The organism is Pseudomonas sp. PAMC 25886 (genome assembly GCF_000242655.1).
GTDB lineage: Bacteria > Pseudomonadota > Gammaproteobacteria > Pseudomonadales > Pseudomonadaceae > Aquipseudomonas.
Window position 1 is genome coordinate 56443 of sequence record NZ_AHHC01000021.1, and the last position, 86930, is coordinate 143372.

Below are 86930 nucleotides of genomic sequence, written 5' to 3' on the forward strand. Positions count from 1 at the left end.
GGCAAGAAACTGCACACCGGTCGCAGCCGTAACGACCAGGTGGCCACCGATATCCGCCTGTGGCTGCGGGACGAGATCGACCTGATCCTGGCGGAAATCACCCGCCTGCAAAAAGGCCTGCTGGAACAGGCAGAGCGTGAATCCGGCACCATCATGCCCGGCTTCACCCACCTGCAAACCGCGCAGCCTGTGACCTTCGGCCACCACCTGCTGGCCTGGTTCGAAATGCTCAGCCGTGACTACGAGCGCCTGGTGGACTGCCGCAAGCGCGCCAACCGCATGCCTCTGGGCAGCGCTGCACTGGCCGGCACCACTTACCCGATCGACCGCGAATACACTGCGCAACTGCTGGGCTTCGACGCCGTGGGCGGCAACTCCCTGGACGGTGTGTCGGACCGTGACTTCGCCATCGAATTCTGCGCCGCGGCCAGCATCGCGATGATGCACCTGTCGCGTTTCTCCGAAGAACTGGTGCTGTGGACCAGCGCGCAATTCCAGTTCATCGACCTGCCGGACCGCTTCTGCACCGGCAGCTCGATCATGCCGCAAAAGAAAAACCCCGACGTGCCGGAACTGGTACGCGGCAAAAGCGGCCGTGTCTTCGGCGCGCTGATGGGCCTGCTGACCCTGATGAAAGGCCAGCCGCTGGCCTACAACAAGGACAACCAGGAAGACAAGGAACCGCTGTTCGACGCCGCCGACACCCTGCGCGACTCGCTGCGGGCCTTTGCCGACATGATCCCGGCGATCAAGCCCAAGCATGCCATCATGCGTGAAGCGGCCCTGCGCGGTTTCTCCACCGCCACCGACCTGGCGGACTACCTGGTACGCCGTGGCCTGCCGTTCCGCGACTGCCACGAAATCGTTGGGCATGCCGTGAAATACGGTGTGGACAGCGGCAAGGACCTGGCGGAAATGAGCCTGGAAGAACTGCGCAAGTTCAGCGACCAGATCGAACAGGACGTGTTTGCTGTGCTGACTCTGGAAGGGTCGGTAAATGCCCGTAACCATATCGGCGGGACTGCGCCGGCGCAGGTGAAGGCGGCCGTTGCTCGCGGCCAGGCATTGCTCGCCAGCCGCTAACCCAAAGGTAAGTACCCCGGCAAATAAGGGCGAACACTGAACCTGTGGCGAGGGAGCTTGCTCCCGTTGGACTGCGCAGCAGTCCCTTTTTTGGGGCCGCTTCGGTGCCCAACGGGAGCAAGCTCCCTCGCCACAAAAGCAGTCTTTATTTCTTGGCAGCAATCATCGCCATAAACGCCGGCATCGCCGCTTCCTTGTCCGCCGCCACCCGCTGGGCATTCGGCAGCGCCTGCAAGCGCGCCAACAAGTCCTTGGCCTTCGGCAACTCAGCCAGCAAGTCCAGCCCGAACAGCTTCCCGGCCACGGCGCAGGCCAGGTCCACGCTGTACACAAAATACAAATCCGCAATCGTGAAGCTGTCCCCCGCCACATACGGCGCGAACTTGCCGTGTCGCCCCAACGATGCGATCCCCAGCAATAACTCCGTCCTGGATTTTTCCTTGATCGCCTCCGGCACCGGCATTCCGAAAAACGCCTCGGCGAAGCACGCCCGGGCTGGCAGTTCGATGTACAACTCAATTTCCCTGCACAACGCCAGCACCTGAGCGCGCTGGAACGCATCGCTCGGCAGCAGCGAACGGCCGCCCTGGGTCTGTTCGAGGTATTCGAGGATCACGCTGGTTTCGTTGATGAACCCTTGCTCGACACCCAGCACCGGCACCTTGCCCCGCGGGCTCACAGCCAGCGCTTCAGGGGTCTGGCCTGCATAGAACGGCACCTCTTCGAAGGGCAGCTCTTTCTCCAGCAGTGCCAGTTTGACCATGTTGTAGTAGTTGCTGACTGAAAATCCATAAAGCTTGAGCATCACAAAGCCTCCAGGCCGTGTACGGGGTTGGCAGCAGTGGTTATAGATCGGGATGCCGCGCCTGACCAGCAGCATCACCCGAGTGAATGGGGGTAGACTGGCGCCCTTTCCTCCAGGAGCCTGCCATGAGCGAGCCAACCGATATCGACAACGACGAAGAAGAGTTCGCCGAGACCACCTTGATTGAAGCGATCGAAAACCAGATCGAAAGCGACAACCCGCCCGCCGCCAAAGCCACGTTCAACAAGCTGACCCTGGTGGGCTACGAGCGCGAAGACATCCTGCAAATGATGGCCCACGTACTCGCCGTCGAAATCGACGCCCTGCTCGAAGAAGACCGCGCTTTCAATACCGAATGGTATGAAACTGCCTTGCGTGCACTGCCCGAGCTGCCGCCCGAGAAGCAATAAGCCCGACACCGCGCTGGCCAGCAAACTCTTGCTGGCCACAATTCTGCCCTACATCAACGCCGCATGAGTTCCGACTGGACAGGCCGCCAAAGTGCGTTCACCTTATGGCTGCTAACGTCTAAAAATTCCTAGAAAGTCTGGAGTCCTTATGTCGTATACCCCTGAGTTGGTTGCCGAACTGGAAATCCTTGCACTCTTCAACCTGGGCAGCTCCCAGGAAGGTCTGAAAGTTCATCAGACTGCCGCTCCCACTGCCATTGCCGCTGCCCGGCGCCTGTTTGATAAAGACCTGATCGACCAGCCAGACGGTGGTTACCTCACCAGCCTCGGCCGGGATGCTGCCGAACACGCACAAAGCCTGCTGACTATTCTGACGACCGCTAAAGAAGCCGCCTGACACCTCGTATCGCCCACGGGATCCTCTTTTCACGGATTCCGCGGGCATTCCCGTGCCCGGGATAAAATTCCGGCGTCAAAAACAAAATCCCTCTAAACCTCCTACGCTACTGGCTGTAAACTCCCCAACGGCCGCCCACGTCGGGCCCTGCGAGCCACCGAGTTCGACATGACCCGCACCCACGAAATCCGCCCCGACCTGGACGAAGGCATCGACCGCAAGGTGCTGGCCCAGTTACGCGCGCGATTTCTGGCCTTGAACGAAGGCCGCATGGCCCGGGCCGTTGAAGGGCTGACGCCGCGCCAGCAAAGCGTCTTGACGCTGCTGCCGCTGTTTTTCCACGTCAATCACCCGCTGCTGCCGGGCTATGTGTCGGGCAGTACGCCGGCCGGCCTGTCGAATTTTGAACCTGATGCGCAAGCCCTGGCCGAGGCCCAGCGCCTGACCCGCACGTTTTCCTACAAGCCTCGGCACGGCAACCCGCCGCGCCCGATTCACGGCCTGTTCCTGATGGGCAGCCTGGGTACGCTGGCCCAGGCCGATCAAAGTGACATGGACGTGTGGGTCTGCCACGCCACCGACCTCAGCGAAAACGAGCTGGCCGAGCTGCGCAAAAAATGCCAATTGCTGGAAACCTGGGCCCTGAGCATGGGTGCCGAGGCGCACTTCTTCCTGATCGAACCGACGCGGTTCATGCAGGGCGAGCGTGACACTCAACTGAGCTCCGAAGACTGCGGCACCAGCCAGCATTACCTGTTGCTGGACGAGTTCTACCGCACCGCCATCTGGCTCGCCGGGCGCACGCCGATCTGGTGGCTGGTGCCGGTGTATGAAGAAACCCGCTACACCGAGTTCACCCATGCGCTGATCTCCAAGCGTTTTATCCGCGCCGATGAAACCCTCGACCTGGGCCACCTCGCCCACATCCCGCCCGGTGAATTTATCGGCGCCGGCCTGTGGCAATTGTTCAAAGGCATCGAATCGCCCTACAAGTCGGTACTCAAACTCCTGCTGACCGAGGTCTACGCCAGCGAGCACCCGAAGGTGCAATGCCTGAGCCTGCGCTTCAAGCGTGCCGTGTTTGCCAACCAGATGGACCTGGACGAGCTGGACCCGTACATCGTGGTCTACCGCCGGATCGAGGAATACCTCAAGGCCCGCAACGAGCCGGAACGCCTGGAACTGGTGCGGCGCGCCCTGTACCTGAAGGTCAACCGCAAGCTCACGGCAGGCCAACGCACCGACCGCTGGCAGCGCTTGCTGCTGGAACGGCTGGCCAATGAGTGGGGTTGGGACCAGCGCCAACTGGCCCTGCTGGACAGCCGCAGCCAATGGAAAGTCCGCCAGGTGGCCTCCGAGCGCCGGGCGCTGGTCAACGAGCTGAACTACAGCTACCGCTTCCTGACTCAGTTTGCCCGCACCGAACAGACCGTCAGCCTGATCAACAAGCGCGACCTCAACGTGCTCGGCCGACGGCTCTACGCGGCGTTCGAGCGCAAGGCCGGCAAGGTCGAGTTCATCAACCCCGGCATTGCCCCGGACCTGGCCGAAGACACCCTGACCCTGGTGCAGTCGCCCAACCGCAAAGAACCCGGCCAGCATCATTGGGGCCTGTACAACGGCAGCCTCACCGCGCTGGAATGGGAGCACTTTGCGCCGATCAAGCGCAGCCGCGACCTGCTGGAGATGCTCACCTGGTGCCACCGCAACGGCGTGATCGACAGCAGCACCCGCCTGGCTCTGCACCCCGGCACCAGCGACATGACCGAGTTCGAGCTGTTCAACCTGCTGGGCAGCCTGCAACAGACAGTCGTCCTGCCCCTGGCCAGCGTCGATGAAGATCGCCTGCTGCGCTCAGCGGTGCCCGAGGAGGTGCTGCTGCTGATCAACGTAGGCGTCGACCCGCTCAAGCACCACCGCGACCTGAACATCCTGATGACCACCGAGCGCACCGACTCCCTGAGTTACGCGGGCGTGCGGGAGAACCTGGTGCTGACCCTGGACCAGGTCACCGTCAACAGCTGGAACGAGGTGATGGTCAGCCGCTACGACGGCCCCCACGCGCTGCTCGACTGCCTGCGGGATTACCTCAATCAATTGCCGGCCGACCACTTGCCGCGGTTGCGGGTGCGCTGCTTCTGCCACAACCGCGCGCAATTCATTGCTCAGCGCGTGGAAGAAATCTTCGACACCGCGCAAAACCTGCTGCTGGGCCAGGAGAACCACCGCTATCTGGTGCAAGTGCAACAGCACTACCACGTGATGGAGCTGACGCCCGGCCAAGCCAACCACGTGTCGTTGGCGACCCAGGACGCGCTGATCGCCTACCTCAGCGAAGAACAGGCCGGCTACAGCCCGCTGCACCTGGACAGCATGGCCCTGGAAGACCATGACCTGGCGCTGCTGCTGCCCATGGGCCTGCCCGATTGCGTGCAGGTGTTCTACCGGATCAACGACGGGGTTGCCGAGCTGTACGTGCTGGATGAATTCAACGCGCTCTGGCAGCAGCGCCTGCCGTTTCACGACGAGCAAAGCCTGTTGGTGCCTTTGCAGCGTTTCCTGCAATCGATCATTTATCGCCGCGACGCGCTAATGCCGCTGGACCCGCACCAGCCGCTCGGCGCGGTGCAACTCCTGTATTACCAGCTATTGCCGTCCGGCAGCGGCCGCGCACGCCGGGCCGAACCGCGCCCTGCGCCGCAAACCCCGGCCAACAAGCCGTTCTACGACGTGCAGGCGATTATCGGCAAGGCAGCACCGGGCCAGGTGGGTATCACCTTGTACTGCAATCAACGGGAGTTTTCCGAGCTGGAATTTGGCGACCAACTGTTTGCGGTGGTCGCCCAGGAAATCGTCGGGCAGCGCCAGGAGGCCGAGCGCTACCGCTGCTACATCACCGATCTGGACCTGTCCGGCCTGCTCGGTGATGTTCAAAGCCCGAGCAATCTGTACCTGCGCTACAAGGCTGATCTGGAACTGGCGCTCAATGAGGCGCTGAACCAGGTTTAAAGCGGCCCGGCTTAAAGAGAGAACGCGCCGCCGTCTTTTGGCTGGCCTTCAACACTGAGCAATTCAAGCTTGAGGGTCTTGCCACCCGGTGCGGGCCAGTCGATGTGCTGGCCGACTTGCAGGCCCAGCAACGCGCTGCCCACCGGCGCCAGGATCGAGATTTTGCCTTCGTCGGCGTTCGCGTCCTTGGGGTAGACCAGGGTCAGGTGATAGTCCTTGCCGCTGCCTTGCTCACGGCAATGCACGCTGGAGTTCATGGTCACGACAGTTGCAGGCACTTCATCGTGGCCAACCACTTCTTCGGCGCGATCGAGTTCGTGTTGCAGGGCTTCAACGCCCGGCGATGCCTCGCCGACACGGTCGATCAGTTGCTCAAGACGCTGCACGTCAAGACGGGTGAGGATGATGGAAGGTGCGGTCATGATTCAGGCAGACTCCTTTTTTCTGCACAAAAAAGCAAAACCCCGCCAGGAAAAGGCGGGGTTCTCACGGACCTCGATGAGTTGAGGTGTACCCGGACACTACCACAGCACAATAAATAAACAAGACGGCCTCAGGCGCAGGCCTTGCGCTGCTCGGCCTGGGCGACGATCACGCGGCGCCGCGCATCATCGGCAGAGCGCCATTCACGGATGTCTTCCACGTGGCGGAAGCAACCGAGGCAGACTTTGTGCTCATCCAGCCGACATAAACTGATACAAGGTGACGGCACCGCCGGGCTGACATTGCTGAACAGCGGCTTGGGCGGGCGTACGGGTGCGGGCTGCGTCACGATCAGATCTCGTCGAAGTCCAGCTCGACGCCGGCTTGTTCCTGGGTGAGGCGCGCGAGCATTTCGCTCAGCAGCTCATCGGTGGTGTCGTGGGTCCAGCGATTTTCTTCCTCATCGTAATCGAAGTGAAAACCACCGGAACGCGCCGCCAGCCAGAGCTGACGCAGAGGCTCCTGGCGGCTGAAAATCAGCTGGGTGCCATTTTCAAACTTGACGGTCAGCACACCGGCCGAGTTCTCCAGGTCCACATCCAGACCGCTGTCGTCGAAAATATCCTCCAGCGCTTGCTGGGTCGAATCCACCAGGTCGTGAAAACGGGCTTCGGTCAAACTCATTGTGGGAACCTCAAAAAGTGTCTGGTCTCGCTCAAGCGCCGCACAATACGGACGCACCATCATGATTGCAAAGGATACCGATTTCATTACCCGAAGCCGTGTGAATTATCCTCGATTGATGTAAGCGCAATCGCGACACACTCGGCAAAGCCCCGCCGGACGGGTATTGCGGCGCATAGGCAATCTGGTGGGTCGTCGGTATACTCGGGCGCAATTAATGCATATTCAAGGATTTCGCCATGAAGCGCCTGATCTCTTCCCTTGCTGCGCTCGTCGCGGTCGCTTGCCTCGTTAGTGCCTGTGGTCAAAAAGGCCCGCTGTACCTGCCCGATGACAGCAAAGACCCGAATGAACAGGCGCAATCGTCGCAGACCAAAGCGCACAAGCACGACACTTACTAAGGGAACACCATGGACGCTTTTAACTACCGGGACGGCGAGCTGTTCGCGGAAGGTGTCGCGCTGTCCGCCATTGCCGGGCGCTTTGGTACCCCGACCTACGTGTATTCCCGTGCCCACATCGAAGCGCAATACCGCTCCTTTGCCGATGCGCTGGAAGGCACGCCGAGCCTGGTGTGCTTCGCCGTAAAAGCCAACTCCAACCTGGGCGTGCTCAATGTCCTGGCGCGCCTTGGCGCCGGTTTCGACATTGTGTCCCGGGGCGAGCTTGAGCGTGTACTGGCCGCCGGCGGCAAGGCTGACAAGATCGTGTTCTCCGGCGTCGGCAAGAGCCGCGAAGACATGCGCCGCGCCCTGGAAGTGGGCGTGCACTGCTTCAACGTCGAATCCACCGACGAGCTGGAGCGCCTGCAAGTGGTGGCCGCCGAGATGGGCGTTCGCGCGCCGATCTCCCTGCGGGTCAACCCGGACGTGGACGCCGGCACTCACCCGTACATTTCCACCGGTCTCAAAGAGAACAAGTTCGGCATCGCCATTGCCGACGCCGAGGACGTGTACATCCGCGCCGCCCAGTTGCCGAACCTGGAAGTCTTGGGCGTCGACTGCCATATCGGCTCGCAACTCACCAGCCTGCCACCGTTCCTCGATGCCCTCGACCGCCTGCTGGCGCTGATCGACCGCCTCGGCGAATGCGGCATCTACCTGCACCACATCGACCTCGGTGGCGGCGTGGGCGTGCGCTATCGCGATGAAGAGCCACCGCTGGTGAGCGACTACATCAAGGCCGTGCGCGAGCGTACCGAAGGCCGCGACCTGACGCTGATGTTCGAGCCGGGCCGCTACATCGTCGCCAACGCCGGCCTGTTGCTGACCCAGGTCGAGTACCTCAAGCACACCGAGCACAAGGATTTCGCCATTGTCGACGCGGCGATGAACGACCTGATCCGCCCGGCGCTGTACCAGGCCTGGATGGACGTGACGGCCGTCAAGCCACGTGCTGGTGAAGGCCGCACGTACGACGTCGTCGGCCCGATCTGCGAGACGGGCGACTTCCTGGCCAAGGAACGCCAACTGGCCCTGGAAGAGGGCGACCTGCTGGCCGTGCACTCGGCCGGTGCCTACGGGTTTGTCATGAGTTCCAACTACAACACCCGCGGGCGTACCGCCGAGGTGCTGGTGGACGGTGATCAAGCGTTTGAAGTGCGTCGCCGCGAGACGGTAGCCGAGTTGTTTGCTGGCGAAAGCCTGCTGCCGGAGTAAGGTCATGCTGCTGCGTTTTACCAAGATGCACGGGCTGGGCAACGACTTCATGGTCCTCGACCTGGTCAGCCAGCATGCGCACATCCTGCCCAAGCACGCCAAGCTGTGGGGCGACCGTCACACCGGCGTCGGCTTCGACCAGTTGCTGCTGGTGGAAGCACCGAGCAACCCGGAAGTGGATTTCCGTTACCGGATCTTCAACTCCGACGGCTCCGAAGTGGAACAGTGCGGCAACGGTGCCCGCTGTTTCGCCCGCTTTGTGCTGGACAAGCGCCTGACCGCCAAGCGGCAGATTCGCGTCGAGACCAAAAGCGGCATCATCGAGCTGGATATTCGCAGCGACGGCCAGATCGGCGTCAACATGGGCGCCCCACGGCTGGTGCCGGCGGACATTCCGTTCCAGGCCCCCGAGCAGGCGCTGAGCTACCCGGTGGACGTGGACGGCAAGACCGTCAACCTGGCCGCCGTGTCCATGGGCAACCCCCACGCCGTGCTGCGGGTGGATGACATCAACAGCGCACCGGTTCACGAACTGGGGCCGAAGATCGAAAACCACCCGCGCTTTCCGGCGCGGGTTAATGTGGGTTTCCTGCAGGTCATCGACCGTTCCCGTGCGCAGTTGCGCGTCTGGGAACGCGGTGCCGGTGAAACCCAGGCCTGCGGCACCGGTGCTTGCGCCGCTGCCGTAGCCGCGATCAGCCAGGGGTGGATGGATTCGCCGCTGCTGATCGACCTGCCCGGCGGACGTTTGTCCATCGAATGGGCAGGCCCCGGCCAACCGGTGAAAATGACCGGCCCGGCCACCCGCGTCTACGAAGGACAGGTCCGTCTATGAGTGAGCAAATCTAATGACTGATAAGCCTCAAGTACCCGCGAAAGCATCCCCAAGCGAAAGTCTGGAGGCCGCAGCCGTTGCGGCGTATCTAGAGGCTAATCCGGACTTCTTCGTCGAACACGAAGAACTGCTGCCGGCCCTGCGCATTCCCCACCAGCGCGGCGACACCGTGTCGCTGGTGGAGCGGCAGATGAAGATCCTGCGCGAGCGCAATATCGAAATGCGCCATCGGCTCTCGCAGCTGATGGACGTGGCTCGCGACAATGACCGCCTGTTCGACAAGACCCGCCGCCTGGTCCTGACCCTGATGGACGCCGCCAGCCTGGAAGAAGCGGTGATTGCCGTGGAAGACAGCCTGCGCCAGGACTTCCAGGTGCCCTTTGTCAGCCTGATCCTGTTCAGCGACAACCCGATGCCGGTGGGTCGCTGGGTCAGTGGCAGCGACGCCCAGACTGCCATTGGCGGGCTGCTGTCCGAAGGCAAGACCATCAGCGGCACCCTGCGTGAGCACGAGCTGGACTTCCTGTTTGGCGCCGAGCAGCGCCAGCAGATCGGCTCTACCGCCGTGGTCGCCCTCAGTCATCAAGGCTTGCATGGCGTGTTGGCCATCGCCAGCCGCGATCCACAGCACTACAAAAGTTCGGTGGGCACGCTGTTCCTGAGCTATATCGCCGAAGTGCTGGGCCGCGTCCTGCCACGCTTCACCACCGCCCTGCGCGCGGTGCGCTAGCCATGGAACGACAACTGGACGCCTACTGCGCTCACCTGCGCAGCGAGCGCCAGGTGTCGCCGCATACCCTGGAAGCCTACCGACGGGACTTGAACAAGGTCCTGGCGTTCTGCGAGAAACATCACATCAGCAGCTGGAAGGCCCTGGACATCCAGGGCTTGCGCAGCCTGATCGCCCGACTGCACCAGCAAGGCCAATCCTCCCGCAGCCTGGCACGCCTGCTGTCGGCGGTGCGCGGCCTCTATCACTACCTGAACCGCGAAGGCCTGTGCGACCACGACCCGGCCAACGGCCTGGCGCCGCCCAAGGGCGAACGCCGCCTGCCCAAGACCCTCGACACGGATCGCGCCCTGCAATTGCTCGATGGCGCCGTGGAAGATGACTTCCTGGCCCATCGCGACCAGGCGATCCTCGAACTGTTCTATTCCTCGGGCCTGCGCCTGTCGGAGCTGACCGGCCTCAACCTCGATCAACTGGACCTGGCGGATGGCCTGGTGCAGGTGCTCGGCAAAGGCAGCAAGACCCGCGTATTGCCGGTGGGCAGGAAGGCCCGCGAAGCCCTGCTGCTCTGGCTGCCCCTGCGCGCCCTGGCCAACCCGGCGGATGACGCCGTGTTTATCAGCCAGCAAGGCCGGCGGCTCGGGCCACGGGCCATTCAGGTACGGGTCAAGGCCGCCGGCGAGCGCGAACTGGGGCAAAACCTGCACCCGCACATGCTGCGGCACTCTTTTGCCAGCCACTTGCTGGAGTCGTCCCAGGACCTGCGCGCGGTGCAGGAGTTGCTGGGTCACTCGGACATCAAGACCACCCAGATCTACACCCACCTGGACTTCCAGCACCTGGCAACGGTGTACGACAGCGCCCATCCACGGGCCAAACGCATTAAGGGCAGTGACTCATGAACATCAAGCTGATCACCTTCGACCTGGACGACACGCTCTGGGATAACGTGCCAGTCATCATCAGCGCCGAGGCGTCGATGCGCGAGTGGCTGGCGACCCATGCCACCAAGGTGGGCGACTTGCCCCTGGAGAAATTCGCCAGCCTTCGCCAGCAGGTTCTGGAGCGGCATCCCGAACTCAAATATCGCATCAGCGTGTTGCGCCACAAGGTGCTGCAGCACGCCTTCGAGGAGGCCGGATACCCGTTGCCGGAAGCGGCGCAGATGGCGGATGTGTGCTTTGAAGCGTTCATCCACGCGCGCCACCAGCTCACGGTGTTTCCCGAGGCCGAGCCGATGTTGCAAGCGTTGCGCCGCGACTATCTGCTGGGCGTGATCACCAACGGCAACGCCGATGTGCAGCGTGTGGGGCTGGCGGACTACTTCCACTTTGCACTGCGGGCTGAAGACATCGGTATCGCCAAGCCGGATGCACGGTTGTTCCAGGAAGCCTTGCAGCGCGGTGGCGTAGAGCCGGGCGCGGCAGTGCACGTCGGGGATCATCCCGGGGATGACATTGCCGGTGCGCAGCAGGCGGGGCTGCGGGCGGTGTGGTTCAACCCAGCGGGCAAGGCCTGGGAAGCGCAAAAGCGCCCGGACGCCGAGATTCGCAGCCTGACTGAATTGCCAGCTCTCCTCGCCCGCTGGAACGCATAACCTGATGATGAAGGGCTTTTGTGGCGAGGGAGCTTGCTCCCGTTGGGCTGCGAAGCGGCCCCAGCTTTTGCGACTGCTTCGCAGTCGAGCGGGAGCAAGCTCCCTCGCCACACACACTCTTCAGTATCAGCCCCAACGCTTTTGTTTCACCCATGAAAAAGCCCGCAGCGACGGCGGGCTTTTTCAGCAAGCAAACAGCAGGCCTTAGATAGGCCGGCTGCCGTACTTGTTATCAGGCTTCTTCGGTGGATCTGCCACCACGTTAGCCTCGACTTCCTGCACTTTGCCGCCTTTAGCGAGGAACTCTTCCATCGCACGGGCCAGCGCATCGCGCTCTTTGTTCTTGGCTTCTACGCTCGGCAGTTCGTCAACCGACACCGCAGCCTTGGCCTTGCCCTTGGCTGCCGGGACCGGTGCATCGTCGCCACCGTCGTCGTCAGCCACGTCTTCGGCAGCCGCCTCAAGACCTTCTTCGGTTTCGTCGTCGTCGCCTACTTCGAGGTCGTCGTTTTCCAGATCATCGTCGCTCATGTTCTACCTCATGACTTGCGAAAAGCAGATTAGTTATAGCCCAGCTTCGCCACCTGTCGACGGCGGCCGGAAAAAAATCAACATCCACCGGTTAACCAGTGGCTTATGCCCCATCACCGTGCAAGGTGGCGAGGACTTTACGAGCACCGCCATGATCACGGTGCTCGCCCAGATAAACACCTTGCCAGGTTCCCATCGCCAAGCGGCCGGCCCTTACCGGCAAACTCAGCTGGCAGCCCAGGAGACTGGCCTTGAAGTGCGCCGGCAGATCATCCGGACCTTCGTCGTTGTGTTCATATCCCGCCGTGCCTTGCGGCACCAGCGCATTGAAAAAACGCTCGAAGTCACGGCGAACCGCCGGGTCGGCATTCTCGTTGACCGTCAACGAGGCCGAGGTGTGCTGCAGCCACAAATGCAACAGGCCCACCCGACAGGCCTTCAATTCAGGCAGGCCGGCGAGCAACTCGTCCGTTACCAGATGAAAGCCCCGGGGCTTGGCCCGCAGGGTTATCAGGGTCTGTTGCCACATACAGTTCTCCGCCCATCGGCGCGCATTCTAGCGCGCTCAGGGAAAAAACAAAGTGCCGAATACGCCTACATGCCTGTAAGACATTCGCACACAGAAAAGTGCGGTGTGGATCCCATCACAAAGTCGCCAAAAAACCCATACACCTTTAGCCACAGACAAACCCCAGGCAAAAAAATGCCCGGCAAGCCGGGCATCTTTTTTTCGCGTACTTACAAGTTGTAGCCGCGTTCGTTGTGTTGCGCCAGGTCGAGGCCGACAGCCTCTTCCTCTTCGGTCACCCGCAGGCCCATCACCACGTCCAGCACCTTGAGGATGATGTACGTCACGATAGCGGTGTAGATGACGGTGAAGCCGACGCCTTTGGCCTGAACCCAGACCTGTGCGGCGATATCGGTGGTCGCGGCGTTGAAGCCACCCATCGACGGTGCAGCGAACACGCCAGTCAGGATCGCGCCGAGGATACCGCCGATACCGTGCACGCCGAAGGCGTCCAGGGAGTCGTCGTAGCCCAGTTTGCGTTTCAGGGTAGTGGCGCAGAAGAAGCACACCACACCGGCAGCCAGGCCGATCACCAGGGCGCCCATCGGGCCCACGGTGCCAGCGGCTGGAGTGATTGCCACCAGGCCCGCAACCACACCCGAGGCGATGCCCAGAGCGCTTGGCTTACCGTGGGTGACCCACTCGGCGAACATCCAGCCCAGCGCCGCCGCAGCGGTAGCGATCTGGGTCACCAGCATCGCCATGCCGGCAGTGCCGTTGGCCGCAGCCGCGGAACCGGCGTTGAAGCCGAACCAGCCGACCCACAGCATGGCCGCGCCCACCAGGGTGTAACCGAGGTTATGCGGTGCCATTGGGGTGGTTGGGAAGCCTTTACGCTTGCCGAGTACCAGGCACGCTACCAGGCCGGCCACACCGGCGTTGATGTGCACCACGGTGCCGCCTGCGAAGTCCAGTACGCCCCAGTCGCCCAGCAACGAACCCGGACCGCCCCACACCATGTGGGCAATCGGTGCGTAGACCAGGGTGAACCAGACGCCCATGAAGATCAGCATCGCGGAGAACTTCATACGCTCGGCGAACGCACCGACGATCAGCGCCGGGGTGATGATCGCGAAGGTCATCTGGAATGTCACGAACACCGCCTCAGGGAACAACGCCGCCGGGCCGGTGATGCTGGCCGGGGTCACACCCGAGAGGAACAGTTTGGACAAGCCACCCACAAACGAGTTGAGGTTGACGACGCCTGCTTCCATACCGGTGGTGTCGAACGCCATGCTGTAGCCGTAGACGAACCACAGGATGGTGATCAGGCCGGTGATGGCGAAGCACTGCATCATCACGGAAAGAATGTTTTTGGAACGAACCATGCCGCCGTAGAACAGCGCGAGGCCTGGAATGGTCATGAACAGCACCAGCGCGGTCGACGTGAGCATCCACGCGGTGTCGCCGGAATTGAGGACTGGAGCAGGTGCTGGGTCCGCCGCCATGGCCAGGGCCGGCATTACGAGGGACAACAGGGCTCCTAGCCCTGCGAATTTACGCAGAGTCATATTGTTTTCTCCTGGGGCGTTGGGGTTTGGCGGCTTAGATTGCGTCGGTATCGGTTTCGCCGGTACGGATGCGAATAGCCTGTTCCAGATTGACCACGAAGATCTTGCCGTCACCGATTTTGCCGGTGTTGGCGGCCTTGGTTATCGCCTCGATAACCCGGTCAAGATCCTTGTCGTCAATGGCGACATCAATCTTCACCTTTGGCAGGAAATCGACCACGTATTCCGCGCCGCGATACAGCTCGGTGTGACCCTTCTGCCGACCGAAGCCTTTGACCTCAGTGACGGTAATGCCCTGCACGCCGATCTCGGACAGTGACTCGCGTACATCGTCCAACTTGAACGGCTTGATGATGGCAGTGACTAGCTTCATGAAAACTCTCTCCCGAATTGGTGGACTTGCCCCAGGAAAACAAACCCGTCTCAAGTCTAAGCGCAGTGCCTGGCTTTGTAACGCTTCGTCGCCTTGGCATTTGCCATTGCGACGCTCGCTAACCACTGGTGACGAAACATGTACCGCTGGTCCGTCGGCGCACTGCATCGTCACAGCGACTGCATCAGTGCATGGGTCATGAACGTCTAAGCAGAAAGCTTGCCAGCTCCGTAAAAATCACTGAAATCAGTCCTTTGTTCGCTTGCGGCCACCCACCGGGCGCCATTGCCGCGAAGATACGCACGAAAACGGTGCGCGACCGCCCGGCCCCATGCGCGAAAAGCGTGCGCCTGTGGTGGCGAAAAAGACTATAGACGCTGCGTGATACACTGCCGGCCAACAGATTTTCCGGACTATTTCCCATGCTCGCGCCCAAAGACCTCCTCGACGCCCTGAGCGGCCACGCCTCCCGCCTGTTCAGCAGCGACACACCGCTGCCGCGCAACGAAATTGAAAGCCAGTTCAAGGCTCTGCTGCAGAGCGGTTTCAGCAAGCTGGACCTGGTAAGCCGGGAAGAGTTTGATAGCCAGATGGTGGTGCTGGCGCGCACTCGGGCGCGGTTGGAAAGCCTTGAGGCCAAGGTGGCGGAGCTGGAAGCGCGATTGGCGCCGGCCGCCGAATAAACAGGCCCAACCGGGGCAGGTTTTGCCTGTCCCCGTTAAACCGTTGCAGCCATCAGCTCACCCGCTGATACCCGCCAACAACCCCCTTCTTCGACAACACCCACTGCCACAGCTGGATATCCCGCGCGCGAAACGCTCCTGCACACGACAGCAGGTAATAGCGCCACATCCGGTAGAAGCGCTGGCCAAAGGTGTCGGCGAAATCCGGCCACGCCAGTTCGAAGTTTTCGCACCAGGCCATCAGCGTCTTGTCATAGTCGGCGCCAAAGTTGTGCAAATCCTCGGCAACAAATAATCCGTCCATGGCGTCGCCGATCTGCCCGATCGAGGGCAAATCACCGTTTGGAAAGATGTATTTGTCGATCCACGGGTCCGGCGTGCTGTTGCGCTGGTTCTTGCCGATGGTGTGCAGCAGGAACAGCCCCTCGTCTTTCAGGCAACGGTTGGCAACCTCCATATACGCCCGATGATTCTTGCGGCCCACATGTTCAAACATGCCGACGCTGGCGATATGGTCGAATTGCTCGTCGATATCCCGATAATCCTGGAGCCGAAACTCGATCGGCAGATGGGCGTACTTGGCGCGGCCCCACTCCGCCTGTTCCTTGGAAATGGTCACACCGACACACTCCACACCGTAGTGCTCGGCGGCATGGCTCATGAAACTCCCCCAGCCACAGCCGATATCCAGCACGCGCATGCCCGGCTTGAGCCCCAGCTTTTTACAGATCAGGTCCAGCTTGGCGAACTGCGCCTGTTCCAGGGTGGTGGCGTCTTTCCAGTAGCCGCAGGTGTAGGTCATGCGCGAGTCGAGCATGCGCGCGTAAAAGTCATTGCCGAGGTCGTAGTGCGCTTCGCCGACTTGCCAGGCGCGCTTCTTGTTTTGCAGGTTCAGCCATCGGGAGCTGAACGCGTGAAACAACAAGGTGGCCGGGTTGGCCTGGTCAATCACGCCGGAGCGCATGAGCCGGTAGAAAAACTCATCCAGCGCCTCGGCGTCCCAGCCGCCGTCCATATAATCTTCGCCAAGACCCAGGTTTCCCTTGGCCAGGGCCAGGTCGAACGTGGCACTGTGGTGCAGCTGCATATCCGCAGCCGACGGTCCGTTGACCTCGATCTGCGCCTGCGCCAGCAACTCCTTAACGAAGCGCGCTCCCTGAGACATCTCATCAGAACCGGAAAAAGAATGACGCGTTTTGTTAAGCACAATTGCTCTCCAGAAATAGCGTTGCCTTTGATTCATACACTGCGAGAAATCTGGCCATGGAAGCGTCTGGAAAGGCCCTTCGGGCCTCACCGGGAACGCTGGCTGGGAACAGATGTAACAAATCTTATCCAGCCAATTTTTAAAGATATAATGAATTAATATTATGAAAACCATGCAAAATTGGAATGCAAGATGGACATCCGGGCGCTCCGTTATTTTGTAGAAGTCGTAGACCAGCAGAGCTTCACCAAGGCCGCCACCAAACTGCACCTGACCCAGCCAACGGTCAGCAAAATGGTGCAGCAACTGGAGTCGAGCCTTGGCCTGAAACTGCTGGACCGTATGGGCAAACGTTTCACCCTGACGGACGCCGGGGAGATTGTGCTCAAGCGCGCCAAGGAAATGATCGCGCTGCACGATGAGATGACCGTGGAGCTGCAAGACCTGCAGCAGGTCGGGCGCGGGGCCCTGCGCATGGGGCTTTCGCCTTCCACCCACCTCGCCCTGGCGCCGATCTTTGCGGAATACCACGCCCGCTACCCGAAGATCGAACTGAAACTGTTCGAGAGCGGCGGCAACATCACCATTCAGGACCTGCGCCAAGGCACCCTGGAGTTCGGCACCATTCTGGACTCACCGCGCGTGGCGGATATCTGGTCCGAATTCGAATCCATGCCCTTGTTCGAATCACCGCTGTGCCTGCTCGCGCCCCACGACTCGCCCTGGCAAGGCCGCAGCTCGGTGGAACTGAGCGAGCTGCACGCCTGCGAATTCATCTTTTACGATGACACCTTCACCCTGAACCAGTTTGTACTCGATGCCTGTGCCCAAGCCGGTTTTGAGCCGCGCATCAGCGGCCGCAGCAGCCAATGGGACTTTATCGCCTCCCTGGTACGGTTGGGCGTGGGCATCACCCTGCTGCCCCGGGCGTTCTGCGAAACCCTCGACGCCAGCCAGTTCAGCATCGCGGAAATACAGTCGCCGGCCCTGAACTGGAGGCTGATGCTGGCGTGGCGTCGGCAGTGCAAGCTGTCGTTTGCGGCGCAGGCGTGGTTGACGTTGGCGAAAGAGTTTCTGTGTGTACCGCCGACGGACCAGTAGCCCGATACGTTCTGTAAAACCTCCCCACCGCGCTCCGCCAGCGCTGAACTACCCTTGAAAAACCGCAGGAAGCGGCCACTCATTTCAAGGATCGAGCATGTCCCTCGCCATCGTCCACAGCCGCGCCCAGATTGGCGTCGAAGCCCCCGCCGTCACTGTCGAGGTGCACATGGCCAACGGCTTGCCATCGCTGACGCTGGTGGGCCTGCCGGAAACCGCGGTCAAGGAAAGCAAGGACCGCGTGCGCAGCGCCATTCTCAATTCTGCGCTGCAATACCCGTCCCGCCGCATCACCCTCAACCTCGCGCCCGCCGACCTGCCCAAGGACGGCGGGCGTTTTGATTTGGCGATTGCCCTGGGGATTCTCGCCGCCAGCGTGCAGGTGCCGACATTGACCCTCGATAACGTGGAATGCCTGGGCGAGCTGGCGCTGTCCGGCGAGGTGCGGGCGGTGAAAGGTGTATTGCCGGCAGCCCTGGCGGCGCGCAAGGCCGGGCGCACCTTGATCGTGCCCCGGGCCAATGCCGAAGAGGCCTGCCTTGCCTCGGGGTTGAAGGTGATTGCCGTGGACCATCTGCTGCAAGTGGTGGCGCACCTGAACGGTCACGTGCCGATCGAGCCCTTCGTTTCCAGTGGACTGATGTATTTGAACAAACCCTACCCCGACCTGAGTGAAGTGCAGGGCCAACTGGCGGCCAAGCGTGCGCTGTTGATCGCTGCGGCGGGCGCCCACAACCTGTTGCTCAGCGGGCCGCCGGGCACCGGCAAGACCTTGCTCGCCAGCCGTCTGCCGGGGTTGTTGCCGCCCTTGAGCGAACAGGAAGCGCTGGAGGTGGCGGCGATTCAGTCGGTGGTCAGCCTGGCGCCGCTGAGCCATTGGCCGCACCGGCCGTTTCGCCAGCCGCACCATTCGGCATCCGGCCCGGCGCTGGTGGGCGGTGGCTCGAAACCGCAGCCGGGGGAAATTACCCTGGCTCATCACGGCGTGCTGTTTCTGGATGAGCTGCCGGAGTTTGATCGCAAGGTTTTGGAAGTGCTGCGTGAACCACTGGAATCCGGGCATATCGTGATTTCCCGCGCCCGCGACCGGGTAAGTTTCCCGGCGCGCTTTCAGTTGGTAGCGGCGATGAACCCCTGCCCTTGCGGCTACGTGGGCGAGCCGAGCGGACGTTGTCGCTGCACGCCGGAGCAGATCCAGCGCTATCGCAACAAACTCTCGGGGCCGCTGCTGGACCGGATTGACTTGCACGTGACCGTCGCCCGGGAAAGCACCGCGCTGAACCCGGGCACACAGTCCGGCGATGACACCGCCAGCGCGTCCGTGCTCGTCGCCGAGGCCCGGGAGCGCCAGCAACGGCGCCAGGGCTGCGCCAACGCCTTTCTCGACCTGCCCGGGCTACGCCAGCACTGCAAACTGAAAAAGGCTGATGAAGGCTGGCTGGAGAGCGCGTGCGAACGGCTGACGCTGTCGCTGCGGGCGGCTCATCGCTTGCTCAAGGTTGCCCGTACCCTCGCCGACCTGGAACAGGTGGAGGCCATCGCCCGTCATCATCTGGCGGAAGCCTTGCAATACCGGCCCGCTAGCGTTTCTTAGGCAACGCCAGGAGCAAGGCCGCCACTTCCATCACCTCATCCATCACCGCTTCAGCCGACTCAACGGAGGGCTTGAGCATCAAGTCATCGGCATAACCCATGGCCACGGCGAACAGCTGCCGCGCGGCGCGTTTGGACGACTCACAGCGGAACACCTTGGCCGCCACACCTTGCTCGATGATCTGCGCGAGCATGGCTTGCCACTGGGCGTTGATCACCAGGTAAGCCTGGGCCAGTGGCTCGTCGTGCATCGCTTCGTCCCAGGCATCCAGCCACAACGCCCACCCGGCCTCTGCCGTGGAGGGCAGGCAGTCCCGCAAGAAACCTTCGAGGGCTTGCAGCGGTGGCAGGCCTTCCAGTGGCGCCCGCACCTCGTCCAGTTGCTCGTTGGCGAATCGCACAAACGCTTCGCGGCGCAGGTCTTTCCAGTCGCTGAAGTAGTGATAGACGTGGCTGCGGGACAGCCCGGCATGCTCCGCCAGGTCGCGGGTGGAAACATCGGCGAAGCCCTTGCTGCGAAACAGCTCCAGGGCGGCGGCGATGATCTGGTCTTTACGGTCGATACGCGACATGAGGCTTTTCCTTCAGGCACCGGCAGATCGACGGCGCTTGCTTTTTGAGCGGTCGCTCAAGGATACTTGAGCAGTCGCTCAATAATAGCGTTTATCTCACTCTCGGTGCACCCCATGTCATCCGTAACACCCCAGATCCTGATCGAAGAAAGCAAAAAGATCGGGCAACAATCCGCCAGCCAAACGCTCAAGGCGATCGCCAAGGCTTATCCCGGCAAGCTGTTCTGCACCTTGTCGCTGGTGGCGCTGGAGAACGCATTGCTGCTGGCCTACCCACTGTTTGCCGGGTTTGCGGTGGACTCGATCATCCGCGGTGACGCTGGCAGCGCGCTGTTCTACGCCGCCGTGGTGCTGGCGTTCTGGGTGGTCGGCGCGGCGCGACGAGCGTTGGATACGCGCACGTTTACCCGCATTTACGCGGACCTCGCGGTGCCGGTGATTCTCAACCAGCGCCTGCAAAACCACAGCATCTCGCGGGCGGCGGCACGGGTGGTGTTGGCGCGGGACTTTGTCGACTTCTTCGAAAAGCACGTGCCGATCATCGCGACGGCGCTGGTGTCGATCGTCGGTGCGGCAGTGATGTTGTTGGTGATTGAGCCGTGGATCGGCCTGGCGTGCCTGACCGCGCTGGTGCTGTGCACCACCCTGCTGCCACGCTTTGCCCGACGCAATCAGGAACTGCACGAACGCTTGAATGACCGCCTGGAAAAGGAAATCGGCCTGGTGGAAAAGGTCGGCGCGCAGACCTTGCAGCGCCACTATCAGGTGCTGTCACGCCTGCGCATCTGGCTGTCGGACCGCGAGGCCGCAGCGTTCCTGTTTATCGGCACGCTGGCGGCGCTGCTGTTTGTGGTCGCCATCAGCCAATTGGCGCTGTCGCCGGCGGTCAAGGCCGGCCACGTGTATGCGGTGATGACTTACCTGTGGACCTTTGTCAGCAGCCTGGATGAAGCGCCAGGGATGGTCGATCAACTGGCGCGGCTCAAGGACATTGGCAAGCGTGTGGACCCGGGATTGGGCGACCGATCCGACGTTTGAGGCGTCGGGTCGGCCGTCATCGCGGGCAAGCCCGGCTCCCACAGTGGACCGCGTACTTCAGAACAACCCGGTCAACTGTAGGAGCGGGCTTGCCCGCGATGGGGCCCGAACAGTCAATCAACGAAACCGGTCAACCTCATGCCGCAAGCCCGCCGCCAGGGTCTCCAGTTCCTTGGCGGTGATCGCCAGGTTCGACACCACTTCACGCTGCTCGCTGTTGGCCAGGGCAATGCTTTGCAAGTTGCTGCTCAGCAGGGTCGCCGTGCTGCTCTGCTCCTGGGTCGCGGTGGTGATCGCCGCAAACTGCTGGCCGGCCGAGCGGCTTTGCTCGTCGATCCGCGCCAGCGCCGATGCCACGTCAGCATTGCGCGCCAGGCCTTCCTGCATCAGCACGTTGCCTTGCTCCATGGTGCTGATGGCGTTACCGGTTTCCTGCTGGATGCTCTGAATCATCCCGGAAATCTCGTCCGTGGCCTGACGCGTGCGCGACGCAAGGTTACGCACTTCATCAGCGACCACCGCAAACCCGCGCCCCTGCTCACCGGCCCGCGCCGCTTCGATGGCGGCGTTGAGCGCCAGCAGGTTGGTCTGTTCGGCAATCGCGGTGATCACCCCGACAATCCCGCCGATTTCCTGGGAGCGCTGCCCCAGGGTGTTAATCACTGTGGCCGTGCTGTTCAGCGCGGTGGCGATATGTTCCAGGGACGAGGACGCCTCTTGCATCGAGGTGCGGCCGATCTTGGTCTGCTGGGCGTTGTCCTGGGCCAGGCGCTCGGTGTTGCCCATGTTGTCGGCGATGTTCAGCGAGGTGGCGCTGAACTCTTCCACCGCGCCGGCCATGCTGGTGATTTCTCCGGACTGTTGCTCCATGCCTTCGTAGGCACCGCCAGACAACCCCGACAACGCCTGGGCACGACTGTTGACGTCTTCAGCCGCCTTGCGGATGTGCGACACCATGGTCGACAGCGCTTCGCCCATCTGGTTGAAACTGCGGGCCAACTGGCCAATCTCGTCATGGCTGGAAACGTTCAGCCGCGCACTCAAATCGCCCGCGCCCAGGGCTTCGGCCTGACGCACCAGGTCGCCCAATGGCTGCAACTTGCTGCGCAGCAACCAGACCGCCGCGCCTACCGCCAGCAACATCGCCAGCACGCTGCCGATCACCAGGCGAATACCCACCGACCAGGTCACCGCACGAATTTCGGCTTTCGGCATGCTCGCCACCACCGACCACGGGCCGCCTTCAAACGGCACTGCGACGCTGTAGAAGTCTTCGTTCTTGTCGCTCCAGAAGCGGCCCTTGCCAGGTTTGGCGGCCAAATCGAGCATCACCGCAATCGCCTGATCCAACGCCTGCACGCCCGCCGGCGGCACCAGCCAGTGCTTCTGTTCATCCAGCAACGCCAGGGAACCGGTCTGCCCGATGCGAAAGCGCTTGAGGTTCTCGAACTGGGCGTTCTGCGCATCGGTGTAATCGAAACCAACGAACAGCACCGCAATCACTTTGCCGCTGGCGTCTCGCACCGGGCTGTATTGGGTCATGTAGGAGCGATCGAACAACACCGCACGGCCCACGTAACCCTGCCCGCCGAGCAAGCGTTGATAGGCCGGGTGCTGGTGATCCAGCGCCGTGCCGATGGCGCGGCTGCCGTCCTGTTTGGTCAGGGAGGTGCTGACGCGGATAAAGTCCTCGCCACTGCGTACGAACAAGGTCGCCACGCCGCCGGACATCTGCTTGAACTCGTCGACTTCAGCGAAGTTGTTGTTCAGCACTTCCTCGCCCAGGTACAGGCCCGGGGTCTGCACGCCCGCCACCGTCACCGGTTGCCCTGGCCGCACACTCAGGCCTGCGCTGAAGCGCTTTTCAAACAGCCCGCTCAAGCGCTGGGTACTTTCGCGCAAGGTGCTGTGGAACGTATTGAGTTGGTCTGCCAGCAACCGGGCCTCGCTGGCCAGGTGTTCCTCGCGGGTGTCGAGGTTGGCGGAGTCCAGCGAACGCAAGGCGAACACCGTGCTGCCGCTGATGACGACAGCCAGTATCACGGCGAGTGCAAGACCCAGTTGGGAGGCGATCCGGGCGCGAGGTTGAGACATGAAGGCTCCTGGCCGAGGCCAGGATCATCCTGATCTCTTAGCGCTGCTCGGCAAAATTCTAATAGGGGGAAACGTTGTAGAACGGTGGTTCCAACAACCCTACTTCGGCGGGCAAGCTCAATACTTGAGCAATTCGCAGGGGTATCACGCAAACGATTGCTCCCAGGCGCACAATCAGCTCAATCAAGGCGCTCCACCCGCGGCAATTCCATCGCCTGGACCTCGCCCTGCAGAAAGTCCGCCAACCGTCGCAAACGCTCGCCACCGGGCCGGGTTTTCGGCCACACCAAATAGTAATTTTCCCCGCTGGCCACGGCGGTGGGCCACGGCAAACTCAAGCGGCCCTGGGCGACGTCTTCGGCCACCATCAGCAAGTCACCCATGGACACGCCATAACCCCGGGCGGCGGCGATCATGCCCAACTCCAGGGTGTCGAACACTTGCCCGCCCTTGAGCGACACCTGGGATGACAGCCCCATGCGCTCCAGCCAGTAGCGCCAGTCGCGCCGGTCGGGCGTCGGGTGCAGCAATTCGGCAGTGGCCAGCCGCGTGACATCCCAGGGCCCGTCGCTCAACAGGTTCGGCGCGCCCACCGGAATCAGCAGTTCAGGAAACAGGTAGCTGGCCTCCCAATCCGGCGGGAAATGGCCATTGCTCAGCAACACCGCGCAATCAAACGGCTCCTGGTTGAAGTCCACTTCATCGACGCTCATCCAGGCGCTGGTCAGTTGCACTTCATTGCCCGGCTGCAAATGCCGGAAGCGACTGAGGCGCGCCAGCAGCCAGCGCATGGTCAGGGTGGACGGTGCCTTCATGCGCAGGATGTCGTCCTCCGCGTTCAACGTATGGCAGGCGCGTTCCAGGGCCGCAAAGCCTTCGCGCACGCCCGGCAGCAGCAGGCGCGCGGCCTCGGTGAGTTGCAAGGTACGGCCGCTGCGCTGGAACAGGCGGCAGGCGAAATGTTCCTCCAGGGTACGAATGTGCCGGCTCACCGCACTTTGGGTGATCGACAACTCCTCCGCCGCCCGGGTGAACGAGTTGTAACGGGACGCCGCTTCAAAGGCGCGTAACGCGTAAAGAGGAGGGAGACGACGAGACATGGGGAAAGCTCCGACGGCGCAATATCGAAACCCTACCAGAATCATTCAGGCATGAGTTTTAATCATGCGAACCATCGGATTTATCCCTTTGTGCAATGCGCTGAGAGCGCCGAGAATCAACCCTTCCACTCTTACCTGACTTTTTGAGCGTGATGATCATGCAGCATCCGGCGCGTACCGAACTCTGGGCCATTCTGCGGCTGTCAGGGCCGTTGATTGCCTCACAGTTGGCCCACATGCTGATGGTGCTGACCGACACCCTGATGATGGCCCGCCTGAGCCCCGAGGCCCTGGCCGGCGGCGGCCTGGGCGCGGCGAGCTACTCGTTCGTGTCGATTTTCTGCATCGGCGTGATCGCGGCCGTGGGCACGCTGGTCGCCATCCGCCAGGGCGCGGGCGACATCGAAGGCGCCACCCGGCTGACCCAGGCCGGATTGTGGCTGGCCTGGTTGATGGCGCTGGTGGCCGGCTTGCTGCTGTGGAACCTCAAGCCAGTGCTGCTGATGTTCGGTCAGACCGAAACCAACGTCGCGTCCGCCGGCCAGTTCCTGACCATCCTGCCATTCGCCCTGCCCGGCTACCTGACGTTCATGGCGTTGCGCGGCTTCACCAGCGCCATCGGCAAGGCCACGCCGGTGATGGTCATCAGCCTGGGCGGCACGGTGATCAACTACCTGCTCAACCATGCCTTGATCGAAGGCATGTTCGGCCTGCCGAAACTCGGGCTGGTGGGCATTGGCCTGGTCACGGCCATCGTTGCCAACTGCATGGCCCTGGCGCTGGTCTGGTACATCAAATACAACCGCGCCTACGACGCTTATCCGCTGCGCAAGGGCCTGCTGCGGCCCAACCTGCATTACCTGCGGGAACTGTGGCGGCTGGGCCTGCCGATTGGCGGCACCTACGCGGTGGAAGTCGGGCTGTTTGCCTTCGCGGCGCTGTGCATGGGCACCATGGGCAGCACCCAATTGGCTGCGCACCAGATTGCCCTGCAGATTGTGTCGGTGGCGTTCATGGTGCCGGCAGGCATGTCCTACGCAATCACCATGCGCATCGGCCAGCATTACGGTGCCGGGCAGTTGTTGGAGGCGCGGCTCGCCGGGCGGGTCGGTATCGGCTTTGGCGCGCTGGTGATGCTGGGCTTTGCAGCAGTGCTGTGGCTGTTCTCGCACCCACTGATCAGCCTGTTCCTCGACCAGAACGACCCGGCCTTTCGCGATGTGATCAACCTCGCCGTCAGCCTGCTGGCCGTGGCCGCGTGGTTTGAGCTGTTCGACGGTGTGCAGACCATCGCCATGGGCTGCATTCGCGGGCTCAAGGATGCCAAGACCACGTTCCTGGTCGGGCTGGGTTGCTACTGGCTGATCGGCGCACCGGCCGCGTGGCTGATGGCGTTTAACCTCGGCTGGGGGCCGACGGGCGTGTGGTGGGGGCTGGCCTTGGGCCTGGCGTGCGCGGCGGTGAGCCTGACCTGGGCGTTTGAACGGAAGATGAAGCGGATGATTCGCCAGGAGCCTGAAACCCACCGCGGGTTTCAAGCCGCACAGCCTGAGTAACGACTGTACTCGGTCAGTGTAGGAGTTGGCTTATGTGGGAGCCGGGCTTGCCCGCGATACAGGCACCTCGGTAGGTCAGACACACCGCGGTGATGCTATCGCAGGCAAGCCAGCTCCCACAAAAGCTGGCTCCCACAGTTTTGATCGGGTTTACAACGTCAGATCACGCCGCCCACCAACTCCTGGCTGTCACCAAACGTCAGGTAGTCCACCAGTTCCGCCAACGGTAGCGGCTTGCTGATCAGGTAACCCTGAGCCTGGTCGCAGCCGAACAACCGCAGCAACGCCAGTTGTTCTGCCGTTTCAACGCCCTCGGCCACCACTTCCAGATTCAGGTTGTGGGCCAGGTTGATCATGGCGTGGACCAGCTTGCGGTTCTCTTCGCGCTCTTCCATGCCGCCGACAAAGCTCTTGTCGATCTTGAGCAAGGCAATCGGCAGGCTGTTGAGGTGCACGAACGACGAAAAGCCAGTGCCAAAGTCATCCAGGGAAAAGCGCACGCCCAGCCGGCCGAGGGCGTCCATGGTCTGCTTGACCAGGTCACTGCGGCGCATCACGGCGGTTTCCGTCAGCTCAAACTCCAGCCACTGGGCCTCCACGCCACGCTCGGCAATCAGCCGGCTGAGGGTGCTGAGCAATTGGCTGTCCTGGAACTGGCGGAACGACAGGTTGACCGCCATGTGCAACGGCGCAATCCCGCGTTCGCGCAGGTCTTGCATGTCGCGCAGGGCCCGGGAGATCACCCAGTAACCCAGCGGCACGATCAGGCCGCTTTGCTCGGCCAGCGGCACGAACTCGCTCGGCGGCAGCAAGCCGCGCTCACCGTGGCGCCAGCGCACCAGCGCTTCGAGGCCGACGATATGCCCGTCGTCGAGGTCCAGGCGGGGTTGGTAGTGCAGCTCCAGTTCGTCACGGCGCAACGCCCGGCGCAGTTCGCTTTCGAGGTCGGCGAGGCTGCGGGCGTTGCGGTTGATGCGTTCGTTGAAGATATGAAAGGTGCAGCCCTGGGTGCTCTTGGCTTGCTGCATGGCGATGTGGGCGTGCCACATCAGCGGGTCGGCGCCGGCCTTGGCGCGGGCATGGGCCACACCGAGGCTGCAGCCGATCAGCAGGCTTTCGCCATCCACCCAATACGGCTCGGCCATGGCTTCGATGATGCGCTCGGCCATCCATTCGGCGCGCTGGGGCGCACGGCGGGTGTCGATCAGCAGGGCGAACTCATCGCTGCCCAGGCGCGCCAGTTGATCGCCGGCCTCCAGCTGGCTCTTGAGCCGCGAGACCACTTGCAGGATCAGCCGGTCGCCGGCCTGGTGGCCGAGGGCGTCGTTGGCGTGGCGAAAGTTGTCGAGGTCGAGGTGACCGAGGGCGACGCCACGGCCTTCATTTTCCGCCAGGCGGGCGGTCAGCAGGGTCTGGAAACCCTGGCGGTTGGCGATGCCGGTCAGCGGGTCCTGCTCGGCCAGGCGTTGCAGGGTATTTTCCAGCACACCGCGCTCGCGCACATGCCGCAGGCAACGGCGCAATGTATCGACATCCAATGCATTCAGGATCAGCCAGTCACTGACGCCGAGGGGCGAAACCAGAGGTTCCTCCTCCAACAACAGTACCGTTGGCAAGCTGCAACGACCGGGGCCGGGCTGAAGGTTGGCCGTGGTCAGTAACACTGCACTGTGATCGTCGTCGAACAGATTGCTCACAGACTCCCAGTTTGGTGCGCTGATCAGCACAGCCCCATCGCCCATCGGCGCCAGGCACTCGCGCAATAACGCTGCCCACGCTGGCTCATCGGCCAGTAGCAGCAAACGCAAGGGTTCGACAGGCGTAGACAAGCTAGCTCCCTAGACTCTGCAAAATTTCGTTGGCGGCGGGCATTATGACGTGCGCCCCGATAATGACCAATGATATGGGTTATCAAATGCGCACTGTGCAGCTCTAGACCGAACAATAGTCCTAAATACCCTGCACATCCTGCGGCAAAGTAACAAAACCGGCAAATTTAGATCGAGTGGTACGTCACACTGTCGTTCAGAGGCAGCAGAATCTTGCCAGCCTGTTAAAATGCCCGCCCTTTTGATCAATGACCTCCTGAATTTCGTATGTCCCGACTCAATCCCCGGCAGCAAGAAGCCGTGAACTACGTCGGCGGCCCTCTATTGGTGCTCGCCGGTGCCGGTTCCGGCAAGACCAGCGTGATCACCCGCAAGATCGCGCACCTGATCCAGAGCTGTGGCATCCGTGCCCAGTACATCGTCGCCATGACCTTTACCAACAAGGCGGCGCGGGAAATGAAAGAGCGCGTCGGCACCCTGCTCAAGGGTGGCGAAGGCCGTGGCCTCACGGTGTGTACCTTCCACAACCTGGGGCTGAACATCATCCGCAAGGAGCATGTGCGTCTGGGCTACAAGCCGGGCTTCTCGATCTTTGACGAAACTGACGTCAAGGCGCTGATGACCGACATCATGCAGAAGGAATACGCGGGCGACGACGGCGTCGACGAGATCAAGAACATGATCGGCTCGTGGAAAAACGACCTGATCCTGCCCGCCGAAGCCCTGGAAGCCGCGCGCAACCCCAAGGAACAGACTGCTGCCATCGTCTACACCCACTACCAGCGCACGCTCAAGGCGTTCAACGCGGTGGACTTCGACGACCTGATCCTGCTGCCGGTAAAGCTGTTCCAGGAACACGCCGACATCCTCGAAAAGTGGCAGAACAAGGTCCGCTACCTGCTGGTGGACGAATACCAGGACACCAACGCCAGCCAATACCTGCTGGTGAAGCTGCTGATCGGCAAGCGCAACCAGTTCACCGTGGTAGGCGACGATGACCAGTCGATCTACGCCTGGCGCGGCGCCCGCCCGGAAAACCTGATGCTGCTCAAGGACGATTACCCGTCCCTGAAAGTGGTGATGCTGGAGCAGAACTACCGCTCCACCAGCCGCATCCTGCGGTGTGCCAACGTGCTGATCTCCAACAACCCCCACGAGTTTGAAAAACAACTGTGGAGCGAGATGGGCCATGGCGACGAGATCCGCGTGATTCGCTGCCGCAACGAAGACGCCGAAGCCGAGCGCGTGGCCGTCGAACTGCTCACGCTGCACCTGCGCACCGACCGGCCCTACAGCGACTTTGCGATCCTGTACCGCGGCAACTACCAGGCCAAGCTGATCGAGCTGAAGCTGCAGCACCACCAGATTCCCTATCGTCTGTCGGGCGGCAACAGCTTCTTCGGACGCCAGGAAGTGAAAGACCTGATGGCCTACTTCCGGCTGATCGTGAACCCGGACGACGACAACGCCTTCCTGCGGGTGATCAACGTCCCACGCCGGGAAATCGGTTCGACCACCCTGGAAAAGCTCGGCAACTACGCCACCGAACGCAAGATCTCGATGTACGCCGCCACCGACGAAATCGGCCTGGGCGAGCACCTGGACACCCGTTTCACCGATCGCCTGGCGCGCTTCAAGCGCTTCATGGACAGGGTGCGCGAGCAGTGCGCCGGCGAAGACCCGATCAGCGCCCTGCGCAGCATGGTCATGGACATCGACTACGAGAACTGGCTGCGCACCAACAGCTCCAGCGACAAGGCCGCCGATTACCGCATGGGCAACGTGTGGTTCCTGATCGAGGCGTTGAAAAACACCCTGGAGAAGGACGAAGAAGGCGAGATGACCGTCGAGGACGCCATCGGCAAGCTGGTCCTGCGGGACATGCTTGAACGCCAGCAGGAAGAGGAAGACGGCGCCGAGGGCGTGCAGATGATGACCTTGCACGCGTCCAAGGGCCTGGAATTCCCCTACGTGTTCATCATGGGCATGGAAGAGGAAATCCTCCCGCACCGCTCCAGCATCGAAGCCGACACCATCGAGGAAGAACGGCGCCTGGCCTACGTGGGCATTACCCGCGCGCGTCAGACACTGGCCTTTACCTTTGCCGCCAAGCGCAAGCAGTACGGCGAGATCATCGATTGTGCCCCGAGCCGGTTCCTCGACGAACTGCCGCCGGACGACCTGGCGTGGGAAGGCAACGACGACACACCGACCGAAGTCAAAGCCGTTCGCGGCAACACCGCCCTGGCGGATATACGCGCGATGTTAAAGCGCTAGAATCGACTACTTTTTAATCTACTTTCGGCGCGTGTTGCGCCAACAGAGGAAGCTTTCGTGGAAGCACTGCACAAGAAAATTCGCGAAGAAGGCATCGTGCTTTCCGATCAGGTACTCAAGGTCGACGCCTTTCTGAACCACCAGATCGACCCGGCGCTGATGAAACTGATCGGTGACGAATTCGCTGCGTTGTTCAAGGATTCGGGGATCACCAAGATCGTCACCATCGAAGCCTCGGGCATTGCGCCGGCGATCATGACCGGCCTGAACCTGGGCGTGCCGGTGATTTTCGCGCGCAAGCAGCAGTCCCTGACCCTGACCGAAAACCTGCTGTCGGCGACGGTGTATTCCTTCACCAAGAAAACCGAAAGCACCGTGGCGATTTCCCCGCGTCACCTGACCAGCAGCGACCGCGTGCTGATCATCGATGACTTCCTGGCCAATGGTAAGGCGTCCCAGGCGCTGATCTCGATCATCAAACAGGCCGGCGCGACCGTTGCCGGCTTGGGGATCGTGATCGAGAAGTCGTTCCAGGGCGGCCGTGCGGAGCTGGATGCGCAGGGTTACCGGGTTGAGTCGCTGGCGCGCGTGCAGTCGTTGGCGGGTGGCGTGGTGACCTTCATCGAGTAACCCGCACTCGCCGACTTTTTGTGGTGAGCGAGCTTGCCTCGCGCGGGGCAAGCCCGCTCACCACAAAGGCCGATGCCGACCCGTTAGTGGGCGGTTTCTTGAAGCCCTGCAAGTAACAATCGCTGATACAAGTCTTCCTTCAACCCCTCCGGCTTATCCAGCCGCATCCGCACCAGGTGCTCGGGAAACGCCTCCGGTTCCGGTGCATCCAGCGCCGCTTTGCCCAGCTCCAGAATCTCCGTCAGCTTGAATTTGCTCTTGAGCCAGTTCAACGCCCGCAACAAATCCCGCTCTTCCTCGGTGAAATCACTCCCCAGCGGATACTCCGGGAACAACCGCGGATGCCGCGCCTGAATCCCCTGCAAACGCTCCGGCGTGTTATCGGCAAAACGCGGATCCAGCTGGAAATCCTTCGGCAACTTCCCGGCCTTTTGCGCCTGTTCGATCAAGTCATCCTGGAAGCGCGAGTCAGTGATGTTCAGCAGCCTTTCAATCACTTTGGCATCGGTCTGCCCGCGCAAATCCGCGATGCCGTATTCGGTGATGACGATGTCTCGCAGGTGCCGGGGAATGGTGCAGTGACCGTACTCCCAGACGATATTGGAGCTGACGTCACCACCCGATTCGCGCCAGCTGCGCAGGATCAGGATCGAGCGCGCGCCTTCCAGCGCATGGCCCTGGGCAACGAAGTTGTATTGCCCGCCAACACCGCTGAGCACCCGACCGTCTTCCAACTGGTCGGCCACGCCCGCGCCCATCAGGGTCACGGTAAACGCGCTGTTGATAAACCGCGCATCCACACGCTGCAAACGCTTGAGCTCTTCTTGCCCGTACAGCTCGTTGATGTAGCTGATGCGGGTCATGTTGAATTCCAGGCGCTTGCTCTGTGGCAAGTCACGCAGGCGCTCGTAGAAACTGCGCGGCCCGAGGAAGAAGCCACCGTGCACCGAGATCCCGTCGGTCTGCGCCGCTTCGTCCAGGGTGCCGGCGTTGGCCCGCTGCTGGGTCGCGACATCCGGGTACACCTTGCGCCGCACAATCCCGGCATCGGCCAGCACCAGCAGGCCGTTGACGAACATTTCACTGCAACCGTACAGGCCACGGGCAAAGGGCGAGACGCCGCCTTCATGGCTGATCAGCGGCGCCCATTGGTACACATCCAGGTCGGTGAGCAACAGGCGATACGCCTCGTTGTCCGCCTGGCGCGCCAGCAAGGCGGCGGTCAGGGCGTCACCCATGGAGCCGATGCCGATCTGCAAGGTGCCGCCGTCGCGCACCAGGGTGCTGGCGTGCAAACCGATAAAGTGGTCCTGGAAGCCCACCGGCATGTTCGGGGTGGAGAACAGCGTGGTGCTGTCCTTCTCGTCGATCAGGAAGTCGAATGCGTCCATGCCCAATTCGGCGTCGCCGGGCATGTAGGGCAAATCACTGTGGACTTGGCCCACCACCAGGATGGTCTCACCGGCCTCGCGGCGCTTGGCGATCATCGGCAACAGGTCGAGGGTGATGTCGGGGTTGCAGCTGAGGCTCAGGCGGTCCGGGTGTTCGGCGCTGCTGGCCACCAGTTGCGCGACAAGGTTGAGGCCGGCGGCGTTGATATCACGGGCAGCATGGCTGTAGTTGCTGCTGACATAATCCTGCTGGGCCGAAAGGCTGTGGAGCAAACTGCCGGGCTGCATGAAGAACTGCTGCACGTGAATGTTGGATGGCAGGTTGTCCTTGCGCAGGGCGGCGAGGAATTCCAGCTCGGGATAATCACCAAAAACCCGCTCGATAAAGGGTTCCAGAAAGCGCTTCTGCAAACCATCGCCCAAGGTCGGACGACCCAGGGCCAGGGCGGTGTAGATGGTCAGCGCCCGGTCCGGCAGCTTGGCGATGCGCCGGTACAGCGCATTGACGAACAGGTTGGGTTTGCCCAGGCCCAGGGGCATGCCCATGTGAATATGCGCCGGCAACCGTTCCAGTACGTCGTCGACCGCTTGCTCGATTGAACACAACTGCACCATCCGACTTCTCCCGAACATTCCATGAATTGGGGTTGGACCGAGCTTGCCGGGTCTTTGCTGCAAAGAACAGCCTCAAAAGGTAAATCGCGGGCACAAAAAAGCCGCTGGTCAGCGGCTTTTTTGACGAAGATCGGTTTATTTCAGACCCGACATCTTCTCGATCGCACCTTTAAGCTCGGCATCCGAGCAATCGGCACAGGTGCCTTTGGGCGGCATGGCGTTCAGGCCGGTGATGGCCTTGGCCAGCAGGCCGTCGAGGCCGCCCTGGTGATCCGCGCGGTCTTTCCAGGCGGCGGTGTCACCGATTTTCGGTGCGCCCAACAGACCGGTACCGTGGCAAGCGTTGCAGTGTTTGGCGATCACGTCATCCGGCGATTTCGCGCCACCGCCGCCGCCCGCAGCCACGGCGACTTCCATCCCCTTGCACTCTTGCCCCTGGACACACACCTGGCCGACCGGCTCCAGGCGCTTGGCGATCTCATCATTGGTCGCAGCTTGAGCGCTGACAGCCCATAGGGCCAGTACGGTTGCTGGTGCAGCCAGCATTTTCATAATTAGGTTCACGCGTTCACCCTCAATGGTGGCTATTCACGCCTGCGGCCACGGTTTCGCAGGCGGCGAAAGTATAACGGTTAGCCCGCCCCGCCGAAACAACCCTATTAACCAAGGGGAGATTCAACAAAGCGGAATACTGCTACGGGCGTCTCTGCGACATAGGCAGGACGCCTCTTTTCTTAAAAGTTCGCGGGTGTGGCTGCGCTGATTAGTCGCGCCGGCACTTCGAACGGATTGCGAAAACGATGCGGCTTGGTGCTTTCAAAGTAGTAGCTATCGCCGGCTTCGAGCACAAAAGTTTCAAGGCCCACTACCAGTTCCAGGCGGCCTTCCACCAGGATCCCGGTTTCCTCGCCCTCATGGGTGAGCATCTCTTCGCCGGTATCAGCACCTGGCGGGTAGATCTCGTTGAGGAACGCAATCGCCCGGCTTGGGTGCGCGCGGCCCACCAGTTTCATGGTGACGGCGCCGTCGGAGATGTCGATCAGCTCATTGGCTTTATAGACGATCTGGGTCGGTTTTTCCTGGAGGATCTCCTCGGAAAAGAACTCCACCATCGACATGGGAATGCCGCCCAGCACCTTGCGCAAGGAGCTGATGGAGGGGCTGACACTGTTTTTTTCGATCATCGAAATGGTGCTGTTGGTGACGCCCGCGCGCTTGGCAAGCTCACGCTGGGAAAGACCTTTCAGTTTACGGATGGATTGCAGTCGTTCGCCGACGTCCAATGCAGGAGCCTCCTAGGATTCAGGCGTTGTTGTAATTGAGCGTTATCATGGCGACAGCGTTCAGTATTTACAACACTTTGGCCTAAATCCCGGAATCTGCCATTCGTGGGTGCCGCTCAAGCGCCGGAATAGAGCCGTGGCACCCGGCGCAGGTTGCAGAAGATCTGGTAGGGAATGGTGTCGGCAGCGGTGGCGACGTCACTGGCGAGGATGTTTTTGCCCCACAATTCGACCGTGGAGCCGAGCCCGGCCTGGGGCACGTCCGTCAGGTCGATACACAGCATGTCCATCGACACCCGGCCCAGCAACTGGCTGCGCTGGCCAGCCACCAGCACTGGCGTGCCGGTGGGTGCGTGACGCGGGTAACCGTCGGCATAACCCATGGCCACCACGCCGATGCGCATCGGTTTCGGGGTGATGAATTTCGCGCCGTAACCCACCGGCTCGCCGGCCGGCAGTTCACGTACGCAGATGACTTTCGATTCGAGGGTCATCACCGGCTGCAAACGCGCGGCGATGGCCTGGTCTTCACCAAATGGGGTGGCGCCGTAGAGCATGATGCCCGGGCGTACCCAGTCGCTGGACACATTCGGCCAGCCCAGCACCGACGGCGAATTGCGCAGGCTGACCTGGGCCGACAAGCCCTGGCGCGCTGCTTCAAACACCGCCACTTGCTCTTCGCTGCTGGTGCTGTCCAGCTCATCGGCGCGGGCGAAGTGGCTCATCAGCACGATCTTCGCGACCTTGCCGCAGGCCAGCAGCCGCTGGTAGGCGTCGTGATAATCCTTGGGGTGCAAGCCAACACGGTGCATGCCCGAGTCGAGCTTGAGCCAGACGGTCAGCGGTTTGCTGAGCTGCGCCTGTTCAATCGCGTCCAGCTGCCACAGCGAATGCACCACGCACCACAAGTCATGCTCGATGATCAGCGGCAGTTCGTCGGCCTCGAAAAAACCTTCGAGCAACAGCACCGGCGCGCGAATCCCGGCGGCCCGCAGTTCAAGCGCTTCTTCGATGCACGCCACCGCAAACCCGTCCGCCTCGGCTTCCAGCGCCTGGGCAACGCGCACGGCACCGTGGCCGTAGGCATCCGCCTTGATCACGGCAAGGGCTTTCGCTCCAGCCGTGACTTCACGGGCCAGTTGGTAGTTATGGCGCAGGGCTTGGAGGTCGATCAGGGCACGGGCAGGACGCATGGCGGCAGGCTTCTAGGCGGCAGTGAGAAGAAAAAACCGGCACCCGCTGACAACGCAGGCGCCGGGAGAGGAGTTTGGCTTAAGGCAGAGCGGCCACAACCGACAGCTCAACCAGGATTTCCGGTTCGCAAAGTTTCGCTTCAACCGTGGCACGGGCCGGTGCGACGCCTTTTGGCAGCCACTTGTCCCATACCGCGTTCATCCCGGCGAAGTCCGCGTCGATGTCTTTCAGGTAGATGGTCACCGACAGCAACTTGGTTTTGTCGGTGCCGGCCAGGTCCAGCAAACGCTCGATATTGACGAGGGTTTCACGGGTCTGTTGTTCAATCCCGGCGCTCATGTCGTCGCCGACTTGCCCTGCCAGATACACGGTACCGCTGTGAACAACGATCTGGCTCATGCGCTCATTGGTGAGCTGGCGCTGGATTGACATGTTTTGCGGACTCCTGGTGGTTGCCGTAACGGGAAATATCGAGGCCTTCGGCACTGATCTGCGGGGTTTTCTTCGCCATCAGGTCCGCCAGCAAACGACCAGAGCCACAGGCCATGGTCCAGCCGAGGGTGCCGTGGCCGGTGTTCAGGAACAGGTTTTTGAACGGGGTAGCACCGACAATAGGCGTGCCGTCCGGGGTGGTCGGCCGCAGGCCGGTCCAGAAACTGGCCTGGCTCAAATCACCGCCCTGAGGATAAAGGTCGTTGACAATCATCTCCAGGGTTTCCCGCCGACGCGGGTTCAGCGACAGGTCAAAACCGGCTATTTCAGCCATGCCACCGACGCGAATGCGGTTGTCGAAACGGGTGATCGCGACCTTGTAGGTCTCGTCGAGAATGGTCGAGGTCGGGGCCATCGCCGGGTTGGTGATCGGCACGGTCATCGAGTAGCCCTTGAGCGGGTACACCGGCGCCTTGATCCCCAGCGGCTTGAGCAGTTTCGGCGAGTAGCTGCCGAGGGCCAGCACGTAGCGGTCGGCGGTTTCCAGCTTGCCGTCGATCCACACGCCGTTCACCCGATCACCGGCGTAGTCCAGGCGCTGGATATCTTGCTCAAAGCGGAATTCGACACCCAGTTGCTTGCACATGTCGGCAAGGCGGGTGGTAAACATCTGACAGTCGCCGGTCTGGTCATTCGGCAGACGCAGGGCACCGGCGAGGATATCGGTAACGCTGGCCAGGGCCGGCTCGACGCGGGCAATGCCGGCGCGATCCAGCAGCTCGTAAGGCACGCCAGACTCTTTCAATACCGCGATGTCCTTGGCAGCACCATCCAACTGGGCCTGGGTGCGGAACAGTTGCGTAGTCCCCAGAGTGCGGCCTTCGTAGGCAATACCGGTCTCGGCGCGCAGTTCGTCGATGCAATCGCGGCTGTACTCGGACAGGCGCACCATGCGCTCCTTGTTCACCGCATACCGGCTGGCGGTGCAGTTGCGCAGCATCTGCGCCATCCACAGGTATTGGTCGATGTCGGCGGTGGCCTTGATCGCCAGAGGCGCATGGCGCTCCAGCAGCCACTTGATAGCCTTGAGCGGCACACCCGGTGCGGCCCATGGCGAGGCGTAGCCCGGCGAGATCTGCCCGGCGTTGGCAAAACTGGTCTCCATGGCCACAGCCGGTTGACGGTCGACCACGACCACTTCAAAACCAGCTCGTGCCAAATAGTAGGCACTGGCCACGCCAATGACACCGCTACCCAAGACCAGAACGCGCATTTTTATTCCCTCATCACGGCTTGACCGCTGACGTTTGTTGTTCAGCACAAAGATGTGGGCAGTATAAAAAGCAATCGCCAGTGCATTTCACTATATAACTGCCTATATTTGGCGACAATTCTCGGCAAAAACCCTTTTCACGGAGGAGCATCCCCTATGCGGACCAACACTCAGACCAAGCGGGAACTGGACAAGATCGACCGCAACATCCTGCGCATCCTGCAGGCAGACGGACGAATTTCGTTTACTGAGCTGGGGGAAAAGGTTGGCCTGTCGACCACGCCGTGCACCGAGCGGGTCCGGCGCCTGGAGCGCGAAGGGATCATCATGGGCTACAACGCCCGGCTCAATCCGCAGCATTTGAAGGGCAGCTTGCTGGTGTTTGTCGAGATCAGCCTCGACTACAAGTCCGGCGACACCTTTGAAGAATTCCGACGCGCCGTGCTGAAACTGCCCCACGTGCTGGAGTGCCACCTGGTGTCGGGGGATTTCGACTACCTGGTGAAGGCGCGTATCTCAGAGATGGCGTCGTACCGCAAATTGCTCGGCGATATCCTGCTCAAGCTGCCCCACGTACGGGAGTCCAAGAGCTACATCGTGATGGAAGAGGTGAAGGAGAGTTTGAATCTGCCCATCCCGGACTAAGCGCTAGACCAACACCTGCCGCGTGCTCGCCATGTACTCGTGAATCTGCTTTTCCACCCGCGGATGGATCAACTCCACCGGGCGGCGGCCGTTGGGGCATGGCAAGGTCGGCGTGGTGCCGAACAGGCGGCAAATCAGCGGTCGCTCGTCGTACACCGTGCAGCCGTTGGGGCCCAGGTGCACGCAGTTAAGCTCATCCATCGCCGCGTCCTGCTCTGCAGCGGTCTTGCGCGGCAGGCGCGACATTTCCTCGGTGGAGGTGGTCACCGGCCCACAGCAGTCATGGCAACCCGGGACGCACTCGAACGAGGGAATCTGCCGGCGCAGCGCGTTGACTTTCTGACTGTTGCAACTCATCGACACAGGGACCGAACGGCGAATAGACGTGGATTTTGCCCTAAAAGCCCCCGGTGAGACAGCTTCGTCCGACCGCTGTATCCTGCGTCAAATTTTCCAAACAGGGAGGCTCCCCATGACCGCCAGCGCCCGGCACGCCAATTCCTACTACGCCGCCAGCAGTTTCCCGCAGCCCGATTATCCGGTGCTGACAGGTGAAGTCGTGGCCGATGTGTGCGTGGTCGGCGGCGGCTTTTCGGGACTGAACACCGCCCTGGAACTGGCCGAGCGTGGTTTCAGCGTGGTCCTGCTGGAGGCCCGCAAAATCGCCTGGGGCGCCAGCGGGCGCAACGGCGGGCAGTTAATTCGCGGCGTCGGTCATGGCCTGGATCAATTCACCCACGTCATCGGCGCCGATGGCGTGCGCCAGATGAAACTGATGGGCCTGGAGGCCGTGGAAATCGTGCGCCAGCGGGTCGAACGTTCGCAGATCGCCTGCGACCTGACCTGGGGCTACTGCGACCTGGCCAACAAGCCCCGCGACCTGGAACACCTGGCCGCCGACGCCGAAGAACTGCGAAGCCTCGGTTATCGCCATGAAGTGCGCCTGCTGCAAGCCAGCGAAATGCCCAGCGTGATCGGCTCCCACCGCTATGTGGGCGGCATGATCGACATGGGTTCCGGCCACCTGCACCCGCTGAACCTGGCCCTCGGCGAGGCGGCTGCCGCACAGCAGTTGGGCGTGCAATTGTTCGAGCATTCCGAAGCGGTGCGCATCGACTATGGCCCGGAGGTCAACGTGCACACCGCCCAAGGCAACGTGCGCGCCAAGACCCTGGTACTGGGCTGCAACGCCTATCTGAACGGCCTCAACCCGCATTTGAGTGGCAAGGTGCTGCCCGCCGGCAGCTACATCATCGCCACCGAGCCCTTGAGCGAAGCCCAGGCAGCCGAGCTGCTGCCGCAAAACATGGCGGTGTGTGACCAACGGGTGACCGTGGACTACTTCCGGCTGTCAGCCGACCGACGCTTGTTGTTCGGGGGAGCCTGCCATTATTCCGGACGGGATCCGAAGGACATCGGCGCCTATATGCGTCCGAAAATGCTGCAGGTGTTCCCGCAACTGGCCGACGTGAACATCGATTACCAGTGGGGCGGCATGATCGGCATCGGCGCCAACCGCCTGCCGCAGATTGGCCGCCTGGCCGAACACCCCAATGTGTATTTCGCCCAGGCCTACGCGGGTCACGGTCTCAATGCCACTCACCTGGCAGGCAAACTGCTGGGTGAAGCCATCAGCGGCCAGCAAAGCGGGCGGTTTGATCTGTTTGCCAAGGTGCCGCACATCACGTTCCCGGGCGGCAAGCACTTGCGCTCGCCGCTGTTGGCGCTGGGAATGCTCTGGCACCGGTTGAAAGAACTGGTCTGAATCAACCGCGCCAGAAGGGTTTCAAGCCTTCCCGGCGCGCCTGCTCGGCGCTCAGGCCCACGTCACGCAGTTGCTCCGGGGTCAGCTCCAGCAAGGTCTTGCGCGTGTGCATGCGGTGCCAGAACAACGCCCATGCACTGAGTGCCGGGGCCGTGGTACGCGTTGCCATGCGCCGCTCCTGCCCAGCTTCGAGTTCCTGACTGTGTAACGCCAACCGCACATCGCTCAGACCGCTCATTTTCCTGCCCCTCATTTACGTATTGCCATGAGTACACAGGATGAGCCGCCACGCGAAACCATGACAGATTCAACCGCCCGGTATTAAATCCATACAGATACTGCCTATCTGCCGCTGAATCCTGTATTTTCAGCTGATCTGTACTGGTAATCGGGAAGCCTCGCCATGACGCTATACGTCAACCTCGCCGAACTGTTGGGCACGCGCATCGAGCAGGGCTTCTACCGCCCGGGCGATCGATTGCCGTCAGTGCGGGCCTTGAGCGTGGAGCATGGGGTCAGCCTGAGCACCGTGCAGCAGGCCTATCGCGTGCTGGAAGACAACGGCCTGGCGATGCCCAAGCCCAAATCCGGCTACTTCGTGCCGGTGAGCCGCGACTTGCCGGCGCTGCCCGCCATAGGCCGCCCGGCCCAGCGCCCGGTGGAAATTTCCCAGTGGGACCAGGTACTGGAGCTGATCCGCGCGGTGCCACGCAAAGACACCATACAGTTGGGTCGGGGCATGCCGGATGTATTGTCGCCAACCATGAAGCCCTTGCTGCGCAGCCTCGCGCGAATCAGTCGACGCCAGGACATGCCGGGGCTGTATTACGACACCATCCACGGCAACCTGGACCTGCGCGAACAGATTGCCCGCCAGATGCTCGACTCCGGCTGCCAACTGACGCCCCAGGACCTGGTGATCACCACCGGCTGCCACGAAGCGCTGTCCGCGAGCATCCACGCCATTTGTGAGCCGGGCGACATCGTTGCCGTCGACTCGCCAAGCTTCCACGGCGCCATGCAAACCCTGAAGGGCCTGGGCATGAAGGCCCTGGAAATCCCCACCGACCCACTCACCGGCATCAGCCTGGAAGCGCTGGAGCTGGCGCTGGAACAGTGGCCGATCAAGGTCATCCAGCTGACCCCCAACTGCAACAACCCGCTCGGCTACATCATGCCGGAATCGCGCAAACGCGCACTGCTGACCCTGGCACAGCGCTTCGACGTGGCAATCATCGAAGACGATGTGTATGGAGAATTGGCCTACAGCTACCCGCGTCCACGCACCATAAAATCCTTCGACGAAGATGGCCGCGTCGTACTGTGCAGCTCCTTCTCGAAAACCCTGGCGCCCGGCCTGCGGATCGGCTGGGTTGCACCCGGTCGTTACCTGGAACGTGTGCTGCACATGAAATACATCAGCACCGGCGCCACCGCGACCCAGCCACAGATCGCGATTGCCGAATTTCTGAAAAACGGTCATTTCGAACCGCATTTGCGCCGGATGCGTACCCAATACCAGCGCAATCGCGACTTGATGCTCGATTGGGTCAGCCGTTATTTCCCCGCAGGCACCCGCGCCAGCCGCCCACAGGGCAGCTTCATGCTGTGGGTGGAACTGCCGGAAGGCTTCGACACGTTGAAGCTCAACCGGCTGCTGGTGGATGAAGGTGTACAGATTGCTGTGGGAAGTATCTTTTCCGCCTCCGGCAAGTACAGGAACTGCCTGCGCATGAACTACGCTGCCAAACCAACGCCGCAGATTGAAGAGGCCGTGCGCAAGGTCGGCGCCACCGCCATCAAGTTGCTGGCCGAAGCAGCGGACTGACCTTTCCCGGGAAATAGCCGTCATATGCCGACAACCGCCCTGATTCGGAACCCATGTCATTGATGACCCAACGGCTATTACCGTTTTTCCTGCTGGGCATCCTGGCCCTGGGCGGCTGCGCCACCCTCGACTCGCCGCGTACGCCCAGCGAGGCCTTGCCGGCCAGTGAGTCGTCATTCGGCCGCTCGATCCAGGCCCAGGCCGCGCCCTACAAAGGCCGCTCCGGGTTCCGCCTGCTGCCCAACAGCAGCGAAGCCTTCATGGCTCGCGCCGAACTGATCCGCAACGCCCAGACCAGCCTCGACCTGCAGTACTACATCGTCCACGACGGCATCAGCACCCGCATGCTCGTGGATGAGCTGCTCAAGGCCGCCGACCGTGGCGTGCGCGTGCGCATCCTGCTGGACGACACCACCAGCGACGGCCTGGACCAGATCATCGCCACCCTCGCCGCCCACCCGCACATCCAGATCCGCCTGTTCAACCCGCTGCACCTGGGCCGCAGCACCGGCGTAACGCGGGCCATGGCACGGCTGTTCGACCTCTCGCTGCAACACCGGCGCATGCACAACAAGCTGTGGCTGGCAGACAACAGCGTGGCCATCGTTGGCGGGCGCAACCTGGGGGATGAGTATTTCGACGCCGAACCCAACCTCAACTTCACCGATATCGACATGCTCAGCGTGGGCCCGGTGGCCGAGCAACTGGGCCACAGTTTCGATCAGTACTGGAACAGTGCCCTGAGCAAACCCATCGGTGACTTCGTCAGCAGCGCCTCCAAAGGCGACCTGGCCAGCGCCCGCGTACGCCTGGAAGACTCCCTGGCCGAATCGCGCCAACAAAACCATGCCCTGTACAACCGCCTGCGCACCTACAAGACCCAGCCGCGCATGGACATCTGGCGCCGTGAGCTGATCTGGGCCTGGAACCAGGCGCTGTGGGATGCGCCGAGCAAAGTGCTGGCCAAGGCCGATCCGGATCCCCGGCTGCTGCTCACCACTCAGCTGGCACCGGAGCTGGAAGGGGTCAGCCATGAGCTGATGATGATTTCGGCGTACTTCGTACCAGGGCAACCTGGCCTCGTGTACCTGACCGGCCGTGCGGACGCCGGCGTCTCGGTGAGCCTGTTGACCAATTCCCTGGAAGCCACCGACGTGCCAGCGGTGCACGGCGGTTATGCGCCCTATCGCAAGGCGTTGCTGGAACACGGGGTAAAGCTGTACGAATTGCGCCGGCAGCCGGGAGATGGCGGCGGCAGCGGCCCTCATCTGTTCCGCAAAGGCACTTTCCACGGCTCGGATTCCAGCCTGCACAGCAAGGCGATCATCTTTGACCGGGAGAAATCCTTCATCGGCTCCTTCAACTTCGACCCGCGCTCGGTGCTGTGGAACACCGAAGTCGGGGTGCTGGTAGACAGCCCGGAGCTGGCAGAGCACGTGCGCAACCTTGCACTGGAAGGCATGGCGCCGCCATTGAGCTATCAGGCGAAACTGCAGGATGGCCAGGTGGTCTGGGTGACCGAAGACAATGGCCAACTGCACACCCTGACCCGCGAGCCGGGTAACTGGTGGCGCCGGTTCAATGCCTGGTTCGCCACATCCGTCGGGCTGGAACGCATGCTTTAAGAACAGCGCAGAGCCTTGGGGGAGCAGGGCTTGCCCGCGATTGCGGAGTGTCAGGCACAGGATGCGCAAGCTGACACTTCGCTATCGCAGGCAAGCCAGCTCCCACAGTTGTTCGCATTTCAAGTTCAGGCCGGCTGTGTAGCGCCGAACGCGCCTTGGCGGAGCAGCAGAATCACCAAACCCAACGCCCCCGCCGCCATCAACAGCGGCAAGGCATGCCCGCTGATCCACTGGCTGCCGGCACCCGCCACCAACGGCCCGATCAGGCAGCCAATGCCCCACAGCTGCGCGATGTGCGCATTAGCACGCACCAAAGCGTCGTCACGGTAGCGTTCGCCAATCAGGATCAGCGACAAGGTGAATAACCCGCCGGCACTGGCCCCGAACAGCACCCACACCGGCCAGATCATTAGCGTATCCAGCAACGGTGGAATCGCCAGGCTCGTCGCCAGCAGCATCAGTGCACAGCCGAGAAACAGCGTGCGCCGAGGCAGGTAGTCCGCCAGCGCGCCAATCGGCAGTTGCAGCAACGCGTCACCGACCACCACGGTGCTGACCATCGCCAGGGCGATCTCGGCGGTGAAGCCCTGCTGCAGGCAATACACCGGCAGCAGCGTAAGAATCATCGCCTCGAATGCAGCGAATAACGCCACCGCCCAGGCAATCGCCGGCAAGCCTCGACAGAAACGCAGCAAGTCGCCGAAGGTCACGCTGAAGGACTCGGCAGTCGGCGCGCCGGATCGGCCCAACAGCAGGATCGGCGAGAACGTCAGCAAGCCAACGCCTACCCAGAATCCGATGTCGTTATCCGTACCCAGCGCGCCCAGCAGCAACGGGCCCGACAGTTGGCTCAAGGCATAACTGCAGCCATACAGCGCCACCAGCCGGCCGCGCCAGCGCTCGATCACCAGTTGGTTGATCCAGCTTTCGCCGAGGATAAACACGATGGTCAGGATCACCCCGATCATCAGCCGCAGCACCAGCCACACCGGGTAGCTGGGCAGTACCGCCAGCAATCCGATGGAAACCGCCCCGCCCCACAGGCACAGGCGCATCAGGTTCGCCGTGCCCAGGCGCGAGGCCAGGCCGCTGGAAACCTTGGCCCCGAGCAGTACACCGAAGGCCGGCATGGCGGCCATTACGCCGATGGCAAAACTGCCGTAACCCCAGCTTTCCAGGCGCAGAGACACCAGCGGCATGCTCACGCCCAGGGCCAGGCCCACGCTCAAGACCGACGCCAACACGGCGAAATAGGTCGCCCAACGCATTTCCACGCTCCTGTGGATCATTATTTTTCAGGGCTGCAAACGAACTGTAGGAGCGAGCTTGCTCGCGAAAAACTTGAGAGCACCGCGTGCATCCAGAATGCCCGCGTCATCGTTCAAGTCCTTCGCGAGCAAGCTCGCTCCTACAGGGAGTCGCCGGGATTACTTACAACTTGATCCAGGTCGCCTTCAGCTCGGTGTACTTGTCGAACGCGTGCAGCGACTTGTCGCGGCCGTTACCCGACTGCTTGAAACCACCAAACGGTGCGGTCATGTCGCCGCCATCGTACTGGTTGACCCACACGCTGCCGGCACGCAGTGCCTTGGCGGTGAGGTGCGCCTTGGAGATATTCGACGTCCACACCGCAGCAGCCAGGCCGTATTGGGTGTCGTTGGCGATCGCAATGGCTTCTTCCACGCTGTCGAAGGCAATCACCGACAGCACTGGGCCGAAGATTTCTTCCTGGGCGATCTTCATGGCGTTGGTCACACCGTCGAAAATCGTCGGTTCGACATAAGTGCCGCCGCTTTCCTGCAACGTGCGCTTGCCACCGGCCACCAGCTTGGCGCCATCGGCATGCCCGGCCTCGATGTACGACAGCACGGTGTTCATCTGCTGAGTATCCACCAGTGCACCTACCGTGGTGGCCGGGTCCAGAGGGTTGCCCGGCTTCCAGGCCTTGAGGGCCTCGATCACCAGCGGCAGGAATTTATCCTTGATGGAACGCTCTACCAGCAGGCGCGAACCGGCGGTGCACACTTCGCCCTGGTTGAAGGCGATGGCGCTGGCGGCGGATTCAGCGGCAGCTTGCAGGTCCGGGGCATCGGCGAACACGATGTTCGGGCTCTTGCCGCCGGCTTCCAGCCAGACGCGCTTCATGTTCGACTCGCCGGAGCGAATCAGCAGCTGCTTGGCGATCTTGGTGGAACCGGTGAACACCAGGGTGTCGACGTCCATGTGCAGCGCCAAAGCGTTGCCCACAGTGTGACCATAACCCGGCAGCACATTGAACACGCCTTTCGGGATCCCGGCTTCAACGGCCAGGGCCGCGATGCGGATGGCGGTCAGCGGCGACTTTTCAGACGGCTTGAGGATCACCGAGTTACCGGTGGACAGCGCCGGCCCGAGTTTCCAGCAGGCCATCATCAGCGGGAAGTTCCACGGCACGATGGCCGCGACAACGCCGACGGGCTCGCGGGTCACCAGGCCCAGTTGGTCGTGGGGTGTGGCGGCGACTTCGTCGTAGATCTTGTCGATGGCCTCGCCGCTCCAGCTCAGGGCTTGCGCCGCGCCGGGAACGTCGATGTACAGGGAGTCGCTGATCGGCTTGCCCATGTCCAGGGTTTCAAGCAGGGCCAGCTCTTCGGCGTTGGCCTTGAGCAAGCCGGCAAAACGGATCATGGTCGCTTTGCGTTTGGCTGGCGCCAGGCGCGACCACGCACCGGAATTGAAGGTGGCGCGGGCGTTTTCAACAGCGCGCTGGGCGTCGGCGACGTCACAGCTGGCAACGGTTGTCAGCAGGCGGCCATCGACCGGGCTGAGGCATTCGAACGTGTCGCCGGAAACAGCGGCGGTGTATTCGCCATTGATGTAGGCACGGCCTTCGATCTTCAGATCCTTGGCGCGTTGTTCCCAGTCGGCACGGGTCAGGGTGGTCATGCGAGTGTCCTCCTCTTATTGAATACAAGGGCCGGGCGATGTACCCAGGCACCTTCGAAGAATTCTTGCCCGGCCAGCCAGCTGTTCGGCTCAAGGCAGCTGCCACCCTAAACCAGCGACGATGGATGTTTCAATATATTTGACATAACGCCAGCAAACGCCCTTGCGATGTTCATTTTAATAAACATAGACTTTGGGCTCTCCAACCGCAGGCCAGACGGGACACGCCCATGAACATCCAGAATATCGTCGACTTCAGCCAGGCCAGGACCGAACCTGACCGCTACCGTCCGGCCGCGGAGAAAATCCTCAAGGGTGATCCCGAGCAAACCGTCTACAACCACTACAACAGTCCGTGCGGCCAAATGAGCGCCGGAGTCTGGGAAGGTGAGGTCGGGCAGTGGAAGGTCAACTACACCGAGCATGAATACTGCGAGATCGTGCAGGGCGTCTCTGTATTGCGTGACGCCGACGGCAACGCCAAGACCTTGCGGGCCGGCGACCGCTTCGTCATCCCGGCCGGTTTCAGTGGCACCTGGGAAGTGCTGGAACCCTGCCGCAAGATCTACGTGGTGTTCGAAGAAAAGGCCTGATCAATTAATTCTTCAGGCACAAAAAAAAGCCCGCATCGTGAGATACGGGCTTTTTTTCACAAGAAAGAAAACCAATTACTTGATTTTGCCTTCTTTGTAGATCACGTGCTTGCGAACGCGCGGGTCGAACATTTTCTTTTCGAGCTTGTCCGGGGTAGTACGCTTGTTCTTGTCGGTAGTGTAGAAGTGACCAGTACCGGCGCTAGAGATCATTCGAATCAATTCACGCATGATTTAGCTCCTTAGATTTTGCCGTCGCGGCGCAGTTCGGCCAGCACGACAGTGATGCCACGCTTGTCGATAACACGCATGCCTTTGGCAGATACGCGCAGACGGACAAAACGTTTCTCTTCTTCAACCCAAAAGCGGTGATGCTGCAGGTTTGGCAGGAAACGACGACGGGTTTTGTTGTTTGCGTGGGAAATGTTATTCCCAGTCACCGGACCCTTACCGGTAACTTGACAGACTCTCGACATGCCTCAGCCCTCTAAAACCACATGCCCAACCCGGCATGGGTTGGCCGCTTAATCTCTCAGTCATTTGGCGCCAGGCGCCGCGTTTCTTTAGGGTCTTACCGGCTACACCTACTAGCGAAGGAACCGGGCCCCTAGAAAAGAGCGCTGCTTTATACCAGAAAGACCCCAGTGCAACAACAGGCCGTGTGTTTTTCCACGCGTAAATCCAGGCCATGGACGCCTGAACCGTTGCCAGGGTGGGCCGCTATAGAAGCTAACCGCTCGTCGCACAGAATGATTTACAGCGCCTGCGCGCACTGCAAAGTGCCCGGCAAAACGACCTGAGGCGCCATCAAAACAGTATTTGAGGCAAAAGCACAGGCAAAAATGGGCTAGTCATTTGTCAATCAGCCCACTACGGTAGGACTTTTCCAGACTGCACTCGCAGATGGGCCTTCGATCTGCAAAGGAAACCGAATATGCGCCTCGCTGCCCTACCGCTATTGCTAGCCCCTCTTTTTATTGCTGCACACGCCCAGGCGGCTACCACCTTGAGCGTCTGCACCGAAGCCAGCCCCGAAGGCTTCGACGTGGTGCAATACAACTCGCTGACCACCACCAACGCCTCGGCAGACGTATTGATGAACCGCCTGGTGGACTTCGACGCCACCAGTGGCAAGCTGGTCCCCAGCCTGGCGGACAGCTGGGAAGTGTCGCCGGACGGCCTGACGTACACCTTCAAGCTGCACCAGGACGTTAAATTCCATCGCACCGACTACTTCACCCCAAGCCGCACCCTGACCGCCGAAGACGTGCGCTTCAGCTTCGAACGCATGCTCGACCCGGCCAACCCGTGGCACAAGGTCGCCCAAAGCGGCTTCCCTCACGCCCAATCCCTGCAACTGCCCACGCTGATCAAGAAGATCGACGCCCTTGACCCGCTGACCGTGCGTTTTACCCTGGACCACGCCGATTCGACCTTCCTCGCCGCCTTGAGCATGGGCTTTGCCTCGATCTACCCGGCGGAATACGCCGACAAACTGCTCAAGGCCGGCACACCCGAGAAGCTCAACAGCCAGCCTATCGGCACCGGGCCGTTCATTTTCGGGCGCTTCCAGAAGGACGCGACGATTCGCTACAAGGCCAACCCGGACTACTTCGCCGGCAAACCTGCGGTGGATAACCTGATCTTCGCGATCACCCCGGACGCCAACGTGCGCCTGCAGAGATTACGTCGCGACGAGTGCCAGATCGCCTTGTCGCCCAAGCCACTGGACATCGACGCCGCCAAGAAAGACGCTGACCTGAAGATCGAGAAAACCGCGGCCTTCATGACTGCGTTTGTCGCCATTAACAGCCAGCACCCGCCGCTGGACAAGCCGGAAGTTCGCCAGGCGATCAACCTCGCCTTCGACAAGGCCAGCTACCTCAAGGCCGTATTTGAAGGCACCGCCGAAGCCGCCAACGGCCCCTACCCGCCCAACACCTGGAGCTACGCCAAGGACTTGCCGGGCTACCCGCAAGACATCGCCAAGGCCAAGCAGCTACTGGACCGCGCCGGACTCAAGGACGGCTTCAAGACCACCATTTGGACCCGGCCGTCGGGCAGCCTGCTGAACCCCAACCCGAGCCTCGGCGCGCAGTTGCTGCAAGCGGACCTGGCCAAGGTCGGCATCCAGGCTGAAATCCGCGTGATCGAGTGGGGCGAACTGATCCGCCGCGCCAAGGCGGGTGAGCACGACCTGTTGTTCATGGGCTGGGCCGGCGACAACGGCGACCCGGATAACTTCCTCACGCCGCAGTTCTCCTGCGCGGCAGTGAAGTCCGGCACCAACTTCGCCCGCTACTGCGACCCGGCACTGGACAAGCTGATCAGCGCCGGCAAGACCACCAGCGAACAGGGCGTGCGCAGCAAGCTGTATCAGCAGGCCCAGGCGCAGATCCAGCAACAGGCACTGTGGCTGCCACTGGCGCATCCGACCGCATTCGCCCTGACTCGCAAGAATGTCGAGGGGTACCAGGTGAGCCCGTTCGGGCGTCAGGATTACTCGAAAGTCAGCGTCAAGCCATAAGCTGCAAGCTGCAAGCCTGCTTGAGGCTTGCAGCTTGCCACTTGCAGCGGCTTTCACCCTACATCCACCCATACTCCGCCATCGACAGCGGGTCACCCTCCCCCACAATGATGTGGTCCAGCACGCGCACGTCCACCATCTCCAGAGCCTTTTGCAGCACCCTGGTCATTTTTCGATCAGCGATGCTGGGCTCGGCGCTGCCGGAAGGATGGTTGTGGCACAGGATCAGGGCGGCGGCGTTGTAGTCCAGGGCGCGCTTGACCACTTGCCGGGGGTAGACCGTGGCGGTGTCGATGGTGCCTTGAAACAACTTCTCGAACCCCAGCACCCGATGTTTGGAGTCGAGAAACAGGCAGCCAAATATCTCGTGAGGCTCATGGCGTAACAGCGCCTTCAGGTAGTCGCGCACCGCCTCCGGGCTTTCCAGCACCGAATCGCAGCGCAGGCGCTCAGCCAGATGGCGACGGGCCATTTCCAGCACGGCCTGGAGCTGGGCGAACTTCGCCGGCCCCAACCCCAGGTGCTGGCTGAACACCAACCGCCGGGCCTCCATCAGTGCCCGCAGGCTGCCAAATTGCGCCAGCAGGTGCCGCGCCAGGTCGACGGCACTTTTACCGGCCACCCCGGTGCGCAGGAAAATCGCCAGCAATTCGGCGTCGGAAAGACTCGCCGCCCCCAGCTCCAACAGCTTCTCCCGCGGGCGCTCGGCCGCAGGCCAATCACGAATACTCATGGCACCTCCGTGTGCATGTGCGCCGCTGTTGCATGGCGGACGCTGTGGTATCTTAGGCCATCTTTTTGCGTGCGATTTCACCTGGGGAGGGGGCATCGCAACGCCATCACTGAACTGGAAAGGCAAGCCAATGCAGCGTCTGTATCGGAAACGCATCGTTCTCGGCGTCGGCGGCGGCATTGCCGCCTACAAGAGCGCAGAGCTGGTTCGCAGGCTCCTGGACCAAGGCGCCGAAGTGCGCGTGGTCATGACCCGTGGCGGCAGTGAATTCATTACCCCGCTGACCATGCAAGCCCTGTCCGGCCACCCGGTTCACCTCGACTTGCTGGACCCTGCGGCCGAAGCCGCCATGGGCCACATCGAGCTGGCCAAGTGGGCCGACCTGGTGCTGATCGCCCCGGCCACCGCCGACCTGATCGCCCGCCTGGCCCAAGGCATTGCCGACGACCTGCTGACGACCCTGGTGCTGGCCACCGACGCCACCGTCGCCATCGCCCCGGCCATGAACCAGGCCATGTGGCGCGACCCGGCCACCCAGGCCAACACCCAGCTCCTGCAAAGCCGCGGCCTCAAGGTCTTCGGCCCGGCCTCCGGCAGCCAGGCCTGCGGCGACGTGGGCATGGGCCGCATGCTCGAAGCCACCGACCTCGCCCAATGCGCCGCCGACTGCTTCCAGCACCTGGCGCTGACCGGCAAGCACGTGCTGATCACCGCCGGTCCGACCCAGGAAAACATCGACCCGGTGCGCTACATCACCAACCATAGCTCAGGAAAAATGGGCTTTGCCCTGGCTGAAGCGGCGGTCGAGGCAGGCGCCCGGGTAACCCTGATCACCGGCCCGGTGCATCTGCCAACGCCGGATCGCGTCACCCGAATCGACGTAGTCAGCGCCCGCGACATGCTGGCGGCCTGTGAAGCGGCGATTCCCTGCGACCTGTTTATCGCCTCGGCAGCGGTAGCGGACTACCGCCCCGAAGTGGTTGCGCCGCAGAAGCTCAAGAAAGACCCTACAAGCGGTGACGGCCTGCTCCTGCAAATGGTCCGCAACCCGGACATTCTGGCCACCATCGCCACCCGTGAGGACCGTCCGTTCAGCGTCGGTTTCGCCGCGGAAACCGAGCATTTGCTGGACTACGCCGCACGCAAATTGAAAGACAAAAACCTCGACCTGATTGTCGCCAACGATGTCGCCAACCCGAGCATCGGCTTCAACAGCGAGGAAAACGCCATCAGCGTGATCGACCGCGAGTTGCACGCCACCGTTTTCGCCCAGACCAGCAAGGGCAAGATTGCCCGCCAACTGATCTCATTTATCGCCCTACGGCTGAACCAGGTTTAATTTCCATGCACGCTTTGCAAGCCAAGATCCTCGACCCCCGCATCGGCAACGAATTCCCGCTGCCGGCCTACGCCACTCCGGGCTCCGCCGGCCTCGACCTGCGCGCCATGCTCAAGCAGGACACCGTGCTTGAGCCGGGCCAGACCATTCTGATTCCCACCGGCCTGTCGATCTACGTGGGTGACCCGGGCCTGGCGGCGCTGATCCTGCCGCGCTCCGGCCTGGGTCACAAACACGGCATCGTCCTCGGCAACCTGGTCGGCCTGATCGACTCGGATTATCAAGGCGAGCTGATGGTGTCGTGCTGGAACCGTGGTCAGACCGCGTTCAACATCGCCGTCGGCGAGCGAATTGCCCAACTGGTGCTGGTACCCGTGGTGCAGGCGCATTTCGAACTGGTCGAAGAGTTCGACGAAACCCAGCGCGGTGCAGGTGGCTTCGGGCATTCCGGCAGCCACTGACTAAGCTGAACTGACTTAGCAGAACCAAGCCGGGTGCCTCACCCGGCCTGACGCCAACGCATGGCCTTTCAGGATGAAGAATGCGCGGAACTTATCAGCAAGATTTCCCCAGTGAAATCAGGGCATTAAGCGGGCGAAAGGGCGGTGCTTCGGCGCCGATGGCACTTTTGCACCACGAACTCTATGCCAAAAACGCCGTCTTACCCTTCAGTTTGAGCCTGCCGGTCAGCACCCCTGAGGCCAGCCCCGCCCTTTTCAGATGGAGTTCCCCCCCGCAATGAGCAATGCAGCCCGAGTCGCCCCGACATTTCCCGACAGCATTTTCCGCGCCTATGACATCCGTGGCGTGGTCCCCAAGACCCTGACCGCCGAGACCGCCTACTGGATCGGCCGCGCCATTGGCTCCCAGAGCCTGGCGCAGGGCGAGCCTGACGTTTCCGTGGGCCGTGACGGCCGCCTGTCCGGCCCCGAGCTGGTCGAGCAACTGATTCAGGGCCTGGCCGACAGCGGCTGCCACGTCAGTGACGTGGGCCTGGTGCCGACGCCTGCGCTGTACTACGCGGCCAACGTACTGGCCGGCAAGTCGGGCGTGATGCTCACCGGCAGCCACAACCCGTCGGACTACAACGGTTTCAAGATCGTCATCGCCGGCGACACCCTCGCCAACGAACAGATCCAGGCCCTGCACACGCGCCTGAAGACCAACGACCTGACCAGCGGTGCCGGCACCATCACCAAGGTTGAGATTCTCGATCGCTACTCGGACGAGATCACCCGCGACGTCAAACTCGCCCGCCGCCTGAAAGTGGTGGTCGATTGCGGCAACGGCGCGGCCGGCGTGATCGCCCCGCAGCTGATCGAAGCGCTGAATTGCGAAGTGATCCCGCTGTTTTGCGAGGTCGACGGCAACTTCCCCAACCACCACCCGGACCCGGGCAAGCCTGAAAACCTGGTAGACCTGATCGCCAAGGTCAAGGAAACCGGCGCCGACCTGGGCCTGGCGTTCGACGGCGACGGCGACCGCGTCGGCGTGGTGACCAACACCGGCAATATCGTGTTCCCTGACCGCCTGCTGATGCTGTTTGCCCGCGACGTCGTGGCGCGCAACCCGGGCGCCGAGATCATCTTCGACGTCAAATGCACCCGCCGCCTGACGCCGCTGATCAAGGAATACGGTGGTCGCCCGCTAATGTGGAAGACCGGTCACTCGTTGATCAAAAAGAAAATGAAGGAAACCGGCGCGCTGTTGGCCGGCGAAATGAGCGGCCACGTGTTCTTCAAGGAGCGCTGGTTCGGTTTTGACGACGGTATTTACAGCGCCGCTCGTCTGCTGGAGATCCTCAGCAAGGAAAAATCCACCGCGGAAGACCTGTTTGCAACCTTCCCGGATGATATTTCTACGCCTGAGATCAATATCCATGTGACCGAAGAGAGCAAATTCAGCATCATTGACGCACTGCACGATGCGCAATGGGGCGAAGGCGCCAACCTGACCACCATTGACGGCGTGCGGGTCGATTACGCCAAAGGCTGGGGCCTGGTTCGCGCATCCAACACCACACCGGTGCTGGTGCTGCGTTTCGAGGCGGATTCCGAGGCTGAGTTGCAGCGCATCAAGGACGTGTTCCACGCCCAGTTGAAACGTGTTGCCCCTGATCTCCAATTACCGTTCTGATTTTTTGTACCGGAGCCCTGAATGACCCTCGAACGCGAAGCCGCCGCCAACACCGCCAAGGTCCTTTCCGAAGCGTTGCCTTACATTCGACGCTACGTCGGCAAGACGCTGGTGATCAAGTACGGCGGCAATGCCATGGAAAGCGACGAGCTGAAAACCGGCTTTGCCCGCGACATCGTGTTGATGAAAGCCGTCGGGATCAACCCGGTGGTGGTGCACGGTGGCGGCCCGCAAATCGGTGACCTGCTCAAGCGCCTGTCCATCGAGAGTCACTTCATCGACGGCATGCGCGTAACCGACGCCCAGACCATGGACGTGGTGGAGATGGTCCTCGGCGGCCAGGTGAACAAAGACATCGTCAACCTGATCAACCGCCACGGCGGCAGCGCCATCGGCCTGACCGGCAAGGACGCCGAGCTGATCCGGGCGAAGAAGCTCACCGTAACCCGCAAGACCCCGGAGATGACCCAGCCGGAAATCATCGACATCGGCCAGGTGGGCGAAGTGATCGGCATCAACACCGACCTGCTGAACCTGCTGGTGAAAGGCGATTTCATTCCGGTGATTGCGCCAATCGGCGTCGGTGCCAACGGTGAGTCCTACAACATCAACGCCGACCTGGTGGCCGGCAAGGTGGCCGAGGCGTTGAAGGCCGAGAAGCTGATGCTGCTCACCAACATCGCCGGCTTGATGGACAAGGAAGGCAAGGTATTGACCGGCCTGACGACCCAGCAAGTGGACGACCTGATCGCCGACGGCACCATCTACGGCGGCATGCTGCCGAAGATCCGCTGCGCACTGGAAGCGGTACAAGGCGGCGTCGGCAGTTCGTTGATCCTGGACGGCCGGGTTCCGAATGCGATCCTGCTGGAAATCTTCACCGACACCGGTGTGGGTACCCTGATCAGCAATCGCAAGCGCCCTTAAACGCAGAAAACAAAAGGCCCCGTTCAACCAGATTGAACGGGGCCTTTTTTGTGGGAGCTGGCTTGCCTGCGATGCAAGCACCTCGGTAAATCAGTTGTACCGAGGTGATGCCATCGCGGGCAAGCCCGACTCCTACAGAAACATCAAACGCCGAACTGCTCGCGATAGGCCTTAACCGCCGGCAGATGCTGCTTGAGCTGCGGGTCATCTTCCAGGAACTGCAGCACCTGGTTCAGGGACACGATGCTCACGACAGGAATGCCAAAATCACGTTCCACTTCCTGGATCGCCGACAATTCACCGTTGCCGCGCTCCTGACGGTTCAGCGCGATCAACACGCCGGCTGCCTTGGCGCCGTCCTGGGAAGCGATGATTTGCATCACTTCGCGAATCGCCGTGCCGGCGGTGATGACGTCGTCGATGATCAGCACGTCGCCCTTGAGCGGTGCGCCCACCAGGCTGCCGCCTTCGCCGTGGGCCTTGGCTTCCTTGCGGTTGAAACACCATGGCAGATCCTGCCCGTGATGTTCAGCCAACGCCACGGCAGTCGCGGCGGCCAGGGGAATGCCTTTGTAGGCCGGGCCGAACAGCACGTCGAAGGAAATACCGCTTTCAACGATGGCGGCCGCATAGAAACGACCCAGCTGCGCCAGGGCAGAACCCGAGTTGAAAAGGCCGGCATTGAAGAAGTAAGGGCTGGTGCGCCCGGACTTCAGGGTGAACTCACCGAAGCGCAATACGCCGCGATCGATGGCAAAACGAATGAAATCGCGTTGATACGCCTGCATGAAAAAAGCCTCAGATACCACGGATTTAGCTAATTAGGTAGACGGCGTGTATCATACACGCACGCGATTTTTGGGGCCATTTATGCGGATCATCAGTGTGAACGTCAATGGTATTCAGGCTGCAGTCGAGCGTGGTTTGCTCAGTTGGCTGCAAGCCCAGAATGCCGACGTCATCTGCCTGCAGGACACCCGCGCCTCCGCCTTTGAACTGGACGACCCAGCCTTCCAACTGGATGGCTACTTCCTTTATGCCTGTGATGCCGAAGTTCCCACCCAAGGTGGCGTGGCTTTGTATTCGCGGTTGCAACCCAAGGCGGTCATCAGCGGCCTCGGCTTCGAGACAGCCGACCGCTACGGGCGCTACCTGCAAGCCGATTTCGATAAGGTCAGCATCGCGACCTTGCTGCTTCCATCAGGGCAGAATGGCGATGAAGACTTGAACCAGAAGTTCAAGCTAATGGACGATTTCGCCCGTTATCTGGATAAACAGCGGCGCAAACGTCGCGAGTACATTTACTGTGGCTCGCTGTACGTGGCGCAACAGAAGCTGGATATCAAGAACTGGCGCGACAGCCAGCAATCCCCGGGTTTCCTGGCGCCGGAACGGGCCTGGATGGACGAGATTGTCGGCAACATGGGCTATGTCGATGCCCTGCGGGAAGTCAGCCGCGAAGGCGACCAGTACAGCTGGTGGCCGGATAACGAACAGGCCGAGATGCTCAACCTGGGCTGGCGTTTTGACTATCAGCTGCTGACCCCGGGCCTGCGCCGCTTTGTGCGCAGTGCACGCCTGCCACGCCAGCCGCGCTTCTCGCAGCACGCGCCGCTGATCGTGGACTACGACTGGACACTGACCATCTAAGGTCTTTTTCCAGGCACAAAAAAACCGACATCGCTGTCGGTTTTTTTGTGGGCGGTGGTTATTTGATCAACCGCAACGTCCACGGATAACGATAAGCCACGCCTTTGTTGGCCTTGATGCCCGCAATGATCGTCATCACCACCGCGCCGATCACCAGGACGGTCATCAACACGAAGCCGATCACGATGAAGCCCAGCAGGAAGCAGACCGCCCAGGCAATGCCCACGGTGATCTGGAAGTTCAGCGCTTCCTTGCCCTGGTCATCGATGAACGGGTCCGCGTCCTTCTTCACCTGCCACAGGATCAAAGGCCCCAGCAGGCTGCCGAACGGGAACATCAACCCGAAGAACGCCGCGAAGTGACAGAGCATCGCCCACTGGCGAACTTCCTTGGACGGTGTCGGCAGTGGAAGTTGACTGTCACTCATGGCGTAGCTCCTTGGGGTTGAATCAGTCGGCCAATGCGGCGTTCTGCAGTTCGAAGATCTCGGTCATGCCTTTCTGGGCCAGTGCCAGCATGGCATTCAGGTCCGCCGGCTGGAATGGCGCGCCTTCGGCGGTGCCCTGCACTTCGATGAAACCACCGGTGCTGGTCATCACCACGTTCAGGTCGGTCTCGGCAGCCGAATCTTCAAGATAGTCCAGATCCAGCACAGGCTCGCCCTGATACATGCCAACCGACACCGCAGCGATCATCTGCTTGAGCGGATCGCCACCTTTCAGGCCGCCACGTTTCTTGATGACCTTGAGCGCATCGACCAGGGCAACCATGGCGCCGGTAATGGACGCGGTGCGGGTGCCGCCGTCGGCCTGGATCACGTCGCAGTCGACGTACAAGGTCACGTCGCCCAGCTTGGACATGTCCAGCGCAGCGCGCAGGGAACGGCCGATCAGGCGCTGGATTTCGAGGGTGCGGCCGCCTTGCTTGCCACGGCTGGCTTCACGCTGGTTACGCTCGCCGGTGGCACGCGGCAGCATGCCGTACTCGGCGGTCAACCAACCCTGGCCCTGGCCTTTAAGGAAACGCGGCACGCCGTTTTCGACGCTGACGGTGCAGATAACCTTGGTATCGCCAAACTCGACCAGTACAGATCCCTCGGCGTGTTTGGTGTAGTTGCGGGTGATGCGGATCGAGCGGAGCTGATCGGCAGCGCGACCACTTGGACGTTTCATAGGGGATACCTGTACGGAGGACGAAAAACTGCCGAGCATTATAGAGCCGCCAGCCCTGATCGGCACGGCTAAAAAATCCTGTTACAAACCCGGGCAGCGAAGCCACTGTTTGGGGACACCCTTCCCGTTGAGCTACAATCCTGCGCCTTCGCAGCCTGTCGGCTTCAATCTACCCATCAGCCCGCCCGTTTGCGGGACTGCATCGCGAGGTACCTCCATGGTGCACAGCATGACCGCCTTCGCCCGCGTCGAAAAAGCCGGCGTCCAAGGCACCCTGAGCTGGGAATTGCGCTCGGTCAACAGCCGCTACCTGGAGCCGCACCTGCGCCTGCCGGAGTCGTTTCGCGACCTTGAAGGCGCGGTCCGTGAAGCGCTGCGCCAGGGCATCTCCCGCGGCAAGCTGGAATGCACCCTGCGCTTTACCGAGGAAACCACCGGCAAGCCGCTGCAGGTCGATCGCGAGCGCGCCGCTCAACTGGTCGCCGCCGCCGAAACCATCGCCGGCCTGATCAAGCAGCCTGCCGCCATCAACCCCCTGGAAGTGCTGGCCTGGCCCGGCGTGCTGGTGGCCGACGCCACCGACCCGCAAGCCCTGAATGCCGAAGCCCTGGCGCTGTTCAACCAGGGCCTGAAGGAACTCAAGGCCGGCCGTGAGCGCGAAGGCGCCGAACTGGCCCGCCTGATCAGCGACCGCCTGACGTCCATCGAAGAAGACGTGGTGACCCTGCGCGAACTGGTGCCGCAGATGCTTGCCACCCAGCGCCAGAAGGTCCTGGACCGCTTCACCGACATGCAGGCCGAGCTGGATCCGGTGCGCCTTGAGCAAGAGATGGTCCTGCTGGCCCAAAAGAGCGACGTCGCCGAAGAACTCGACCGCCTGAGCACCCACATCCTGGAAGTGCGCCGCGTACTCAAATCAGCCGGTGCCGCTGGTCGGCGCCTGGACTTCCTGATGCAGGAACTCAACCGCGAAGCCAATACACTGGGCTCCAAAGCCTTTGATCCGCGCAGCACACAGGCTGCGGTCAACCTCAAAGTGTTGATCGAGCAAATGCGCGAACAAGTACAGAATATCGAGTAAGGCACCCTGACATGACCCACAGCACCGGCACCCTCTACATCATTTCCGCCCCATCGGGCGCGGGCAAAAGCAGCCTGGTCAAAGCCCTGACCGATGCTGACGAGCAGATCCGCATCTCGGTGTCGCACACCACTCGCGCCATGCGCCCGGGTGAAGTGAACGGCGTGCACTACCATTTCGTCGAGCGCACCGAGTTCGTGAAGATGATCGAGCACGGTGATTTCCTCGAGCGCGCCGAAGTGTTCGGCAACCTCTACGGCACCTCGCAAAGCCATCTGCAGCAGACTCTGGACGAAGGCCACGACCTGATCCTGGAAATCGACTGGCAGGGCGCCGAGCAAGTGCGCCAGCTGATGCCCAAAGCCCGCTCGATCTTCATCCTGCCGCCGTCGCTGGAAGCGTTGCACCAGCGCCTGACCAACCGTGGGCAGGACAGCGACGAGATCATCGAAGGCCGCATGCGCGAAGCCGTCAGTGAAATGAGCCACTACGTCGACTACGACTACCTGATCATCAACGACGATTTCGCCCACGCCCTGGACGATTTGAAAGCGATTTTCCGCACCAATCAGCTCCAGCAAAAGCGTCAGCAGCAGCGTTTCGGTAAATTATTGGCCGAACTGCTCGGCTGATTGGCTCTTCCCAAAACCGCTGCAAGGGCTTTACATTGGCACTTGTAGCGCGTTTGCGATGGCCTGCGAAAAATCAGCGCTTCCCTAAACGCTGGTGATTTTTTAAACTGTTCAGTCCGCTCGCCCAACCGGGCAGCGCGCATATTGCATTCGCTCCGAGGAATACCATGGCCCGCGTAACCGTTGAAGACTGCCTAGAACACGTGGATAACCGCTTTGAGCTGGTCATGCTCTCTACCAAGCGTGCCCGTCAACTGGCCACTGGCGGCAAAGAGCCCCTGGTCCAGTGGGAAAACGACAAGCCTACCGTTGTAGCCCTGCGTGAAATCGCTGAAGGCCTGATGAGCTACGAGTTCATCGCCAACGCCGAAATCGTTGAAGACGAACCGCTGTTTGCAGCGTTCGAGGACGAGTCCAACGAGGCCGTCTAAGCCTATGCCTGGTCGACGTAGCACGGCGCGGGGTCACAGCCAACGGCAGGAGTTAATACTTTGCCGAGCATAGACGCCCTCGCCGATCGCTTATCGACCTACCTCGGCCCAGACCAGGTCAACCTGGTCCGCCGAGCGTATTTCTACGCCGAACAAGCCCACGACGGCCAACGCCGCCGCAGTGGCGAGGCGTATGTCACCCATCCTCTTGCGGTGGCAAATATTCTTGCCGACATGCACATGGACCATCAGAGCCTGATGGCTGCGATGCTGCATGACGTGATCGAAGACACCGGCATTGCCAAGGAAGCGCTCAGTGCGCAATTTGGCGAAACCGTGGCCGAACTGGTCGACGGGGTCAGCAAACTGACCCAGATGAACTTCGAGACCAAGGCCGAAGCCCAGGCGGAAAACTTCCAGAAGATGGCCATGGCCATGGCCCGGGACATCCGGGTGATCCTGGTCAAGCTGGCCGACCGGCTGCACAACATGCGCACGCTGGAAGTGCTGTCCGGCGAAAAACGCCGGCGCATCGCCAAGGAAACCCTGGAAATCTACGCGCCCATCGCCAACCGGCTGGGCATGCACGCCATTCGTATCGAGTTCGAAGACCTCGGCTTCAAAGCCATGCACCCGATGCGTTCCGCACGCATCTACCAGGCGGTCAAACGCGCCCGGGGCAATCGCAAGGAAATCGTCAACAAGATCGAAGAGTCCCTGAGCCATTGCCTGGCGATCGATGAGATCGAGGGCGAAGTCAGCGGCCGGCAGAAACACATCTACGGCATCTACAAGAAGATGCGCGGCAAGCGTCGGGCCTTCAACGAAATCATGGACGTGTATGCGTTCCGGATCATCGTCGACAAGGTCGATACCTGCTACCGCGTGCTGGGCGCTGTACATAATTTGTACAAACCCCTGCCGGGACGCTTCAAGGACTACATCGCGATTCCCAAGGCCAACGGCTATCAGTCGCTGCATACCACGCTGTTTGGCATGCACGGGGTGCCGATCGAGATCCAGATCCGCACCCGCGAAATGGAAGAGATGGCCAACAACGGTATCGCCGCCCATTGGCTGTACAAATCCACCGGCGACGAGCAGCCCAAAGGCACCCATGCCCGCGCCCGCCAGTGGGTCAAGGGCGTGCTGGAAATGCAGCAACGTGCCGGCAACTCCCTCGAATTTATCGAAAGTGTGAAGATCGACCTGTTCCCGGACGAGGTCTACGTATTCACGCCCAAAGGCCGGATCATGGAGCTGCCCAAAGGCTCCACGGCGGTCGACTTTGCCTACGCGGTGCACACCGACGTGGGCAACAGCTGCATAGCCTGTCGGATCAATCGTCGACTGGCCCCGCTGTCGGAACCGCTGCAAAGCGGTTCCACGGTGGAGATCGTCAGCGCACCGGGCGCACGCCCGAACCCGGCCTGGCTCAACTTTGTGGTCACCGGCAAGGCCCGCACCCACATCCGTCACGCCCTGAAACTGCAGCGCCGCTCCGAGTCCATCAGCCTGGGCGAACGCCTGCTGAACAAGGTGCTCAACGGCTTCGACAGCTCCCTGGACAAGATCCCGGCCGAGCGCGTGCAGGCGATGCTCCACGAGTACCGCCAGGAACTGATCGAAGACTTGCTGGAAGACATCGGCCTGGGCAACCGCATGGCCTATGTGGTCGCCCGCCGCCTGCTGGGCGAAGGCGAACAATTGCCAAGCCCCGAAGGCCCGCTGGCGATTCGCGGTACCGAAGGTTTGGTGCTCAGCTACGCCAAGTGCTGCACGCCGATCCCCGGCGACCCGATTGTCGGCCACCTGTCTGCGGGCAAGGGCATGGTGGTGCACCTGGACAACTGCCGCAATATCAGTGAAATCCGCCACAACCCCGAGAAATGCATCCAGCTTTCGTGGGCCAAGGATGTCACCGGCGAATTCAACGTCGAGCTGCGGGTCGAACTGGAACATCAGCGCGGCCTGATCGCCCTGCTGGCCAGCAGCGTCAATGCGGCCGACGGCAATATCGAGAAAATCAGCATGGACGAACGCGATGGCCGCATCAGCGTGGTCCAACTGGTGGTCAGCGTGCACGACCGCGTGCACCTGGCCCGCGTGATCAAGAAACTGCGCGCCCTGACCGGGGTCATCCGCATCACCCGCATGCGCGCCTAGCCCATCCATTACAAGGAGTCATTCATGACCAAGACTGTTATCACCAGCGACAAGGCACCAGCAGCAATCGGTACTTATTCCCAGGCGATCAAGGCGGGCAATACCGTCTACATGTCCGGCCAGATTCCACTGGACCCAAAAACCATGGAGCTGGTTGAAGGCTTTGAAGCCCAAACCATCCAGGTCTTCGAAAACCTGAAGTCGGTGGCCGAAGCCGCAGGCGGTTCGTTCAAGGACATCGTCAAACTGAACATCTTCCTCACCGACCTGAGCCACTTCGCCAAGGTCAACGAGATCATGGGCAAGTACTTCGAACAACCGTACCCAGCCCGCGCCGCCATCGGCGTTGCCGCCCTGCCAAAGGGCGCGCAGGTTGAGATGGACGCCATTCTGGTCATCGAGTAAAACATCCGGCGCAGCGCTTCCTCGGGAAGGCTGCGCCGAATTGGTTCTTGGAAGGATTTCGTAATGCGCAAAGCGCTCGTTGCCTCTTCGTTGCTCGCCCTGCTGCTCGGCGGCTGCGCCAGCAATCCCGCCGACCTGGATGTGAGCGGCACCTGGATCAACCAGGCCGCCATCGATGCGGCAGCCAAGGGCGGCCCTTTGCGTGAAGCCCTGCAGAGCTATGGTCCGAACCTCGAATGGGAGGTGAACACCAAAGCATCCCAGGCCCGCTACTACAACGGTTTTGAAGTAGCTGAAGGCAAGTTGCTGGGTGAAAAATCCGGCGCCTGGAGCGTCGATTTCTACGGCGGCTCCGCCACCGAACTCAAGCGTAAAGGCAAACAACTGCTGCAAGGGGCCAATGATAACGAGCCCGAGCAACTGTTCGCCCGTGCCAAGGACCCCGCCCCCGAAGGCGCGCCGCTGGGCGCCAACTTCGAGCGTACCCTGTACGCCGCCTATATGGGCGGCACCTGGAAGATCAGCAGCGGCAATGGCGAAGGCGCGACGGTGCAGTTCCAGCCCAATGGCCAGGTAACCGGCCTGCCGGGTGCCGATCAGTACTCGCTGTGCCTGGCAGGTGATTGCGCCTCCATGAGCGGCGGCTACGACAGCATCTGGCTGCAACTGAACGGCCAGGGCAACCCGTGGATCTTTGCGCGCAAGGGCAAGCAACTGGAAATCTTCCAGGCGATCAATACCGCCCAGGCCGACGAGGTGCCCTCGTTTACCCCGGGACCGCGGCAGTGGTTGCTGGAAAAACAGTGATACAGAACAAAGGAGCCCACGGGCTCCTTTTTCTTTAGTCTGCGGCCTCGCTTTCCACCTTATGCAGACTGCCCCCATGCGCACATTACTTGTCCTTAGCCTGATCCTGCTGGGCGGCTGCACTCACCCGCCGCAAACGCCCGACATCAGCGGGCTGTGGATCAACCAGGCCGCCATCGACTCAGCCGCCCAAGGCAGGCCCTTGCTGCGAGCCCTTGATGCTCACGGCATGAACCTGGAATGGAACATCGACACCCGCAACGGCAAGGCACAAGTCAGCAATGCGTTCGAGCTGGGCGAAGGTCAGTTGCTGCCGAAGGCGCCGGGCGCATGGACCGTCGACTACAACGGCCATGGCGCCGACGAGCTTCGATCGGATGGCAAGCAGTTGATCCAGCTCCCCACAGAACGTTACGCCGGGCAAGTGTTTATACGCCCTGACCCGCCAGCTCCCGCGGGAGCGAAGTGGGGCACAACCTTCCGGCAGGCGCTGAACTCAGCCTATATGGGCGGCCAATGGAAAATCATTGAAGGCCAAGGCATCGGCAACATCGTAATGTTCACGGCGGATGGCACCGTGTCAGGCCTGGCGCAAAACGACCGGTACGAGCTGTGCCTGGGCGGCGATTGCGCCACCCAGGGCGCTGGCAATGACACCCTCTACCTGGGCAAGGGCGATGTCGGCGACGGCTGGATTTTCGTCCGCTACGGCAAACGACTCGAGATTCTCAAGGCGATCAACCTGTCCCGGCCCGACGAAATCCCCCAGCTCACTCCAGGCCCACGCCAGTGGCTGCTGGAAAAACAGTAACGCCATCAACCCTCGAGAATGGCCGCATACCCTTCGCGATAACTTGGATAACGTGGCACCCAACCCAACGCCTTGGCCCGGGCATTACTGCACTGCTTGCTGCCCGCCCGGCGTACGCTGGCGTTCTCGGCCCATTCGGTCACGCCAAGGTACTCGCGCAACCAGCCCACCACGTCGGCCAGCGGTGCCGGAGCGTCATCGACGCCGATGTAGCATTTATCCAGCACACCGCCCTGCTCCACGTGCTGCAGCAAAAACGCCAGCAAACCCGCAGCGTCATCCGCGTGAATGCGGTTGCCATATAAAGGTGGGTCAATCGCCACGCGATAGCCCTGGCGCACCTGGCTCAGCAGCCACTCGCGGCCGGGGCCATAGATGCCGGTCAGGCGCACGACGCTGGCGGGAATGCCGCTGTTCAATGCCACTTTCTCGGCTTCCAGCATGACTTGTCCGGAATAACCGCCCGCCTGGGTCTCGGAGTTTTCGTCGACCCACTCACCGTTCTGCTGCCCGTACACACTGCTGCTGGATACAAACAGCAAATGCCTGGGCGCCTGGCCGTAGTCGTTCAACCACTCCAGCACATGTTGCAACCCTTGCACGTACGCTGCGCGATAGCCGGCTTCGTCGTGATCGGTGGCCGCCGCGCAATACACCAGGTAATCCACCCCGCCCACCGGCCAGGTGTCGGGGCAGTCTTCATTGAACAGGTCGCCGGCAATCCCGATAACACCCTTGGGAAGGCGCGAGATATCCCGGCGCAGGCCATGAACCTCCCAGCCCTGGGCCAGCAATTGGGTGGCCAGACGGCTACCGACATCGCCGCAACCGGCAATCACCACAGAAGGCGCAGACATCACAAAACTCCGTTCTTAAAGGTCAAGATTAGCCCCCGCACATGACCAGCGGCCAGCAAAACGACAAATAAAGTAACTGTATTACTTCTGTTAACAAGAATTACTTGCAATAATAACCGCCCATTTGTCCTCGACCCGTTACGGTCTGGAAGGACGATCACTCATTTTTTTCTCTCAGGTCCGGCCAGCATGACACGCAATACATCCCCCGCTTCGCCAACCAAGCCTCACAGCCCATCCCGCGCCTGGCGTGCGATTGCTGCAGTGCTGTTCAGCGTTCTGCTGGCACCGACCGCCGCGTTCGCCGATAACACCGCCCCGGCTACACAGCCTGCTGCGACCGCGCCAGCCCACGAGCAAAACGCTGCGGCGCCTGCTGCTGCACCGGCTGCTGCCACCGACCCGGCCCCGGCCGCCGAAGGTGCTCCGGCTGACGACTCCGGCGTCGTACTGGAAGAAGACAACAGCCTGGGCATGGCCCACGACCTGTCGCCCTGGGGCATGTACCAGAACGCTGACATCATCGTGAAGATCGTGATGATCGGCCTGGCCATCGCCTCGATCATCACCTGGACCATCTGGATCGCCAAGGGCTTCGAGCTGCTGGGCGCCAAGCGTCGCCTGCGCACTGAAATCGTCCACCTGAAAAAAGCCACCACCCTGAAAGAAGCCAGCGAAAGCGCGGCGAAGAAGGGCACCCTGGCGAACCTGCTGGTCCACGACGCCCTTGAAGAAATGCGCCTGTCGGCCAACAGCCGTGAAAAAGAAGGCATCAAGGAACGTGTCAGCTTCCGCCTTGAGCGCCTGGTTGCAGCCTGCGGTCGCAACATGAGCAACGGCACCGGCGTGCTGGCGACCATTGGTTCCACCGCGCCCTTCGTCGGCCTGTTCGGTACCGTATGGGGCATCATGAACAGCTTCATCGGCATCGCCAAAACCCAGACCACCAACCTCGCCGTCGTGGCGCCCGGCATTGCCGAAGCCCTGCTGGCGACCGCACTGGGCCTGGTTGCCGCGATTCCTGCGGTGGTCATCTACAACGTCTTCGCCCGTTCGATCGCTGGCTACAAGGCTCAGGTGTCGGACGCTTCGGCAGAAGTCCTGTTGCTGGTCAGCCGTGACCTCGATCACCTGCCTTCCGAGCGCAGCTCGCAACCGCATATGGTGAAAGTGGGGTAATCGGCCATGGGCCTGCATTTGAATCAAGGCGACGACGAGCTCGTCGAGAACCACGAAATCAACGTCACGCCGTTTATCGACGTGATGCTGGTGCTGCTGATCATCTTCATGGTGGCTGCACCCCTGGCCACTGTGGACATCAAGGTCGACCTGCCCGCTTCCAGCGCGAAACCGGCACCACGGCCAGAGAAACCGATATTCCTCAGCGTCAAGGCGGACCAGCGTCTGTTCCTGGGCGAAGAAGAAGTCAAATCCGACACCCTGGGCGCGGTGCTCGACGCCAAGACCCAGGGCAAGAAAGACACGACGATCTTCTTCCAGGCCGACAAGGGCGTGGACTACGGCGACCTGATGAGCGTGATGGATGCCCTGCGGGCAGCCGGCTACCTCAAGGTAGGCCTGGTCGGACTTGAGACGGCAGCCAAGAAATGATCACGACGCGCCACAAACTGACGCGTTATGGCACCAGCCTCGCCGTCGTGCTGGGCGTCCACGCCGTCGCGATCATCATCGCGCTCCAGTGGTCGGCGCCACACATGGTCCAACTGCCACCGGCCGCCATGGTCATCGACCTGGCACCGATGCCGGCGCCGCCACCTCCGGCCCCGCCGAAGGTGATCACGCCGCCACAGCCGCCAGCGCCGGTGGAAGAGTTGCCATTGCCGAAACTGGCTGAGGCACCCAAGCCGACGATCCAGGTGCCAAAGCCGGTCAAGCCCAAGCCAAAACCACAGCCGCCCAAGCCTGTAGAGAAGAAGCCCGATCCGCCCAAGGAAAAACCTTCCGAAGAGCCGCCGAGCGAAACTCCGCAGAACAACGCGCCTACGGAGAAATCCGCCCAGCCACAGCCGGGCCCTTCACCGCAGCAGATCGCGGCCAAGGCCACCTGGGAAAGTACCCTGCTGGGCCACCTGCAGAAGTACAAGAAGTACCCGCCAGGCGCCCAGGCGCGTGGCAAGGAAGGCCTGAACCGCTTGCGTTTCGTGGTGGATGCCGATGGCAACGTGCTGTCCTATGAGTTGGTGGGCCGCTCCGGCAACGCCGACCTGGACCGCGCCACCCTCGACATGATCCGTCGTGCCCAGCCGCTGCCCAAGCCGCCGGCCGACATGTTGAAAGGCGGCAGCATCGAGATCGTTGCGCCGTTCGTTTACAACATCGAAAAACGTCGCCGGTAACCCTCACCGTGGGCACTCTCGGGTGCCCACGGCTGCTGCTCCCTCCCTCGCGCATTGCCGCAACCTGAACCAGGGTTGAACGGGTCGCCATCTAACTCGATCTTCACTTGTAACACTTAAAGACAAAGCCAATCATCCGCGAATCGTTCTCATTAGCGGACATTCGGCATGCCCACTCCTGCCCGGCTGGCTCTCGTCCTGCTGGCTTTTCCCGTCGTTGCACAGGCGGATCAGCTGGTCACCCTGGTCATTCAAAACCACACCTTCAGCCCCTCAAGTTTCGAGGTGCCGGCCGGTGAGCGCTTTCGTATTCAACTCACCAGCCACGACGAAAGCGTCGATGAGTTCGAAAGCTATGACATGAAATTCGAAAAAATCATCGTCCCCGGCAACACCGTCACGGTGTTTGCGGGCCCGCTGCATCCCGGCACCTACACCTTCTTCGATGACTACCACCCGGACCAGGCCAAAGGCACGGTCACTGCCGTCGCGGCCAAGGAGTAAGCCATGCTGGCCTGTCTGTTGATCGTGTTTCGAGAAGTGCTGGAAGCCGGGATTGTGGTCGGCATCGTGATGGCCGCCACCCAGGGCCTGGCACGGCGCGGGCTGTTTATCGGCAGCGGGATCGCAGCCGGCGTACTGGGTGCCGGGATCCTCGCGCTCTTTACCGGCGCAATCACCCAGGCACTCCAGGGCTTTGGCCAGGAGATTTTCAACGCGGCCATTCTGGTGGTCGCCGTGGTCATGCTGGGCTGGCACAACCTGTGGATGGCCAGCCACGGACGCGAACTGGCCACCCAACTGCGCAGCGCCGGCAATGCGGTACTCAACGGCGAAAAATCACTCTGGGCGCTGGCCGTGGTGATCACCGTAGCGGTGCTGCGCGAAGGCTCGGAAATCGTGCTGTTCCTCTATGGCATCGCCGCGTCGAGCCAGGCAGACCCACTGTCGATGCTGGCGGGTGGCGTGCTCGGCATCGCCGCCGGCGCCGCGCTGTCCTGGCTGATGTACCGCGGCCTGGTCGCCATCAGCCTCAAGCGCCTGTTTTCGATTACCGGCTGGATGATCGCCTTGCTCGCCGCCGGTATGGCGGGCCGGGCGGCCGCGATCCTCGCCGGTATCGACCTGATCCCCGCCTGGGGCTACCAACTCTGGGACACCTCCTGGCTGGTCTCCGACGCCAGCCTCACCGGCCGCGCCCTGACCGCGCTGGTGGGCTACACCGACCGGCCGCTGGGCGTCCAACTGGTCGCCTGGTCCGTCACCCTTGCGCTCCTGGTGCTGGGTAACCGCTTGCTGCATTCACGCCCGACGCAATCACGTTAACTGTCCCAAGGAGCCCCACCATGAAACACCTGCGCAAACCCTTGGCCACCGCACTGGTACTTGTCAGCGCCCTGGCCGCTTCCACCCTGACCCAAGCCCGCGAGTACCCGATTGGCGGGCCCGTCCAGGTCAACGACATGGAAATCGCCTCCTCCTACCTGGTGGGCATCGAAATGGCCCCCATGCCACCTGGCATGGTGATGAGCAAGGATTCGGTGCACCTCGAGACGGATGTGCATGCCACCGCCGACAACAAGTACGGCCTGTCCAATGGTGAGTGGGTGCCCTACCTGACCATCACCTACTCGCTGGTCAAGCAAGGTTCGCCCGACTACAAGGAAATCGGCACGCTGCTGCCGATGGTGGCCAAAGACGGCGCCCACTACGCCAACAACGTGAAAATGGACGGCCCCGGCACCTACACCGTGGTACTGCGCTATGAAAGCCCGCAAATCAAAGGCTTCTTTCACCATGTGGACAAGGAAACCGGCGTACCGGAATGGTGGGGCCCCTTCACCCAGACCTTCACCTTCAAATACCCGCAAAGCTGAAAGCATGAACGCGACACCTGATTACCAGGTGTCGTAAACCCCATGCTGTCTGATAACGTGCGTCTATCGATTGCAGCCGGTATGCTTGGCCCGCAACCTCATGGACGCCCGCTATGACTCTTACAGAATTACGCTACATCGTTACCCTCGCCCAAGAGCAGCATTTCGGCCACGCGGCCGAGCGTTGCCACGTCAGCCAGCCGACGCTGTCGGTGGGTGTGAAGAAGCTTGAAGACGAACTCGGTGTGCTGATTTTCGAGCGCAGCAAAAGCGCCGTGCGCCTCACGCCCGTCGGCGAAGGCATCGTCGCCCAGGCCCAGAAGGTCCTGGAACAGGCCCAAAGCATTCGCGAGCTGGCCCAGGCCGGCAAGAACCAGCTGACCGCACCGCTGAAAGTCGGCGCCATCTACACCGTCGGCCCGTACCTGTTCCCGCACTTGATTCCGCAACTGCACCGCGTCGCGCCGCAGATGCCGCTGTATATCGAAGAAAACTTCACCCACGTGCTGCGCGACAAACTGCGCAACGGCGAGCTGGACGCGATCATCATCGCCCTGCCGTTCAACGAGGCCGACGTGCTGACCCTGCCGCTCTACGATGAGCCGTTCTACGTGCTGATGCCGGCGTCCCACCCCTGGACGCAGAAAGACACCATCGACGCCGGCCTGCTCAACGACAAGAGCCTGCTGTTGCTGGGCGAAGGCCACTGCTTCCGCGACCAGGTGCTGGAAGCCTGCCCGACCCTGACCAAGGGCAACGACGGCGCCAAGCACACCACCGTGGAATCCAGTTCCCTGGAAACCATTCGCCATATGGTCGCTTCCGGCCTGGGCATCTCGATCCTGCCGCTGTCGGCGGTCGACAGCCATCACTACGCCCCGGGCGTGATCGCCGTGCGCCCACTGACGCCGCCGGTGCCGTTCCGTACCGTGGCGATTGCCTGGCGCGCGAGCTTCCCGCGGCCCAAGGCGATTGAAATCCTCGCCGACTCGATCCGCCTGTGTTCGGTGGCCAAGCCGCCTGCTGCGAGCTAAGTAACGGTATGACTGAGCTGTCGCAGGTGTCGGTGACGGCACTCAAGGGTGTCGGGGAGGCCATGGCCGAAAAATTGGCCAAGGTCGGCCTGGAAAATCTCCAGGACGTATTGTTCCACCTGCCCCTGCGTTATCAGGACCGCACCCGTGTGGTGCCCATCGGCCAGTTGCGCCCCGGGCAGGACGCGGTGGTCGAAGGCACCGTCAGCGGCGCCGACGTGGTGATGGGCAAGCGCCGCAGCTTGGTCGTGCGCCTGCAAGACGGCACCGGCGGCCTGAGCCTGCGCTTCTACCATTTCAGCAACGCTCAGAAGGAAGGCCTCAAGCGAGGCACCCGCGTGCGCTGCTATGGCGAAGCCCGGCCCGGCGCTTCGGGGCTGGAAATCTACCACCCGGAATACCGCGCGATTACCGGCGACGAACCGCCACCGGTCGACACCACCCTCACACCGATCTACCCGCTCACCGAAGGCCTGACCCAGCAGCGCCTGCGCCAGCTGTGCATGCAAACCCTGACGATGCTCGGGCCGAAAAGCCTGCCCGACTGGCTGCCGCAGGAGTTGGCGCGCGACTACCAACTGGCGCCGCTGGATGATGCGATCCGCTACCTGCATCACCCACCGGCCGACGCCGACGTCGACGAGTTGGCCCTCGGTCATCACTGGGCCCAACATCGCCTGGCGTTCGAAGAACTGCTGACCCACCAACTGTCCCAGCAACGCCTGCGCGAGAGCATGCGTTCGCTGCGTGCGCCGGCCATGCCCAAGGCCAAGCACCTGCCTGCGCAATACCTGGCCAACCTGGGGTTTGCACCGACCGGCGCCCAGCAGCGGGTCGGCAATGAGATCGCCTACGACCTGAGCCAGAAAGAACCGATGCTGCGGCTGATCCAGGGCGACGTAGGCGCGGGTAAAACCGTGGTCGCCGCCCTCGCCGCACTGCAAGCCCTCGAAGCCGGCTATCAGGTGGCGCTGATGGCGCCCACCGAGATTCTCGCCGAACAACACTTCATAACCTTCAAGCGCTGGCTCGAACCACTGGGCCTGGAAGTCGCATGGCTGGCCGGCAAGCTCAAGGGCAAGAACCGCGTAGCCGCCCTGGAGCAGATCGCCGCCGGCGCCCCGATGGTGGTGGGCACCCACGCGCTGTTCCAGGACGAAGTGAAATTCAAGAACCTGGCACTGGTGATCATCGACGAGCAGCACCGCTTCGGCGTGCAACAGCGCCTGGCCCTGCGCCAGAAAGGCGTGGGCGGGCGCATGAGCCCGCACCAGTTGATCATGACCGCCACGCCGATCCCGCGCACCCTGGCCATGAGCGCCTACGCCGACCTCGACACCTCGATCCTCGACGAACTGCCGCCGGGCCGAACGCCGGTCAACACCGTGCTGGTCACCGACACCCGCAGGGTAGAAGTGATCGAGCGGGTACGCGGCGCCTGCGCCGAAGGCCGCCAGGCGTATTGGGTGTGCACGCTGATCGAAGAGTCGGAAGAGCTGACCTGCCAGGCCGCCGAAACCACCTACGAAGACCTCACCAGCGCCTTGGGCGAGCTCAAGGTCGGGCTGATCCACGGCCGCATGAAGCCGGTGGAAAAGGCCGCGGTGATGGCCGAGTTCAAGGCCGGCAATTTGCAATTGCTGGTGGCAACCACGGTGATCGAAGTCGGCGTCGACGTACCGAACGCCAGCCTGATGATCATCGAAAACCCCGAGCGCCTGGGTCTGGCGCAACTGCACCAGTTACGCGGCCGCGTGGGCCGGGGCAGCGCCGCCAGTCATTGCGTGCTGCTGTACCACCCGCCGCTGTCACAAATCGGCCGCCAGCGCCTGGGGATCATGCGCGAAACCAACGACGGTTTCGTGATCGCCGAAAAAGACCTCGAACTGCGCGGCCCCGGCGAAATGCTCGGCACCCGTCAGACCGGCTTGCTGCAATTCAAGGTGGCTGACCTGATGCGCGACGCCGACCTGCTGCCCGCCGTGCGCGATGCGGCCCAGGCGTTGATTGAGCGCTGGCCGGAACATGTCAGCCCACTGCTGGACCGCTGGCTTCGACACGGGCAGCAATACGGCCAAGTGTGACGGCTGACTCACTTAGTCGACCATCAGATGTATCAAGCTGGTTATACTCCAATGACTGTAGGAAATTGGATTCAGGCCATGTCAGAAGTTGCCCTCGCCACAGCCCCACCGACCGCACCCTCGGTGATTCGGACGCTGCTTGCAAAGCTCGCCATCAGCTACACGGAAGTTGCCGAACGTCCTGGCCTGAACCCGGCGCAAAAGGTTCAGGCAGTACTGCTCGATGATGCCGTGGGTGCACTCATGGTGCTGTTTCCACAGAACCAGTTGCTGGACCTCAATCGCCTGGCCGAACTGACCGGTCGGCGCCTCACGGCCGTATCCCCCGAGCGCCTCGAACGCATGCTCGGCAAGCACAGCCTGAGCCTGCTGCCCGGCCTGCCGCCGCTGACCAGTTCCCCGTGCCTGTACGAAGAAAGCCTGCTGCGTGAACCCACCGTTCTGGTTCACTCGGGCGAGGCCGGGCTGCTGCTGGAGATTTCCAGCGACGCCTTCAAGAGCATGCTGACCAAGGCCAGCGCCGCGCATTTCGGCGAGCCGTTGAGCAGCATCCGGCCGAACCTCGACCGCCCCAACGACGACCGCGAGGAAATCACCCAGGCGATGCAGGCGTTCACTGCACGCCGCATCCAGCAGCGTCTGGAAGCGACCATCGAGATTCCACCGCTGGCCGACACGGCACAAAAAATTATCAAGCTGCGGGTCGACCCCAACGCCACAATCGACGACATCACCGGGGTGGTGGAAACCGACCCGGCCCTGGCTGCCCAAGTGGTGAGCTGGGCGGCGTCGCCCTACTACGCCTCGCCGGGCAAGATCCGCTCGGTGGAAGACGCCATCGTCCGCGTACTGGGCTTTGATTTGGTGATCAACCTCGCGCTGGGCCTGGCCCTGGGCAAGACCTTGAGCCTGCCCAAGGACCAGCCGCAACAGGCCACGCCGTACTGGCACCAGTCGATCTACACCGCCGCCGTGATCGAAGGCCTGACCCGCGCCATGCCCCGCGCCCAGCGCCCGGAAGCCGGCCTCACGTACCTCGCCGGCCTGCTGCATAACTTTGGCTACCTGTTGCTGGCCCACGTCTTCCCGCCGCATTTCTCGCTGATCTGCCGGCACCTGGAGGTCAACCCGCACCTGTGCCACAGCTACATCGAGCAGCACCTGCTGGGCATCAGCCGTGAGCAGATTGGTGCATGGTTGATGCGCTATTGGGACATGCCGGACGAACTGTCCACTGCCCTGCGCTTCCAGCACGACCCGACCTACGACGGCCAATACGCCGAATACCCGAACCTGGTGTGCCTGGCCGTGCGCTTGCTGCGCAGCCGCGGCATCGGTTCCGGGCCGGATGAAGACATCCCGGACGAACTGCTGGAACGCCTGGGGCTGACCCGGGACAAGGCGGAGGATGTGGTGGCTAAAGTGCTGGATGCGGAAACGTTGCTGCGGGAGTTGGCTTCGCAGTTCAGCCAGGGATAAATCTGCGCCTGTGATACCGCTATCGCAGGCAAGCCAGCTCCCACATTTGACCGGGTTCTACCTGTAGAAACGCGGTACATGTGGGAGCTGGCTTGCCTGCGATGAATTCAACTCGGTCTTAAGCCTTCGGCTTTTTCTTCGGCTTCAAATACTTGGTCAACCCCTGGAACCAGATCACCAGTGCCGGGTTGCCCTTGATCTGGATCGACTTGTCCTGAATCCCCGTCATGAACGCCAGTTGCTTGTTCTTTGCCTGCATCGTGGCGAAGCCGTAGGCGGCATCCTTGAAGGCAATAGCAAACGCAGGCGCGGGATGAACACCCGAACGGCTGGTGATGCGCTGGTCTTTGACGATGAAGTGACGGGCAACCTTGCCGTCGAGGGTCTGCAGCTGGAACGCCAGGTCCTTGTCACCCAACTGCTGCTGGAACGCAGGGTTGGTGCGGCTGGCTTTGCCCATCAACAGGCCAAGCATCCAGAGAAGAAAACGAAATTTCATGCACACGGCCTCAGTGTAATTATTGGGTGGCCGCAGCAGTTTAACGATTTGTGCAAATAACGCTACCGATCTCCCGTTTTAGCAGGAGATCGGCTGGCGTTTAACGCTTATAGCAACAACTTGGCTTAGACGTTAGGGCAAGGAACCGGTGCCCAGTCGGCCAGGTTTGGATCGCGGCACGTGCCTTCGATCTGCGCTTTACCGGCGCTGGCGACCTGCTTGCTTTCAGCTTGCTTGGTCTGCGCGGTCTGGATGGTTTTCTCGGTGGCTACCGCTTCTTTCGGCACGGTTGGCAGCACCGGCTTTTTCGCCACTTTTACCGGCTTCTTGCCTTTGGCTGGCGTCACCACCGGGGTGGTGTCAGCGGTGGCCACGGTCACCACGTCGGCACGTTGCACACCGACTTGTTGCAGGTCCTGCTCGTACGCCTGGGTGTAGTTGTTCAGGTCTTCACTGGCTTTACCGTTGACCGCGACGATCAGGTCGTTGGACTCTTTCAGGCCGGAGACGATTTCTGCCAGGCGCTTGCGGCCTTCGACGTCATTGACGGTCTTGGCCTTGCGGTCGGCCACCAGCTTGGTGAACGCACTCTGGTAGCACTGCTGGGACGCCTTGGCGTACGCGGTGCTGCGGTCGATGTCGGAGGCACGCTTGTTGACGTCAGTGGCGTAGGAAGCGATGCGCTGGTTGTCGTCGGTGATCTGCTTCTGGCGCTCGGTGTAGTAACCCGCTGCACCGCCGGCCAGGGCGCCGCCCGCTGCGCCGATGGCGGCATTGCGGCCACGCTTGTCGGAGTCACCGGTCAAGGCGCCCAGCAGTGCACCACCGGCCGCGCCAATGGCAGCACCGGTGACGACCGACTTGGTCAGGTCCGAATCGGTGGCGCGCAGGTGTTGTACCGGCTCGTAGCAGTTCGGGTAGTACTCGACCTTGGTGGTCGAGGCGACCTTGGAGGTCGGCGACGTTGCGCAACCGGTCAGCACAGTGCTGAAACCGGCAGCGATCAACAGCAGATGACGCTTGGAAACCGCCTTACGGGAAAAAAGCATAGGTGTGTTCTCTGTTAAGTTTGACTTGCCCAGCACGGCCCACCGCCGCCTGAGTCCCTTCCAAGCTCGCCATACAACCAGCGGTCAAGACCGCTGACCGCTCGCTGCGAGCAATTCCTTCAAAATCGTCGCCGGGTCGGCCCGCTGTTGCTTGCGGTAGTTGCCCACATGGCGAACGAATAACGTCGCGCGCGTCACCAGGCTTTTGCCCAGCACTGGCTTGCGATCCAACTCTTCCTTGATCCGTTGAAACTGCGCCTGGATCACCGCATCGGTGTAGCGCGTGCCGGTGGCCAGGTTGTCGATATAGATCGCCACCGCGCCGTCCAGCGCACTGCGCCCATTGGTGATCGCCGTGGCGAACAACTGCGCACTGGCCTCGTCCTTCGCGTCGATAGCCTGCTGGCGGCTCTTCTGCAAATTGATCAGGCGGATGTTGTAGTTGTTGATGGTCTCGGCCACCAGGGCCGCAGACTGAATCAGGTTGCCGGCCGCCTCTTCACGCTGCTGGGCGATCAGCGAGACGTTGCGCTTGAGCTCTTCGTTGACCAGTCCAAGTTCGGCTTGCAGGCGCGGGTCGACGCTGGCGGCGATGATGCTGTCCAGGCGCTTGGTAGGGTCCTGGGCGTCGTCGATGGCGTCGGTCAGCGAGGCCAGGCGGCCTTCTTTCTGCCATTGGGCGAACAGTTCCTTGTAGCGCGAACGCGGTGCCGACAACGCACCAATCGCCACGCGAAAGCCGGTGGTCTCGTTGCTTTGTTCGGTGCCGTCAGCGGCAAACAAGGGGTACTCGCGACGCATGCCGGTGAACAGCGTGCCCTCGCCTTCCAGGTAGTTGCCGCCCTTGACCACAAAGCCGCCGTAGGTGCCCTGGCGACGCCCGGCGTGCACCAGCTGGAACGACTCCTGAACCATTTCCGCCGCGTTGCCGATCACATCGAACATGCCGATCGGGTTGGGCAACTTGGTGCCGATGGGCATCAAGCGTGCGGCCTGGCCGGTACCGCCGGCGACCTGGTTGAACACCGCATAATCGGCGAGCGGGCCATCGCTTTCGCTGCCCTCGGCGCGCCGTGGGAACAGCCGGCCTTCCAGGTCCTGACGGCTGACCGCCTGGCCACCGCGTGCGGCAAACTCCCACTCCACTTCCGTCGGCAGGCGCACAAAGCCCAGGCCGCCGTCGTCTGCTGAAGCGCCCCGACCACTGACGGGCAGCAGCTCACGGTGGTACTTCATCAGCCAAGCGCTGTACACCGCCGAGAAACGCTCGGCTTCAAAGCGCGACAGCTTGACCTTGGGCAAGCGCGCGGCCATGCCGGTGGGCACGTCGCACGCCGGGGCCGGCTCGCCGCTGGCCAGGGATTGCGCCTGGGACATGACCTGCGCGTACTGCCGGGCGGTGACTTCGTACTTGCCGATGAAATACAGCATCGGCTTGAGCGGGGTCTTGGCGTCGGTCTTGGGCATCAGCGGCGCAATGACTTTGTTCCAGTCCTTGGGCAGGTCCTTGAGGGTGAACTGGCCATTGATAAAGTCCCGGCGGTAGCCGGAAATGAACGACTGCTGGTAGCCCGCCTCGCCTTCGCTGAACGGGTAGCCGAGGCTGATCTCGCGGTCATCCAGGGTGCCCTGGGCCAGCACATAGGCGTAGCGGAATACCATGTTGCCTTCGCAGGGCAGCGGCAGGCTGACGTCGTCCGGCAACGGCTTGGGGTTGTCCAGTTTGTCGCTTGTCTCGTCGGCCCAGGCCATCGAAGCCAGGGTCAGCGCCACGGCGGCGCCCAGTAACTTATACATCTCTGATTCCTTCAGAAGCCTGGATACGCGCCACACGCCAACCGCCACAGGCCGCCGCCACGGCGCTGACGCCCAGGACAGCAACCAGGGCCAGGCCGTAATGACGCGCCAGCAGGTGACTGGCGTACTCGCCCGGCACCTGCACGAATAATTGGTTCAGGCCTGACTCTGCCAGCCCGTATAAAAGCCCGCTCAACACCGCGGCAAACCCGGCGCTGTACAGCGCCTGCAGCACCACGAACAGCAACAGCCCAGCCGTGGAAAACCCCAGCAGCCGCAGCACCGACAATTCCCGGCGCTTGCGTGCAACCGCCGCCAGCGCACCGGCAAAGATCGCGGCAAACGCGCCCGCCAGGGCCAGCCCGGCGATGATCCAGAACACGATCGACAGGTTGCGGCTCAACGACTGCACCTGGGCGATGGTCTGGGCCTGAGTCGACACCAACACGTTCTGCCCGGCGAAATACACCCGCAGCGGCTCCACATCCACCAGGCGCCGCGCATACAAACGGAACGCCGGGTAAACCCGCTGCTCACTCACGCCCACCGCATCGCCGTCCCAGCCAAACGCCGGCACGGCGCGGCCATCGCGATAATCTTCCGCCGCTTCCAGCAACCCCAGGGGCGCAAACAATCCATCCCGGGCGAAGGCTTCCAGCGGCAACACCTGCAGCACGTGCACCCGCGTGCGCTGCGACTCGACGCGGCCCGCCACCTGGCGACCAAAACTCGCCTCCAGCCAATCCCCGGCCTTTGCCCCGAGTTTCTCGGCGGCGGTGTGGCTCAAAATGATTTGATCCAGGCCCTTGGGCATTGGCAGACCGGCCAGCAACGGATCGTTGTCGGCGGTCGGCAGCATCTCCACCGTCACTGCGCCCAACTGCGCCGTCGCCGCGATCTGCCGGGTTCGCGGCAAGGCAAACGCCACGTCGTGGCGCTGGCGCAGTTGCTCGACAAATTCACTGCTGAATCGACCACCGCCCAACGGAATAATTTCCCGGGTGGCGGGGTCGTTCTCCAAGCGTTCGGTCAAACTGCCAACCAGTCCATATTTCAGGCCAAACAACACCAGCAACGGCGCGATCACTGCCACCAACGCGAGCACCGAACACACCGACAGCCACGCGTCGTTGCGGTAGTCCTGCCAGGCCAGGGAAGTCACCAGCGCAATACGCATCAGCACGCCTCCCCGAGGGTCGCAGTGACGCCGCCGTCGGTGTCACGACGGCAACTGATGCGCCGTACCTGCAAGCCGCTGGCCCGGGCCAAGGGCTCGTCATGGGTGGCGATCACGCAGCACGCGCCGTTGTTCCGCGCCTGGGCCAGCAACGCCTGCATCACACGTTCGGCGTTCAACGGGTCGAGCGCCGCGGTGGGCTCATCCGCCAGCAACAGTTGCGGGCCATGGGCCAGAGCCCTCGCGCAACTGACCCGCTGACGCTGGCCCACGGACAACGCCGCCGGCTTCTTATCCAGCTGATCGGTGATCTCCAACTGCGCAGCCAGCCGCGCCACGCTGCCGTCATCCTTCAAGCCCAGCAGTTGCCGCGACAGCGCAATGTTGCCGCGCACATCGAGAAAACCCAGCAGGCCCCCGGTTTGCAGCACATAGCCCAGGTGCCGACTACGCAGCTGAGCCAGCTCGCTCTGCTGATCCGTACGCCAAAGCCCGGCGATGTCGACACCGTTGAAGTCGAACTGCCCGACCTGATCCGGCGCCAACACCAGCGCGAGCAAATCCAGCAACGTGCTCTTGCCACAGCCACTCGGCCCCACCACCGCCAACTGTTCACCCGCACGCAGTTGCAGGCCCGGAATCACCAGGCTGTAGCGCTGGGCGCCGACGCCCCGGCTCTTGTGCACTGCGCTCAAGTTCAGCATTACGGCAACGTCGACAACGGCACGCGGTACAACGCATCACCCGGCTCGGCATCGCCGAAACGGACCCAGTTGGCCACATCGTTGTGAAAGGTTTCGTAGAGGCGAATCTTCGAATCCAGCTCGTCGATAAAGTCTTCCTGCTCGGCCACGCTCAACGACAGCCACAAATCCTGAGTCATGTTCAGCGACTTGCTGCGGTACGGCAGGCCTTCCAGGTACTCGCCAAGGATGCCGCCGTCCGCCAGGTTTCCACCTTTTTTCAAGGCCTGTGGATCGCGGCTCATATAGGCCGAGGCGCTGGCAATTTCCTGGAAGAAATCCTTCGGTGACGTCTGGGTTTTGCGCGCGGCGTCGACGATCAGTTTCAAGGACTGCTGCAAATCGTTGAGCTGCAACTTGGTCAGCATCACACACACCTGGAAGGCCGGCAGCGCGGTGTTGGTCAGGTCGCGGTCGGCGGTCCAGGCACTCACCAGTTGCGGCGCCTGGCTCGCGGTTTTGCGCCCGAGGAAATCCATGTGCATCGCATAACCGACGGCGGCGGACTTGTCTGCCAGGGTCGGCGCGGTACTGAGCAGCGGCACCGGCTGCGGCGTGTTGCTGCGCACCTGATGCACCAGGTTGGCGAACACCGTACCGATCTCGTCGACCCGCTCGCCGAACTTGCGCACATCGCCACCGGGCACCGGCGTGTACAAATCGCCGATCTGCGGGTTGGCGTCGGCGGTCAGGGTGCGGTATTGGGTTTCGGCGCCGCTGTGGGTTTTCTTGCCGGCGTCAGTGCGCAGGTGCAGGGCGTAGATCTTGATCTGCTTGCCCAATGCCGCCTGGCGCACTTCGGCTTCGTTCATCTGGGTGGTCGCGAACGGGTCGTTCTTGCGCAGTGCACCGGCGTCGGTCACCAGCAGGATCAGGCGCCCGCCATAGCCCGACCAGTCCATGCCTTCCACCGCCTGCATCACACCCGCGAACGCGTCCTCGTTGAACGAGTGACTGGACACGGTGGACGCCTTCACCTGCCGCGCCATGTCGAGGAAGCGTTGCGGGTCGCGGCCTTGGTCGAGGGTGATCAGGGTCTTGGCCACGTATTCCAGGCCTGGGGTTTTCTTGATGCTGTTGCGAAAGCCCACGAGGCCGAAGCTCACGCTGTCCAGCTCGCCACGTTCGGCGATGCGGGTTTGCAGTTCGTGCACCACGTCGCGCACCTGGTCGATATAGGGCTGCATCGAGACGGTGGTGTCGACCACCAGCACCACGGCAGTGCGGAAGGCGTCGGCATCCGCCACGGGGGCGCGCGCAACGGCCTTGGCCACGGTGTTCGGCGTGCTGCCAGGGTCGATGGAGGCGACGTTGAGCAACTGCACCGGCTGGCCGTTTTCGTCGAAGCTCTCTTTGGAATCAAAAATCGGCAGCAGGTAGAACTGGTTCTGCGGGACCGCGCTGGCGGTCGGTTCCAGCGCCAGCACTTGCTGGTTGTCCTCGCTGTTTTTCTGCACCTTGAGCAACAGGTTTTTTGCCGCTGCCGGATCGGCCAGCAGCTTTTCCACCTCCGCAGATTGGCGCAGGAACATCACCGGCGCCCGGCCCGAACGCTCGGTGAACTTGAGCACCAGGCTCTGCTTCCAGTCGCTGACTTGCGCCGCCGGCAACCAGCCGTCGCTGCGCCCGTCGGTGGCGGCGCCGACACGCAGCCACGGGCTGCCATCGATGTCCTTGCGCTGATACACGTAGAGCACCGAAAACGCCGGCAAGCCTTCGCCCGGCGCCCCGCCAGCATCGTGGGAAAGCTTGGCGCCAGGCTTGCTCAATACACGCTGGAACAGGGTTTTCTTGCCGGCCATCAGCAGCGGGCGTTGACCACCGTCGGCCTCCGCGACCACAGGTTGCGCGGCGGGCGGCGTAACGGTTTTGGCGGCCTCGACAACCGGCGGCGCGGCGGCTGGCGCGTCATCTTTCAACCACCAGTAACTCGCACCGCCAATCGCCAGCGCGACCGCCACGGCAACCGCCGCCAACGCCAGCACCGGCCCACGGTTTTGTTCGGACACGGCGGCGTGTTGCGTCGGCGTCACCACCGGTTGGCGCACCGGCTGCGGCTGCGGCTTGTCGGTCGGGATTTCGATGGAAACCGGCGTGAGCCCGGCCAGGTCATTCGAGACGGGGACCGGAATCGGCAAAGGCCGAATCAACGTCGCCTCTACCGGCGTTTCTTTCGGCAACTGGTCCAGTGCCGTCAGCAACGCCGCCGCATCCGGGAAGCGGTCCGCCGGGTCCTTGGCCAGCAGCTTGCGCAACACCTCCTGATAGCGCCCGTGGTGCACCGGCAATTCCGGCAGCGGTTCAGTCAGGTGCGCCAGCGCTGTGGAAAGCGCATCGGTGCCGTTGTAAGGCAGCTTGCCCACCAGGATTTCGTAGAGCACCACGCCCAACGCATACAGATCGGCGCGGCCATCAATCTCCTGGCCCCGCGCCTGTTCCGGGCTCATGTAGCTCGGTGTGCCGACGGCAAACCCGGCCTGGGTGAACTGGGTGCGATCATCCAGCGACTTGGCGATACCAAAGTCCGACAGCACCGCCGTACCATCCGCGCGGAACAGAATGTTCGCCGGTTTCACATCGCGGTGTACCAAACCCTGGGCGTGGGCATACCCCAGCGCCGAAGCGATCTGGCGGATATACGTCAGCCCCTGCTCCGGCGTCAGGCCCGCAGCAATGCGCTCTTTGAGCGTGCCGTTGGGCAGGTATTCCATGGCCATGTAGTACAGCTCACCGACATTGCCGATGTCATGGATGGTCACGGTGTGCGGGTGGGACAAGCGCGCCAGGGTCTTGCCTTCACGCAGGAAGCGCTCGCAGAAGCTCGGGTCGGCTGCCAGCGCCGCCGCCATGATCTTCAACGCCACCTTGCGCTCCAGGGAGCGCTGGGTCGCCAGGTACACGCTGGCCATGGCGCCAACGCCAATCTCGCCTTCGATGTCGTAGCCGGGAATGAGGATGTTCATGTCGACACCTTCACGACGATGGCAGTGATGTTGTCCGGCGCGCCGCGATTGAGGCCCAGGTGCACCAGGCTGCGGACGATTTCATCCGGCTCGTCATGGCTCAGCACTTCGCGAATCTCGTGGTCTTCGACGGTCTTGTTCAGGCCGTCGCTGCACAGCAGGTAACTGTCGCCCGGCGCGATCAACAGGTCGACCGACGACAACGCCAGCTGCGCTTCCACGCCAATCGCGCGGGTGACGATATTCGCCCGTGGATGCACCCGGGCATCGGCTTCGCTGAGCAGGCCGCTGTCCTGCAAATCCTGCACGTAGCTGTGGTCGCGGGAGATGCTTTCCAGCACACCGTCCCGCAGGCGATACAGGCGGCTGTCACCGGCCCACAGGCACACGCCGCGCAAGCCCCGGGTGGCGAGCAACACCACGGTGCTGCCCATCAGGGTCACGCCACGGTGGGCGGTTTCTTCGCGCACCGCGCCGTTGACCCGCAACAGGTCGCTGCGCAACGCCGCCGTGTATTCCTCAAGGGAACGGCCCACGGGAAGGCTGCGCAGGCTGTCGACGATCAGGCTGCTGACGTAATCCCCTGCCGCGTGCCCGCCCATGCCGTCGGCCACCACCCACAGGCCGTTTTCCGGCAGGTCGAGGCAGGCGTCTTCATTGACTTGGCGAACCATGCCGACGTGGCTTTTGCTGGCGGATTTGAACGTGGACCGCATCTACACAACACCTTCTTGGCCAAGCAAAAATTGCGCAAAATCGCCGGCGGCAGGCAGGCCCTGACACCGCAATAAACCGGGGGAAATCTGTTGCGAACCACGGCCCCACCACAGGCTCGCGCCTTCGCAGGCCAGCTCGGCGAGTGCGCTCATCCGCCCTTGCGGGTCAGTGACATCGACGCGCTGCAAGCTGGCGAAACGGCGGCCCGACAGGCGTGGCTGAAAGGCTGGCGCACCGAGGCTGTCGATGCCGTCGCTGAACCCTTCGAACGTAGCGCCGGCATCCAGCGTGCTCAGCAGCAGCTCTTCCACCTGCTCAAACCAGGCGTCCGGGCCGGCGACGAGAGAGGCCGGGTCGGTATCGTGATCCAACAGCGCAGCGACGGTCAGCGGGAAATAGCGCCCAACCCGGTCAATGCTCGGCATCACCACACCCACCGCCGCGTCCGGCCCGCACACCCCCGGCGCCAACACGAAGCGCCACAGCGGGCTGACCAGGTAAGCGTTCAACCAGCCAGCCCCAAGGTGGTTCTGGCTGGCAAGCAATCCGGACGCCAGCCAACTGTCCCAAGGGCCGATAAAACTCTGGGGCAGCGCGCGGCTGACAAAGTCGCCGCGGCTGGCCAACTTGCCGTAGAAACCCAACGTGGTCATAGCCGCTCCGGCAGGCTGAAGCCGTTAAGCACGCGACTCTTGAACGGGTTAAAGGCGCTGTTGGCCCGCAGCTCATAAGAGATGCTCGCGCCATCGACCCGCAGCCGCAGGTTGAAGCGGTCCGGCGAATTGCCGGCCGTCAGGTCGGACTGCTCAAGCAGCCGGAACCACGCCCACGGCCCGTCCAGCGTCACGCCGGAGCGCCCGCTGGCCGAGGGCGGCATGATGGAAATGCGCACCACGCCAATGCTCCCGGGGTTGGGCCACTGCATCGCGACCGGCCGGCTCGGGCCGTGGTCGTAGCTCAATTGTTGGCCGTCGAGGTCCAGCAGGAACTGGGTGATGGTCGCGTCCATCGCCACCGGCTTGAGTTCAAAGCGCACGATCGGCTGAGTGCCACCGGCGCGGAAAAACGCATCGCGAATGGTCGCCGCCCGCTGGAAGGTTTGCAGCACACCCGGCGCGATGCCGAGCTTCTGCGCCGCACCCGGCTGCCAGCGCCAGGTTTGCGTGGAGGTGTCGACGTAAGGTTGCAGGTACTTGCGGAAGTAGTTGTCCATCACCCCGCCCACCCCAAAGAACTGGCCGAAGTCATCCAGGGTCGCGTCCCGCGCACTGCCCGGTGACATCGGATAACGCCCGGCCAGGGACTGGCGATACACGTTCACCACTTCGCTGACCCACGCCGCATTCAGTTGGTTGCGCACCCCACCCATCATGCTGTTGGTGGTGGAGTTGACCACCGACTTGACCATGCCCTGTACCAGCGGTGGCTGGCGTTCGGCATTCAGGCTGACCCGCGTGGCCGCCGCCGCTGCCTGGTTTTTCGCTTCGCCGAGCAATGCATCGCCGCTGGCCCCGACCATCGCGCTGACCTGCACATACAGCGCGTTCATGTCCGCCAGCAGGCCGTCGATGGCCGCGGGTTCGCCTTCGTTCTTGCTGACGATGCTGTTGAGTTCGGCGAAGTGCGCCGTCACCGGGTCTTCACTGGCGGCCGGTGCATTGGCGCTCGGCTGGTCCTGACCCAACAGGCTGCCGAGGCGCTCCTTGAGCTTGTCCACGCCGCCTTCCACCGGTGCACCCTTGGCCGCCAGCAGACGCTCTTCCGCCTGCAAATCGGTTTCCTTGGAGACCGCCACCAGCAGCTTTTTCAGCGGCGACGTCGGCCCCGAGATCACCCGTAAAACATCGGCCGCCTGGGCCACGCTGGTAATCGGCACAAAGTCGATATCCGCCAGCAAGGCGTCCCACTGGCGCTGATAGTCCTGGAAATACAGGCGACGCACGTCGGCGGCGAGGCTCACCACGTTCTGTTGATCGGCCTGCTCGTGGCCCAGTACCCATTGCTCTTCGGCCAGGGTGCCGGTCTGGTTCAGGCTGGTCAGCAGGAAGCCCTGGCGATAGCCCTTGGCGGTGAAGAAGCCGCTCAAGGGCTCGCCCAACGGCTTGCCGCTTTTGCGACTGAACACCAGCGCCGCATCGCGGCCCGCGGCCTCATTGATGCGGAAGTCCGGCACGCCTTCGGGCAGTTTCTGGCGCTTGATCCGGTCGTACACACGCTGGGCCACCGGCAGTTGTTGCAGTTGCCGGCGCAGGTCGTCGATCAAGCGCGGGTCGAGACGGGCGCTGGGTGGATGCCGTTCGAACAAGGCCTGCAAGTGCCCGATCAAGGCCTGGCGCTGATCCGCCGGCAGGTCGCGCGGCAGGTTGCGGTCCCAGTCCAGGGCGATCCAGGCCTTGATGAAGTCCGGGTCGTAATGCTCGTTATCCGCGAGCATCAGATAGGCCTTCAAGCCTTCGTAGAGGAAATCCGAATTGCCGCCGCCGTGCAGTTGCTCCTCGATGCGCGTCACCAAACGGGGCGCGAACACGGCGATCAACAGCTTGCGGTAGACACTCGCGGATTCAGCTTCGAGCATGTCGCCCTGATACAGGCCCAAGCCTTCGGACCAGCTCGGCGAGTCGCCCGCCAGGTGCTTCACGGCGTTGAGCAACGGCAATACCGCGAGCACTTCGCGCTGTGCCGGGCTGAGGTTCTGTAAGGTCTGGCCCAACGGCGCGACCTTCTGGTCGACCTGGGCGATATAGGCCTGGTTGGCGCGATAACTCACCCACCACAGGGTGCTCACAACCAGCACCAACGCCACGGTTGCCGCCAGCACACCACGGGCAATCCACTTGCGACGGCGCTCCACCTTCGGGTTGACGCCCACCAGGCCACGCTCGGCAAAGGCCACGGCGGTAAACAGTTTTTCGATGAAGTAGCTGCGCCCGGTGCCGGTCTGGCGCGCCAGGTGCTGGCGGTCCAGGTTCATGCTCTGGGCCATGGCGCCGATCAGGCGATCAATCGGGCTGCCTTCCTGGGTGCCGCTGGTGAAGTACACGCCGCGCAGCAATACGCGCTCTTCGAAGGCGTTGGGTTTGAACACACCTTCGAGGAAACCTTGCAGGCAATCCTTCAGTGCGCCGAACTGCTGCGGGAAGCCGTAGATCAGGTCGCGCCGCGCCGGGTCGCGTTCCTGTTGCAGGCGTTCCACGAGGCGCTCGTTGAGGCGCTGTTCCAGGCCGGCGAATTCGCTTTGCAGGTGGGCCAGCGGACTCTCGGTGTTCTTGCCATCGTCCAGGGCGAACGTCATGCCCCACACCTGGGTGCGCTCTTCCTTGCTCAGGTTGTCGAAGAACTCCATGAAGCCCGGCACCAGGTCGAGCTTGGTGAGCATCAGGTAGATCGGGAAACGCACGCCCAGTTGGGTGTACAGCTCCTGGATACGCAGGCGGATCGCGGCGGCATGGGCGGCGCGCTCGGCGTCGCTGCCCAGCAGCAGGTCCGAGAGGCTGATGGCAATAAACGCACCGTCAATCGGGCGCCGGGAGCGCTGCTTTTTCAGCAGGTCGAGGAAGCCCAGCCAGGCGGCTTTGTCCACCGTGGAGTTGCTGTCCTGGGTGGTGTAGCGGCCAGCGGTGTCGAGCAATACGGCCTGGTCGGTAAACCACCAATCGCAATTGCGCGTACCGCCCACGCCACGCACCGCACCGGCACCCAGTTGCGCAGCCAGCGGAAAATGCAGCCCGGAATTGACCAGCGCGGTGGTCTTGCCCGAACCCGGCGGGCCGATGATCACGTACCACGGCAGCTCGTACAGGTTGCGGCGCTCGTCACCGCCCAGCTTGGCCTTTTTCAACAGGGCCAGGGCTTCGTCCATGCGCTGGCGCAGGGTTGCCAGCTCTTCGGCGGTGGCGACGCTGGCAGGGTCCGGCGGGGTTTCTGCGGCGAGGCTGCGCATCACTTCAGCAGCCTGACGGCGGGCCTGGATGATCCGGAACACGCGGTAGGCAATCCACACCGCGAACACCAGGATGATCAGCGCCCAGCGGCGCCCTTCCGGCACCAGCACATCGAGCAGCGGGCCCACAAACCAGATGATCAGGCTCAGGGCGATCAGGCCCAGCAACGGGATCACCCAGCGAATCACAACACTGAAAAACGCCTTCACTCGACCCCCTCCGCCAATACGGTGATTTCTACCCGGCGATTGCGCGCACGGCCTTCGGCGGTGGCGTTGGTCGCCACCGGCTCGGTGTCGCTGCGGCCTTCGGCGCTGAAGCGTTCCGGCTGGCCGGTCTTGGCCGCGAGAATCTCCAGCACCGACTTGGCCCGCGCCTCTGACAGCGCCCAGTTGGACGGGAACCGCAGGGTGGCAATCGGACGGTTATCGCTGTGGCCGGTGACGCGCACCTGACCCTTGACCTTGCGGATGGCGTCGGCGATGCGCAGCATCAGCGGCTGGAAGTCATCGACGATGCTGGAGCTGGCCGAGGCGAACAGCTCATCGCCACGGATGGTCACCACCGAACGGTCGACGGCATCCTCTACCGCCACGCGACCGGCCTTGATGTCTTCCACCAGGAAGCCCGCCAGGCGCGGCCGCTCGATGATTTTCGGCTGGGCTACCGGACGGTCGATGGCCTGTACCGGGATCTCGCCCAAGGCATGAATATTCTTGAACACCGGTTCCGCATCCGACGCCAGTTTCATCCGCAACCCGAACAGCAACGCCAGCAGCAGCGCCACGCCGATGGCCACGGCGATCCACGGCGGCATGAATTGCGCCAGGCGATCGCGGGCCACGGTCACGCCACGCCAGTGGGGCGACAGCTCGCGCTCATGCTCGCCACGGGCACTGCGAATCGCCGCCGCGGTGCGCTCACGCAGGGCTTCCAACTGGCTGCGGCCGTCATTCATCACGCGGTAGCGGCCTTCGAACCCCAGGCACAGGCACAGGTACAACAGCTCCAGCAGGTACAGGCGTTCGCGCGGGCTTTGCAGGCAGTGATCCAACAGTTGGAAAACCTTTTCGCCGCCCCAGGCTTCGTTATGCACGGTGATCAGCAGGCTCTGTTTGCCCCAGTCACTGGTGCTGCCCCACGGCGTGCTCAGCACCGCTTCATCGAGGGCGGTGCACAGCGCGTAACGCGCCAGCAGCACGTCATTGCGCGCCACACCGGCGGCTTCGGCACGCTCTTCGAACTGGCGCAGGTAGGCCAGTAACTGCGCGCGCAGACTCGACGGCGCCGGGTGGGCAATCGTGTTGCGCAGGCGCGTCAGCAGCGACAGCAGCGGGCCGGCGGCGCTTTCCAGCGGGTTCAGGCCTTGGGCCTTGCCCGTCAGGATCGGCGCAGCCGGCATCGACAGCGGCGCCGGCTCTGCACGAACCGGCTCCGGCGCACGGCCACCCGGGCGCGGCATGAACTGGGTGCGGTCATCGTCATTCGGATGCATCGCGGATTACCCTCGGATGGCCCAGAAAGCCAGGTTCAACCCCGGGAACTGGCCGGCGATGTGGAACGCAAAACCACCGGAATTACTCAGTTGCTGCCAGTGCTCGCTGCCCCGGTCCAGCTCGTAGTAGGTGGAACCTGCGTGGTACGGAATCTGCCGTGGCGCCACCGGCAGCGGCAGC

The 86930-nt window shown here is 62.3% G+C and carries 84 protein-coding genes and 2 pseudogenes (1 of these 86 running past the window's edge); 44 read left to right on the forward strand and 42 right to left on the reverse strand.

Going from position 1 to position 86930, the window contains the following annotated elements:
- Positions 1–1083, forward strand: the 3' portion of a protein-coding gene (gene argH / locus MUM_RS0105970; RefSeq protein ID WP_010168005.1) for an argininosuccinate lyase. It extends 312 nt beyond the left edge of the window; only the last 1083 of its 1395 coding nucleotides appear in the window; the start codon falls outside the window, past its left edge; its stop codon occupies positions 1081–1083.
- Between the two features lie 145 nt (positions 1084–1228).
- On the opposite strand, the gene MUM_RS0105975 is transcribed toward argH, so the two are convergent.
- On the reverse strand, positions 1229–1888 hold the full coding sequence (locus MUM_RS0105975) for a glutathione S-transferase family protein (protein ID WP_010168007.1): 660 nt from the start codon (positions 1886–1888) through the stop codon (positions 1229–1231).
- Positions 1889–2013: 125 nt separating this feature from the next.
- On the opposite strand from MUM_RS0105975, the gene MUM_RS0105980 reads away from it, so the two are divergent.
- From MUM_RS0105980 to MUM_RS0105990, 3 genes are all read left to right on the forward strand, one after another.
- Positions 2014–2298, forward strand: a complete 285-nt coding sequence (locus tag MUM_RS0105980) for a hypothetical protein (protein ID WP_010168009.1) — start codon at positions 2014–2016, stop codon at positions 2296–2298.
- Between the two features lie 148 nt (positions 2299–2446).
- Positions 2447–2695, forward strand: a complete 249-nt coding sequence (locus MUM_RS0105985; protein WP_003208812.1) for a TIGR02647 family protein — start codon at positions 2447–2449, stop codon at positions 2693–2695.
- A gap of 168 nt (positions 2696–2863) precedes the next feature.
- On the forward strand, positions 2864–5704 hold the full coding sequence (locus tag MUM_RS0105990) for a class I adenylate cyclase (RefSeq protein ID WP_010168011.1): 2841 nt from the start codon (positions 2864–2866) through the stop codon (positions 5702–5704).
- A gap of 11 nt (positions 5705–5715) precedes the next feature.
- Here the strand turns inward: MUM_RS0105990 and rnk are convergent, their stop codons facing one another.
- The 3 genes from rnk to cyaY form a co-directional block, all read right to left on the reverse strand.
- The gene (gene rnk / locus MUM_RS0105995; RefSeq protein ID WP_010168013.1) at positions 5716–6126 is read right to left on the reverse strand and encodes a nucleoside diphosphate kinase regulator; all 411 of its coding nucleotides are present in this window, start codon (positions 6124–6126) and stop codon (positions 5716–5718) included.
- Between the two features lie 131 nt (positions 6127–6257).
- A complete protein-coding gene (locus MUM_RS0106000) occupies positions 6258–6476 on the reverse strand; it encodes a DUF1289 domain-containing protein (RefSeq protein ID WP_010168015.1) in 219 nt (72 codons plus the stop codon).
- Positions 6477–6478: 2 nt separating this feature from the next.
- Entirely contained in the window at positions 6479–6811 is a 333-nt protein-coding gene (cyaY, locus tag MUM_RS0106005; protein WP_010168017.1) for an iron donor protein CyaY, read from the reverse strand.
- Positions 6812–7050: 239 nt separating this feature from the next.
- Between cyaY and lptM the strand changes: the two genes are divergently transcribed.
- The 6 genes from lptM to MUM_RS0106035 are packed head-to-tail and all read left to right on the forward strand — an operon-like array spanning position 7051 to position 11631.
- Positions 7051–7212, forward strand: a complete 162-nt coding sequence (gene lptM, locus MUM_RS1000000133050) for an LPS translocon maturation chaperone LptM (RefSeq protein WP_003208801.1) — start codon at positions 7051–7053, stop codon at positions 7210–7212.
- Positions 7213–7221: 9 nt separating this feature from the next.
- Positions 7222–8469 (forward strand): diaminopimelate decarboxylase, encoded by a 1248-nt coding sequence (gene lysA / locus MUM_RS0106015; RefSeq protein WP_010168021.1) that lies wholly within the window; start codon positions 7222–7224, stop codon positions 8467–8469.
- Positions 8470–8473: 4 nt separating this feature from the next.
- Complete coding sequence (gene dapF / locus MUM_RS0106020) at positions 8474–9304, forward strand: diaminopimelate epimerase (RefSeq protein WP_010168023.1); 831 nt, start codon at positions 8474–8476, stop codon at positions 9302–9304.
- A 13-nt stretch (positions 9305–9317) separates the two neighbouring features.
- The gene (locus tag MUM_RS0106025) at positions 9318–10034 is read left to right on the forward strand and encodes a DUF484 family protein (protein ID WP_010168025.1); all 717 of its coding nucleotides are present in this window, start codon (positions 9318–9320) and stop codon (positions 10032–10034) included.
- 2 nt (positions 10035–10036) lie between these two features.
- Positions 10037–10936 (forward strand): tyrosine recombinase XerC, encoded by a 900-nt coding sequence (gene xerC / locus MUM_RS0106030; protein WP_010168027.1) that lies wholly within the window; start codon positions 10037–10039, stop codon positions 10934–10936.
- A complete protein-coding gene (locus tag MUM_RS0106035) occupies positions 10933–11631 on the forward strand; it encodes an HAD family hydrolase (protein WP_010168029.1) in 699 nt (232 codons plus the stop codon). The genes xerC and MUM_RS0106035 overlap by 4 nt, the downstream gene beginning before the upstream one ends.
- A 204-nt stretch (positions 11632–11835) precedes the next feature.
- On the opposite strand, the gene sutA is transcribed toward MUM_RS0106035, so the two are convergent.
- The 4 genes from sutA to glnK all read right to left on the reverse strand — a co-directional run bounded on the left by sutA (position 11836) and on the right by glnK (position 14614).
- Positions 11836–12162 (reverse strand): transcriptional regulator SutA, encoded by a 327-nt coding sequence (gene sutA / locus MUM_RS0106040; protein WP_003208791.1) that lies wholly within the window; start codon positions 12160–12162, stop codon positions 11836–11838.
- A 103-nt stretch (positions 12163–12265) separates the two neighbouring features.
- A complete protein-coding gene (locus MUM_RS0106045) occupies positions 12266–12691 on the reverse strand; it encodes a secondary thiamine-phosphate synthase enzyme YjbQ (protein ID WP_003208787.1) in 426 nt (141 codons plus the stop codon).
- Between the two features lie 209 nt (positions 12692–12900).
- Positions 12901–14241, reverse strand: coding sequence for an ammonium transporter (locus MUM_RS0106050; RefSeq protein WP_010168031.1), 1341 nt, complete (start codon positions 14239–14241; stop codon positions 12901–12903).
- 34 nt (positions 14242–14275) lie between these two features.
- Positions 14276–14614, reverse strand: a complete 339-nt coding sequence (gene glnK / locus MUM_RS0106055) for a P-II family nitrogen regulator (RefSeq protein WP_002555808.1) — start codon at positions 14612–14614, stop codon at positions 14276–14278.
- Positions 14615–15036: 422 nt separating this feature from the next.
- On the opposite strand from glnK, the gene MUM_RS0106060 reads away from it, so the two are divergent.
- Positions 15037–15297, forward strand: coding sequence for an accessory factor UbiK family protein (locus tag MUM_RS0106060; RefSeq protein ID WP_010168136.1), 261 nt, complete (start codon positions 15037–15039; stop codon positions 15295–15297).
- A 52-nt stretch (positions 15298–15349) separates the two neighbouring features.
- Here the strand turns inward: MUM_RS0106060 and cfa are convergent, their stop codons facing one another.
- Positions 15350–16462 (reverse strand): cyclopropane fatty acyl phospholipid synthase, encoded by a 1113-nt coding sequence (cfa, locus tag MUM_RS0106065; RefSeq protein WP_081480055.1) that lies wholly within the window; start codon positions 16460–16462, stop codon positions 15350–15352.
- Positions 16463–16696: 234 nt separating this feature from the next.
- Here cfa and MUM_RS0106070 point away from each other — a divergent pair, with 234 nt between their 5' ends.
- Positions 16697–17605: a LysR family transcriptional regulator gene (locus MUM_RS0106070; protein WP_010168138.1), complete on the forward strand. Its 909-nt coding sequence runs from the start codon at positions 16697–16699 to the stop codon at positions 17603–17605.
- 97 nt (positions 17606–17702) lie between these two features.
- Complete coding sequence (locus MUM_RS0106075; RefSeq protein ID WP_010168139.1) at positions 17703–19199, forward strand: YifB family Mg chelatase-like AAA ATPase; 1497 nt, start codon at positions 17703–17705, stop codon at positions 19197–19199.
- Here the strand turns inward: MUM_RS0106075 and MUM_RS0106080 are convergent.
- Entirely contained in the window at positions 19186–19770 is a 585-nt protein-coding gene (locus MUM_RS0106080; protein ID WP_010168142.1) for a TetR/AcrR family transcriptional regulator, read from the reverse strand. The two genes, MUM_RS0106075 and MUM_RS0106080, sit on opposite strands and share 14 nt — an antisense overlap.
- Before the next feature lie 114 nt (positions 19771–19884).
- On the opposite strand from MUM_RS0106080, the gene MUM_RS0106085 reads away from it, so the two are divergent.
- Entirely contained in the window at positions 19885–20808 is a 924-nt protein-coding gene (locus MUM_RS0106085; protein WP_010168143.1) for an ABC transporter six-transmembrane domain-containing protein, read from the forward strand.
- Positions 20809–20925: 117 nt separating this feature from the next.
- Here MUM_RS0106085 and MUM_RS0106090 read toward each other — a convergent pair whose 3' ends face one another.
- Together MUM_RS0106090 and MUM_RS0106095 are read right to left on the reverse strand one after the other, a co-directional pair.
- Positions 20926–22902, reverse strand: coding sequence for a methyl-accepting chemotaxis protein (locus MUM_RS0106090; RefSeq protein ID WP_010168145.1), 1977 nt, complete (start codon positions 22900–22902; stop codon positions 20926–20928).
- A gap of 179 nt (positions 22903–23081) precedes the next feature.
- Complete coding sequence (locus tag MUM_RS0106095; protein WP_010168147.1) at positions 23082–24002, reverse strand: LysR substrate-binding domain-containing protein; 921 nt, start codon at positions 24000–24002, stop codon at positions 23082–23084.
- A gap of 152 nt (positions 24003–24154) precedes the next feature.
- On the opposite strand from MUM_RS0106095, the gene MUM_RS0106100 reads away from it, so the two are divergent.
- Positions 24155–25558, forward strand: coding sequence for a NorM family multidrug efflux MATE transporter (locus tag MUM_RS0106100; RefSeq protein ID WP_010168149.1), 1404 nt, complete (start codon positions 24155–24157; stop codon positions 25556–25558).
- Positions 25559–25716: 158 nt separating this feature from the next.
- Here MUM_RS0106100 and MUM_RS0106105 read toward each other — a convergent pair whose 3' ends face one another.
- On the reverse strand, positions 25717–27387 hold the full coding sequence (locus MUM_RS0106105) for a putative bifunctional diguanylate cyclase/phosphodiesterase (protein ID WP_010168151.1): 1671 nt from the start codon (positions 27385–27387) through the stop codon (positions 25717–25719).
- Between the two features lie 267 nt (positions 27388–27654).
- Here MUM_RS0106105 and rep point away from each other — a divergent pair, with 267 nt between their 5' ends.
- A complete protein-coding gene (gene rep / locus MUM_RS0106110; RefSeq protein WP_010168153.1) occupies positions 27655–29664 on the forward strand; it encodes a DNA helicase Rep in 2010 nt (669 codons plus the stop codon).
- 57 nt (positions 29665–29721) lie between these two features.
- On the forward strand, positions 29722–30294 hold the full coding sequence (locus MUM_RS0106115) for a xanthine phosphoribosyltransferase (RefSeq protein WP_008439415.1): 573 nt from the start codon (positions 29722–29724) through the stop codon (positions 30292–30294).
- 83 nt (positions 30295–30377) lie between these two features.
- Here MUM_RS0106115 and MUM_RS0106120 read toward each other — a convergent pair whose 3' ends face one another.
- The 6 genes from MUM_RS0106120 to dadA form a co-directional block, all read right to left on the reverse strand.
- Positions 30378–32300 carry an acetyl-CoA hydrolase/transferase C-terminal domain-containing protein gene (locus MUM_RS0106120; RefSeq protein WP_010168157.1) on the reverse strand — a complete coding sequence of 641 codons (1923 nt, stop codon included), beginning with the start codon at positions 32298–32300 and terminating at the stop codon, positions 30378–30380.
- Between the two features lie 135 nt (positions 32301–32435).
- Positions 32436–32852 (reverse strand): c-type cytochrome, encoded by a 417-nt coding sequence (locus MUM_RS0106125; protein ID WP_003208757.1) that lies wholly within the window; start codon positions 32850–32852, stop codon positions 32436–32438.
- A 182-nt stretch (positions 32853–33034) separates the two neighbouring features.
- Positions 33035–33583, reverse strand: a complete 549-nt coding sequence (locus tag MUM_RS0106130; protein WP_003208755.1) for a cupin domain-containing protein — start codon at positions 33581–33583, stop codon at positions 33035–33037.
- A gap of 116 nt (positions 33584–33699) precedes the next feature.
- Positions 33700–34776: an alanine racemase gene (alr, locus tag MUM_RS0106135; RefSeq protein ID WP_010168160.1), complete on the reverse strand. Its 1077-nt coding sequence runs from the start codon at positions 34774–34776 to the stop codon at positions 33700–33702.
- A gap of 79 nt (positions 34777–34855) precedes the next feature.
- Positions 34856–35209: a RidA family protein gene (locus MUM_RS0106140; protein ID WP_003208752.1), complete on the reverse strand. Its 354-nt coding sequence runs from the start codon at positions 35207–35209 to the stop codon at positions 34856–34858.
- Positions 35181–36482, reverse strand: a complete 1302-nt coding sequence (gene dadA, locus MUM_RS0106145) for a D-amino acid dehydrogenase (RefSeq protein WP_010168163.1) — start codon at positions 36480–36482, stop codon at positions 35181–35183. The genes MUM_RS0106140 and dadA overlap by 29 nt, the downstream gene beginning before the upstream one ends.
- 156 nt (positions 36483–36638) lie before the next feature.
- On the opposite strand from dadA, the gene MUM_RS0106150 reads away from it, so the two are divergent.
- Positions 36639–37127, forward strand: a complete 489-nt coding sequence (locus tag MUM_RS0106150) for an Lrp/AsnC ligand binding domain-containing protein (protein WP_003206849.1) — start codon at positions 36639–36641, stop codon at positions 37125–37127.
- 3 nt (positions 37128–37130) lie between these two features.
- Here the strand turns inward: MUM_RS0106150 and MUM_RS0106155 are convergent, their stop codons facing one another.
- Complete coding sequence (locus tag MUM_RS0106155; protein ID WP_010168167.1) at positions 37131–37484, reverse strand: YkgJ family cysteine cluster protein; 354 nt, start codon at positions 37482–37484, stop codon at positions 37131–37133.
- A 115-nt stretch (positions 37485–37599) separates the two neighbouring features.
- On the opposite strand from MUM_RS0106155, the gene MUM_RS0106160 reads away from it, so the two are divergent.
- The gene (locus MUM_RS0106160) at positions 37600–38892 is read left to right on the forward strand and encodes an NAD(P)/FAD-dependent oxidoreductase (RefSeq protein ID WP_010168168.1); all 1293 of its coding nucleotides are present in this window, start codon (positions 37600–37602) and stop codon (positions 38890–38892) included.
- A gap of 1 nt (position 38893) precedes the next feature.
- Here MUM_RS0106160 and MUM_RS0106165 read toward each other — a convergent pair whose 3' ends face one another.
- Positions 38894–39130, reverse strand: coding sequence for a DUF1127 domain-containing protein (locus MUM_RS0106165; protein ID WP_010168169.1), 237 nt, complete (start codon positions 39128–39130; stop codon positions 38894–38896).
- Positions 39131–39295: 165 nt separating this feature from the next.
- On the opposite strand from MUM_RS0106165, the gene MUM_RS0106170 reads away from it, so the two are divergent.
- Together MUM_RS0106170 and MUM_RS0106175 are read left to right on the forward strand one after the other, a co-directional pair.
- Entirely contained in the window at positions 39296–40720 is a 1425-nt protein-coding gene (locus tag MUM_RS0106170) for an aminotransferase-like domain-containing protein (protein WP_010168170.1), read from the forward strand.
- A 62-nt stretch (positions 40721–40782) separates the two neighbouring features.
- Positions 40783–42345: a phospholipase D family protein gene (locus MUM_RS0106175; protein WP_010168173.1), complete on the forward strand. Its 1563-nt coding sequence runs from the start codon at positions 40783–40785 to the stop codon at positions 42343–42345.
- A 125-nt stretch (positions 42346–42470) separates the two neighbouring features.
- Here MUM_RS0106175 and MUM_RS0106180 read toward each other — a convergent pair whose 3' ends face one another.
- The 3 genes and pseudogenes from MUM_RS0106180 to MUM_RS0106190 form a co-directional block, all read right to left on the reverse strand.
- Positions 42471–43613 carry an MFS transporter gene (locus MUM_RS0106180; RefSeq protein ID WP_010168175.1) on the reverse strand — a complete coding sequence of 381 codons (1143 nt, stop codon included), beginning with the start codon at positions 43611–43613 and terminating at the stop codon, positions 42471–42473.
- Between the two features lie 42 nt (positions 43614–43655).
- A pseudogene (locus MUM_RS1000000134700) lies at positions 43656–43745 on the reverse strand (outer membrane lipoprotein carrier protein LolA); the annotation flags it as partial.
- A gap of 31 nt (positions 43746–43776) precedes the next feature.
- Positions 43777–45270 carry an aldehyde dehydrogenase gene (locus tag MUM_RS0106190; protein ID WP_010168177.1) on the reverse strand — a complete coding sequence of 498 codons (1494 nt, stop codon included), beginning with the start codon at positions 45268–45270 and terminating at the stop codon, positions 43777–43779.
- A 230-nt stretch (positions 45271–45500) separates the two neighbouring features.
- Here MUM_RS0106190 and MUM_RS0106195 point away from each other — a divergent pair, with 230 nt between their 5' ends.
- Positions 45501–45863 carry a cupin domain-containing protein gene (locus MUM_RS0106195; protein WP_003213261.1) on the forward strand — a complete coding sequence of 121 codons (363 nt, stop codon included), beginning with the start codon at positions 45501–45503 and terminating at the stop codon, positions 45861–45863.
- Between the two features lie 75 nt (positions 45864–45938).
- Here the strand turns inward: MUM_RS0106195 and rpmG are convergent, their stop codons facing one another.
- Both rpmG and rpmB read right to left on the reverse strand, forming a co-directional pair.
- Positions 45939–46094, reverse strand: coding sequence for a 50S ribosomal protein L33 (gene rpmG, locus MUM_RS0106200; RefSeq protein ID WP_003176906.1), 156 nt, complete (start codon positions 46092–46094; stop codon positions 45939–45941).
- Between the two features lie 11 nt (positions 46095–46105).
- Positions 46106–46339 carry a 50S ribosomal protein L28 gene (gene rpmB, locus MUM_RS0106205; protein WP_003213263.1) on the reverse strand — a complete coding sequence of 78 codons (234 nt, stop codon included), beginning with the start codon at positions 46337–46339 and terminating at the stop codon, positions 46106–46108.
- A gap of 458 nt (positions 46340–46797) precedes the next feature.
- On the opposite strand from rpmB, the gene MUM_RS0106210 reads away from it, so the two are divergent.
- Positions 46798–48390 carry an ABC transporter substrate-binding protein gene (locus MUM_RS0106210; protein ID WP_029615784.1) on the forward strand — a complete coding sequence of 531 codons (1593 nt, stop codon included), beginning with the start codon at positions 46798–46800 and terminating at the stop codon, positions 48388–48390.
- Positions 48391–48448: 58 nt separating this feature from the next.
- Here the strand turns inward: MUM_RS0106210 and radC are convergent, their stop codons facing one another.
- Positions 48449–49123: a RadC family protein gene (gene radC, locus MUM_RS0106215; protein ID WP_010168191.1), complete on the reverse strand. Its 675-nt coding sequence runs from the start codon at positions 49121–49123 to the stop codon at positions 48449–48451.
- 130 nt (positions 49124–49253) lie between these two features.
- On the opposite strand from radC, the gene coaBC reads away from it, so the two are divergent.
- The 4 genes and pseudogenes from coaBC to argB all read left to right on the forward strand — a co-directional run bounded on the left by coaBC (position 49254) and on the right by argB (position 53525).
- Entirely contained in the window at positions 49254–50462 is a 1209-nt protein-coding gene (gene coaBC, locus MUM_RS0106220) for a bifunctional phosphopantothenoylcysteine decarboxylase/phosphopantothenate--cysteine ligase CoaBC (RefSeq protein ID WP_010168193.1), read from the forward strand.
- A 5-nt stretch (positions 50463–50467) separates the two neighbouring features.
- Complete coding sequence (dut, locus tag MUM_RS0106225) at positions 50468–50923, forward strand: dUTP diphosphatase (protein WP_003213270.1); 456 nt, start codon at positions 50468–50470, stop codon at positions 50921–50923.
- Between the two features lie 259 nt (positions 50924–51182).
- A pseudogene (locus MUM_RS0106230) lies at positions 51183–52598 on the forward strand (phosphomannomutase/phosphoglucomutase); the annotation flags it as partial.
- A 21-nt stretch (positions 52599–52619) separates the two neighbouring features.
- The gene (gene argB / locus MUM_RS0106235) at positions 52620–53525 is read left to right on the forward strand and encodes an acetylglutamate kinase (protein ID WP_003213275.1); all 906 of its coding nucleotides are present in this window, start codon (positions 52620–52622) and stop codon (positions 53523–53525) included.
- A 143-nt stretch (positions 53526–53668) separates the two neighbouring features.
- Here the strand turns inward: argB and pyrE are convergent, their stop codons facing one another.
- Positions 53669–54313, reverse strand: a complete 645-nt coding sequence (gene pyrE / locus MUM_RS0106240; protein ID WP_010168197.1) for an orotate phosphoribosyltransferase — start codon at positions 54311–54313, stop codon at positions 53669–53671.
- Between the two features lie 82 nt (positions 54314–54395).
- On the opposite strand from pyrE, the gene MUM_RS0106245 reads away from it, so the two are divergent.
- Complete coding sequence (locus MUM_RS0106245; RefSeq protein ID WP_003195493.1) at positions 54396–55175, forward strand: exodeoxyribonuclease III; 780 nt, start codon at positions 54396–54398, stop codon at positions 55173–55175.
- A 58-nt stretch (positions 55176–55233) separates the two neighbouring features.
- On the opposite strand, the gene MUM_RS0106250 is transcribed toward MUM_RS0106245, so the two are convergent.
- Together MUM_RS0106250 and rph are read right to left on the reverse strand one after the other, a co-directional pair.
- On the reverse strand, positions 55234–55602 hold the full coding sequence (locus tag MUM_RS0106250; protein WP_003213278.1) for a DUF4870 domain-containing protein: 369 nt from the start codon (positions 55600–55602) through the stop codon (positions 55234–55236).
- A 22-nt stretch (positions 55603–55624) separates the two neighbouring features.
- Positions 55625–56347 carry a ribonuclease PH gene (gene rph, locus MUM_RS0106255; protein ID WP_003213280.1) on the reverse strand — a complete coding sequence of 241 codons (723 nt, stop codon included), beginning with the start codon at positions 56345–56347 and terminating at the stop codon, positions 55625–55627.
- A 217-nt stretch (positions 56348–56564) separates the two neighbouring features.
- On the opposite strand from rph, the gene MUM_RS0106260 reads away from it, so the two are divergent.
- The 7 genes from MUM_RS0106260 (at position 56565) to MUM_RS0106290 (ending at position 62680) form a co-directional block, all read left to right on the forward strand.
- Entirely contained in the window at positions 56565–57428 is an 864-nt protein-coding gene (locus MUM_RS0106260) for a YicC/YloC family endoribonuclease (protein ID WP_010168202.1), read from the forward strand.
- Positions 57429–57439: 11 nt separating this feature from the next.
- A complete protein-coding gene (gmk, locus tag MUM_RS0106265) occupies positions 57440–58060 on the forward strand; it encodes a guanylate kinase (protein ID WP_010168203.1) in 621 nt (206 codons plus the stop codon).
- 167 nt (positions 58061–58227) lie between these two features.
- On the forward strand, positions 58228–58491 hold the full coding sequence (gene rpoZ, locus MUM_RS0106270) for a DNA-directed RNA polymerase subunit omega (RefSeq protein ID WP_003176920.1): 264 nt from the start codon (positions 58228–58230) through the stop codon (positions 58489–58491).
- A gap of 60 nt (positions 58492–58551) precedes the next feature.
- Positions 58552–60657, forward strand: a complete 2106-nt coding sequence (gene spoT / locus MUM_RS0106275; RefSeq protein ID WP_008439435.1) for a bifunctional GTP diphosphokinase/guanosine-3',5'-bis pyrophosphate 3'-pyrophosphohydrolase — start codon at positions 58552–58554, stop codon at positions 60655–60657.
- Positions 60658–60681: 24 nt separating this feature from the next.
- Positions 60682–61062, forward strand: coding sequence for a RidA family protein (locus MUM_RS0106280; RefSeq protein ID WP_003213288.1), 381 nt, complete (start codon positions 60682–60684; stop codon positions 61060–61062).
- 63 nt (positions 61063–61125) lie between these two features.
- Complete coding sequence (locus MUM_RS0106285; protein ID WP_010168209.1) at positions 61126–61869, forward strand: hypothetical protein; 744 nt, start codon at positions 61126–61128, stop codon at positions 61867–61869.
- Positions 61870–61945: 76 nt separating this feature from the next.
- The gene (locus MUM_RS0106290; RefSeq protein ID WP_010168211.1) at positions 61946–62680 is read left to right on the forward strand and encodes a hypothetical protein; all 735 of its coding nucleotides are present in this window, start codon (positions 61946–61948) and stop codon (positions 62678–62680) included.
- A 5-nt stretch (positions 62681–62685) separates the two neighbouring features.
- Here MUM_RS0106290 and MUM_RS0106295 read toward each other — a convergent pair whose 3' ends face one another.
- On the reverse strand, positions 62686–63537 hold the full coding sequence (locus MUM_RS0106295) for an SDR family oxidoreductase (RefSeq protein ID WP_010168214.1): 852 nt from the start codon (positions 63535–63537) through the stop codon (positions 62686–62688).
- Positions 63538–63726: 189 nt separating this feature from the next.
- Here MUM_RS0106295 and exbB point away from each other — a divergent pair, with 189 nt between their 5' ends.
- From exbB to MUM_RS0106340, 9 genes are all read left to right on the forward strand, one after another.
- Positions 63727–64716 carry a tonB-system energizer ExbB gene (gene exbB, locus MUM_RS0106300; RefSeq protein WP_029615785.1) on the forward strand — a complete coding sequence of 330 codons (990 nt, stop codon included), beginning with the start codon at positions 63727–63729 and terminating at the stop codon, positions 64714–64716.
- A gap of 6 nt (positions 64717–64722) precedes the next feature.
- Positions 64723–65148: a TonB system transport protein ExbD gene (gene exbD, locus MUM_RS0106305; protein ID WP_003213296.1), complete on the forward strand. Its 426-nt coding sequence runs from the start codon at positions 64723–64725 to the stop codon at positions 65146–65148.
- The gene (locus MUM_RS0106310) at positions 65145–65894 is read left to right on the forward strand and encodes a TonB family protein (RefSeq protein ID WP_003213297.1); all 750 of its coding nucleotides are present in this window, start codon (positions 65145–65147) and stop codon (positions 65892–65894) included. The genes exbD and MUM_RS0106310 overlap by 4 nt, the downstream gene beginning before the upstream one ends.
- A gap of 168 nt (positions 65895–66062) precedes the next feature.
- Positions 66063–66398, forward strand: a complete 336-nt coding sequence (locus MUM_RS0106315; RefSeq protein WP_010168217.1) for a cupredoxin domain-containing protein — start codon at positions 66063–66065, stop codon at positions 66396–66398.
- 3 nt (positions 66399–66401) lie between these two features.
- The gene (locus tag MUM_RS0106320; protein ID WP_010168219.1) at positions 66402–67220 is read left to right on the forward strand and encodes an FTR1 family iron permease; all 819 of its coding nucleotides are present in this window, start codon (positions 66402–66404) and stop codon (positions 67218–67220) included.
- A gap of 20 nt (positions 67221–67240) precedes the next feature.
- Complete coding sequence (locus MUM_RS0106325) at positions 67241–67771, forward strand: iron transporter (RefSeq protein ID WP_010168221.1); 531 nt, start codon at positions 67241–67243, stop codon at positions 67769–67771.
- A 113-nt stretch (positions 67772–67884) separates the two neighbouring features.
- Complete coding sequence (locus MUM_RS0106330; protein ID WP_003213305.1) at positions 67885–68805, forward strand: hydrogen peroxide-inducible genes activator; 921 nt, start codon at positions 67885–67887, stop codon at positions 68803–68805.
- Positions 68806–68813: 8 nt separating this feature from the next.
- Positions 68814–70889 (forward strand): ATP-dependent DNA helicase RecG, encoded by a 2076-nt coding sequence (gene recG / locus MUM_RS0106335; protein ID WP_010168224.1) that lies wholly within the window; start codon positions 68814–68816, stop codon positions 70887–70889.
- Positions 70890–70967: 78 nt separating this feature from the next.
- Complete coding sequence (locus tag MUM_RS0106340; RefSeq protein WP_010168226.1) at positions 70968–72368, forward strand: aminoacyl-tRNA deacylase and HDOD domain-containing protein; 1401 nt, start codon at positions 70968–70970, stop codon at positions 72366–72368.
- Between the two features lie 118 nt (positions 72369–72486).
- Here MUM_RS0106340 and MUM_RS0106345 read toward each other — a convergent pair whose 3' ends face one another.
- The 11 genes from MUM_RS0106345 to tssK form a co-directional block, all read right to left on the reverse strand.
- Positions 72487–72867, reverse strand: coding sequence for a hypothetical protein (locus tag MUM_RS0106345; protein WP_010168229.1), 381 nt, complete (start codon positions 72865–72867; stop codon positions 72487–72489).
- 125 nt (positions 72868–72992) lie between these two features.
- A complete protein-coding gene (gene tagQ / locus MUM_RS0106350) occupies positions 72993–73916 on the reverse strand; it encodes a type VI secretion system-associated lipoprotein TagQ (RefSeq protein WP_010168230.1) in 924 nt (307 codons plus the stop codon).
- Between the two features lie 84 nt (positions 73917–74000).
- Entirely contained in the window at positions 74001–75713 is a 1713-nt protein-coding gene (locus MUM_RS0106355; protein WP_010168232.1) for a formylglycine-generating enzyme family protein, read from the reverse strand.
- Positions 75706–76890 (reverse strand): ABC transporter permease, encoded by a 1185-nt coding sequence (locus tag MUM_RS0106360; RefSeq protein WP_010168234.1) that lies wholly within the window; start codon positions 76888–76890, stop codon positions 75706–75708. The genes MUM_RS0106355 and MUM_RS0106360 overlap by 8 nt, the downstream gene beginning before the upstream one ends.
- Positions 76890–77594: an ABC transporter ATP-binding protein gene (locus tag MUM_RS0106365; RefSeq protein ID WP_010168236.1), complete on the reverse strand. Its 705-nt coding sequence runs from the start codon at positions 77592–77594 to the stop codon at positions 76890–76892. Before MUM_RS0106365 ends, MUM_RS0106360 begins: the two co-directional genes overlap by 1 nt.
- Positions 77594–80596, reverse strand: a complete 3003-nt coding sequence (locus tag MUM_RS0106370; RefSeq protein WP_010168237.1) for a serine/threonine-protein kinase — start codon at positions 80594–80596, stop codon at positions 77594–77596. Before MUM_RS0106370 ends, MUM_RS0106365 begins: the two co-directional genes overlap by 1 nt.
- Positions 80593–81312, reverse strand: coding sequence for a PP2C family protein-serine/threonine phosphatase (locus MUM_RS0106375; protein ID WP_010168239.1), 720 nt, complete (start codon positions 81310–81312; stop codon positions 80593–80595). The genes MUM_RS0106370 and MUM_RS0106375 overlap by 4 nt, the downstream gene beginning before the upstream one ends.
- On the reverse strand, positions 81313–81966 hold the full coding sequence (gene tagF / locus MUM_RS0106380; RefSeq protein ID WP_010168241.1) for a type VI secretion system-associated protein TagF: 654 nt from the start codon (positions 81964–81966) through the stop codon (positions 81313–81315).
- Positions 81963–85463 carry a type VI secretion system membrane subunit TssM gene (gene tssM / locus MUM_RS0106385; protein WP_010168243.1) on the reverse strand — a complete coding sequence of 1167 codons (3501 nt, stop codon included), beginning with the start codon at positions 85461–85463 and terminating at the stop codon, positions 81963–81965. Before tssM ends, tagF begins: the two co-directional genes overlap by 4 nt.
- Positions 85460–86749 carry a DotU family type VI secretion system protein gene (locus MUM_RS0106390; protein WP_010168244.1) on the reverse strand — a complete coding sequence of 430 codons (1290 nt, stop codon included), beginning with the start codon at positions 86747–86749 and terminating at the stop codon, positions 85460–85462. Before MUM_RS0106390 ends, tssM begins: the two co-directional genes overlap by 4 nt.
- A 6-nt stretch (positions 86750–86755) precedes the next feature.
- A partial coding sequence (gene tssK / locus MUM_RS1000000133065) for a type VI secretion system baseplate subunit TssK (protein ID WP_081480058.1) occupies positions 86756–86930 on the reverse strand: 175 nt, incomplete at its 5' end.

Bases quoted from the DNA above. Each gene is read 5' to 3' on its own strand.
- MUM_RS0105990 (WP_010168011.1), top strand. From the start codon at position 2,864: ATGACCCGCACCCACGAAATCCGCCCCGACCTGGACGAAGGCATCGAC.
- MUM_RS0106340 (WP_010168226.1), top strand. From the start codon at position 70,968: ATGTCAGAAGTTGCCCTCGCCACAGCCCCACCGACCGCACCCTCGGTG.
- radC (WP_010168191.1), bottom strand. From the start codon at position 49,123: ATGAGTATTCGTGATTGGCCTGCGGCCGAGCGCCCGCGGGAGAAGCTG.
- rnk (WP_010168013.1), bottom strand. From the start codon at position 6,126: ATGACCGCACCTTCCATCATCCTCACCCGTCTTGACGTGCAGCGTCTT.
- alr (WP_010168160.1), bottom strand. From the start codon at position 34,776: ATGCGTCCTGCCCGTGCCCTGATCGACCTCCAAGCCCTGCGCCATAAC.
- MUM_RS0106170 (WP_010168170.1), top strand. From the start codon at position 39,296: ATGACGCTATACGTCAACCTCGCCGAACTGTTGGGCACGCGCATCGAG.
- MUM_RS0106345 (WP_010168229.1), bottom strand. From the start codon at position 72,867: ATGAAATTTCGTTTTCTTCTCTGGATGCTTGGCCTGTTGATGGGCAAA.
- exbB (WP_029615785.1), top strand. From the start codon at position 63,727: ATGACACGCAATACATCCCCCGCTTCGCCAACCAAGCCTCACAGCCCA.
- rpmB (WP_003213263.1), bottom strand. From the start codon at position 46,339: ATGTCGAGAGTCTGTCAAGTTACCGGTAAGGGTCCGGTGACTGGGAAT.
- MUM_RS0106325 (WP_010168221.1), top strand. From the start codon at position 67,241: ATGAAACACCTGCGCAAACCCTTGGCCACCGCACTGGTACTTGTCAGC.
- cyaY (WP_010168017.1), bottom strand. From the start codon at position 6,811: ATGAGTTTGACCGAAGCCCGTTTTCACGACCTGGTGGATTCGACCCAG.
- MUM_RS0106285 (WP_010168209.1), top strand. From the start codon at position 61,126: ATGCGCAAAGCGCTCGTTGCCTCTTCGTTGCTCGCCCTGCTGCTCGGC.
- MUM_RS0106090 (WP_010168145.1), bottom strand. From the start codon at position 22,902: ATGTCTCAACCTCGCGCCCGGATCGCCTCCCAACTGGGTCTTGCACTC.
- MUM_RS0106360 (WP_010168234.1), bottom strand. From the start codon at position 76,890: ATGCGTATTGCGCTGGTGACTTCCCTGGCCTGGCAGGACTACCGCAAC.
- MUM_RS0106070 (WP_010168138.1), top strand. From the start codon at position 16,697: ATGGACATCCGGGCGCTCCGTTATTTTGTAGAAGTCGTAGACCAGCAG.
- recG (WP_010168224.1), top strand. From the start codon at position 68,814: ATGACTGAGCTGTCGCAGGTGTCGGTGACGGCACTCAAGGGTGTCGGG.
- MUM_RS0106060 (WP_010168136.1), top strand. From the start codon at position 15,037: ATGCTCGCGCCCAAAGACCTCCTCGACGCCCTGAGCGGCCACGCCTCC.
- MUM_RS0106260 (WP_010168202.1), top strand. From the start codon at position 56,565: ATGGTGCACAGCATGACCGCCTTCGCCCGCGTCGAAAAAGCCGGCGTC.
- MUM_RS0106080 (WP_010168142.1), bottom strand. From the start codon at position 19,770: ATGTCGCGTATCGACCGTAAAGACCAGATCATCGCCGCCGCCCTGGAG.
- MUM_RS0106045 (WP_003208787.1), bottom strand. From the start codon at position 12,691: ATGTGGCAACAGACCCTGATAACCCTGCGGGCCAAGCCCCGGGGCTTT.
- MUM_RS0106085 (WP_010168143.1), top strand. From the start codon at position 19,885: ATGTCATCCGTAACACCCCAGATCCTGATCGAAGAAAGCAAAAAGATC.
- lysA (WP_010168021.1), top strand. From the start codon at position 7,222: ATGGACGCTTTTAACTACCGGGACGGCGAGCTGTTCGCGGAAGGTGTC.
- MUM_RS0106195 (WP_003213261.1), top strand. From the start codon at position 45,501: ATGAACATCCAGAATATCGTCGACTTCAGCCAGGCCAGGACCGAACCT.
- MUM_RS0106330 (WP_003213305.1), top strand. From the start codon at position 67,885: ATGACTCTTACAGAATTACGCTACATCGTTACCCTCGCCCAAGAGCAG.
- gmk (WP_010168203.1), top strand. From the start codon at position 57,440: ATGACCCACAGCACCGGCACCCTCTACATCATTTCCGCCCCATCGGGC.
- rpmG (WP_003176906.1), bottom strand. From the start codon at position 46,094: ATGCGTGAATTGATTCGAATGATCTCTAGCGCCGGTACTGGTCACTTC.
- MUM_RS0106120 (WP_010168157.1), bottom strand. From the start codon at position 32,300: ATGGTGCAGTTGTGTTCAATCGAGCAAGCGGTCGACGACGTACTGGAA.
- tagF (WP_010168241.1), bottom strand. From the start codon at position 81,966: ATGACCACGTTGGGTTTCTACGGCAAGTTGGCCAGCCGCGGCGACTTT.
- MUM_RS0106295 (WP_010168214.1), bottom strand. From the start codon at position 63,537: ATGTCTGCGCCTTCTGTGGTGATTGCCGGTTGCGGCGATGTCGGTAGC.
- MUM_RS0106165 (WP_010168169.1), bottom strand. From the start codon at position 39,130: ATGAGCGGTCTGAGCGATGTGCGGTTGGCGTTACACAGTCAGGAACTC.
- sutA (WP_003208791.1), bottom strand. From the start codon at position 12,162: ATGAGCGACGATGATCTGGAAAACGACGACCTCGAAGTAGGCGACGAC.
- MUM_RS0106125 (WP_003208757.1), bottom strand. From the start codon at position 32,852: ATGAAAATGCTGGCTGCACCAGCAACCGTACTGGCCCTATGGGCTGTC.
- MUM_RS0106050 (WP_010168031.1), bottom strand. From the start codon at position 14,241: ATGACTCTGCGTAAATTCGCAGGGCTAGGAGCCCTGTTGTCCCTCGTA.
- MUM_RS0106180 (WP_010168175.1), bottom strand. From the start codon at position 43,613: ATGCGTTGGGCGACCTATTTCGCCGTGTTGGCGTCGGTCTTGAGCGTG.
- MUM_RS0106320 (WP_010168219.1), top strand. From the start codon at position 66,402: ATGCTGGCCTGTCTGTTGATCGTGTTTCGAGAAGTGCTGGAAGCCGGG.
- cfa (WP_081480055.1), bottom strand. From the start codon at position 16,462: ATGTCTCAGGGAGCGCGCTTCGTTAAGGAGTTGCTGGCGCAGGCGCAG.
- MUM_RS0105980 (WP_010168009.1), top strand. From the start codon at position 2,014: ATGAGCGAGCCAACCGATATCGACAACGACGAAGAAGAGTTCGCCGAG.
- MUM_RS0106210 (WP_029615784.1), top strand. From the start codon at position 46,798: ATGCGCCTCGCTGCCCTACCGCTATTGCTAGCCCCTCTTTTTATTGCT.
- MUM_RS0106245 (WP_003195493.1), top strand. From the start codon at position 54,396: ATGCGGATCATCAGTGTGAACGTCAATGGTATTCAGGCTGCAGTCGAG.
- MUM_RS0106140 (WP_003208752.1), bottom strand. From the start codon at position 35,209: ATGTCAATCCAGCGCCAGCTCACCAATGAGCGCATGAGCCAGATCGTT.
- exbD (WP_003213296.1), top strand. From the start codon at position 64,723: ATGGGCCTGCATTTGAATCAAGGCGACGACGAGCTCGTCGAGAACCAC.
- MUM_RS0106100 (WP_010168149.1), top strand. From the start codon at position 24,155: ATGATCATGCAGCATCCGGCGCGTACCGAACTCTGGGCCATTCTGCGG.
- MUM_RS0106290 (WP_010168211.1), top strand. From the start codon at position 61,946: ATGCGCACATTACTTGTCCTTAGCCTGATCCTGCTGGGCGGCTGCACT.
- MUM_RS0106310 (WP_003213297.1), top strand. From the start codon at position 65,145: ATGATCACGACGCGCCACAAACTGACGCGTTATGGCACCAGCCTCGCC.
- argB (WP_003213275.1), top strand. From the start codon at position 52,620: ATGACCCTCGAACGCGAAGCCGCCGCCAACACCGCCAAGGTCCTTTCC.
- MUM_RS0106365 (WP_010168236.1), bottom strand. From the start codon at position 77,594: ATGCTGAACTTGAGCGCAGTGCACAAGAGCCGGGGCGTCGGCGCCCAG.
- MUM_RS0106355 (WP_010168232.1), bottom strand. From the start codon at position 75,713: ATGTATAAGTTACTGGGCGCCGCCGTGGCGCTGACCCTGGCTTCGATG.
- MUM_RS0106250 (WP_003213278.1), bottom strand. From the start codon at position 55,602: ATGAGTGACAGTCAACTTCCACTGCCGACACCGTCCAAGGAAGTTCGC.
- xerC (WP_010168027.1), top strand. From the start codon at position 10,037: ATGGAACGACAACTGGACGCCTACTGCGCTCACCTGCGCAGCGAGCGC.
- lptM (WP_003208801.1), top strand. From the start codon at position 7,051: ATGAAGCGCCTGATCTCTTCCCTTGCTGCGCTCGTCGCGGTCGCTTGC.
- MUM_RS0106155 (WP_010168167.1), bottom strand. From the start codon at position 37,484: ATGAGTTGCAACAGTCAGAAAGTCAACGCGCTGCGCCGGCAGATTCCC.
- rep (WP_010168153.1), top strand. From the start codon at position 27,655: ATGTCCCGACTCAATCCCCGGCAGCAAGAAGCCGTGAACTACGTCGGC.
- MUM_RS0105985 (WP_003208812.1), top strand. From the start codon at position 2,447: ATGTCGTATACCCCTGAGTTGGTTGCCGAACTGGAAATCCTTGCACTC.
- MUM_RS0106035 (WP_010168029.1), top strand. From the start codon at position 10,933: ATGAACATCAAGCTGATCACCTTCGACCTGGACGACACGCTCTGGGAT.
- dapF (WP_010168023.1), top strand. From the start codon at position 8,474: ATGCTGCTGCGTTTTACCAAGATGCACGGGCTGGGCAACGACTTCATG.
- MUM_RS0106375 (WP_010168239.1), bottom strand. From the start codon at position 81,312: ATGCGGTCCACGTTCAAATCCGCCAGCAAAAGCCACGTCGGCATGGTT.
- MUM_RS0106075 (WP_010168139.1), top strand. From the start codon at position 17,703: ATGTCCCTCGCCATCGTCCACAGCCGCGCCCAGATTGGCGTCGAAGCC.
- MUM_RS0106315 (WP_010168217.1), top strand. From the start codon at position 66,063: ATGCCCACTCCTGCCCGGCTGGCTCTCGTCCTGCTGGCTTTTCCCGTC.
- MUM_RS0106370 (WP_010168237.1), bottom strand. From the start codon at position 80,596: ATGAACATCCTCATTCCCGGCTACGACATCGAAGGCGAGATTGGCGTT.
- MUM_RS0106390 (WP_010168244.1), bottom strand. From the start codon at position 86,749: ATGCATCCGAATGACGATGACCGCACCCAGTTCATGCCGCGCCCGGGT.
- MUM_RS0106160 (WP_010168168.1), top strand. From the start codon at position 37,600: ATGACCGCCAGCGCCCGGCACGCCAATTCCTACTACGCCGCCAGCAGT.
- rpoZ (WP_003176920.1), top strand. From the start codon at position 58,228: ATGGCCCGCGTAACCGTTGAAGACTGCCTAGAACACGTGGATAACCGC.
- MUM_RS0106025 (WP_010168025.1), top strand. From the start codon at position 9,318: ATGACTGATAAGCCTCAAGTACCCGCGAAAGCATCCCCAAGCGAAAGT.
- MUM_RS0105975 (WP_010168007.1), bottom strand. From the start codon at position 1,888: ATGCTCAAGCTTTATGGATTTTCAGTCAGCAACTACTACAACATGGTC.
- dadA (WP_010168163.1), bottom strand. From the start codon at position 36,482: ATGCGCGTTCTGGTCTTGGGTAGCGGTGTCATTGGCGTGGCCAGTGCC.
- MUM_RS0106280 (WP_003213288.1), top strand. From the start codon at position 60,682: ATGACCAAGACTGTTATCACCAGCGACAAGGCACCAGCAGCAATCGGT.
- dut (WP_003213270.1), top strand. From the start codon at position 50,468: ATGCACGCTTTGCAAGCCAAGATCCTCGACCCCCGCATCGGCAACGAA.
- MUM_RS0106190 (WP_010168177.1), bottom strand. From the start codon at position 45,270: ATGACCACCCTGACCCGTGCCGACTGGGAACAACGCGCCAAGGATCTG.
- coaBC (WP_010168193.1), top strand. From the start codon at position 49,254: ATGCAGCGTCTGTATCGGAAACGCATCGTTCTCGGCGTCGGCGGCGGC.
- MUM_RS0106150 (WP_003206849.1), top strand. From the start codon at position 36,639: ATGCGGACCAACACTCAGACCAAGCGGGAACTGGACAAGATCGACCGC.
- pyrE (WP_010168197.1), bottom strand. From the start codon at position 54,313: ATGCAGGCGTATCAACGCGATTTCATTCGTTTTGCCATCGATCGCGGC.
- tagQ (WP_010168230.1), bottom strand. From the start codon at position 73,916: ATGCTTTTTTCCCGTAAGGCGGTTTCCAAGCGTCATCTGCTGTTGATC.
- glnK (WP_002555808.1), bottom strand. From the start codon at position 14,614: ATGAAGCTAGTCACTGCCATCATCAAGCCGTTCAAGTTGGACGATGTA.
- MUM_RS0106175 (WP_010168173.1), top strand. From the start codon at position 40,783: ATGACCCAACGGCTATTACCGTTTTTCCTGCTGGGCATCCTGGCCCTG.
- MUM_RS0106095 (WP_010168147.1), bottom strand. From the start codon at position 24,002: ATGTCTCGTCGTCTCCCTCCTCTTTACGCGTTACGCGCCTTTGAAGCG.
- rph (WP_003213280.1), bottom strand. From the start codon at position 56,347: ATGAAACGTCCAAGTGGTCGCGCTGCCGATCAGCTCCGCTCGATCCGC.